Genomic DNA, 94,216 nt, shown 5'->3' with positions numbered 1-94,216 from the left:
GTTCTTGTGGAACTATGTTAATATCAGAAACACAAAAAAGAAGACATGCATTGTATATCAATACATTAACAATTTAACACATAGTTAACACAAAAAGATTCCGTGGATTTATGTTACTGACTATTAGTTCTTGTGGAACTATGTTAATATCAGAAACACAAAAAAGAAGACATGCATTGTATATCAATACATTAACAATTTAACACATAGTTAACACAAAAAGATTCCGTGGATTACATATCTGTTTTCAAGATGACTTTCGAAACTTATTTAGGGATAGTGCCAGTTTTATTATATTAAATATCATTTTTGTAACTTGTGATTTTTATTTAATACGGATATTTGTAACAATTAACAATCCGGATTAAATTAACATAGTTCCACAAGGACTGAGGATACCTTTAAACAACAAATATGAAATTGTGAAAAAATATGGCAAAAGAGAAACCTGCCATATCTGTAAATAGATTACATTGTAAAGAGATGAACCTTTCTTTTATAACGGGAGAGTAACTTTTCCCCTCTCGAGAGGGGGAAGGGGGTGTGTTAAAGCAAGTTACAAACTATCGGCAAACTTCCCCAAAAAGTACCTATCTTTTAAAATGTAAAGTCCCTACTTTTGATTACAAAACTAGGGACTTTTGATTTCAAAACATATATGTTTTTACAGAGGATGAACTATAGCTTCTTATTCCTCCAATTACCTTTCCACAAATAGAAGAAGGCAATAAACAGCATCCCATTATAAACATGTTCCGTTGTCCAGCAAACCGCTACATCGGCATGTAACCAGACACCGACCAGGAACGTATAGGATACATAGACTAAAATACTTGCCATATCGATCCATAATGCAACCTGTGTGTTCCCTGTTCCCGAAACGCTGAAGAAATAAATAAAAGCAGGAACCGCCAATATATAGGAAGAAAGCATGACCAAAAGGGACGGAACAGAACTTTGTATCAAGTCCGGATTATCCGTATAAATACGCAGTACCAAATCCGGAAATAAAGCGATCAATATCCCTAACGGCAACACAAAAAAGTAACAAAGCCTTATCATCCGTCCGCACAATCCCATCACCTGGTCCGACTTGCCGGAACCGATCAGGTTACTCACCAGTGAACTCGACGTGGAAGCAAACGCATTGACAAACATAAACAGGAAAGACGAGATACTCCGTACTACATTCGTGATAGCCAGCGGACGTTCCCCCTGATGCTCCATCACTACAAAAAAGATAAACCAACCGATAAACGCGATACCATGTTGCACCATTATCCAGATCGATACATTCAATATTTGTTTCAACATCCGGAAATCAATTCCGGTAAAACTAAACATTCCATACTTCTTATAATCGATCTTCTTCCAGGTATAAATGATAAAGAACAACACCGACACCGCCTCAGAAATAGAAGAAGCGATCGCCGCTCCGGCAATCCCTAAAGCCGGGAAACCGAACTTACCGAATATCAGGATATAATTCAGCACCACATTCGTCAGCACCATCACGACAGAGTTGGCCGTCAGTATCTTAGTCTTGGTGATACCGACATAAAACGCCCTGAACATCACCGCTATGAACGAGAAGAAGAACCCGTAGACACGCCAATCGATATAACTCATGGTCGCCTGGTAAACCTCATCCGAGCCGATCAGCTTCCGGAGAATCACCGGTGAATAGAAATGGGAAACCGTAAATAAGGTGGCAGCAAGTAATAACAGGAAAAGTGCTCCCTGCATGAAAACCGGTCCGATCCGGGTATAATCCTGTGCTCCGTTGCGCCGGGCAATCAGGACCTGTGCTCCGACACTAAAACCGAATCCCAGCATATAAATAACCAGATAATAAACTCCCGCCAGTGCCGAAGCTCCCAGCTCAACCTCTCCTACCCGGCCCAGATAAGCCGTATCGGTCAACCCGATCATATGCTCCATCAGCAAACTGATGAGTACAGGATAGGTAATCTGCCAAATTTGTTTATTCGTAAATTGCATAATGGATATTCAAAAAGGGATGCAAAGGTAGTAATAAGAAGTTTTCCATACAATATAACCGTTAATTATCCGTTTATCATTTTGTCACTACTATACCATCTAATTCGGATTACTATACCGGATATTTGAAAATAGTATACCGGGTAATATTTTTTAACGTATTAAAAAGACAGAGAAATCAATTAATACATAACATAAAGATAAAAACAATGAACTTCAAAATACTTCTGACATTCCTTATGACTATCAGCTTTTGCAGCTGTAACGGACAAAATACAAATGCAAACAATATCACGACAGCCACTCCGATGCCGATCAACCGGTTCGACAAAGCATTGTTCCAGCTAATAAACTCCGACGATACGACGCTCAACCAACAGCTATTGAATCAATATCCGCTGATGACAGAGATTCTGGGTAAAGGTATCCTGAATATGCAATCGCCGGAAATGCCCGGCTTTTTCAATAAACTGGAAAACTTTTATTCCGAACCAACCCTGAAAAATCTTTATGCGGATGCAATCAAAAAATATGATTCGGTCACAGAGACAGAGCAATCGCTCGGCAACGCATTCGCCTGGATACATGAAAAATTCCCGGCCATGCAAATTCCGGCTTTGTACATGCACGTTTCCGGATTCAACCAGAACGTATTGGTCGGCGACAGTCTGTTATCACTCTCCATCGACAAATATATGGGAGAAGATTATCCGTTGTATCAGGACTTTTTCTATGACTATCAACGCCGTAAGATGCAACCCTCACATGTGGTTCCCGATTACATCGCCGGCTGGCTGATGTCCGAATACCCATTTAACGGCAATGAAAATGTATTGCTCGACCGGATGATCTATGAAGGCAAAATAAAATACCTGGTTTTATCAGCATTACCGGAGATGACTCCGGCCGCTTTGTTCGGTTATACAGACGAAGCCTGGGAATGGTGCAAAAATAATGAAGCCAATATATGGAAAGCCATTGTCGAACGGAAACATTTATATACACCGGACCAGATGAACACCATGAAATATTTCGAAGACATGCCTGCCCAATTCCTGGCAAGCGATGCTCCCGAAAATATCGGAAGCTGGGTCGGACTGCAAATCATCGAACAGTATATAAAAGAAACAAATACAACTCCCGAAGCATTGATGAAAAACGATAATGCACAGGAAATACTGGCTGCATCGAAATACAAACCATAGGGCATAAAAAAACCGCCCTATCCTCGCGGACAAGACGGATAACCTAATCTAACTTAATTCTAATACCATGAAAAACACTATATCTTAATAACAGGAGTTGATGAAAAAAGTTCAACGGACCTGTTTATTTTAATTTCTTTCACAAAATAAAGATCGTGCGAGACCAACAGCACGGTACCTTTATAGTCCTTGATTGCTGTTGTTATTATATTAACACTCTGAATATCCAAATTGTTCGTCGGTTCATCCAAAACAAAGATATCCGGCGTACTATTACTGACCATCAGACAGCAGATAGCCAACCGCATTTTCTCTCCACCGCTTAATTTTGAACAACTTTTATCCCAGGTCCCGACCGGGAAAAGGAAACGGCTCAAAATCATTTTTAACTCATGTTCAGGTTTGGCAAACAGATTATACTTCTCTAATTGCTCAAACACAGTCAGGTTAGGCAACACAATCGAATATTCCTGATCGATATAAACATACTTGAAATCGGCACGATCAACAGAGCCTTCTACAGGTTGCAGTTCTCCCAGGATCAGCTTCAGCAAGGTTGTCTTTCCTGAACCATTGTTACCGCCGAACCGGATACGGTCGCCACTTCTGATCTGCAAGTTCAGTGGTTCGGACCATAAACGGTTCACGCCATAGCCAAAGTTCATATCCTTAACAGTCACCAGTATTTTACCGGTATGAAGATTCGGTGAATTAAAATCCGTTTTCATCTGCCGCATATCCGGCAAAGCGGTCTGAATATCCGTAATGGAGGAACTGAGCGAACTCATTTTCTCATCATGCACATCCTTCAACTTAACCGCACTCTGTTCTGCGTGCTGTTTCATAGCCCCCATTATTATACGGGGAATACCTTTCTTTATGGCTGCTTTCTCTCCTCTTACACTCGATTTATTTTTTCTTTCAAGCGCCTCCCTGGCTATTTTCTTTGCCTGGCGCAACTCTTTTTCTTTTTCACTCAACTGATTCTGCAAGGCTGCCAGTGCGATCTCTTTCTGCTCCTTATAAAAATCGTAATTGCCACCGTACAATGTGATCTTACTTCTGTCGAGTTCACAAGTGTAAGGCAACAAATTAAGCAATGTTCTGTCATGGCTCACAATAAGGATAGTGGCACGGCTCGACCTGATAAAGTCATAGAGTTTGTCCCTGCTTCCGGTATCCAGATGATTGGTCGGTTCGTCCATCAGGATAATTTCGGGAGAATGTATCTGTATGCCCGACAAATACACTTTTGTCTTTTCGCCACCACTCAGCGTATTCATCGTCTGTTCCAGTCGAATATGCTCCAATCCCCAAAAAGAAAGAGCGGCCACGCTTCGTTCTTCGATATTCCAGTCATCATCCAGAATCGTAAAGTTCTCTACCGAGGCATCTCCGGAAATGATAGCATGCAATGCCTTGATTTTAGCCTCAACCTGCAAGGCCTGCACTACGGTCAATTCATCGTATTGCCCGAAATGCTGGGGCACATAATAGGGTTTAGAGGAACAAACGACTTCACCCGAAGAGGGCTTCAGGCTACCTTCCATAATCCGCAATAAGGTAGATTTGCCGGACCCGTTATTTCCGACCAATGAAACTTGTTCTCCTTTATTTACCGTCAAACTGATATCTCTGAATAGTGGTTCTTTATCCGCATGGATATAGCAAAGCTGTTGTACTGATATGCACATAGTCTATCTGCTTTAAAAATGTTAGAAACTAAAATTTGGAAATAAAAAAAGCGCCAGGAATAAGCGCATGAAATAGCCGGGATGGTTATACAGAAATCGGTTCAACAGAGATTGAACCTTTTAAATTATATGTTCTGAAACCGGCTTACTTAGATATTTTCATCGGAGGTATTTATAATGTGATGGGGCAAAGATAGGTATTTCCCGGAATAAACACACAAATATTTGACTAAAAAATGAACAGGCATCGGCTAAGCAACGGATAACTACCCATCCGGTCACGGGTAGTTATCCGTCTAGAAAGAATAATTATCAGCTGTTTTTTACATTTCTCATCACCCTTTCGATTGCATCGTCCATTTGGGCGATCGATTCCAGGCCGAGTGTCATGCAATGCAGATTGCTTTCTGTGACGGCAAAATGTATCGAATGTTCGCGTTCTTCATCAGTAACATGTTTTCCTTCACCGAAAATCTTCATACCCATAATACCTTTCCCGTTTTCCCGGGCTTTGCCCAGGAGGGCGTTTACATCTTCCGGAGTACCGTCCATATGGCTTTGGAATGGGTTCAGGCGGGCCAGGATAATGTCGCACCACGGATTTTGAGCGGCTTCAGCCATTGCATTCCAGTTATGACAAGAAATACCGACGGCTTTTACGATGCCTTCCTCCTTTGCTTTGGCAAGCCCTTCCATATAAAATTTACGCGTTTCCGGCCAATTGCCGTCAGTCATACAATGCATCAGCAGGATATCGAAATACTCGGTACCGGCTTCCTGCCGGAAGCGGTCGAGCGTTTTCCGGACCGGTTCCCTTTTCTCCGAACCCTCATCATACGTCCACATCTTTGTCATCAGGGTGACCTTTTCACGGGGTAACTCCTTCAAGGCTTTACCGACAAAAGGTTGTGAACCGTACATATCGGCCATATCGAAAAAGCGGAGTCCGCGTTCATAGCCATGATGAGCCAGTTTCACAAAATTATCCAACCCGATACGGGTTTGGTTGGATTCATAGTTCCAGCCTTTCGTTCCGGTCCCCAAAGCGATCCGTGAGACTTCCAGCCCGGTATTTCCCAGCTTTACTTTATCGACCGACACATCCGAAGGAAGCACCCGCTGTATATCAGCCCATCCCACCTGCGCCAGAGATAATCCGGCTACTCCGGCAACACCTGTCCGGATAAATTTTCTTCTGTTCATCATTTCTACGTTGCTCATGGTAAAAGAATATTGAGTATTATGTTCGTGAATACGGATTAAGTCTTCCACAAAAATAATACTATTCACTTAAAAGCCAATATTTTCTATCCTTTTATCCGAGGTATCCGTTAAATATATATCCGATCATCTATATCTATCAGCCGATAGATAAAATGAATAGGAAAATATCATCCCATCCCCTCTGATTTCTTTATATTTGCTTAGATAGATTCTCTATAAAAACATAACAAAAAGAAGATTATGAACAGATTATTTTACATGATATTGTGTATATTGATTTCCACCGGCATGGCAGTCGGTCAATCATCCGGCGATAATCAAGGAATTACAATGAAGGGAAAGCCAGTCACCTTGCTGGGTACAAAAGCCTATATCGGAGAGATGGCTCCTGATTTCACTGGGATAGACAGTAATATGAAAGAAGTGAAGTTGTCCGATTTCAAAGGGAAAGTCGTTGTTCTATCCGTTTTTCCTTCCGTCGACACCAAAGTCTGTGCCGCCCAGACAAGAAGATTTAATGAAGAGGCCTCCGGTTTAGGGAAAGATGTGGTTGTCCTGACGCTATCCAAAGACCTTCCTTTTGCATTGGAACGTTTTTGTGCGGCAGAAGGGATCGACCGTATTTATACCTTGTCGGATTACAGGGAAAGCGAGTTTGGAATGAATTATGGCTTCCTGATAAAAGAGAATAAGTTGCTTGCCCGCGGCGTAGTAGTAATTGACAAAGATGGCAAAATAACGTATGTACAGTATGTGAAAGATATCAGCCAGGAACCGGATTACAAAGCTGCAATTGCAGCTGTAAAGCAAGCGAAGTAAAAAATGTAGGAAAGGACTATCCCGTTCCCGTGCTTGACACGGGGACAAGATAGCTCACTTCTGATAAATTCTGAACTCACCCCTCTTTCAAAACCACCAGTACCTTCATCGGTCCATGGGCTCCCAGCACCAGGGCCTGTTCGATGTCGGCTGTTTTGGACGGGCCGGAGACAAAGAAGCCGTATTTATAATCGGTACCTTCCAGCTGCCGGTAGGCTTCATGCATGTTATTGACTAAAGCATCTTTATTGATAATGATTACCAGGGCTGTCGGAATAAAGTAGAGTGCTTTGAACTTCACCTGCTGCGTAATCCAGACAGCTCCGTTCTCCGCCACCCCGAAACAGCCTTCCACAATGGCCAGATCGGTATCGTTCAATTCCCTGGGATCGGAAAGAGAATCCGGATTGAAGGTGGCAACGGTTATTCCGGGCAGATTCGAACCGATACGTTTTGCCTCCGGGAAATGCCGGCGGATCAATTCATTGATGTCGCCGCCCGGCTGCCAAACGACAGCCTGACCGCCGGCTGCTTCCAGCGAGTCGGAGAATTGTTTGAGTTTGTCTGCATAAGTGATTGCATCCAACGTGATTTCCGGTTTTTCGTAACGCGTCCCGGTATGGCTGCGGATACGGGATAATATATCATCTTTTGTACTCATCTTATTTTACTTTATTTTTCTTCCACATATCATTGAACGACTCTTTGGCAAATGCCGGCATCTCACGTCCTTTTCCCCAGGCATTCAAACCATTGTATATCATAAAACGAGGCATTTTATTTACCAGCGGAGCAAATTTCAGCGCCGTATTAAATAAACCCGGCCGTTCCATCAGGAACTTCATGCCACCCGACATTATTTTCTTTTCCGAACTGGCCTTACCGATTTTATCCAGATCCTGACGCCAGCGATAAATCTGTTCGCCCAGGTCGATCTTCACCGGACAGACATTCGAACAGGACAGGCATAAAGAACAGGCAGACACATTATCGGAGTACTCTTCCGGATTCTTCAGCATGCCCAGGTTGATACCGATCGGGCCGGGTATAAAATAGGTATAGGAATACCCGCCACTCCGGCGATATACCGGACAGGTATTCATACATTCCCCGCAACGGATACAATTTAATGTACGGATATGGTCGGGCTTTGCCAGGATATCGCTGCGTCCATTATCTACAATTATAAGATGGAACTCACCGCCATCCTGCGGTTTACGGTAATGGGAAGTATAAGAGGTAATCGGTTGCCCTGTACCGGAACGGGCCAGCAGACGGGTAAAGACGCCCAGCGCCTCCTGGTCGGGAACGATCTTCTCCATTCCGAACGTAGCAATATGGACTTTAGGGAACGAAGTCCCCATATCCGCATTTCCTTCATTGGTACAAACCACAATCTCACCGGTCGAAGCGACAGCAAAATTAGCTCCCGTCATGGCTACATCAGCCGTCAGGAACTTTTCGCGCATATTTTTACGGACGGCATGCGTCAGATAGGTAGGATCAGAATTACCCTTTTCCGTCCCCAGCACACGCTCCATCATCTCACCCACTTCCTGACGTTTGATATGGATGGCTGGCATCACGATATGGCTCGGATGAAGGTGCATCCACTGAAGGATACGTTCGCCGAGATCACTCTCGATGATATCATACCCCTTCCCGAACAGATACTCATTCATACCGCACTCTTCCGTCAACATGGATTTACTCTTGATCAATGTATGGGCATTATGCTGCTGAAGAATCCTTTCGACGATCTCATTATGCTCCGCCGCATCTTTCGCCCAATGGACAATTGCCCCATTGGCTATGGCATTCTTCTCAAACTCTTCCAGCAGTGTATCCAAATGGCTGTTGGAGTAGAGTTTTATATCGCAGGCCAATTCGCGTAAACGTTCCCATTCGGGCAGCGAATGACTCATTTTGTCTCTTTTGGCACGGACCATCCAAAGGGTTTCGTCGTGCCAGGCTTCCTGTTTCCTGTTAGCAATGAAACGGGCAGCAGCTATAGAATGTTTCGTGCTCATAATCCAACGGCTAATATTTGAGTGATATGAATCGTTTGGATCGGCAGATGTTCCCGTTCGATCACACTTTGCATGTGCATCAGGCAGGAACTGTCGGCTCCGGTGATAAACTCGGCTCCGGTACTCATATGATCCTTTACTTTATCGTGTCCCATGCAAACCGAGACTTCCGGTTCTTCGACAGCGAACATGCCACCGAAACCACAGCATTCGTCGATACGCTTCGGTTCCAGCACCTCAATGCCCTCCACCAGCTTCAACAAGTCGCGCAGCTTGGAGAAATAAGGGATATTCATTTCGCTCGGAGAAGACAAATGCAGTTCGCGCACGCCGTGGCAACTGTTATGTATACTCACCTTATGGGGGAAAACGGCCGGCAGCTTTTCCGGTTTCACGATATCGTGAAGGAACTCACAGATATCGTATATCTTGCCGCTGTTCAGGCAAGCATGCCCTCCGGACTTCAGTATGCCCGGATGGTTTTCTTTCACGAAAGCTACGCAACTGGCCGAGGGACCGACCACATAATCGTATTGCAGGAACAGTTCTTCCATACGCAGGGCCAGTTTCAACGATTCGTTTTCGAAACCCGCATTCGCCATCGGCTGGCCGCAGCAGGTCTGGTCTAAAGGATAGTCGACATCCAGTCCCAAATGCTTTAAGAGTTTGTAAGAGGCTACGCCAACCTCGGGATACACCGCGTTGATATAACACGGGATAAATAGTCCTATCTTCATATTGGTTGAATTATTACATGAGTATAACTATTCCGATTTAGAATATGTTTCACAACTGTGTACAAAAGTAAAATTTACTTTTTAACTTCTCCGCTCTGATTGTGTAACTTTATTTAATGAAAACAAAAATACCCCTCAGCCATTACAACTAAGGGGTATTTAGGTTTTAGACAACAACCGAATCTACTTCCAGAAATATAGTAAACACACATTTCTTTTCATGATCTATTCATTTTTAGTTTTTACTGATAAGACAACACATCTAATAAAAACCCCTATTCCACTAAACAAAAAAGTGTGCCCGGACTAAATGAGCCGGACACACTTTACATCGGTAAAATCTATGTTCTTTACTTATATTCCTGCCAGCTCTTGATCTCTATATCGTCTATAGACAAGGTACAGAATGCTTCGATAAAGGCACTTGCCAAGCGGGCATTCGTGATCAGAGGGACATTCAGGTCGGTTGCGGCACGGCGGATCTTATAACCGTTGTCCAGCTCTCCGGCGGAAAGGTCGCGCGGGATATTGACCACCATGTCGATCTTCTTTTCGTGGAGCATGGTGAGTGCCTGCGGCTGTTTGCCTTCTTCACTCGGCCAGTAGACCAAGGTACTCGGGATATTGTTTTCTTCCAGGAAGCGGTGTGTTCCGCCGGTAGCGAACAGGCTGTATCCTTTGCGGGCAAGCATCTTCGCTGCATCCAGCATGGCCACTTTCTGTTTCGGTGTTCCGGTCGAGAGCAGGATATTCTTTGCCGGGATACGCTGTCCGACCGACAACATACTGGTCAGCACTGCTTCTGAAAGATCATCGCCAAGGCAACCTACTTCACCGGTCGATGCCATATCCACGCCCAGCACCGGGTCGGCTTTCTGCAAGCGGTTGAAGGAGAACTGCGAAGCTTTGATACCTACATAATCGAGGTCGAACGCATTCTTATGCGGCTTTTCGACAGGCAAGCCCAGCATGATACGGGTAGCCAGTTCGATAAAGTTTATCTTTAACACCTTGCTCACGAAGGGGAAACTACGAGAAGCACGGAGGTTACATTCGATTACCTTGATCTCGTTACCCTTCGCCAGATACTGGATATTGAACGGGCCGGAGATATTCAGCTCCTTCGCGATCTGCTTGCTGATGCGTTTGATGCGGCGCACCGTTTCCACATACAGTTTCTGTGCCGGGAACTGGATTGTCGCATCACCGGAATGCACACCGGCAAACTCGATATGCTCGCTGATGGCATACATCACGATCTCGCCATGATCGGCCACCGCATCCATCTCTACTTCTTTCGCATGTTCGATGAACTGGCTCACTACGACCGGATGCTTCTTGCTGACGTTGGCCGCCAGTTGAAGGAAGCGTTCCAGCTCTTCCTGGTTGGAGCAAACATTCATCGCCGCACCACTCAGCACGTAACTCGGGCGAACCAATACCGGGAAACCTACCTCCTCTACGAATGTATTGATATCATCCATAGAAGAAAGCTCTTTCCAACGCGGCTGGTCTACTCCGATACGGTCGAGCATGGCGGAGAACTTCTCGCGGTCTTCGGCATTGTCGATACTCTTCGCGGATGTTCCGAGGATATTTACATGCTGTTCATCCAGGCGCATCGCCAGGTTGTTCGGTATCTGTCCTCCGGTAGAGACGATCACGCCGTGCGGATTTTCGAGTTCGAGGATGTCCATCACGCGTTCGAAGGTCAGTTCGTCGAAGTAGAGACGGTCGCACATATCGTAATCGGTCGAAACCGTTTCAGGGTTATAGTTGATCATCACCGAGCGCCAACCCTCCTTGCGAATCGTGTTCAGCGCCTGCACGCCGCACCAGTCGAACTCTACCGAGCTACCGATACGGTAAGCACCCGAACCGAGCACCACAATCGAACGTTTGTCGCCCAGATATTGCACATCGTTTTCCGTTCCGCTGTAAGTCAGATACAGGTAGTTGGTCTGTGCCGGATATTCGGCGGCGAGAGTATCGATCTGTTTCACTACCGGAAGGATGCCACGATATTTACGATCCTGACGCACCTGCAGGATGGCTCTTTCGCCGTCTTCCATTTTATCTTTGAAGATGGCGCGGGCAATCTGGAAGTCAGAGAAACCCTGCACTTTGGCCAGACGGAACAGGTCGTCGGGTATATCGGTGATCTTGCTGAAGCTTTCCAGGGCCCCGGCTGTCTGGATGATATTATATAGTTTCTGAAGGAACCATTTGTCGATCTTTGTCAGGGCGTGGATCTGGTCGATCGTGTAACCAGCGCGGAAGGCCTTGCTGATGACGAAGATACGGCGGTCGGTCGGCTCGTTCAACGCCTTGTCGATATCGGGAATGACCAGTTCTTTGTTTTCCACGAAGCCGTGCATACCCTGGCCGATCATGCGGAGACCTTTCTGGATCGCCTCTTCGAAAGTACGTCCGATCGCCATCACCTCTCCTACCGACTTCATGCTTGAACCCAGTTCGCGGGCTACACCGTGGAACTTACCCAAGTCCCAGCGCGGTATCTTACATACCACATAGTCGAGTGCCGGTTCAAAGAAAGCGCTGGTCGTTTTCGTTACCGAGTTCTTCAGGTCGAACAGACCGTAGCCCAGACCCAATTTGGCTGCCACGAAAGCCAGTGGATAACCGGTTGCTTTCGATGCCAGAGCGGATGAACGGCTCAGACGGGCATTGACTTCGATCACCCGGTAGTCTTCCGATTCGGGGTCGTAGGCGTACTGCACGTTACATTCTCCTACAATTCCAATATGGCGGATAATGCGGATAGCCAGTTCGCGCAGTTTATGATAGTCCGTATTGGTCAGCGTTTGTGAAGGGGCGATCACGATAGACTCGCCGGTATGGATGCCCAGCGGGTCGAAGTTCTCCATGTTACATACCGTGATACAGTTGTCGAAGCGGTCGCGGACCACCTCGTATTCCACTTCCTTCCAGCCTTTCAGGCTCTTCTCCACCAATACCTGGGGAGAGAAAGAGAAGGCTTTTTCGACCAGCACGTCCAGTTCTTCTTCATTGTCGCAGAAGCCTGAACCCAGGCCTCCCAACGCATAAGCGGCACGCACGATCACCGGATAACCCAGCTCGGCAGCGGCACGACGGGCATCGGCAGCGTTCTCCACCGCCTCACTCTTGATTGTCTTTACATCGATCTCGTCCAGTTTGCGGACAAACAGTTCGCGGTCTTCCGTATCCATGATGGCCTGTACCGGAGTCCCCAATACACGGACATTATATTTTTCCAGTACGCCGCTCTGGTAAAGCGCCACACCGCAGTTGAGCGCCGTCTGTCCGCCGAATGCCAGCAGAATACCTTCGGGGCGTTCCTTTTCGATCACCTTTTCCACAAAGAAAGGAGTGACGGGCAGGAAATAAACCGTGTCCGCAACCCCTTCCGAAGTCTGTACCGTTGCAATGTTCGGGTTGATAAGCACCGTCTGGATGCCCTCTTCCTTGATGGCTTTCAATGCCTGGCTGCCTGAATAGTCGAACTCGCCCGCCTCACCGATCTTGAGGGCGCCCGAACCTAATATCAGGACTTTCTTTATATCTTCTTTCATCTTTCAATTTTCGTTTTATTGTAACAACATTTTTCATGGGATGCTTGAAGCCTCATTCAAGGCCCCCTTGAAGCCCCGTTCAAGCATGCCTTGAAGCCTCGTTCAAGCGACCGTTGAAACCTCGTTCAAGCATGCCTTGAAAAAAGCCTCCGGAAAAACTCACAACAGGTCTACAAATTTATCGAACATAAACTCCGTATCCGTCGGCCCACTACATGCCTCGGGATGGAACTGCGAGGAGAAGAAAGGTTTCGTTTTATGTTTGATACCTTCGTTCGTGCCGTCGTTCATATTGATGAAGAGCGGTTCCCAGTCGGCACCCAGCGTCGTGTTATCCACCGCGTATCCATGATTCTGCGAGGTGATGAAGCATTTCTCCGTCCCTACCATACGGACCGGCTGGTTATGGCTACGGTGTCCGTATTTCAGTTTGTAGATGGAGGCGCCTCCGGCTTTTGCCAGCAATTGGTTACCCATGCAGATACCGCAGATCGGTTTATCGCCGGAAAGTGCTTTGCGGATATTCTGAACGGCCGCATCGCAGGTATCCGGGTCGCCGGGGCCGTTACTGATGAACAGACCGTCGTATTCCAGCGTATTGAAATCGTAATCCCAGGGCACGCGGATAACCGTTACATTACGTTTCAGCAGGCAGCGGATGATGTTATGTTTCACGCCGCAATCTACCAGGACAACGCGTTTCTTACCTTCGCCTTCGCCGTAAGTAATCACTTTCTTACAGGACACTTTATCTACATAATTCACATTCGCGTATTCTCCGAAATCGGTTGCTTCGACTTTTTCCCCGCCAATCACGATCTTTCCCATCATCACGCCATGTTCGCGCAATTTCTTGGTCAGGGCACGTGTATCGATCCCATAAATTCCGGGAATACCTTCTTCTTTCAACCAGCTACCCAAACTCCCGACAGCATTCCAATGACTATACTCATGACTGTAATCGCTTACGATTATGGCGTCGGCATGTATCTTTTCACTCTCCATGAAAGTGGCAATTCCATCCGCCCCGAATGTACGGCAGGTACACCGTAATTTCCTACCAGCGGATAAGTTAACACCATCAGCTGACCGGCATAGGAAGGGTCGGTCAGGCTTTCCGGATAACCTGTCATGGCAGTGTTGAACACTACTTCGCCGGTTACATCTTTTTCACAGCCAAAAGAAAAGCCGCGAAAAACAGTCCCGTCGTCTAAGATCAAAGTTGCTGTTTTCTCTGTTTGCATATAATCTGTATCTTGTGTCATTTGACTAAATATTCTTCTTCCATATAATGTATGAAGGCATTGTTCACCATGCGTGCACCGCCCTGAGTCGGATAATCGCCGGAGAAGTACCAGTCTCCCGGATGGTTCGGACAAGAAGCGTGCAGACCTTCCAACGTCTGATAAACGATCTCCACTTTGGCGCGTGTACCGGCCGGTGTAAGCAGGTCGACCATCTTGGCGGATATTTCCTCATCGGTGAACGGCGCATAAATCTCCTTCACATAGTTGACGATCGGACCTTCCTCCTTCGCCTGTTGCTTCTTGGCTTTCCAGTATGCCTCGGTGATAACGGATTCCATGCCCCGTTCCTTCAGCAAAGCGACTGCGGCCTTGAAAGCGATAAACTCGTTCATCCGCGACATGTCGATACCGTAATAATCCGGATAACGTACCTGCGGAGAGGAAGACACGATCACGATCTTCCGCGGATGCAGGCGGTCCAGGATACCGATAATACTTTGTTTCAGGGTTGTTCCGCGAACAATGCTATCATCTATTACAACCAGATTATCAACGAATGGTTCGATACTTCCGTAAGTTATATCGTACACATGGGCGGCCAGGTCGTTACGGCTGTTGCCTTCGGCGATAAAGGTACGCAACTTTATGTCTTTAATCGCTACTTTTTCGGCACGGACACGCATGGAAAGTATCTGGTCGAGTTCTTCTTCCTGAAGTAGGTGGCTGCGGTCGGCAATCCACTCTTTCTTCAGCTTGTTCAGGTAGTTGTTCAACCCCTCCTGCATTCCAAAATAAGCGACCTCCGCCGTATTGGGGATGAAGGAGAAGACTGTATGTTTGATGTCGTAATCGACAGCTTTCAATATCGGGTGCACCAGATTCTCCCCCAGCTTCTTCCGTTCGCGGTAAATATCCACATCGCTGCCCCGGGAGAAGTAGATACGTTCGAACGAACAGGCTTTATTCTCTTCCGGCTCCACGATCTGCGAAGTACGGAAACGGCCGTCTTTGCTGATAAACATCGCTTCTCCACGCTGCAACTCCTTTATATCCCCGGCTTGCACGTTCATTGCCGTCTGGATCACCGGACGTTCGGAGGCCAGCACCACGATCTCGTCGTCGGCATAATAAAAAGCCGGACGGATGCCCCAGGGATCGCGCACGCTGAACGACTCGCCGCTACCGGTCAGGCCACAGATCACAAATCCGCCGTCCCAGGTCGGCACGCAACGTTTCAGCACATTCGACAGGTCCATATGTCCCTCGATCGCATGTGTAATATCCATACCCTGCAATCCTTCTTCTTCATATTTCCGGTACAAACGCTCCACTTCCCTGTCCAGACGGTGTCCCATCTGTTCGAGCATGATATAGGTATCGGCATATTTGCGCGGATGCTGTCCGATAGCTGTAATTTCTTTGAAAATGTCGTTTACGTTTGTGAGGTTGAAATTTCCGCAAAGAGCGAGGTTCTTGGCTCTCCAGTTGTTGCGGCGTAAAAAAGGATGGACGTAGGAAATACCGGACTTACCGGTCGTGCTGTAACGGAGGTGCCCCATATAAAGTTCTCCGGCGAAAGGAAGGTTTGCTTTAGCGAAAAGCGGATCGTTTAATTTACCGGGTGGTAAATCTTTGTAATGATCGTGAACGGCGGCGAATATCTCGGTTATAGCTCCTGTTCCCAACGCTCTTTCCCGAAACATATATTCTTCACCGGGGCTTGCTTCTAACTTCACGCAGGCTAAACCGGCTCCTTCCTGTCCGCGGTTATGCTGCTTTTCCATCAGTAAGTAGAGTTTATTCAGGCCGTACATCCAGGTACCATACTTTTGATGATAATACTCTAAAGGCTTTAGTAACCGGACCATGGCGACTCCACACTCATGTTTAAGTTGTTCCATCTGGTTATATCTTGTTTATTTCAACTGCAAAGATACGCACTTTATCAAACACAATGTTCATATTAATGCAAAATAATTGACATATTAATAGAAATAATCATTTTATCCGGCATTTGGTTAAATTATTATATATTTCCGCATTGTTTCGATAAAGTTACAAATACAAAGCCATATAAAGAGATAGAACTATAATTTATAAGAAAAAAGTAAATTATAGTGATATATTTACTATGCTAAGAAAGAACAAGCCAGAATCGTTTGTTGTTTTGTTACACCTTCAACAACTTATAAATCTTCATTAATTAATCGTTCTATGATATCGATAAAGACAACGGCTTTCGGATAGAGCTCTCTCACTTTATCTTCATTCATCATAATGAAATCATCGTAATCGCCGGACTGCCGGTTTGCATACAGATTGGAATAAAATTTCGACTGTTCTTTATCTATCTGTCCAGTCAAGACAAATTCCTTACTGAAGGCTTGTCGTATGCCGGAATGGGTTTTAACACAAATACCATGTTTCAGTAACAAAGCGGCTACGGCATAATAGCAGGCATAATACATACGGCTTACAGTTGTATTCCAAAAGCCATGCTCTATAAGAACCGGCAATTCAATTAAAGTGTCTTTCGCGTTTTGTAAACGTAAAGAAACGAGTGCTCGTCTTTCTTCATCAGTCATAGTAATATTCCCTCCTTCATAACATTCTCATAAAATGGAGTGACAAGCCTTCCCCACAGCTTTTGAGAGTATACTATTGGGTTAATAATCACTCCTGTTTCAATCTCAATATCGTAAAGAGGATAAGTTATTCTCTCCTCATCTTCCAGCTTTATCTTGTCTTTATCCACTAATATCAGCAGGTCGATATCACTGTCGGGCCGTGCATCTCCACGCGCTTCGCTACCATAAAGTATGGCTTTGACACCTGGGGCCGAATGTCGAAGAACTTCGCGGATGCGGTTGACTATTTCAGGACGTTTCATAAGCTTATATATGTTGTTGATGGCAAATATACGGAATTATTGTTTTACAACAAATCTTCCCACTCTTTATCCGTCAGTGACTTCAGCGGATCGTTTTCCGAGATGAATGTTTCAGCCAGTTCGCTCTTGGATTCCTGGAGGTTGCGTATCTTCTCCTCGATCGTGTCGGCAGTAATAAAGCGGTAGACAAAGACTTGCTTTTCCTGTCCGATACGATGAGCACGGCTTTCCGCCTGCAACTCGGCTGCCGGATTCCACCAGGGATCGAGGATGAAAACATAATCGGCATCCGTCAGGTTTAGTCCTACCCCACCGGCTTTCAGGGAAATGAAAAAGGCGGAAACATCATTGCGGGTAGAGAAACGGGTAATTTCGCTTTCACGGTCGAGGGTACTTCCCGTTAACATCGCATATAGCCATTCACGCTCGGTGAAGGCATCCGCCAACAGTTTCAGATGTGTAACGAAAGACGAGAATATCAGCACCTTATGCCCTTCACTAACCAGTGTTTCAAAAGCATCCAGCACCTGCTCCATCTTCCCCGAACCGCCTTCATAGTCCGCTAAAACCATGTGCGGATGATTCGCCAACTGGCGTAAACGGGTTATACCGTTCAATGCGACAAATGAGTTCTTATGGCGCTCCTGCAAAATCGTATTCCGCAGCGCATTCTTCTCTTTCTGGTAAACCTCCCGTTGTTCCGGTGTCATTTCACAATAAACCACCTCTTCCGTCAACGGGGGAAGTTCGGGAGCCACCTGTTGCTTGGTGCGCCTCAGAAAGAACGGACGGATAATCTGTTGCAAGCGTTTGCGGGCATTATCGTTTCCTTCCTTTGTTATCGGATGGATAAAATGTTTCCGGAATCCGTCCGCAGAACCCAGCAGACCGGGATTAATGAAGTTGAATTGCGCCCACAGATCTTTCAGCGAGTTTTCAATCGGCGTCCCGGTCAGCACCAGGCGATGCTCACATTGCAGGCGGACAACCGAATGGTATGTCATGGAAGCCGGGTTCTTTATATTCTGGCTTTCATCCAGTATCACATACGTAAAGCGATATTTCTCCAACAGTTCGATATCCCTCCGGAGAAGCCCGTAAGTAACCAATACAATATTATACCGGTCGAAACTCTTCCACGGTTCTTTCCTCTTTTGATCTCCCATATAAGTATAAACGCTCAATGTGCTGAACTTCCGGATCTCCCGTTTCCAGTTCGGCAACAAAGAGGTCGGCACAACGACTAACGAAGCGGGAACCGTCGTTTCCTCCTTCTCCTTTTTCACCTCTTCATACGGTATCTCACCGGGCATATCCATTCCGAAAAAGGAGAACTGCCCGCTGCTATCAACCGTTATATTTTGCGGAGCAGGAGAAGATAACACAACCGCTTTCGGTTCTTCCGGATCATAGATATGTTGCAACAGCGTAATCGTCTGCAACGTTTTTCCCAACCCCATATCATCCGCCAGGCAGCCGCCAAAGCCGTTGGCTGCCAGATGGACCAGCCAGGAAAAACCGTCCTGCTGATACGGACGCAAAACAGTCTTTATCTTCGGAGGAATAACAACCGATTCTTTCTGTACATACTCCTTCGAAACAGTATCCTCCTGTTCCAACGCGGAAACAACTCCCAGATGCATTTTACGAACCCTGATCTCTTCCGGCCTGTCATCACCGAAAGTAAACAGATCGCTATATTTCTCGAACCAGTCTTCAGGAAGTAAGGCGACCTGTCCGTCTGGCAGCACAAACTCCCTTTTCCCTTCCAGAATATGCTTCCTGAAACGGATAAAAGGGAACAGAAAATCCTCCATACGCACTGTAATACGGATATCGAACCAGTCAGGAGAAGGAGAAATCTCCTGTGCCAGCGAAATTTCTCCCAGATAATACCGGAGAGACGTGTCCGTCTTCACAAAAGAAAAGCAAGACTCCAACTCTGCCTTATGTTGTTGCAGCCAGTCGATAAACGTATAACCGCCTGTTTCGACAACCCTGACAAACTGAACATCCGTTATCTGTTTGAAGCCCCATTTCTCCAGTAAGTTGATATAGATTTGTTCCAACTGCAAATCACGTGTATAATAATAGATGGCTGGTTTTCCGTCGACCTTTTCCAACCGGGGATAAGTCAGCTGGCTTTTCTTTCCCGGCGAGAAATAACGGTCTCCATACCGGAAACGCAACTGAAGTGTCGGCTCGTCATTAATCGACCGTTCCACAGACAATTCAGGGATACAGGTTCTCATTTCGTGAATAAGATCGAAGCCGGAAGAGGTGGCAGGATAATCGCAAATCAGAGGAAGTGCGACCATCTCCAGGTACTTTTCAGCATCGGCCAGCGGCACTTCCACATATTTCCGGGTCAGAAACGGGGTGACTTTCGAAGCCTCAATCCGCTTGAAAACTAAGAGCCGATCATCCAACAAGAGGATAGCCGGTTTTGAAGACAAAACCATAAACTTTCTCTTTTTCTGTAAAGGAATCTCTTCTCCATCCATACGACAGACGGCTGAATAACGGAAAAAATGATCTGTTATCTCGAAACGGAAAGAGATCTCCGCAATATTCCCTGAAAAACGCATCCGGTCATGCTCATAAAGCAGTTTCACACCGGGTTCTTTCATATATACCGGCAAATGATTCGCCTGCATCAACCGAACCATCTCCCTTATTTTCTTATCAATGAAAGGACGGAGTTGCTTCTTCAACATCTCCGCTGTCACCGAACTCAAAAAGCCGGCCACTATCTGTTGCCTGGAATATACCTGCATCAGGTTCTTTTCGGAATAACTTTGCGCAATAGCAATTACCTGCTTCTCCATCTCAGACAACTCCGTATCGTTTCCCGCATGGGTAGCCTGTTCCTCCACACTGATAACATCCTGAGACACAGTTTTAGCAAAATAAGGAATAAGTAAAGGTCCCAAAATAGGATGGTTACTTAATGCAATGATTAATATATGGTTCGTGGACATTTAGCGTATTATTTTAAGAAAAAAACAATTGGGTTATTTACTGATTAATGTCTTCAATATTAAATCTTTCAACTGCTGCTCCGTTGGAAGTTGTAATTTGTATTTAGAAACAAAAATCTGTTCATCTAAGCCAGTTGTAGCATATTGAACTAAAGCATCATTCTTATCTGTCACCAGCAAAATGCCGATAGGTGGATTATCTCCGGATTCCATTATTTCTGCCCGATAATAATTCAAATACGAATATAACTGCGACACATGCGAATGACTAAACGCAGAGACTTTCAGTTCGCAAAGAACATGGCATTTTAATATTCTATGGTAAAATACCATATCAATAAAATAAAATTCATCACCAATCAGAATACGTTTTTGTCTTGCTTCAAAGCAAAACCCATTACCCAATTCTATAATAAAATCACGCAAGTGGTCGAGTAAAAGAGTTTCAAGTTCATCTTCTTTGACAAAGGATAAACGTTGTGGTGGAATATTCAAGAACTCAAAGAAATAATCATCTTTGACGGCATCGGTAATGGTTTGCGGATGGATTTTTTGCCGAATGGTAGCAAGAGCATTTTCCATATTGCCGGACAATCCGACACGTTCATAACTCAATGCACCTATCTGACGTCTAAGTTCACGAACAGAAAGCCCGGTCTGAATAGTGAGCATCTCATAATACATTCGTTTAATAGGATCATCGATCTTTAGTAGTTCTATAAAATGAGAGAAAGATATTGAAGAAAATATTTTATCAGCAGGCATTCCACCCCTATCACATTCTCCATCAATCATTTGCAATTTATGCGACAGTGTCGCACAAATCTGGTCTTTATCCTCTTCCAACGATTTATGTGACGCTGTCGCATAAATTAATCGAAATGAGCCGTCAATAAGTCTGGCAAATGCAGGATAAGTAAGATAAAACTTCCTCGACCATTGAAATAGAGTCACATTTAATCCTTTCTGATTCACTTTTTGTTCCAGTTTTTTCAATAACTGTTCGCCATATTCTGCCCGGTCTTCGCCACTCTGTTCAAACTCAACAAGATAAAAACCCACTAGCCAATTACGGATAGTCTGGAATTGGTTGACTGCCTTTACTGCATTTTGCTGTAATTGCAAATGAGTATTCTCTATGATAGTTGCTAACTGCTCAAAATTCATTACTACTATAACTTTTCATATTGCATCCAAATGTACTGAAAATTACACAACCACATGTATAAAAGAACTACTATCTTCAGTTATACTCCCATATATAGGTTCTTCTGAAATAAATAATTACTTTTGTCTATTCATAAAATTCTAAATAATACCGAATTATGTCATACTGCGAATACATAAAGACTACTACTGATTGGGCTATTGATCTTAACAAGACATATCACGATGAAAAATATGGTTTCCCTATCGAAGATGATAATGAATTATTCGGCAGGCTCCTTCTGGAAATCAATCAGGCAGGTTTAAGCTGGTCGACCATACTCAAAAAAGAAACCGCTTTCCGCACAGCCTATGATAATTTCAATATCGAAACCATCTCAAACTATACGGAAACAGACGAAGCCAGGCTTTTAGCCGATTCCGGTATCATTCGGAACAGACTAAAAGTAAAAGCCGCCATCCACAATGCACAGGCCATTATGGAACTGAAAAGTGAATATGGTTCATTTAAAAACTGGCTAGATCACCATCACCCTAAAACCAAGGATGAATGGACTAAACTATTCAAGAAAACATTCAAATTTACTGGTGGGGAGATCGTCAATGAATTTCTGTTAAGCACAGGCTATCTCGAAGGGGCGCATACTCCCGATTGCCCCATCTATCAGAAGATATTGGAAAAAGATCCGGCATGGAGAAAACAGGCCGGAAATCAATAAGTATGTAAATAGCACACGGATGACGCAGATTGAGCAGATTAGCGTCATCCGCGTACCATCCACATACTTTTTTAGACCTTTCATTTATATAGTATTTTCAAAAACAAACAAATATGTAAAAAGTCCCCTTCCAGGCTTTTCCACCATATTTATCCACACCTTTTAGCGAAGATTTCAATAAACCATAGATGATTGGAGCAAGTTATGCAGATGAATTGGGGAAATCATTTAGATGATTTTGGAAAGTGGCTGACACAAAGGTCGAAATTGATGAAAAAAAAATTAGAAAGAAGCAGTCCCCAAGGGTGTATCTCATTCCAGACGGATGAAAAATTTGACTCAAATGCGACTGTCATTTTGATTAAGAATGAGAGTATTTTTGTACATGACCAAAATAATGATTTAGATCATTACAGAGATAAGAGATTAAATGATTGAAAATTGAAGAGATATGTAGAAATATGGTATATGGGAAATACTGGAGAATGAGATATAAGTATTTATCAGACAGTCTGTATCTATATAAAATCTGTATAATGAGGTTCCAATAACAAAATGATTTTGTCACTTTAGCATTCCAGGCATTCCCGAGACACGAGCAATCAAATTATGTACTAATGTTAATTTATTCATTTTTTCAACTTTATAGTTGGTTTTCTTGTTTATTTTGAAAAGTATATCGATCTTTGCCAATCATAAAGTTAATCGATATGGCAACTGAAGATGAGGTCAAGCTATTTTTAAGCCAATTTAAAATCAAACTAACTATATTTCATATAGTTTTTATTGATCGTGAGAAAAACCAAAACGTAATTGATCATGAAAAAGGTTATTGAAAGTCCGTTTGCTGATGGTAACGCAACTTTAGTATATGAAACGAAAGAAGTTGAGTTCAGAGGTTCAAAATATACTGTAACATCTTGTTATTACAAATGTGATATTACTGGCGAAGAATTCACCACAACTGAACAAGATGAATTATGGATAACTCAAATACATAATCAATATAGAGAAAAATATGGTATTCCTTATCCTGATGAAATCTTGAGTATGAGAGAAAAGTATGGTCTATCTTGCGCCAAGATGTCCAAAATACTAGGTTTTGGAGAGAATCAGTATAATTTATATGAAAAGGGATTACTTCCTAATGAAAGTAATGGTAAGACATTATTCAGTATACAAGATCCTAAAGTTTTTAGAGCTTTGGTTGAGAATTCTATACATCAATTCACAGAAAAAGAATACAAAAATATAATCTGCAAATTGGATAGAATGCCACAAACAGGCTGCGACAGATTCGAAAAACGATTAATATTCAACAAGATACAAAGATCCATCAAAAATGGGTATGTAAAACAAGATATAGTTAAACTAAAAAATATAATTACTTTTTTTCTGAATAAAAGTGGTTCTCTTTGTCCTACCAAACTTAATAAATTATTGTTTTATACTGATTTTTATCATTATAAAGAATATGCAATAGGGTTGAGCGGCTTGGAATATGTTGCATATCCTTATGGATGTGTACCCAATAAATATCAAACTATTTATGATAATATCGGAGGAATAGAAAGAGAGGCTGTCGAATTTGCTAACGGAAATATCGGAGAACTATTAACAACAAAAGAATTTGTTGATAAAAATATATTTTCTGAAAGTGAATTAAATACCTTGAATTACGTATATGAAAAATATAAAAACTATACTCCTAAAATGATCTCAGATGAAAACCACAAGACGAAGGCTTGGATCGAGAATGTTAGGAATCAATCTATAATAAAATATGACTATTCTTTTGAAATAGAAAAATAAGATAAATAAGAAAGAAAAATGGCATACCCTATAGAAAAAAAACTTGTAATCGCAGTTGCATCAAGTGCCCTTTTTGATTTAACTGAATCTGATAGCATCTTCAAAGCCCAAGGTGTACAACCATATAAAGAATATCAGAAAAAATATATAGACAAACCTTTTGAAAAAGGAGTTGCATTTCCATTTATAAGTCGTTTACTTCGATTAAATGAATCATTTCCAGATGAGCAACCTATAGAAGTCATTCTCATGTCCCGCAATAGTCCTGAAACAGGGATGAGAGCATTTAACTCTATAAAACATTATCAGTTAAATATAACAAGAGCTGGATTTTCTTCAGGTTCATCCCATTTCCAATATCTTCCAGCATTCAATGCTTCACTTTTTCTTTCAGCCAATGAAGCTGATGTCAAAAAAGCATTGGATAGTGGAACTGCCGCAGGAAGAGTGCTAAACAAAACCGCAGTTATGGATGATGAAGAAGATAAAGAATTAAGACTTGCCTTTGACTTTGATGGAGTTTTAGCCGATGACGAAGCTGAAAAAGTGTACAAGACAACAAATAACCTTCAAACCTACCATAAATATGAAGTTGACCACGCTACTGAACCTCTAAAAAATGGTCCCGTTATAGAGTTATTAAAAAAAATCTCTTTTTATCAGAAATTAGAACAGAGAAAGGCTAGTCAAAATCCAAAATATCAACGAATTTTGAAAACAGCTATCGTGACCGCTAGAAATGCTCCTGCACATGAGAGAATGATCAATACTCTTAATTATTAGAAAGTAGACGTTGACGAAGCCTTTTTTCTAGGAGGAATAGACAAAGCCAGAATTTTGAATATCATGAAACCTCATATATTCTTTGATGATCAGATGGTTCATCTTGACCATATAGATGAAATTCCGGCTGTTCACATTCCTTTTGGTGTTGCAAATAAAGAATTATAAAAATTCTCAACCTTACCGATGTTACAATATCATTACTTTTTCAGACTTGTTGAACAATAAATATTTCCTTTTAAAGATGCTTGGGAAATAGCATATTCCAATAAATCATTAAAAGTGTAAATGTCTGAAATTACATTAGCAAAATGTACACCATCTAAAAACAACATCTTTATATCCTTACCTTTTGGTAGAGATTCTATTTCTTCTGTAAAAACATACAATATATTATTGTATTTATTCCATTAAATATTTTGATTATAATCCCTTCAATTTACAAAAATAAGGCTGCCTCAACCAAATCTTCCCATCCCCCACAGCAACAAACCTAAATTTAGCACGTGTCAAAGCCACATTCAACAAATTCGGTTTGGATGAAGCCCAGGTTGCAGCACCTTTTGTCTTTTCATCAAGTCCCAGACAGAAAATTACACCGGCGGCCTGTTTCCCCTGGAAAGTATGCACTGTTCCGATATGGCTATCCAACCATTTTTTAGGGGTGTCATCATCTATCTGCTTAAACGGGGCAAGGGCTTTCCTTATCGGTTGACGTAATTCTTTTTTCAGGATAGACGGAATCTCTGAAAAAGGCGAAATAACAAACAAATCCGGTAAATCCTGTAATTGACGGATTTCTTCCATTATCATTAGCTTGATTGCCATACCTTGTTCCGGAACATAATGGCGGCCACTGACATTCCCTTCTACCTGTACAAATCCATTCTGCATAATCAGGTTTGAGGTACTGCCAAAAGTCGAATTATACATCATATTATTATATGCAATCTCATTTGCGATAGAAAACATCGGATCGATACAACGGCGGTGAACCCGTAAAGGCGAACCGGTCCAGGTATCATTGGTAACCCAGCCATACGGATTTGCCCGGTCGGCCATAGACTGAACAGAGAGCGAAGTATGTATCTGTGTCTTGTCCAGACCAAAATAACGACTAAAATTATTGATGATCTGTTCCGGTATCGTTACGACAGGCTCTATCTGGAAAGGGTCGCCCACAATAACAGCCCGCTTTGAACGCCAGATCGCTCCGGCTGCGGCCTGTGGAACAGCCTGTCCGGCCTCATCAACAAATAACCACGGAATAGAACCGGTACCCAATGAACTAAACATACGCTGAATAGAAGCAAAAGTGGAAGAGACTACAGGAACGACCAGCCAAAATGTATTCCACATTGCCTGTATTTCTTTTTCGGTAAGGTTCCCTCCTGTTTTCAGGAAATTGAAGAAACCATCCAGTGTCGTTTTTATACGGCTTGAAGTAGCATTTGCCCGCAAGAGAAACAACTCGTTCACTTTCATGGCTTCGACAAACAATTCCGATTGTAATCTTTTCAACGTTTCTGAATACCAGGGAGTGGTCTCCTGTACTTCTTTCGACTCAATTCGTTGCCAGAAAGAAGCATCAGCATATGCCCCTTTTAACTCTTCACGAGCTTTTTCAACAGAGTTCAACAACAGTTTATATTGTTCATCTATTTCGTCATGCTCTCTTTTACTTTTTTCCCATTTGCTTTTCAGCGTCTCAATTTCAGTACAAAGTTTTTGTAATTCTGCATTCTGCCGGGCTAATCTTTCACCTGATATATTGTATTCTGATAAAACAGAAGCAACCGCCTTTTTATATTGTGTCCGAACATCTTTACTGAACCAATAAGTAAAAAAACTGGGACGAGTTGATTGTAACAACTGCATTTCAGTTTTAACCTCTTCCCTTCTTCGTCTACTTTCATCTATTTCAGCAGACAACAAATTTGAGGCTTCTATCCGGGTATCCAATTCCTTTTCATCAACAGTCAAACGGTAGGCTATGTCCTCCAGTTTGAGGCGGATCTTCTCTATGTTTTCTGCATTTTGCATAAAACCGGTCAGACGGGATTTCTCTGCCTTCACTTCACTGAGTTTTCTTTCAAAAGAAGAAACGACACCGAGCCATTCCTCTTCCGTCGGCTTATAATCGGCTAAATGCTGCTTTAATGTATAGGTCTCTTTCTCCGAATTGCCATTCCAAATACAACCGATCAGTTTTCGCTGGTTCTCCTTATTACCTAAAACGGCGGCAATTATCCCCCAATATTTTTCATCCAGACATTCTTCACTCACTTGCCGAAAATACCCAACCAGATCAGAATAACCTTTCACTTCACTTTTCAAGGGCAACTCTTTCGAAATATTCTCTACCGCTCCATTATTTGATGAAGTGACAACAATACCTCCGTCACAAATTGACGGGTCCGGCTCATAGATAAACGGAGTGTATTTTTCGCTCACCTGCACCTCACCTATTTTACGAAATGCTTTTGCCGGATCATTAAAACGGACCATATTTTTAGCACGCTTCACTAAAATGGCCGCAATAATATCCCGTAATAAAGTCGTCTTTCCGGTTCCGGGAGGTCCATTGACAGAGAACAATCCCTCCTGTTTTTCTCCGGACAACTCCTTATAGACTGTATTCACAGCAAACTGCTGCATCAAACTTGCCGAATAAGGTGACGGCCAACAACCATCGGGATAATTCTCCGGAATCAAACTTTCCCTCAAAATATCCGGGTGAAGAGAGAGATCGGAATGAACAAAATCTTTATTCAGGCAAGCACTTAAATAATCTTTGAAAGTTTTCCGGTAATCCCCTTTTTCATAAGATGTAATCACCCGTTCCAGGTCTTCGATATAGAAACTATTCAGAATATCGGCATTAGACTCGTCCGGATCAGAAGGATTATTTTTCTTATATACTTCTTCTGTACGTATATATATTTCTGTCTGCGGAGAAGTACTCCATTTCAACTTCTGTACGATTAAGGATTGTATCTCCCACAGGTTTTCGAGTGTCTGAACATCTGACAAATAGCTTTTATTATCATCAGCCAGTTCTTTCTGATTTTCTGTCAAGCGTTCAAACAGATTATCTTTTAGTTCTTTAAAATCATCTGACCAGGTATTAGTATCTACTTTATTCTCTTCCAACTGTCTTAACGCCCACGGCATAGTAGAAAGTCCGAAAGAATTTTGTATGTATATACCTTGACAATCCAGTTTAACAGAAGCGTAACAAACTCTTGCATCAGTCACATTCGGATTAATACTTTCGTCTTTAAAGAATGCTTTTACAAAATCAGACACAGAACTCATAGAAAATACACCCAGATAGATCGTGTACTGGATCGTTTTCTTTGGATCTCTTGCCATCAACGGACGTATCCAGGGAAGATCGTTCAATCGTTTCACACTGGAATCCTTCGGCAAAAGTGCCGGAGAGAAATGTTCCAGTTTGTGCCAACAAGAAAGTATATGCTTATAATCCATCCTTTTACTTTTTATTTTGCAAATACTCCTGCTTTATCACATCAATAGTCCGGCCTCCTATTCCTATATTTTCATCCGGTAATTCTTTAATCGTACATAGGAAGAATTCTACCGGTATCTGCATTACTTCAGAAGCTACTTCTGTCATTCTCCGGATTAATTCACTTTTTTGTTCATGGGTAAGTGAGCCGCCTTCAACTGTGATATATGGCATTATATTATTTGTTAGTTGTTTTATCTGTTATTCATTCTTTCCTTGATTTTTCCCCAGGCATGTGTGTCGAACAGACAGCTACTCCGCATCGTATCATACATTTCTTTAAATCGGGACATAGGTATCATAAAACTTAAAATATCCGGTTCAAAATAAGGGCGTACAGAAGGATCGAAAAACCCGATGAAGGTACGTTTTCCTCCTCTCGCATTCTCAATAACGGCTTGTGTGACTACAGAGCAACAACCGGAACCGAATAGAGAGGTAACGGCATCCTCTGAGTTATTATCGAAAAAGGCCCAGGTAGCCAAACCGGAAAGCATATCGGGTGTCGCCAAAAACAGGATACCTTCCAGATTGTCAAAATTCTCGACTTTATCCATTCGGGTAAAATTCAGATAATCCATCTTTGCTCTCGGAACCTGCAACTCTTCCAAAAACTCAGAAACACCTTCGGGTGTTTGTTTGTATTTTTCTTTTAAAGACACAAATCCGGGAATCCGTTCAGGCATCTCCGTAAAACCCGTATAGAATTTTCCGCCACCACAACCGATAGTTTCCACACTCAAACTAACCGTTTGTCCGGCTCTAACCTCTTTCATGCATTTGAATAAACATCCTCCGATTTTATCGACCGGATTTACCGGTTGCTCCGAATACCAAAAGACAATAGGAAGATCGACTTTCTCACCGAAGGCCTCATGATAATTATTGAGAAACACTTGCATGTCCATGATACAGATGATTTAATTGGTTTTGTCAAATATACGAAAAGATTCTATATGTTATGACTGCAAATATCAAAACAATCTGGTCGATAGCTATATTCACATTACTGGCATCCATTAAAGAGACAGTTCTTATCATCCGGATGAAAAAGCAGGAATTAAACAGAAGAGTTCAATTTTTCATTAGAATAATAGTATATTTGAACTGTTATTTTCAATATCAATCTAAAGACTACAGCCATGTACGAACTTCAGCAAGTTGGCGAAAAAAGCTACTACATAAATTCTCCGGCGAAAATCGGTATCTATCGGCAAAATGAGACAGATATTTATCTGATCGACAGTGGCAACGACAAAGAAGCCGCCAAGAAAATCATTAAAATTGCCGCACAACAAAACTGGACGATAAAAGGAATTGTCAATACCCATTCCAATGCCGACCATATCGGAGGGAATGCCTATTTGCAACAACAAGTCGGCTGCCCTGTCTTTGCAAATGGAGTACTATCCGTTCCTATCTTTCCTGGCTCAAAGATCTCGGTAAATTATCCGTCAGTTTTGAGAATAACATGCTCCAATGGAAAAGTCTTTAATCATTAATTTAAATTCAACATCATGAAAATTATATCAATACGAGAAAATCCGGCCTATAAGGATATCGCTATCAACTATTTTCAAAGCAAATGGCCTTCCGTATACCCCGTGCTCTATGAAGATTCTATTAATCACAGTATAGATTCTCCGAATCCACTTCCTCAATGGTATCTATTGGAAAAGGATAATGAAATAATCGGTTGTGCGGGACTGATCACCAATGATTTTATCAGCCGGATGGATTTGTACCCGTGGGTTTGTGCCGTATATATAGATGAAAACCACCGGGGACATTTTTACAGTACACTTTTATTGGAGAAAGCCAAAGAAGATACGATTAAAGCCGGTTTTAGCAGATTATACCTCAGTACGGAACATATCGGATTCTATGAAAAGCTGGGATTCAAATATATAGGTCAAGGTTACCATCCTTGGGAAGACGAATCACGCATCTATGAAATAGAGGTAAAAACATAATTCTACCGGATAACAATGATTATACTGAAACTTTTTCAGCATAAGTCATGCTTTGATTTTGAATAAATACATATATTTGCTTCTAATAAAAAATTATGTTTATGAGAATCACGTATTTTATCATCACCCTCGCGATTTGCTTCTGCATGTCTCTCCATGCGGAAAACAAAGCAAATGATTACATGAAACAGGCCCAAAACAGCCTGGAACAAAAGGACTTTACCAAAGCCCGTTATCTTTATCTGCAAGCTTACAAAGCCTTCTCGAACGAAGGGGACTATACACAAGCCATTGATTGCGGAACAAAAGCGACGTATCTTTACTATCGCGAAAACTATTATCAGGAAGCATTCGAGCTTTGCCGGCAAATGACGCAGTTTCTTTTAACCGAAGAACAGAAAGCGCAAAAGACCTTCTACGACCAACGTTTCCAATTGACAAAAGAACGGCTGCAGATGTACATAAAACTCAAAAACGCGGCACAGGCACAGCTTCAACTCAACACATTGGATAATCTGGTAAGCCAGGCTGGTAGCGAAAAACTCGCCGAAGACTTTTTATATACCCAGGCAAGTTATTATTATACATTCGGACAAAACGAACAAGGAGATGCCAGCTTCAGCAAACTCATCAACCAATATAAGGATAAAAAAGAGTACGACAAGGTAAGCGAATGTTACAAGCACCTGATCACAATAGCCCGCTCAGCCAATAATGCCCCGTTAATGGAACGTACCTACGAAAAATATATCGTCTGGACCGATTCCGTTAAAGCACTTAATGCACAGGATGAACTGGGAGCATTGCAGTTAAAGTATGACGACAGCCTGAAAACCATACAGGAAAAAGATGACAAACTATCAGGCAAACAATACATGATAGTAGGTCTTTGCACACTGGTTGTCATCCTTATCGCCGGATTGCTTTTCGTAGCATTCCTGTTATTACGCTTCATTGTGCTCAACAAAAAGCTGAAAAACATCATCCAGACAACCAACGAGCACAGCGAACAGCAGACCAAATTTATCCAAAGCATATCGGAGCAAATGAAGCCGACTCTCAATAAGCTCAATGTATCGGCAGGAGAATTGCGGGCCGAAGCAATCCTGACACGTGTAAATGCCTTGAAGCAATTCAGTGTAAACATCCAGGAATTATCTTCTCTTGAAAGTTCTTTAATGGAACCCTACGAAGTACAATCGTTCAATATGGGTAGTTTCTGCAAAAAAACGATGGATAAGGTAAAAGATAAAATCCATCCGGATGTAGAAGTTATTGTCGATGCCCCTCAACTGGAAGTAAAAACAAACGCAGAACAACTGGAACGTATTTTATTACATCTGTTGAATAATGCAGCTTCACATACGACTTCCGGTAAAATATGGCTGGAATTCAAGAGAAAGGGAGCACACCTTTGCCACATGATCGTAACTGATAACGGAACAGGCATTCCCGACGAACTGAAAGAAAATCTCTTCAAACCATTCAACGAAGTCAAGGACCTGGCAGAAGGTGACGGACTAGGTTTGCCTATCTGTGCCCTGATCGCCAACAAACTGAACGGCAGCCTTTCAATTGATATGGATTATAAAAAGGGATGCCGGTTTATTCTGGTATTACAGATATAAAGGAAACTGTTCACTATTTACGAAAAGCTCATTTAATAAAAGTCTTCCGATATTCCCGGAAGACTTTTTTATTTGTCGTCTCCCCCGTAAGAAGATATTCAAAACCCAACTTCTCACAAACCCTGACGGATGCCATATTCTGATCGTACATACGGGCAATAAGTTCCGTACAACCTAATCGGCTGAAAGCATAATCGATCAAACCCTGACATACTTCCGTTCCATATCCTTTATTCCAATACGCTTGATCGATAATGTAACCAACCTCCATTTTCCCAGGATCCGAAAATGAGTTGAACAATCCGGCTTCACCTATAATCTTGTTTTCTCCCCTCAACTTAACAGCAAACACACCATATCCTTTCGGGTATCCGGTTTCATTCGTTGCCTTATAGCGAGCTTTTAATTCCTGCAAAGTCCAGTCATACCTGCCGGACTGGATGTATTTCATATTTTCTTCCTGAGTATAGATAGCTAAAAGAGCCTTCAGTTCCTCTTCTATGGTAATTTCCTTTATTACCAGTCTTTCCGTTTCAAAATGAACCATACGATTATAGTTATCAAGAAAAACATCAGTACCTAATGCGATAAGACGTTGGTTTTCAATAAAATTCTGTCCATATTTGAGCCATCGTTTGGTAAATAACTTAAATTTACTACATGGAAAAATCCGGCATTGGAAACAATGGGTAATACCTTTTTCCTTACAACACAAATGAAAGGTTTTACACCGTTCACATTTATCTGAATATTCGGCACCCTTGCAAGGTTTCTTTATCCGCGTATAGTTTGGGCAGCCTCCACAAAAGACACCGCAAGCCGGAACTCTCCCATTGTAAATAATATCAATCATACAAAGATTTCATTTTATTTCTAACAAAGATAAACAAAATACAGGGTTTACATTATCAAAATGATAGTTATTTCAAACTATTAAAAGAAATAGCATCTTTCATTTTACAACCAAACAACCGCTCATTGATTTCATATTAACATTAAAACAGCCACTATCATGTCAAATAGAAATCAACCACTCTAATAAACAAAAAAAACGTCAGTATTTAACACGGACACACATATCATTATGCAAGAAACAAACTATATTTGTCGAACAATTTGACAACAAAACAGGTATTAAGCAAACATAAGGTCAACAAACGATGAAAGAACAGATCTATTTGAACAGAAAGCAAGGATTATATGATCCTGCGAATGAACATGACGCGTGTGGAGTCGGAATGTTGGTTAACATTCACGGAGGAAAGTCGCACGACATTGTAGAGTCAGCCCTTAAAGTATTGGAAAATATGCGTCACCGGGGTGCAGAAGGTGCCGACAACAAGACTGGTGACGGTGCTGGTATCCTACTTCAGATCCCTCACGAATTTATTTTGTTGCAAGGGATTCCCGTTCCTGAAAAGGGAAAATACGGGACAGGTCTAGTCTTTCTTCCTAAAGACGAAGCACAACGCTCGGCCATCCTCAGTATCATGATCGAGGAGATTGAAAAGGAAGGTCTTACCCTGATGCATCTGCGGAAAGTTCCTGTGAACAGTGACATACTGGGAAAAGACGCACTGGCAACGGAACCGGATATCAAACAAATTTTCGTCACTGGCTGCGATAATCAGCAGGAGTTGGAATTGAAGTTGTATGTGATACGTAAACGCATAGAAAACAAGGTTGCAATTTCTGACCTGGCAGCAAAGAATGACTTCTATGTAACGTCTTTATCTACCAGGAATATTGTATATAAAGGAATGCTGGAATCCATGCAGCTCCGTCACTACTTCCCGGACCTGACAAATAACTACTTTACAAGCGGGCTGGCATTGGTTCACTCCCGTTTCAGTACGAACACATTTCCGACCTGGAGCCTGGCACAACCTTTCCGCCTGCTGGCTCATAACGGAGAGATCAATACGATCCGCGGGAATCGGGGATGGATGGAAGCGCGTGAAAGTGTACTCACCTCTCCTACCATCGGCAGCATTGAGAGTATCCGTCCGATCATTCAGCCAGGGATGAGCGATAGCGCTTCGCTGGATAATGTGCTGGAGTTTCTGGTGGCATCAGGGTTGAGCCTGCCGCATGCCATGGCGATGCTCGTGCCCGAAAGTTCGAATGAAAAGAATCCGATATCGGAAGACCTGAAAGCGTTCTATGAATATCATTCTATATTGATGGAACCCTGGGACGGTCCGGCAGCCCTGCTCTTCAGCGACGGACGGTTTGCCGGCGGAATGCTCGACCGCAACGGTCTGCGTCCGGCTCGTTATCTGATCACTAAAAACGATATGATGCTGGTAGCTTCCGAAGTCGGCGTTATGGATTTTGAAGCTAATGAGATCAAGGAAAAGGGACGCCTGCAACCGGGAAAAATATTAATGGTCGACACCGAAAAAGGGGAGATCTATTATGACGGCGAACTAAAAAAACAACTTGCTGAAGCCAAACCGTATAAGACATGGCTGGCAAATAACCGCGTAGAACTGGACGAACTGAAATCCGGACGCAAAGTTCCGCATACGGTAGATAACTACGACAAATTACTGCGTACTTTCGGTTACAGCCGTGAAGACATAGAAAAGATCATTGTCCCGATGTGTACCGGAGGTGCCGAACCAGTCGGTTCCATGGGTAACGACACACCGTTGGCTGTCCTCTCCGACCGTCCGCAGTTATTATACAACTATTTCCGCCAGCAGTTCGCACAAGTGACTAACCCGCCGATCGACCCGATCCGCGAAGAACTGGTGATGAGCCTGGAAGAATATATCGGCGCGTAGGTAACAATATTCTAGTGCCTAGCGAAAGCCATTGCAAGATGGTACGGTTGAATCATCCGATCCTGACCAACACACAACTGGACTTGCTATGCAATATCCGGTACAAAGGTTTCAACGCCGTCAAACTCCCGATGCTGTTTGAAGCAGCCAAAGGACGTGAAGGTCTGAAGTCGGCCCTTGACGAACTGTGCAAAAAAGCGGAACAATCCGTTACCGACGGAGTGAATTACATCATCCTGAGTGATAAAAATGTCGATGAAAAGCTGGCACCGATCCCTTCCCTCCTTGCCGTCAGTGCGGTTCATCACCATCTGATCTCCGTACAGAAACGGGTACAAACAGCCCTGGTTGTTGAAACGGGTGAGATGCGTGAAGTAATGCATGCCGCATTGTTGCTGGGATACGGGGCAAGCGCCATCAATCCTTATATGGTCTTTGCCATCCTGAAAGAACTAGAAGACAAACACGAGATACAATTAAACTATGAAACGGCCCGTAAGAATTATATAAAATCCATCTGTAAAGGACTGTTTAAAGTCATGAGCAAGATGGGGATCAGTACTATCCGCAGTTACCGGGGAGCCAAATTGTTCGAAGCAGTCGGCCTGGATGCGGAACTGGTACGCACTTATTTCGGCGGTACGACCAGCAACGTCGGTGGCATCCGCCTGGATGAGATTGCACGCGATTCGATCACCATGCACCACCAGGCATTCGACCAACCGGTAGACGGCATGTTGGAACACAAAGGTATTTACAGTTTCCGGAAAGACGGTGAGAAACATGCCTGGAACCCGGAAACCATCTCTACCCTGCAACTGGCAACCCGTTGGGTAGTTACAAGAAATTCAAGGAATATTCGCAGATGGTGGACGAGAAGGAATCTCCCATCTTTCTCCGCGATTTCCTGACTTTCAGGAACAAAAATCCATTCCGATCGAACAGGTGGAACCGGTGGAAAAAATCATGAAACGGTTCGTTACCGGTGCCATGAGCTTCGGTTCGATCAGCAAGGAAGCGCATGAAACAATGGCGATGGCCATGAACAAGATACATGGCCGGAGCAATACCGGAGAAGGTGGCGAAGATCCTGCCCGGTTCACTCCGCGCGAAGACGGTTTATCTCTCCGCTCTTCCATCAAACAGGTGGCATCGGGACGTTTCGGCGTAACAACGGAATATCTGGTAAATGCAGATGAGATACAAATCAAGGTGGCCCAGGGAGCCAAGCCGGGAGAAGGCGGACAGTTGCCGGGGTACAAGGTGAACGACATCATTGCAAAGACGCGTCATTCCATTCCGGGCATCTCGCTGATCTCTCCTCCTCCTCACCATGATATCTATTCGATCGAGGATCTGGCACAACTGATCTTCGACCTCAAGAATGTCAATCCGAAAGCGGAGATCAGTGTCAAGCTGGTTTCGGAAAGCGGCGTCGGAACCATCGCGGCAGGTGTAGCCAAAGCGAAAGCAGACCGCATCGTCATCTCCGGAGCCGAAGGCGGAACAGGTGCTTCACCGGTCAGCTCGATCCGTTATGCCGGACTGCCGCCCGAACTGGGATTGTCGGAAACACAACAGACACTGGTCATGAACAGCCTGCGCGGACAGGTCCGCCTGCAGACAGACGGACAATTGAAAACCGGACGCGACATCGTGCTGATGGCCCTGTTGGGAGCCGAAGAGTTTGGCTTTGCCACCTCCGCACTGATCGTACTGGGGTGTGTGATGATGCGTAAATGCCATATGAATACCTGCCCGGTCGGCGTAGCGACACAGGATGAAGAGTTGCGCAAACGTTTCCACGGGCGCCATGAATATCTGGTGAATTTCTTCACCTTCCTAGCTGAAGAAGTTCGCGAACACTTGGCAGAGATGGGTTATAGCAAGCTGGATGATATTATCGGACGGACAGACCTCATTGTTGATAAACGAACCCATGGCACACAGATGACGCAGATCGAACAGATGGCCACAGATCAAAATTTAAACAATCTGCGTAAATCCCCCATATCTGTGTCATCTGCGTGCCATAAATATGATTTACTGGACTTCTCCCATCTGTTGCACCTCCCGGAGCAGGCGGCTCATACACCTATCCATCATACGACAAACCAGGTGCATCAAATAGAGAATGTAAAGGATACGGATATCATTCTTCATGCTAAAGGAGCCATCGAGTTCCAGCAGGAAGTATCGCTGGATTATGCCATCGCCAATACCGACCGGAGCGTCGGCGCCATGCTTTCCGGCGAGATTGCCAAACGTTACGGGAATGCCGGCCTGCCGGATCACACCCTGAACATCAAGTTCAAAGGCTCAGCCGGACAGAGTTTCGGTGCCTTCCTCGCCCACGGCGTTCATTTCCGCCTGGAAGGAGAAGCAAACGACTATCTGGGAAAAGGCCTTAGCGGTGGCCGCATCAGCCTGATGCCTCCGGTACGTTCCACCTTCGTTGCCGAAGATAATACCATCGCCGGTAATACATTATTATATGGGGCAACCAGCGGGGAAGTCTACATCAATGGCCGTGTCGGCGAACGTTTCTGTGTACGGAACAGCGGAGCTATTGCCGTTGTGGAAGGTGTCGGAGACCACTGTTGCGAATATATGACCGGAGGCCGCGTCGTCGTGCTCGGCCGGACGGGGCGAAACTTTGCCGCCGGCATGAGCGGCGGTGTGGCTTATGTATGGAACAAGGCCGGCGATTTCGATTACTATTGCAATATGGAAATGGTCGAACTTTCCCTGATCGAAGACAGTGCCACCCGCAAGGAGCTGCATGAACTGATCCGCAAGCATTATCATTATACAGGCAGCCACCTGGCCGGCAAGATGCTGGATAACTGGGACAAACAGGTAGACGAATTCATCCAGATCGTCCCGATCGAATACAAGAAAGTATTGCAGGAAGAACAGATGAAGAAGTTGCAACAGAAGATCGCAGAGATGCAGCGGGATTATTAAATATCACTTTTCACTCTTAAAATCGAAACAACAATGGCAAATCCAAGAGCATTCCTCACCATACATAGACAAGAGGCAGGTTATCGTCCTGTCGAAGATCGTATCGACGATTTCAGCGAAGTAGAACAAACACTCAACAGCAGCGACCGTCGCCGCCAGGCATCCCGTTGCATGGATTGCGGCGTACCTTTCTGCCACTGGGCATGCCCCATCGGCAACAAACAACCCGAATGGCAGGACTTCCTCTACAAAGGGCAATGGAAAGAGGCTTACCAGGTACTGGAACAGACCTGCGACTTTCCGGAATTCACCGGCCGCGTCTGTCCCGCCCTTTGCGAAAAAAGCTGTGTACTGAAACTAAGCTGCGACGAACCTGTCACCATCCGCGAAAACGAAGCTGCCATCGTCGAAGCCGCCTTCCGCGAAGGTTATATCCAGCCGCAACAACCCCGGCGCAATGGCAAACGCGTTGCCGTAGTCGGAAGTGGCCCCGCCGGACTTACCGCCGCCAACCAACTGAACCGTAAAGGTTATGAAGTGACAGTCTTTGAAAAAGATGAATTACCGGGTGGCCTGCTCCGTTTCGGCATTCCCAATTTCAAATTGGGGAAAAACATCATCGACCGCCGTATCCGCCTGATGGAGAAAGAAGGAATCAAATTCCGTGTAAACACGATGGTCGGCAAAGAAGTGACAGCCCGGGATATTGTCAAAGACTTCGATGCCGTCTGCATCGCCATCGGTTCGGAAATACCACGCGACCTTCCGATCGAAGGCCGTAACCTGAAAGGCGTTCATTTCGCCCTCGAACTGCTGGGACAACAGAACCGCCTCCTCGAAGGCATCGCCATTCCCCCTAAAAACATCATCAATTGTAAAGGCAAGAAAGTCCTGGTAATCGGTGGCGGTGATACGGGCAGCGACTGCGTCGGGACAGCCAACCGCCATGGTGCCGCCAGCGTCACCCAGATCGAGATCATGCCCCAGCCGCCTGTCGGACACAATCCCGCAACTCCCTGGCCCATGTATCCGCAGGTACTGAAAACCAGCAGCAGTCACGAAGAAGGCTGCATCCGCCGCTGGAACCTGGCTTCCTGCCGCTTTATCGGCGATAAAAACATACTGAAAGGGGTGGAAGTGGAAGAAGTGGAATGGATACCGTCGGAAAACGGAGGCCGTCCCGACATGAAAATGACCGGAAAGAAAGAGATCATCGAAGCCGACCTTGTTTTCCTTGCAATGGGTTTCGTCCATCCCGAACAGGAAGGTCTTGTAAAAGAACTCTCACTGGCAGTGGACGGACGTAAGAATATCGCCGTCGACAGTCAAAATCAAATCGCCGGCAGTAACCTCTTCGCCTGTGGCGATGCCGTCAGCGGAGCCAGCCTGGTCGTACGGGCAATGGCCTCGGGACGCAAGGCTGCAAAAGCAATTGACAAATATCTAACAAAATAAAACAACAGGATTATGTGTGGCATTACAGCAATCTTCAACATTCGTGAAGGAGCCTCCGCCCTCCGACAACAGGCGCTTGAAATGAGTAAACGTATCCGTCACCGCGGCCCGGACTGGAGCGGGATTTATCAGGGTAAAACCGCCATCCTCGCCCACGAACGTCTTTCCATCGTCGACCCGGCTTCCGGTGGCCAACCGCTGAAAAGCAAAGACGGTAAACTGATCCTTACCGTCAACGGTGAAATCTACAACCACCGTGAGATTCGTGAAGAGTTGAAAGGAGAATATGAATTCATGACCGGCTCCGACTGCGAAGTCATCCTCGCCCTCTACCGCAAATACGGTACCGGTTGCGTGGAAAGGTTAAGCGGAATCTTTGCCTTCGCCCTCTACGACGAAGAAAGCGACACCTATCTCATTGCCCGCGATCCGATCGGCGTCATACCTTTATATATGGGTTACGACGACCACGGACATCTTCTCGTCTCCTCCGAACTGAAAGGTCTGGAAGGCTTCGCCACCATCTACGACCAGTTCAAGCCCGGTCACTACTTTTACAGCAAAGATACGGACCTTACGAAATGGTATGTCCGCGACTGGATGGATTACGAAAACGTGAAAGACAACCCCGCCAGCATAGAAGAACTCCATGACGCTCTCGAAACTGCCGTGCAACGCCAGTTGATGAGCGACGTACCTTATGGCGTGCTCCTTTCCGGCGGCCTGGATTCGTCTATTACTTCCGCCATCGCCAAGAAATATGCCGCCAAGCGTATCGAGACCGGAGGTAAAGCCGATGCCTGGTGGCCGCAACTTCATTCTTTCGCCATCGGCTTGAAAGGTGCCCCCGACCTGATCGCCGCCCGCAAGGTAGCCGATGCGATCGGAACCGTCCACCACGAGATCAACTACACAATCCAGGAAGGTCTGGACGCCCTCCGCGACGTTATCTATTATATCGAAACCTACGATGTAACGACCGTACGTGCTTCTACCCCGATGTATCTCCTTTCCCGCGTCATCAAAAGCATGGGTATCAAAATGGTTTTGAGTGGCGAAGGAGCCGACGAAGTGTTCGGTGGCTATCTGTATTTCCACAAAGCGCCGGATGCCAAGGCATTCCACGAAGAGACATTGCGTAAGATAAGTAAACTCTATCTATATGATTGTTTGCGTGCCAACAAAAGCCTCTGTGCCTGGGGTGTGGAAGGCCGTGTTCCCTTCCTCGACAAAGAATTTCTCGACGTTGCCATGCGCCTGAACCCGGCCACCAAAATGTGTCCGGGCAAGACGATAGAGAAGAAAATCCTCCGCGAAGCCTTTGCTGATATGCTGCCCGAAGAGATCGCCTGGCGTCAGAAAGAACAGTTCTCCGACGGCGTTGGCTACAGTTGGATCGACACATTGAAAAAGATCACTTCCGAACTGATCACCGACGAAGAGATGAAACAAGCCGCCGACCGTTTCCCGATCAACACGCCGCAAAACAAGGAAGAATATTATTACCGTACGATCTTCGAAGAACACTTCCCGAGTGAGAGTGCCGCACGCAGCGTACCATCCGTCCCGAGCGTTGCCTGCTCGACAGCCGAAGCACTGGCTTGGGATGCCGCCTTCAGGAATATGAACGAACCGAGCGGACGTTCCATCAAAGGGGTACACGAAGCTGCTTATTAAACTCCTTACGACCAGAAATAGTCAATATGATTGCCAGAAGTGAATCTTTATTTATAGCACTGGTTGTAACCAATTCCCCTCTTGAGAGGGGATAAGGGGTGTGTAAAAGCCTGTTATAGGACCGAACTATAACGTACGTCCCATGACAGTGGGAATTTTTCCCCATTGCAATGGGGATCATTCCCCTCCAGTGGGGGAAAATTCCCCACATAAATAAAGAATGTGGGGAATTTCTAACAAGAAAAAAACATTCCTCGGCTAATAAAGTCTCAAAATACAGCCTGAAGACACCGTCACTAATTGATTCATATCTTTCTATAGAAAATCCTTTCTTACCGGATTGAACGTGTCAATCAGAACACCGGCTTCCACACACTCGCAACCATGCAAAACTCCCGGTTTCATATAAACGCCATCCCCAGTCCGGACAACCTTGGTTTCCCCATCCGTCGTAAACTTAAAAACGCCGCTTGCCACATAAGTAACCTGCGTATGGGGATGCGTATGAGGTGCACCGACCGCTCCCGCTTCAAATTTCACCTTCACCATCATCAGATCACCATTATATCCCATGATCTGACGTTGCACACCTCCACCGAGATCCTGCCATCCTATTTCTTTTTCAAACTGAAAATTAGTACTTTCGTGATTCATAAATTCTTATTTATTAATTCCTGTTCAGGCTGTAAAGATAGATGATAATGTAGTTTTTTCAAATATTCATAGGGTATCCGGTGCTTTTATACGTCAATTATTCGACATTCAGATACTTTGCTTAGTAATTACACATGAAAAACATTATAAATACTAAATTAATATTTTACCAAATGAAATTAAGATTGATTGTATGTTGCCTATTACTTTCCATAGGCAGTATATGGGCTAAAGACGATGCACGCAAGGCTTCGGAAGCCTTATCAAAAGGGTCATTCCCGAAAGAGCCTCTTCGTTCAAAGTGGAAATGCTCCAGGCGAAAGATGGAAAAGATTGTTTTGAAATTGAATCGAAAGGTCATAAGATCATATTACGCGGTAACAACGGAGTATCTGTGGCCTCCGCTTTATACCATTATCTGAAATACTACTGCAACGCCCATATTTCCTGGAACGGAGATAACCTGAATCTTCCGTCGCGATTGCCTGAAGTGCCGGAAAAGGTGGCCTGCCCCACCGCTTTCGACCACCGCGTTTATCTGAATTACTGCACAGTCAGTTACACGATGGCCTGGTGGGACTGGGAACGTTGGCAACGCGAAATAGACTGGATGGCAATGCACGGAATCAATATGCCTTTGGCAGTGATCGGACAGGAAGCTGTCTGGCAAAACACCTTACGCCGGTTTAAAATGAATGACGACGAAATCCGTACCTTCTTAGTCGGTCCGGCTTTCCAGGCATGGCAATGGATGACAAACATCGAAACATACGGAGGCCCGTTGCCTCAATCATGGATTGATTCTCACCAGATACTCGGACAACAGATACTTGAACGCCAGCGTGAACTGGGAATGACACCGATTCTGCAAAGTTTTACTGGTTTTGTCCCCATCAAATTGAAAGAAAAATATCCGGACGCCCGCATCAAAGACAAAAATCGTTGGTGCAACGCATTCACAGCAACCGTTCAGTTAGATCCTCTCGATCCTTTATTCAAAGAAATGGGACAAGCCTTTCTGGAAGAACAACAGAAATTATACGGAACCAATCATATATATGCAGCCGATCCCTTCCATGAAGGAGCAGCTCCCAGCAACGAAAAGTCATATCTCGAAGCGGTAGGGAAAGTGATATGGGAAGTCGCTGCCGGTTTCGATCCTGAAGCTGTTATTGCCATGCAAACCTGGTCGTTACGTGAAGCTATTGCACGCACATTCCCTCAGGACCGTTTGTTATTACTGGATTTAGGAGGCTGGAATGTGGAAAAATTCAATAGCTTCTGGAACTATCCGTATGTGGCCGGCGTACTGCATAACTATGGCGGACGTGTTTACATGGGTGGTAACCTGGCCTTATACGCCCAAAATGCACACGAACTGAAGCAAAGCCCCAAAGGAGGCAATATACAAGGCATTGGCCTCTTCCCGGAAGCAATCGAACATAATCCGGTCGTTTACGAACTGTCTACCGAAATAACCTGGATGCAGGATGCACCGGACTTGGAAAAATGGATTACCGATTATGCACGTGCCCGCTACGGAAAACTACCGGCCGGTGCAGAACAGGGGTGGAAAGTCTTACTGGAAACAGTCTATGGAAGTAAAGCCGGTAGATTACCCAGCACAGAAAGTGTCATGTGCGCCCGTCCGGCTTTGACCATCCAGAAAGTTGCCGCTAATGGAGATTTGAGTCGCCCTTATTCTACCGTTCGTTTATGGGATGCGGTCGATCATTTCCTTCAGGCTTCCAACGATCTGAAAAAAAGTGACACCTATCGTTATGACCTGGTGGATGTGATGCGCCAGTGTCTTTCCGACCTGTCTTTACCTCTACAAAAACAAATCACAGAAGCCTATCTGGCCGGAGATAACGAAAAGTTACAACAAGCCGGAGAGCAGTTTCTGACATTGATCGATGACTTCGACCGCCTGTTGGGTACCCGCTCTACTTTCCTGCTTGGCAAATGGATTAAAGAAGCACGCCAATGGGGAACGACCGAAGAGGAAAAAGATCTATATGAATGGAATGCCCGTACATTAGTTACAGTATGGGGCCCAAATCATTCTTCCGCTCACCTGTTTGAATATTCAAACCGTCAATGGGCCGGCTTAATGAAAGGGTATTATAAACCACGTTGGGAGAAATTCATCAGCTACCTGAAAGCCCAGCCCAAAGGAGAATGGCGCTATGACGAACAATATATCCGTAAATCATTAGGAGGACGTCCCGCATTGGATGCCAGCGATTTCTATACTCGTTTAACGAATTGGGAATATGATTGGGCGTTTAACAAAGACGTTTATCCGGATACTCCGCAGGGAGACGAGATTGAAATCGTAAAAGAATTATATGCCAAATGGCTTCCTGTGGTGAAACAGTTAAATAAATAAGATATATAAATCTTCTTTTTAAAATTCACACAAAAGATGCAATTAAACTGTTTAGAAATATCTACAACAAAAATTGCATCTTTTTTACAATATCCTATCCTAAACAAGCTCCCATAAACAAAATATTAAATTATTACACTTAAGTTCTTGAAGAACTATTGCATCCGCATGATGCAAATATAATACATTTTTATTACAAGTCGCTCAATACTTGATATTAATCAATATTCCATTTGCTTCTAAAAATCAGTATAAGCACTCCTATGTGTCATGAATATTTGACTTGCCAAAGTATAAGCACTCCTATGTGTCATGAATATTTGACTTGCCAATTTGTGATAGATACTATAAATCAACAAGATAACTTTTAAGATATTTATCATAGTTCTTCAAGAACTATATACTATTAGAAATCATAATTTCCATTGTGATAAGCAAAATGAAGGAGAAGGAGATAAGTTCTATTGATAGTTTATTTTGGAAAATTGCCATAAAAGATGATGAAATAGCATTTCGTTCTCTTTTTTTCCAGTTTTTCTCTCCATTATGTGTTTTCGCTCATAGATATGTAGACAACAGGGATACATGCGAAGACATTGTACAAGAAACTTTTTTCAAAATATGGAAAAACAGAAAGAATATAGAAATCAATACATCTAGCCGTAACTTTCTTATCACAAGTGTAAAAAACACCTGCATAGATTTCCTACGTAAACAGGAAACAGAACAAAACTGGCAACAAAAAGAGATCGAGAACAATACTTCATGGTATACCTCCGGAGATATCTACTCAACGATTGAACTAGAACAGATGCTTTCGGCAGCACTTGCCAAACTTCCTGACAACATACGGATTGTTTTTGAAAAAAACAGATTCGAAGGTATGACTTATGCTGAGATTGCAGTCGAACATAATATTTCAGTCAAGACAGTAGAGGCCTATATGACAAAAGCGCTAAAACATCTTCGTGTTGAATTGAAAGATTACCTCCCACTTATAATCCTGTTACTCTGGTAATATAAAAACATTCTTTAACATAGGGTGTCTTTTATGCTATACGTCTAATTTATAAAAGAACGAAAGTGGATATTCATACAGAACATATAATAGCATATCTTGAAGAACGTTTATCTAAAGAAGAAAAGAACGCTTTCGAGCAACAGCTACAATCTTCCCCCGACTTCAAAAAGGAAGTAGATGATATTCGTTTTATCTGGGAAACTACGGCAGAACTTAAACTGCATAAGCAAATAAACACCCGGCAGAACTGGGAAAAAGTCTCAAGACAAATCGCTATTGATAAGTACAAAAAGAAAATCCTGAGTTTTATCCGGACTTCAGCAGCAGTACTGCTAATCCCTGTTCTGATCGCGACCTATTCCCTGTTCAATACGCTGAAGGATTGGAACAACCTGCCGGTAGAACAAGTGGAATTGACAACAGCCTATGGTTTGATTTCCAAAATCACCCTTCCCGACGGATCCGAGGTATGGCTAAACTCCGGTTCCTCCATCTCCTACCCCAAACGTTTCACTGACAACAAAAGAAACATACAACTGACAGGAGAAGCATATTTTAAAGTAACTTCTGATAAATCGAACCGCTTCGATGTATTAACGCCCAATGGATTGCAAGTCAGTGCCTACGGTACGGAGTTCAATGTTAAGGCATATGAAGATGAAGATAAAATAGAGGCAACTTTAGCAAAAGGGCATATTGAAGTCACAGAAATAGGCCAGCCGGTTTCCAGGACCTTACGTCCAGGAGAACAGGTCGTATATTATAAAAATACCAGTAGAATGGATGTTGACAAAGTTAATCTGACTGTCGAAACGTCATGGAAAGACGGAAAAATGATATTCAGACGAGCTAACATGAATGAAATCGTACAACGACTCGCTCGCCATTTCAATGTCGACATCAAACTGGAAGGTGAAGAATTGTATGACTATAAATATTCTGCTACTTTTACCACAGAGACACTAAGTGAAGTATTACTTCTACTGGAAAAAACAGCGCCTATAAAATGTACAGTGATAGAACCTAAACAAACAGATGATTTCACCTATTCACGACGCACTGTTATCATAAAAACGATAAAGTAACACACACCATCAAAGAAAAAAGAAAAAAAGTGGATTTTAACATAGGGTGTTTCCCCGCACGTCACGTCTAATATAAAAATAAAAACAAATGTTATAAATGTTAACTTAAAAGAAGTATTATATGAGAACAGACACTTAAAGAAAAAGCAGGAAAACGCTGGTTACATTTTCCTGCTTCAATCAAACAAATTACCAATCCGAAAATCTCACCTGACGAATGGTAATCCCCAATTAAGTTATTTTCAAACCTAATTAAATTTGATAATGTGAAATTATGAAGAATTTATCAAACCTAGAAGGTTTTAAGTCTAATTTTGACTTATTACCAAAAATTCCAATGCGTATGAAACTCGCTGCATTCTGTTTAACCTGCTTTTTAAGTACGGCAAGTGCAAGCACCTTGTACTCACAATCTGCCCGAATTTCTTTGGACATGAGGAATGCTTCTGTTGAACAAGTTTTACAGGAAATTGAAGAAAGTTCCGAATTTTACTTTATGTACAACAGCAAGCTTGTTAATGTTGACCGTAAAGTAAACATCAAAGTTAAAGACAAATCTATTGAAACTATCTTAAATGAAATTTGCAAGGCTGCAAACATTGAATATAGTGTAAATGACAAGCAAATCATCCTGCGCCCGAAAAGCATGGAAGCAAATGCTACTCAGCAAAAAACAAAAACTATCAAAGGTATTGTCAATGACCAGTTAGGTCCTATTACCGGAGCAAACGTTTCTGTAAACGGTACTACTATCGGTACAATCACCGACATGGATGGTCGTTTCACTTTGGAGGTTCCGGAAAATGCGACATTACAAGTATCTTTTATCGGTTACCTGACTCAAAATGTAAAAGTGGAGGGACAAACCGATTTTACAATCTCCATGAAAGAGGATACACAGAAATTGGATGAAGTGGTTGTTATCGGCTACGGTACACAAAAGAAAATGAACCTGACAGGATCTGTAGCTACAATCTCTGCTGAAAACATTGTAACTATTCCGGTTTCCAATATTTCCAATGCGATGGCCGGACGTATGCCGGGTATCTTCTCTTACAATAAATCCGGTCTGCCAGGTGCATCTTCCCCGATCACCATTCGTGGAACCAATACACCCAACAATACAAATCCAACTTACGTAATCGACGGTGTTGTTCGTGAAAAAGCCGACTTCGATGCGTTGGATCCGAATACAATCGAAAACATCTCTGTACTAAAAGATGCAGCCTCGGCAGCTGTTTATGGTTCGCGCGCAGCAAACGGTGTGATTGTTGTTTCAACCAAACGCGGTAAGAATCAAAAACCACAATTCAGCTATTCAGGATTATTCGGTACCGAACGATCGACACGCAAGCCGGAAGTGTTGAGCGCATACGATAGAACGGTGTATCTGAATAACAAATTTATGTACAACGGTATTCCTGAAACCGACACCCGTTACTACACCGCCGACGAACAAGAATATTTCAAGACGCATAGTACAGACTGGGTAGATTTAGCTTGGAGAAATCCATTCATAATGCAGCATAACCTGAGTGTCAATGGAGGTAGCGATCGTATCAATTATTACATGTCAATTGGTTATTTCGATCAAAGCGGAACATTTGATAATTTGGATTTCCAACGCTACAGCTTCCGTTCAAATGTAGATGCTAAAGTAGCTGACAATTTTACGATCGGTTTGGACGTTGACGGAAACATGGGCGATCAGCGGACTCCCTATTGGCCTTACGATTCCGACCAGGAATTGATGAATGATATGTATCGTGCTTTATTAAACTTCCCATCTACCGAACCAGCTTATGTAAACGGAAAACCGAATGCTACTATTTATAACTGGAACGTATTGGAAGCCATTAAAAACGGACACCGATCTAAGAAAAAGAACACCCTGAATACCAAATTAAGTGCTAACTGGGATATTCCTTGGGTAGAAGGATTGACCGCCAATGCGATGTTCAACTACCGTCGGTATTATGAAAACTACAAAACCGTTGGTAAAGCCTATACATTGTATATGCACGAAACATCCGGTGAGCACAACCACATCATCCGTGATGATGCGCCCGTTACCGGAACACGTACAAGAACAGAAAACGGAAACTTTGTTCGGAAAGATTTCAACGAAACCAGTTCGTATACATTGAACCTGCAATTGAACTATAACCATACATTTGGGAAACATGACATTGGAGCCATGTTCTTATATGAACAATTCGAACAATGGGGTGATAATTTTTGGGCTCAACGCAAAGAATTGCTTTCACCATCTTTGGAACAATTGTTTGCAGGTAGTGCCGATAGCCAATGGAAAGATGCCAGCGGTAACGAATCTGAAATCGGACGTATCGGTTATGTAGGACGTGTCAATTACGGCTTTGACAACAAATATTTGTTAGAAGCTAACTTTCGTTACGACTCTTCTGTAAAATGGATCCCAGGAAAACGTTGGGGATTCTTCCCGTCGGTATCTGCCGGATGGCGTGTAACAGAAGAAAATTTCTTCAAATCAAATGCAAAACTAAGCTTCATTAACAATTTGAAACTTCGTGCATCTTATGGTACCTTAGGTAATGATGGAGGAAGCAATGTTGCTTATTACCAATATTTGAGCAAATTCAACACCGGTAGCAACGTTGTATTTGGAAGTGGGGCAACCGGTATTCTACCTGGGGTTTATCCTAGTAGAGGCATTACTTGGGAAACAACCACAACGACTGATGTCGGTTTCGACCTCGGATTATGGAACGGATTATTGAGCTTGGAATTCGATTACTTCCATAAAAAGACCAAAGATATTCTGATGGCTCGTACACGTACGATACCGGAGACGTTTGGTGCCAGCCTTCCAAAAGAAAACTATGCCGAAATGATCAACCAAGGTTGCGAGTTCTTAGTACGTCACGACAACAAAATTGGTAATGTGACCTACTACGTGTCAACCAACTTTTCTTTCGCCCGTAACCATTACACTAAAATTGATGAATCAGCTAATGCTTACGAATGGGAATTGAAAACAGGTCGTCCAATTAACTTTATCACTGGCTATATCGCCGATGGCATTGCCCGTACCGACGAAGATCTTGTTGGTTTACCTAAATATAATGGAGGTTTCAGTTGGTCAAAAGGAGATATCATCTTGCAAGATATACATGGTGCCGGTGGTGTTGGTGGTCCCGATGGAGTAGTCGATGGTAATGATAAAGCAGTCCTTTCATTATATAGTAAAGATCCTGAAATTATCTACGGTATCAGTTTAGGTGGTGAATGGAAAGGGCTTGACTTCACAGCATTCTTCCAAGGAGTCGGCCATCGTTCAATCATGTTCCCTAACCGTGGTGATACGTGGACAGAGCAAACGGTTTTGAATATCTGGTCGGATGCTTATTCTCCCGATAATATCAATGGTGAATATCCGCGTGTAGGAGGTACAGGGTCTGTAAGGGCCAATAGCCAAGCTTCTACATTCTGGCTGATGAACGGTAACTATTTCCGTTGTAAAAATATCGAAATCGGCTATACATTGCCTAAGCAATGGATGAGTTCGATCGGTGTAGACCGTTGCCGTTTTTATGTATCAGGGACTAACTTGTTCGTGTTAGACCACATCGGCATTTACGATCCGGAAAATAGCGGCGACCGCGGTGCTTACCAATATCCGTTGACAAAGAGTTTTAACTTCGGTGTTAATGTTAGTTTCTAATCATTTGAGTAATTCGATATGAAAAAAATATTTATTACATGTGCAGCCATTTTGGCTTTATCATCTTCATGTTCCAGCATATTGGATAAAGAAGACCTGAGTTCTATCTCAGAAGAGCAAGTTTGGGTTGATAAAACATTAACAACCTCTTTCCTGAATGCATTATATGCCTCTATTCCGGCATGGGATACCTCCGTAGCTGATGCCTCAGACGAGGCCACAGGTGGCGGCTCTTGGACAAACGGTACCATTACCCCGGATAGTCCTATCTGGTACTGGCCGTATGCAAACATCCGCAATTGTAACATTTTTATACAAAATGCTTCAAACCCGGAGGTATGTACCATTGACCGTGAACTGGCAGACCGTTTGATCCATGAAGCTCGTTTCATCCGGGCTTACCTCTATTTTGAAATGGTAAAACGTTATGGCGGCGTGCCTTTGATAACAGTACCTCAAGAGATAACAGACGACCTCTTTGTCAAACGTAATTCAACCGAAGAGTGCTTCGAGTTCATTATCAATGAATTAAACGCTTGTTCTGAAAAATTGCCCGCTACATACGATGCCAGTGAATTGGGACGTATTACCAAAGGAGGGGTTAAAGCTTTCTTAGGACGAGTATTGTTGTTTCGTGCCAGCCCACAATTCAATCCTAACAACAAGATCGAGCATTGGCAAACAGCATATGACCACAACAAGGTGACACTTGAATATCTGATCGGTCAAGGACATGCTTTATACGAAGACTACGGTGAATTATTCTTGGAAGAAATGAACAAAGAAGTGATCTTTGCCATCCGCTATGAAAACCCGACCCGTACGCATAACCGCGATGCGGCAGTTCGTCCGATCAAATTCTCACAAAATGCTTCTGGTGGATGCCATCCGACACAAGAGGTTATCGACCGCTTCCCGACTATCGATGGTGGAACCTACACCTATGCCGATTGGGAAAAAGAAGGTAGCGGAGATATCTTTAAGTTGTGGGAAAACCGTGACAATCGTTTCTATGCAACAATAGTTTACCAAGGTAGTACCTATTTCAACGAAAAAATGGAATTGAATGAAGATGCTCAAAATGACTATGCGTATGGAAAAAACATGGGTACTCGAACTGGATATTATTCCAAAAAAGGTATCAATCAGAGTTTGTCAATTGATGAATGTCAGAAATCAGGAACCGACTACATTGACATCCGCTTAGGCGAAGTTATGTTGAACTATGCAGAAGCAGCGGTAGAGGTTGGTAAACAGGATGAAGCATTCGATATGCTAAAACAAATCCGTAAACGTGCCGGTATCAAAGAAACCAGTTCTAATCCGGACATGAAAGGAATGCTTTACGGTTTGAATCCGAACATGAGTCAAGAAGAAATGCGTGAAGCTGTACATGAAGAACGTTTCATCGAGTTGTTGTTCGAACAAAAACGCATATGGGATATGCGTCGTTGGATGATCTACGACAAATTAATGACAGGTCAGGAAAAACGTCATGCATTAGTGATGACCAAAAAAGGAGATGGTAACTATTCCACCCATCTGTTCGACCGTGACAATACCCCTATGATCACAAACGAACAAATGTATTTCCTACCAATGAAACGAGGCGAAATGAGCAACAACCCTAACCTGGAACAAACAAAAGGTTGGGAAAATGGTACATTCGATCCGCAGGCAGGACTGTAATAGTAAATAACTTAATTATAAACAGGGGCTAAATAAACTATTTATTCTGGCTCCTGTTTTTTTTATTATCATGAAGAATTATAGAACAACAGCAATTTTGATAGGCTGCTTAATTAATATTTACTGTATAAATGCTTCTATATCCAATTTTGACAACAAGTATAAAAAGGTTCTTGAAAAATATAGTATTTATACAGATTCCGTCATCAATGATTATTATAGCAGCGGACTAATCGGTAACGGGCTACTGGGAGCTTCGGTCTACAAACAGCAGGGAGATACGCTCTGTTGGGAACTCGGACGTACAGATGTATGTGATCATAGAAAAGAGAACTATTCCATATTATATACAGATTGTCGTTTGCCCATCGGTAAATTCCTAGTTCCCATGGCAAAAGGTTCTTCCTCCATGTTAACCGACCTATATAAATGTGAAGTCTCCGGAAGAATAAAAAACATAGATGGAACGGTTTCCTGGAGAACTTTAACTCCAGCAGAACATAATGTCTTCATCATTGAACTGGAAGGAGAAAATATTCCTGAAATCATTTTCAAACCCGAGCAGTCAATCAGTCCCCGATATACCTATAAAGACCAGGCCTATCGTAATAACGACTTTTTAGTAGGATACACAGCAAATCCGGACCCTATTGTCTATACAAAAAACGAATTTTCCATCTGCAAACAACCTCTTTTAGCAGGAGGTGAATATACTACCGTCTGGACAATCAGCAACCGCAAAAATAAAAAAGTACTGATTGCATCCATAGCCTATTCTCAAGTTCATACAGACACTGAGAAAGAAGCTATCAATAACATCAAAACCGTTCAAAAGGAAACCTTAAAGAAAGTCGAGAAGCGACACCTTAAATGGTGGCATACTTTCTATTCAAAAAGTTACGTATCCGTTCCGGAAGACAGATATAACGCCTTTTTTTGGTCTCAACTTTACAAATTAGGTTCAGCCACACGCAGCAATCGTTATCCAATAGACTTAATGGGTCCCTGGTTTCACAATGAAACTCCCTGGCCCGCTATTTGGTGGAATCTAAATATTCAATTAACTTATTCCCCTATGTTTACTATTAACCATAGCGAACTGTCTATTCCTTTATTAAAAATGCTGGACGATAATGTCGAAAATCTCAAAAGAAATGTTCCGGCTCTTTGCCCCTATCCAGCCATTGCTATTGGAAGATCCAGCACATATAATTGTAAAAGGACTGTTGAAAAAGAACATGGGCTATTACTCTGGACATTATTTTACTATTGGAAATATTGCAGTTACACTATGGATGATACCCGTCTAAAAGAAAAACTGTTTCCTTTACTCAAACTTTCGATAAATTATTACCGATATCTATTATTTAAAGGGGAAGACAAATACTTACATTTACCTTCAAGCCACTCTCCGGAATATGCCGATACAGAAGATTGTAATTTTGAACTATCCCTGCTTCGCTGGGGATGCGAAACACTGATAAAAACCGATAAAAGATTCACAATCAACGACCCATTATTACCTGAATGGGAAAATATTCTGAATAATCTTGTTCCCTATCCCGCAGATCAGGATGGCTTCCTGATAGGTAAGAATACCAAATTAAAGTCGGGACACCGGCATTACTCACATTTATTAATGCTTTATCCATTACAAAATTTTCCACTTACGACAGCTGAAAATATCGAAATAGCAAAAAAGTCTATTAATTATTGGTTAGGATTCAAAAATGCTTATTACTGTGGATATACATATACGGGAGCATCTTCCATGTCTACGTTGATGGGTGAAGGGAATCGGGCATACAATTATTTGAATATCTTCTTTGACAAGTACATGACTCCTAACACACTGTATAAAGAAGCCGGCCCTGTATTTGAAACACCAATGTCTGCATTAGCTTCATTTACAGAAATGCTACTTTCCAGTAATAACGAAACAATACGAATCATGCCGGCAATACCAGACACTTGGAAAAATATCAAATTCGATAATTTGTTGGCAGAAGGAGGTTTTGAAGTAAGCGCACAAAGGTCTAATGGCCTGACAGAAAATATTTCACTCAAAAGTTTATACGGTGGTAAATGTAAAGTCTACTGCGATATCCCAGATAAAGAGCGAAAGATAGAAACCTCAAAGACCGTCACAATACAAACTGGTGAAAACAACAGTCTCATTTTATCTATTCCTAAAGGAGAAACAGTGACAATAATAAGAAAATAAGAATAGACCACATTTGTATGCCATTTTACAAAAAGACGGCATTTCTCTAGAATTACTGACAATTCGTAGGAAATGCCGTCCTTTTTATACCCTTCTATGAACATAAAGACACAACCAAACCCGCCAACAAGTGTAGCTTTAACGATATTTCAACAACTTTTCACTCACAACAACTTACAATATCCACAGATTATTTGTTATACAGTTACGAATTATTACGTAAAACCGCTTTATTGAATCAAATTATCACACAATATAGATTTAAAGGGCATTTGGATACATTTAGTGATTATAATATATCAAAACGTCGTATATTTGCATCGTAACAAAACAAAAGGAAACAAGAATAGGAGTAAAACAAATAAAATGACAAATCCAGTTAGATTCACAAAGATGCACGGAGCCGGTAACGACTATATATACATAAACACGATGGCTTATCCCCTGGAAAACCCGGAAAAGCAAGCTATTAGATGGAGCGCTCTCCATACAGGCATCGGGTCGGATGGATTAGTCCTGATAGGTTCATCTGAAAAAGCCGATTTCAGCATGCGGATATTCAATGCAGACGGTTCCGAGGCCATGATGTGCGGAAATGCTTCCCGTTGCATCGGCAAATATGTATATGATGCAGGACTGACCGATAAAAAGACAGTTACCCTCGAAACATTATCCGGCATTAAAGAACTTCAGCTGACCGTTTCGGATGATGATACCGTCAGTGAAGTAACAGTCGATATGGGAACACCCGGAATCGGCGAACCAGCCCTCGAACTGGAAGCCGGCGGACAGGTTTACACCGGAACCGTCGTGTCGATGGGCAACCCTCATCTGGTTATTTTTGTTAATGATATAAACGATATCGACTTACCGGCTATCGGACCTAAGCTGGAAACACACGCCTTCTTCCCCGACCGGACCAATGTTGAGTTTGTACAGGTTTTAAAAGACGATGAAGTCCGGATGCGGGTATGGGAACGGGGCTCGGGCATCACCCAGGCTTGCGGAACAGGAGCTTGTGCTACAGTTGTAGCCGGTGTCGTATGCGGTAAGACTAAGCGGAAAACAAAAGTATTCATGGACGGCGGCCCGCTCACTATCCACTGGGACGAAAACTCAGGAAAGGTCTACATGACCGGAGGAGCAGTCACCGTATTTGAAGGAATAATAGAGAAATAACACAAAAAGCAAAACAAAGGGCCAACAACCCCGACAAAACAACAACATAAAACAATTGAACGAATATGGCACTGATTAATGAACATTTCCTGAAACTGCAAAGCAGTTACCTGTTTTCCGACATCGCGAAAAAGGTAAACAGTTTCAAAGTGACACACCCTAAAGACAAAATAATCCGCATGGGAATCGGTGATGTAACACAGCCCCTGGCACCTGCCGTCATCGAAGCCATGCATAAGGCGGTGGATGATTTGGCTTCTACAGAGAATTTCCACGGTTACGGCCCCGAACAGGGATACAGCTTCCTGATCGACGCAATCATCAAGAATGATTATGCCAGCCGCGGCGTATTCCTGGAGCCGGGAGAGGTTTTCGTCAGCGACGGTGCCAAAAGCGATTGCGGAAATATCGGCGATATTCTCCGCCACGACAACAGTATCGGGGTACTCGACCCGGTCTACCCCGTTTACATAGACTCCAACGTCATGAGCGGACGCACCGGAGTATTGGAAGACGGCAAATGGAGCGATGTTGTTTACATCCCCTGCACGGAAGCAAACGACTTCACGCCCGAATTGCCGGCCCGCAGGGTGGACATACTCTACCTCTGTTACCCGAACAACCCGACGGGAACGACCCTGACGAAAGACGAGTTGAAGAAATGGGTAAACTATGCATTGGCAAACGACGTCCTGATTATGTACGACTCGGCTTACGAGGCCTACATCCAGGACCCGAACATCCCCCACTCAATCTACGAAATCAAAGGGGCGAAGAAAGTAGCCATCGAATTCCGCAGTTTCTCGAAGACAGCGGGTTTCACCGGAGTACGCTGCGGATACACGGTTGTCCCGAAGGAGCTGAACGGCTTCACGCTGGGAGGCGAACGGGTACAGTTGAACAAACTGTGGAACCGCCGGCAGACGACCAAATTCAACGGAACCAGCTACATCACCCAGCGGGGTGCCGAAGCGGTTTACTCTCCGGAAGGCAAAGAACAGGTAAAGGCAACGATTAATTACTATATGACCAACGCACGGATTATGAGAGAAGCCCTCCAAGGTTGCGGCCTGAAGGTGTACGGCGGCGAGAACGCCCCTTACCTCTGGGTGAAAGCCCCGAAAGGTCTCAGCTCCTGGAAGTTCTTCGATAAACTATTGTACGAAGTCAACATCGTTGGGACACCGGGCGTAGGATTCGGCCCGAGTGGCGAAGGTTATCTAAGACTCACCGCCTTTGGCGACAGGGACGACACTTTGGAAGCTATGGCCAGGCTGAAGAAGTGGCTCTGAAGAATTGAAAATTGATAATTGAAAATTGAAAATTAAGGATTTGCAATTAGCGACTGACAATTAAGGAGCGAACGTTTCTCCGGGCAAATAAGAACGAAGCAGGAAAGGCGCATCCGGCTTTGTTACCGGCAAAGGCTTTTATAAACAAAAAGAGAAACATTATGAAAACAATGACTTTCAGGCAACCAGTTTTGGCTGCTACGGCTCTACTTATGTTTTTTACGACGTTCATGTGCGCCCGTCTGTGTCATCTGCGTACTACGAGGACACCTGGCAGAAGCAGCTACGCAATGAAGAACAAAGATTATTTAAGTATTTGATTTAGGTTATCTCATAAAAAGGACTGTATAGAGAAGTCGGCCGCTGCTTTTCGATTTTATAGAATGTTATACCGCTTGACCACACCTGACTATGGCAGGCAGCTCTATACCTCCTTTTTATCAACTATCAAAAAAGTAAGGTTATGAAAAAGATTGAAGCTATTATTCGCAAAACCAAATTCGAAAATGTGGAAGAAAAGGGATGGTGTGAATCGCACCACTCGGATAGGGCAAGTCCCTCCCCTCGGATACGATAGTACCTCATCCGGATGCGGCTATCTACCACACCGGGATGCGGCGGTTCACATCATCGGGATAAGGTAGACTACCGCATCCGGGTGCGGTACCATAGGATACGGGAAGGGAGACACCCCCTCTCCTCCCATACCGACAAAGACAATCAACATTTTAAACTATATACACATGTCACTGATTATTCCAAAAGATTACAAACAGACGCTTACACCGGAAACGACCGAGCAAGCGATTCAGATGTTAAAAACCAGCTTCCAGGAGAAACTGTCGAAAGCGTTGAACCTGCGCCGCGTAACCGCCCCTTTATTCGTTCTCTCGGGAACCGGCATCAACGACGACCTGAACGGGGTGGAACGTGCCGTCAGCTTCCCCATCCACTGCATGGGCGAACGGCGAGCAGAAGTCGTCCACTCGCTCGCCAAATGGAAACGGATGAAACTGGCGGCCTACCGTATCCCTGCCGGCTACGGACTTTATACCGACATGAATGCCATCCGCGGCGACGAAGATCTCGACAACCTTCACTCGCTATATGTCGACCAGTGGGACTGGGAAAAAACCATCCGTCCGGAAGACCGCAATCTGGATTACCTGAAACGCACCGTACGTTGCATTTACACGCTACTGAAAGAAATCGAGGAGATGGTCTACAACCAGTATCCTCACATCACTCCTTCCCTGCCGGACAACATCACCTTCATCCATGCAGAGGAATTACAAAAGATGTACCCGGGCATCCTTCCCCGTGAACGCGAAAACAAAGCAGCTGCTAAATTCGGTGCCATCTTCGTTATCGACATCGGCGGCGAACTGACAAACGGGGAGAAACACGACGGACGTGCCCCCGACTATGACGACTGGAGCACGGTCAACTCCGACGGCTTCAACGGCCTGAACGGTGACATCATCCTTTGGAACGACGTCTTGCAATGTGCCTTCGAACTGTCATCCATGGGTATCCGTGTCGACAAGGAGGCCCTGCGCCGGCAGCTGGAAGAACGCGGATGCCCCGAACGTGCCGGCCTGGAGTTCCACAAGATGCTGCTCGACGGCCGCCTCCCGCAATCCATCGGTGGCGGCATCGGCCAGAGCCGCCTCTGCATGTTCTTCCTCCGCAAAGCACATATCGGCGAGGTACAGGCTTCAATATGGCCGGAAGAACAGGCTGACATCTGTAAGCAAAACAATATCATCTTGTTATGATAAGTTACCATCAGATATAAATAAAAACAAACACTTACTATAAAAATCAGGTATTATGTCAAAGTTAAGATTCAGAGTAGTAGAATCGGCCTTCAAGAAAAGAGCCGCCGAAGTAGCCGCCCCGGCAGAACGTCCGTCGGAATATTTCGGAAAGAACGTATTCAACCGCGAGAAGATGTTCAAGTATCTTCCGGAAAAAGCCTATGCCAGACTAGTCGACTCCATCGACAACGGTACCCCCCTCGACCGCGAGACTGCCGACGCCGTAGCCTCCGGCATGAAGAAATGGGCCATCGAAATGGGCGCAACACATTATACCCACTGGTTCCACCCCCTCACCGAAGGGACAGCCGAAAAACATGACGCTTTCGTCGAACACGACGGCAAAGGCGGCATGGTCGAAGAGTTCTCCGGCAAACTGCTGATACAACAGGAGCCCGATGCCTCCAGCTTCCCGAACGGTGGTATCCGTAATACATTCGAAGCCCGCGGTTACTCCGCCTGGGACCCTTCCTCTCCTGCTTTTATCGTGGGTGACACCCTGTGTATCCCGACCATCTTCATCGCCTACACCGGCGAATCCCTCGACTATAAAGCCCCGCTGCTGAAAGCGCTTGAAGCCGTAAACAAGGCTGCCGTCGACGTATGCCATTACTTCAACCCGGAGGTAAAGAAAGTATATTCCTACCTCGGCTGGGAACAGGAATATTTCCTGGTAGACGAAGGACTCTACGCCGCCCGCCCCGACCTGCTGCTCAGCGGACGTACGCTGATGGGCCATGAGAGCAGCAAAAACCAGCAGCTCGAGGACCATTACTTCGGTGCCATCCCCACCCGCGTCATGGAATTTATGAAAGAGTTGGAAATTGAAGCCCTCAAACTGGGTATCCCATTGAAAACCCGTCATAACGAAGTGGCTCCGAACCAGTTCGAGCTGGCCCCTATCTTCGAGGAATGCAACCTCGCCAACGACCACAACCTGCTGGTCATGGCGCTGATGCGTAAAATCAGCCGCAAGCACGGTTTCCGCGTCCTGTTGCATGAAAAGCCTTTCAAAGGCGTCAACGGCTCGGGCAAGCACAACAACTGGTCGCTGGGCACCGACACCGGCATCGGCCTGATGGGTCCGGGCAAGACACCGGAAGACAACCTCCGTTTCATCACCTTCGTAGTAAACGTGCTCATGGCCGTCTACCGTCATAACGGACTGCTGAAAGCCAGCATCTCGAGTGCCACCAACGCCCACCGCCTGGGAGCCAACGAAGCACCTCCCGCCATCATCTCCAGCTTCCTCGGCACGCAGCTGTCGCAGGTATTGGAGCACCTTGAAAAAAGCGAGCCCGAAGACCTGATGCTGGCCGGCAAACAAGGCATGAAGCTCGACATCGCCCGCATCCCCGAGTTGCTGATTGACAATACCGACCGCAACCGTACTTCGCCTTTTGCCTTCACCGGCAACCGTTTCGAGTTCCGTGCTGTAGGTTCCGAAGCCAACTGCGCGTCTGCCATGCTCGCCCTCAATGCCGCCGTGGCCGAACAATTGAAACTCTTCAAAGCCGAAGTAGACGCAAAGATTGCCACCGGCAAAGAGAAATTCGCCGCCATCCTGGAAGTCCTCCGCAAAGACATCAAAGCCTGCAAGGCCATCCACTTCGACGGCAACGGTTACAGCGATGAATGGAAAGAAGAAGCCCGTCGCCGCGGTCTGGATTGCGAAACCAGCGTACCGCTCATCTTCGACAACTACCTGAAGGAAAGCAGTATCCGGATGTTCGAATCGACCGGCGTCATGACCCACAAGGAACTCGAAGCCCGCAACGAAGTAAAATGGGAGACGTACACCAAGAAAATCCAAATCGAAGCCCGCGTGTTAGGCGACCTGACGATGAACCATATCATCCCTATCGCCACCCGCTACCAGTCTTCGCTGATTGACAACGTATATAAGATGAGGACCTCTTCCCGGCAGAAAAAGCCTCCGTCCTCTCCGCCCGTAACCTGGAAATTATCGAAGACATCGCCTGCCGCACCAACTTCATCAAGGAAAAGGTAGACGAAATGGTCGAAGCCCGCAAGGTCGCCAACAAAATCGAAAGCGAACGCGAAAAGGCAATCGCCTACCACGACACCATTGTCCCAATGCTGGAAGAAATCCGCTACCACATCGATAAACTGGAACTGGTAGTAGACGACCAGATGTGGACGTTGCCGAAGTATCGCGAATTATTGTTTATCCGATAAGACCACACATTCCTTAAGCCGGGGTGTCCCTCCAAAGCATCCCGGCTTATCTTATCATCTCACTCAGACAGTAGTTTTTTGTTGATTGTTTTGTGTTTGCAAGGGGAGCATGCTGTGAAGTATGGCTCCCCTTCTTTTATATTCCCGGAGAAATATATACCTTTGGACCATCATTATATAAGAAAGGAGTTTACGTTATGACGGCAATGGAATTACAGCAATGGAAAAAGAACTTCATCCGTAATTATTTGGATAAGATAGACAGTTTGGAAATGATGGATAAACTGGAAAAAAGCACAAAGCGAATACTGAATAAAAAAGCAGCCGTTTTGTCTCCTATTGCGTTTAGCATTGAGGAAGCCAACAAAGAAATCAACTTGGCAGAACAAGAATTAAGCGAAGGTAAAGGTATCAAGGAGCCCGAAATGCATCAATTCTTTGAAGAATGGAGAAAGAAATTGAAGTAATCTGGGCACCACGTGCACAAAGACAAGCAGATTTAGCCATCACCTATTGTCTGAAACAATTTGGAAAAAGAACTGCCCTCCGGTTCATGAACAAATTGGAGAAAAATACTATACGTATTAAGAACAATCCGTTCATCGGAACTCCTGAACGTCTTTTGGCAAATAGAGCTAAACAATATCGCTCTTTAATTGAAGGATATTACAAGCTCGTTTACACTATAGACAATGAATATTTAATACATATCGTTTTATTGTGGGATTGCCGGCAAGCCCCCGATAAACTCAAACACGCTATACGATAAAAATAAACTCATATGAACTACGGATTCGTAAAAGTAGCAGCAGCCGTCCCACACGTACAGGTGGCAGACTGTTTTTATAATATTCAGCAGATGGAAGGTCTGATGCGCCAGGCTTCGGACAAAGGCGTACAAATCATTGCCTTCCCCGAAATGTCGGTAACGGCTTATACCTGCCTGGACCTGTTCGCCCAGCAGGCTTTGCTGAAAAATGCAGAACAAGCCTTATTGAAACTGGTCAGCGACACCGCCGACCTGAATATCCTCACAATCGCAGGCGCCCCGTTAGTGACGGAAAACAGACTGATAAACGCTGCCGTAGCTTTCCAGAGCGGAAAGATATTAGGCGTAGTCCCCAAGACATACATACCGAACTACAAGGAGTTCCAGGAACAACGCTGGTTCACTTCCGCCACCGAATTACGGGACAAGACCATCTCAATCGGAGACAGAACATATCCGTTGGGCAGCCACTTGCTCTTCACCGCCGGACAGGTAAAAGTCGGCATCGAAATATGCGAAGACCTGTGGGTTCCCGTCCCCCCCAGTTCCTTACTGGCGATGGAAGGAGCCAATATCCTTGTCAATATATCCGCCAGCAACGAACTGATCGGAAAACATCATTACCTCCGTTCGCTGATATGCCAGCAGTCCGCCCGCTGCATGGCAGGGTATGTCTATGCCTCCGCCGGTTTCGGAGAATCCAGCACCGACCTTGTCTTTGCCGGCAACGGGATCATTGCAGAAAACGGCACTCTATTAGAAGAATCCCCACGCTTCACCATGCAGGAACAACTCGTCATCAGTGAAATCGACATCGAGAACCTGCAAAACGACCGCCAGGTAAATACTAGCTTCATGCACGGCGCCTCCACCCTGCTGGGGGGTGAAACAATAACAATCCCGTTCGCCCTGTCTGAAAACTCCGGCCAGCCGGTATTGACCCGCTCTGTCGACCCGCATCCGTTCACTCCTTCCGGCGACGCACTGAAGGAACGTTGCGAAGAGATTTTCCAGATACAGGTAGCCGGACTGGCTAAACGTATCGTCCACACACACTCCCGGACAGCGGTAGTCGGTATCTCCGGCGGACTCGATTCCACACTGGCATTGCTGGTAACCGTCATGACATTCGATGCCCTGAATATCCCACGCAACCAGATACTCGGCATCACCATGCCCGGCTTCGGAACGACAGACCGCACCTACACCAACGCTTGCGACCTTATCCGTTCACTGGGTGTCACATTAAAGGAAATCTCCATCAAGGATGCCTGCCTCCAGCATTTCAAAGATATCAGTCACAACCCATCGGTTCACGACGTGACCTACGAAAACAGCCAGGCCCGCGAACGCACCCAAATCCTGATGGACGTAGCCAACCAGAAAAACGGCATGGTCATCGGTACCGGCGACCTTTCCGAACTGGCCCTTGGCTGGGCTACCTACAACGGAGATCACATGTCGATGTACGGTGTAAACGGCAGTATCCCCAAGACGCTTGTCAGATACCTGGTAGAATGGGTTGCCCACAACCGGGTGGATGAAGCCTCACGTGCTACATTGCTGGATATCGTCGACACTCCAATCAGTCCCGAACTGATACCCGCCGACGAAAACGGAAACATCAAACAGAAAACGGAAGACCTCGTAGGCCCTTACGAACTCCACGACTTCTTCCTCTACTATTTCCTCCGTTTCGGCTCCTCCCCCGCCAAGATTTATTTCCTGGCACAACAGGCTTTCAGCGACAGTTACGACAAAGAGACCATCCGGAAATGGCTCCACACCTTCTTCCGCCGTTTCTTCCAGCAACAGTTCAAACGCAGTTGCCTGCCGGACGGTCCGAAAGTAGGTTCCGTCAGCCTCTCCCCCCGTGGCGACTGGCGTATGCCGAGCGATGCCATGGCGACACTTTGGCTGAAGGAGATAGAAGAGTTAGACTAAAAAAACAAAAGATAAAACGTCCCGCATCCAAATTTGATAGTTAGATGCGGGACGTTTTATTTCCAAATTCCGTTTTATTAAATCCTGACTATCTTCTCTCAGACAGCAGCTTTCATTCGTTTATAAATACTTTTTAATATCGACACCTTGGATATTAATTCATTCAACACAGAAACAATATCATTTTCCATCAATGGATAATCATGGGCAATCTCATTACGCAATTCCCGAATATATCCCCACTCATCTGCACTATCTATAAAATGATAACGCTCCAAAAGATTTAGAATATCCCGCATTGGCAAAGCAGAAACATCTTCATCCAAATACTCCAACACATATCGGAAAATCTTAGCCCCCATAGCATCCTGTAGTTTGGAGAAACGAAAAATAAACTGATCCATACAACGGATTTGGTTCTCATCCAAATTCGTATAGCTATCAACAGACATAGGGATATCCGTATGCATAGCCTCTAAAGCCTCATCTATGCGTTGAATGTGCCGGTCGCAAATATCAAATTCACGACTCAATCGTTCCATCAATTCCTGTTTTCGATTTGTCATATTAATCGTATACCTGTTATTAATGCCTCCTTTGCAACCAACGATTCTTCATGGTCGCCTATCACATCGATTTTCTGATCGCCTAAAAATTGTTTCAGCCGAGCAATCATGCGTATACGAGCTAAGACACCTTTCTTTTCGGATGTAGTACGTACTAACAGATCAATGTCTCCACCACGTTTCTCGTTATCTGTTCGTGAACCGAACAGATAAACTTCGACACCTTCCCCGTAAATTTCTTTTGCTACACGGACAATCGATTGTATGTCTTTCTTATTTAAGCGCATTTTATCTCTGTTTTTACAAAGATAGATACTTTTATTTTGTATTCAATACTCCACATTCCGAATTCTTACTCGTAGGACTACTGTGCTATTATATAAAAAAGGCTACCGGAATCCCGATAGCCTTTTGTTTTTTTATCGCTTACTTATCAATTACATGCCGAATGCCGGTTTACGGTGAATCCACTGTCCGCGTGTAAAGTCAGGGAAATCAACCAATGCACCGCCACGGGCGATAGACATTTCAGACAAACCGGAGATAGCACTCCATGCAGCTGCATCGTAGCAGTCCATAGGAGCCGGTTTCTTATTCTTGATGGCATCGATCAGGTCGTACATCATGATGAAGTCCATACCACCGTGACCGGCTTCTTTTGCCTGGGCATCCAGCTGAGCCCACAGCTTATGGTCATATTTCTTGAACCATTCGTCAGAGTCATCCCAACGGTGAGGTTTGGATTTACCCTGTACATATACATGGTTGCCATCGTTCATCCACAAACCTTCAGTACCCTGTACACGGAATCCCAAAGAGTAAGGACGGGGAGAGTTTGTATCGTGTGTAACGATGATCGTCTGGCCGTTCGCACATTTAATCATAGAAGTTACGATATCACCCAGGTTGAAACGAACTTTTGCCAACGGATGGTTTTCACCGCCATTGTCTACGATAAACTTATGCAATCCGCGAGACTGAGTTGCCATAGCAGACAGAGAAAGGAAACGGTTACCACGGTTGATGTCCATGCAGTTTGCAATCGGTCCGATACCGTGAGTCGGGTAAATATCACCATTACGTGTTACAGAATGCTGTGTACGCCACTGAGCTTCAGCAAAAGCTGTCGGGCCCATACGCAAGTCACCGCTACCCGGTACATAGTTATAGTTTTTACCGTCATTGAACTTCACTTCACGCAAGTCATGTTCGTAACCGCAACCACCGTGCAGCAACTCACCGAACAAACCTTCGCGAACCATGTTCAAAGCAGCCATGCAGTCACGACGATAACAAACATTTTCCATGATGTTCAGATGGCTGCCTGTTGCTTCCGATACGTTAACCAAATCCCAGCATTCTTCCAGCGTATTGGCAGCAGAAACTTCTACGCCAACATAAGGAACACCGGCTTTCATGGCTGCAACCGACATCGGTACGTGCCATTCCCACGGGCTGGCAATAATCACGCAGTCGAACTCTTCATTGTTCAACATCTTTTCAAATTCACGTTCGCCACCTTTATACACTTTCGGGGCATCCACGTTGAATTTAGCGATGTGTTTCAATGTACGGTCGATCGGGCCTTGCTGGATATCGCAAATAGCAACAATCTTATTTCCCGGGATAGCCAGCACATTATTGATGTGCTCATGGCAACGTGAACCTGTTCCGATAAATCCGAAACGCAGTTTGCCGTCATCTTTTCCGGCTGTTTTTTTCTTCTGAGGTTCTGGAGAACCTGCTACTGTAGTGGCCGAAGCAGTACCTGCCATAGCCAAACCTGCTGCACCAACTCCGGCGGCAGTCACTTTTTTAAGAAAGGAACGACGAGTGTTTTCCATGTTCTTTATTTAGTATTTTATGTTAAGTGGGCAAATTTATAATATTTAATCAACTTCTCAAATATGTTTAGAAAAAAAGAATCAATCATTTTAATCTATTAATAATTTGTCATCTTTCCAGTCTCCCTTTTCAGCTTCTCGAGGTCATCATCATTTGGCGCAACCGTTTAGGTTCTTTATCCGCCAAGTTATGATTCTGTCCGACATCTTCCTTTACATTATATAACTGGTAACAATTTCCCAATCCCGAAAAACCGGTACCGTCAGGGTCGTCATAATAGCTGGGATACGGTGGAATCATCACCCAGTCGCCCTGATGGAGGGCATAATTGAAATAACCTTCCGTCACCAGTTCCTTACGTCCCTGGTCGCTTTTCCCTAGAAAGACGGGCAAAGTGTTCTGGCTGTCCGTCTTATCCGAATACGTCTGCCCGGTCAATGCTGCCAATGAAGCCAGCAAATCCATCTGGCAAACCAATGCATCGGATACTCCCGGTTTTACAACCGCCGGCCAACGCAACAGGAACGGGATGCAAGTACCGCCGTCATACAGGCTGGTCTTTCCACCGCGGTGAGGGCCTGCCATCTTATGATTGCCTACCATTTCGACAGCCTGGTCCTGATAGCCGTCATCCAATACGGGACCGTTATCGCTGGTCAGGATAATCAGGGTATTCTCCGTCAATCCCAGTTTATCCAGTTCTTTCAGAAATTCAGTCACACACCAGTCAGCTTCCAGGATGACATCTCCGCGAGGTCCCATACCAGATTTGCCGACAAACTTCTGATTCGGTACACGGGGCACATGTGCTGGTGCAATCCGTAATACAGGAAGAATGGTTTATCTTTATTGTCTTTCAAAAAGCCTTTGGCTTTCTCCAGAAATAACTCAGCCATATCTTCATCTTTCCACTGGGCAGCCTTACCGCCTTTCTGGAAACCGATACGCGGCACACCGTTTACAATCGAACCGGCATGTCCCACACTCGGATGCATCCGGAGTAGTTCAGGGTTATCTTTACCGGTAGGTTCACCGGGAAAATTATGCTTATAACTGACATATAGCGGGTCATCCGGTTCCAGTCCGACTCCTTTCCCGTTTTCGATAAAGATGCAAGGCACGCGGTCGTTGGTCGCTGCTTGGATGAACGAATAATCATATCCCACTTCCTTGGCTCCGGGATAAACCGTTTCATTCCAGTCTACCGCTCCGTCACCCAGTCCCAGATGCCATTTACCGACCGAGCCGGTCACATAGCCGGCCTGTTTCATGACCTTCGGCAAAGTGACTTGCTGCGTATTGATAATCAGAGCGGCATTACCGGGAAGGATTTTTGCATCCTTATTCGTCCAGGGATATAACCCGGTCAGAAGCGAATAACGGCTGGGCGTGGAAGTCGCTGCCGTACAATATCCCTGCGTAAAACGCAATCCTTCGTTTGCTATCCGGTCCATACCCGGAGTCTGTATACGGGTGGCTCCGTAACAACTCAAATCGCCATACCCTAAATCGTCGGCTACAATGATTACGACGTTGGGCTGTTGCGGAGTAGCTTGTGCAATAGTTGATGCCGGAAAAGCCAATCCGGCAATCAGACAATTCAAATTAAATCCTTTTACTTTCATACTGGTTATTTCTTGTTTTCAGGTTTATACAATGGGTTCAAACGATCCGGAACAGGAGCGTTAGTCTCCTTCTTCCAGACATTCAGCTGTTCATATAATTGAACGGTTTTATCGGGATATTTACCAGAAACATCCTGCTTCTCAGACGGGTCCTGATTCAGGTCATACAATTCCAAAGTACCGTCTTCATAATTCTCAATTAATTTCCAACCTTTTTGAAGGATTACGGAAACGGGGCGTGAACGGAATAACTGGTCACGTCCTTCATTCGGATGTCCTCCCGCCTCTAGATAAGCGGGAAAATGCCAGTAAAGCGTCCGGTCATTCAAATAAGTCGTTTTTCCCTCGTCCAGCAATGGCAACAAATCTTCGCCATCGGGAGTTATTATCGGATCGGCCCCAGCCAAATGAACCAAGGTCGGATACAAATCCAACTGCGAAACCGGCTCTGTACGAGTGATTCCCCCTTCATATTTCCCTTTCATATAGAGAATAAACGGCTCTCGTATTCCTCCTTCATAAAAAGAACCTTTTCCGGCCCGCAGCGGCCATTGACGTGAAATATGGTAGACACCTCCGTTATCCGAAGTGAAAACAACCAACGTATTTTCCGACAGCCCATTCTTTTCGACCGCATCGAGCACACGCCCGATACCGGTATCCATACTCTCGACCATCGCCGCATAAACCGGATTGTTATGAGCTTTCGTTGCTGGTTTCCGTTTATATTTCTCTATCAATTCCGGTTTTGCTTGCAAAGGTGTATGAACTGCATAAGTAGCATAATACAAGAAAAAAGGCCGTTCACGACTTACCGTATCTATGTACCGAACCACTTCCGAGGCAAGCCTGTCCATTAGGTATTCACCCTCAGGCCCATCTGTCAAATTCGGGTTCTTATAAGGAGAAAAATAGCTTTTCGGGTGTCCGCCCTCATAGCCTCCGATATTCACCTCCATGCCATTCTTCAAAGGGTCGGCCGTGACATGCCATTTTCCCACATGGCAGGTCTGGTATCCGGCTGCACGTAATGCCTGTGGTAAAAGCCAAGTCGAATCGTCCAGCACTTTTTTATTTTCACAAGGAATAAGTTTGCGGTCTTCCGCTTTGCCACGTTCGGCAGGAGCAACGGTGTAGATACCATGACGGGGAGTATTCAGTCCAGTCATCAGGCAAGCCCGGCTGGGAGCACTGTTAGCTGCTCCGGCATAGGCATTCTGAAAACTGACTCCAATTTTATGAAGCCTGTCAATATGAGGAGTTTCATAATATACACTTCCGTTATATCCGACATCGGCCCATCCAAGGTCGTCAATATTTATCAAAATAATGTTCGGTTGTGCCGAAGTTTTTTTCGTTACAGCCATGCTGCTGTTTACCACACATAATAAACCGCAAGCCATCAGTAATTTCGTGTCCTTCATAGGTATTATAGAATATAAGCAGGGACAGATAAAAAATATCTGTCCCGACAAATGTATAAATAAATCCGTTAAAAGAGCTACATTGCAAATCTTTTAATTATCGGTTCTTCATGCGCTTCTTTCATCTTTTCCCGCATCGTACTGATAATTTCCGGATAATCAGCAGCTACATTCACTTGTTCTCTTGGATCTTTCTCCAAATCGAACAACATCATATTGCCTTCTCCTTCTTTCTTTATATTCAGGAGCAATCCTTTCCATTTACCCATACGGATAGCTTTCGATCCGCCTCCCTCGGGATACTCCCAATATAAATACTCATGTTCTGGTTGTTTCTTCCCGATTAATTCAGGAACAAAACTAATACCGTCTGTCCGAGGAGAAGCAATACCAGCCAATTCACAAACCGTCGGCATTACGTCCCAGGATGCACAGATATGATCACTCGTCGTACCCGGTTTGATATTTCCTTCCCAAGTGACAATCATCGGGACACGGATTCCACCTTCACGGATAGAAGCTTTACCCCATCCGGCTTCCGATTTAAAGGGCTTAGCACTATCAAACCAAGGAGAATCGCTACCACCATTAAACGTCGGGCCGTTATCGCTTGTAAAAACAATAACCGTATTCTCATAAATACCCAACTCTTTCAGCTTCTTTACAAGTCCACCGATTTGCTCATCCCAGTAACTGATCATCGCCGCATAGGTTGCCCGAGGATAACGGCAAGGAAAATAACCCTTATTTCCGACATAAGGTTCTTCTGTCCCGAACTTATCGACATAATGTTTCACCCATCGCTCCGGAGCCTGTAACGGTACATGCGGTAGTGGAGTAGTCCATGCCAAAAAGAAAGGCTCATCCTTGCTACGCTCCACAAATTTAATAATTTCATCATACATCAGATCACAACTATATACCTTCTGGGTATATTTATCATAGCTCTTTTCATCATAAGGATCTGCTCCTTCATCCAGCTTCGTGCCCGGAATCAACAAATGATTGGGAAGATACTCCCTCACCTCATTCCGGTAAAGGAATGGTGGGTAATAAGTATGCGCCTGACGTTGGCAATTATACCCATAAAAGAAGTCAAACCCCATTTTATTAGGTGTTCCTTCCGAACCTGGATATCCCAACCCCCATTTACCGATACATCCGGTCGTATAGCCGGCTTCTTTAAGGACGGAGGGAATCGTTACGGTTCCGGCTAATAAAGGACGTTGCCCTTCCAATGTCGAATCGGCCAGCATCGCTTCATGGCTCCAGACTTCACCGCGTTCGCGCATTTCATCATTTCCGCGAATATAAGCATGCCCACTATGCAAACCTGTAAAAGTAATGCAACGCGACGGAGCCGAAACTGCTGTACCTGCATAGTTTTGTGTAAAACGCATACCACGCTCCGCCAACTTGTCTATATTCGGCGTCTCGATTTGTTGTTGCCCGTAGCAACCCAATTCCGCATACCCCAAATCGTCTGCCAGAATGTAGATAATATTAGGCTGCTTGGATTCTTTTTCCTTTGTGCATCCGGAAACCAGAAACACACTCAAGAAAGAGGAAGTCAATAATAAATTTGTTTTTTTCATGATCTCTATATAATTAAATTAATTCCATCCCGGATTTTGAACCAGATTTGTGTTCAAAGATAAATCATTCAAAGGAATTGGGAATAAATAATACTGATCTTTCCAACCTTTTCCCAATTTGGCAGGATTTACAAAACGCTGCAAATATCCTTCATTTCCATTTACTTCTGTACCATTCCGATCCACAAGTTTAAGTTTAGTCCAAGCCGATACAATCTCTCCTTTAACATTCCGATAATCTTCTTTATTAATATAAACTCCCATTTGATCTCTATTTATGTACCAAGGACCTTTTTTCCAACGTCTGATATCCTGGAAACCAAAACCTTCCCCCATCAACTCTACCATTCGTTCTCTACGAATTTCCCATAAAACAGGATCTACCGTCATATCTCTCTGAGGATCAAAATCGGTACCTATTTCTGATATTTTCATATCCGCTACACCAGCACGTTTACGCAATTTATTTATTGTCGCATCTGCAACCTGCTGTGTGAACAGCCCATTTTCAAACATAGCCTCCGCATAATTCAATAAAACTTCTTCGATATAGAATAAAGGTTTATCACAAGTATTAACAGCAGACATATTACTGTTTGCATCCCACAAATTATAATGTCTCCACATAAAATATCCAGAGCGCGATCCCATTGGAGCTTGTCCCGGTCCATTTACATTCGGAGACATCCAATTCATTGTACCCGACCAGTTAAAGACCGGAAGACGCTTCGCTCCATTATTAGGTAAAATTTCTTTGATAAGTTCTACATATTCATTAACGTTGTCATCTCCGGCATAAATTGATGCATTCTTTGTTCCATTCAGGGAAAAATCAAGATTTACACCATTAGTCATAAAATATGGCGGAACTACTTGCATCAATAAGCGGAGATCACGATTACGAAATTCATCGTACATACTTTTATCACCATCATAAACAGAACTATTAGAAATAGTTTTTCCATCCGAACACAAATACATCTCCACTGTTGCTTTATGCATCTCATATTTACCAGAAGATGTTCGTTCAGTATGTCCTACAGAATTCAATAGGATATCTTTTGCATATTCCTTATAAAGAATAATACCTTCATACTTACTCAAATCATCACTACATAACAAGGCATCATAATTATCATCTACAGAAGGAAATGCTCTCATCAATTCTAAAGATACTCGAATTGCCTCCGATAAGAATTCGGCCTCATTCCCCAAACCATGATATTTACGCCATGTACCCTCAAAAAGACAAAAACGAGACATAAGAGCACGAACTACATGAATATTTATTGTGTTAGGACCATCACCCTCTTTCTTAATATTCTGTTCAGCATATTGCAAACGCTCTAAAATTTTATTCGTAACCTCTTTACGAGGAGTACGTTTACCATATATAATATCTACATCGGCTTCACCTAATACTTTATCTATCCAAGGTACATCTCCAAAACGGGAAACCAATTCCAAATAATTGTAAGCATGGAAAAAGTAACCGACCGAACGCCAATGTTCCTTATCCGTTTCATTCATATCCGATTTATCAACATTATCGATCATCAGATTTATTTTCCGTATATATTGAAAATCCCAACCACCGCCATTGGATGGAGTCGTTGCTGTTTGATTTCTGTAGGGATTATTCTCCGTCGTCGAATAAGTTGATAAATACCCAGCCTTAAAGTCACCTTCATACCGTCCAAAATTAGTTATGAGAGATTGAACAAAATTATTTTTATTATCTACCCCATTTATTTTCTCAGCATTGTCAAATATGGAATAAAGAGACCAAGCATAAGTTTTAAAATTATCATATGTCTTAAATGCTGTAGCTTCAGTTTGAGATTCAATCGGATATTTTTCCAAAAAATCATTATTACAAGCCCCTAAAGACAAAGATAAAATAACAGATATTATATAATATATTTTTTTTCATTTCAATCAAATTATAAAGTTACATTAATACCAAATGAATAAGTTGCATAGAAAGGATATCCCCATTTCAGACGCTCCGGATCATATCCTTTAGGAAGTTTATCCCACGTATGGATATTTTCTGCAGAAAAAATATTTTTGCATTAGATAAACTAACCTTAGAAACCAAAAAATTCGGTAATGTATATCCTAAAGTTATATTTTTCAAACGCAAATAGGCAGCATTAACCAGATACTTGGTTTGTATGCGATTATTTGAACCCGCATTTTTACTCTCATCATATAAACGTGGAAATTCTGCATCAGGATTAACAGGATTCCAATTTCCGTTTTCCGGATCTACAGGTTTCCAGAAATCCAGTTGATGAGAATACACGGTACCAAATGATCCTAAAGAAAGCGGAAAACGAAGGTCACCACTCAACCATGCATCACGTTTACCCGTTCCTTGTAAGAACACCGAAAGATCGATACCCTTATAATTAACTCCCAAAGTTGTACCGAATTGAAAGCGTGGCGTTTCATTACCAATAATAGTGCGATCTCCAGGATCATTCACATTATCCCGTCCATTATCTATTTGATTTACACTCTCATTATCCGGATCATCCCGAAGATTCTTATACATGATATCACCCGGACGGATATTATTATTACCTTTGATAGTTGTTACCCCATCTTTCAATTTCCAAATGCCATTTTGCCAACCGTCTTGAAAGTCGTCTATTGTATAATAACGTTCTGTTACATATCCCCAAATTTCACCCAAATCCATACCTTCACGGTAACGTTTTGCATCTTGAGCACTGTTTTGGTCATAAAATAATCCAGCCGCATTATCATATTTAGTAATTTTAGTCTTCGAATCATAAAGATTAAAACCAACATTATATCCCCAATCACCAATATGATCGCGCCAATTAATCGCAATTTCCCATCCCTTTGTCCGCAAATCGGCAGCATTTTGTTCCGGAGCTTCCGTTCCCACTACACTGGGAAACTCCGCACCGGGCATAAGCATACCTTTCGTATCACGCTGATACCAATCAAAAATTCCGGTAAGACGGTTATTAAACGCTTTAAAGTCTATACCGATATCCAATGTTTCGACAACTTCCCAGGTAAAATCATTACGTACCAATCCCGGAGAATTAAGTGTTATCGGACGTTTGCCGTCAATCAACCAAAAAGACTGTTTTGAATCCATCAAGGGAGTGTAGGCATATTCATCAATAGCCTGATTACCAACCTGTCCCCAGGACCCACGTACTTTCAGTTCATTCAACCACTCTTCACTCCACTTCATCCATTTCTCCTGACCAACTTGCCAACCCAATGAAAAAGAAGGGAAGAATCCAAATCGTGATTTTTTAGGAAATTTAGAAGAACCGTCATAACGTCCATTTACTTCTACCAAATAACGTCCGCAATAATCATAATTCGCACGGAAGAAGCCACTACGTATCGCATATTGCTTAAACTGATCTTTTGTTTGAATTTCGCCAGTTGCTCCACTAAGCGAAGGCATATCCGGATTGATCATTTCATCTCGCTGAACCCAGACTAGTTCATAATCACGTGATTCCTGTGAATAACCAGCCATCACTTTAAAGTTATGCTGTTCTTTCAAATCAAACTGATAAGTAGCATACGTATTGATCGCATTATAATCAATAGAAGTTTTATCTTGCCTGTATCGCCCTCCAGCTGGATTATTCGACCAAAGTAACCCCATCTGATCGTTAGTCATTTGAAATGGACTACTGTAATTTTTTTTATCATTACTGGCTTTATCGAATGTATACTCGAATACAGCATCAAAACCTTTAAAAGGCGTTAGTTGTGTGCGGGAAAAGATACGGGGATTTTCATTTTTATATCGCACCGGATCCTTCAGCAAAATATAATTTTCCGGAGTATTTACCGGATAAGCCGGACCATTGGGATCATTACTCCGAACCATTTCACCTTGCGGATAAAAACGAGGCAGGTTCGTTTTATACACACCGGCATCAGCTTCTACATTAGAGCGTTTCCCATTGGCATACCTGACATCCAATGATTGATTCAGCCAGGAAGTTATATCAGCACTGATATATGACGACATATTGATACGGCTATAGTTATCCTTATCAGTAATCAGAGGTCCCTCATGGTTTGTGTAACCTAAAGAAATACGATAGGTAATTTTTTCACCTCCTCCGCTTGCTGATACGTTATGGGTTTGTTGAAAACCGTATTTATCGAGTACGGCCCCCTGCGGATCATTGTCTTTCAGATAATAATATATATTTTCTCCTTCCGGAGTATATATCCCATTTTCAGGAAAGGCTGACGGATTAGCATTATATTCTTTCACATATCCAATCCAATCGGCCAGATTTTGTCCTTCCGAGAAATATTTACCATCATTATCCCAAGCCAAATGGGTTTCCAAAATATCTATAATCGAAGCCTGTTCCGGTCTATTGATACTTTTTATAAATCCGAAATTATTATTATAATTCAATTGTAACCGACTATTCTTTTTAGCCTTCTTTGTTGTGATCAAAACAACTCCAAAAGCACCACGGGCCCCGTAAATAGCAGCAGAAGCCGCATCTTTCAATACTGATACAGATTCGATGTCTTCAGGATTGATTAAATCGATATCCGCAGGAACATTATCGACAAGTATTAAAGGCCCTCCACCGTTAATAGAGGTTGTTCCACGAATATTAAAAGTTTTCGATTTACCGGGAATAGCATCTCCAGTTATAACCAAACCAGGAACTGTTCCTTGTAAAGCCGTCCCTACATTTGTCACCGGGCGATCTCCTAAAGCTTCCGACATAGAAACCATAGAAACAGCCCCTGTCAAATTTTCTTTTTTTTGAACTCCATATCCAACAACAACAACTTCACTTAAAGCTTGAGTATCTTCTTTCAATCTAACATATAACATTCTATCAGAGGTGACTTTGATCGTTTGTGTAATATAGCCTATATAAGATATCTGTATAGTATTTTCATTTCCGGCTAATTTTAAAGAAAAATTACCATTGATATCCGTTATCCCTCCGTTCGTAGTTCCTTTTTCAATAATACTTGCACCGATAACTGGCTCTCCGGTCACCGCATCTATGACCTGTCCTTTTACCTGTCCCTTAGATTGTTGAATACCGGGAAGTATTGTATTTTTATCAGATACAGGTTTAGATATTTTTTTATAAACGACAATTCTCTTGTCGTTTATAAAAAAATCAGCATGCTGATTTTTTAACGCATTAGTAAGTATTTCCTCTACTGACATTTTATCGACATCCAGCCGTATCTTCTCTTCCAGGTTAATATCATTATTCCTGATCAGAAAAGAATAGTGAAATCGTTTTTCGATCAAATCGAAAAGTTTCCGAAGCGTAGCGCTCTCCATTTGCACAGATAAATAAGCGGTCTGCAATTCCGTAGCTGATAACATTTCCGTAGTTAATGGTAACCCACCAAAAACACTAACTGCAATCGCTAATCTACAAGTTTTTCCCCATTTGGTTACTTTCATAAATCACAAAAATTAAGATTATACAATTATATCTGTTTAAAATTATCTATCCACAATTATTATATTGTTTCCTTTTCTAGACCATTTGTATTTCTTCTCCACATCTATCTCCTTTAAAATATGAGATAAACTATAATCTGCTGAAAAACTTCCTGAAAAGATCTCTTTCTTCAACACCTCGCTCAATATCGTTATGCGAACATCATACTTTCGCTCCAATTCTTTTGCTATTCTAGCAAATGATAAATCAGTAAATTTCATATAACCGTCTATCCACAAACAAGCATCCGAAGCTTTTACGGTCATCGTTTTCATCAGATGGGTTTTCTTGTCGTATCGCAACATCTGATCCGGGAATAATATTGCATCTTGAATTCCGTTTTTATCTCCCGGACATGCTGCACGCACATCGACTTTTCCAGAAAGTAAAGTCACCGAAACCTCGTCGTCGTCATCGTATGCCTTCACATTAAAACTCGTACCTAAAACCTTTACATCAATATCCTCGGAATTAACATAAAACGGAACCAACGAATCCGGCTCAACCTCAAAATAGGCCTCTCCGCTCAACCAGACTTCACGTTTTTCATCTCCGTAAGCAGTAGTGTATTTCAAAGAGGAACCTGCGTTCATCCAAACGACAGAACGGTCGGGTAAAATAATCTTTGAGCGTGCCCCCATCGGTATGACCGTCTCAAAGGCTTGCAAATCCTCTACATATTTATGTTGAATTCCGGCATAATACGACAGACTACCTATGGTTAATGCCAGCAAAATTACGGCAACACCTCTTATCCAGAAATTCAGGACTTTCTGTTTCTTCGATCGTATACAATCGGAAACATTTAAAAAATCAAAGTTCTTTTTGAAATCACTTTTCTTGTTCAAGTCAAAAAGAGGAACATGAGCAATAGCCCATCTATCTGTCATCTCAGAAAACAACTTTTTATTTTCCTTATCAGCTTGCAACCAAGCGAGCAGTTCTTGTTTTTGATCCTCAGCCAGTTCCCCCATTAAATAGTCAAAAACCAGCTCTTCTATATGTTCATTCCTTCTTTCTTGCATATTATTTCAAGGCAGCGTTTTTTCGGCTACCTGCTCTTATATACACAAGAAACGAACATTGCGTTTAAAGGAAATACGATTATTTTTCAGAAAAATCACACAAGAGTAGAAATAGTGGGTATAAATCGCCTAAAAGAACTCTAAGCTTGGCCAAGCCTATTTTTATTTGTCCACGTACCGTACTTGTAGAGATCTGATGTGTCCGAGCAATCTCTTCGTAAGTTTTATTATGATAAAGGTATTCAATAAATATAGTACGACATTTTAGAGGTAATTGGTCTATGGCATTATAAATCCTCTCTTCGAACTCTTTATTCTCCAGATAAGCTAAAGGATGAGATTCAGCCGCAATTTGCTGTTCCTGCATATCCAGTAAATCTACCCGCACATCCGATATCGGAACCATTTGAATACGTTTCTGACGAAGGTGGTTAAGACAACGATTCTGTACGGAACGAATCAGGTAGGGTTGTGCTGGGTATGTCAGTGTGGAACGATTGTTCCACACACTTAAAAATACATCATTTACTATTTCGCGAGCTGTTTCGGAATTAAAAATATATTTAGTCGCAACAGCACAAAGATACACATAGTAAGTGGAATACAATAATTCAAATGATTTTGTATCTCCCTTATTTAATCGTTTTATAGTATCCTCTCTTATTTCCGGCATTTATACTCCATTTCATACTTTGCGCAAAAATACTAAAATTCTGCAAAGTATCGGGTACTTTATGATTTCTTTTTGGCAGTCTTCTGGTTTCCCGCCTCAGCCCGCTTCTTATTCCGCCAGAAACTGCGTCGCGCTTGCTGCCGAACATATTACGTCTTTTCGATTCCTGCTTAATGGCTTCTTTCTTCTCTGCCACGGCTGCTTTTACATCTGCCGTTTCAAATTCATTTCCGCCGGCAACAGGTATCTGTTTGCCTATCAGCTTCTGGATATCTTTCAGGTACGGCACTTCCTCTGCATCGCAAAATGAATAAGCGACACCGCTGCGTCCGGCACGGCCTGTACGTCCGATACGGTGTACGTATGTTTCCGGCACATTCGGCAGTTCGTAATTTATCACATGCGAAAGATGGTCCACGTCGATACCGCGGGCGGCAATATCCGTAGCGATCAGTACACGGGTGGTATGGTCCTTGAAATTAGTCAGTGCACGCTGGCGGGCTGTCTGGCTCTTGTTTCCATGGATAGCTTCCGCTCCGATATTCGCTTTTGCCAGGACACGGGCCACTTTGTCCGCCCCATGTTTCGTACGGGTGAATACCAGCACCGATTCCAAAGAAGAATCTTTTAGCAAATGCGTCAGCAGGCTTACCTTCTCCGCCTTTTCCACGAAATAAACGGACTGGTCGATCTTATCCACCGTCGATGAAGCCGGAGTAACCTCCACCTTCTGCGGCTCATGCAGGATCGTTCCCGCCAGGCGTTCTATCTCCGGCGGCATCGTTGCCGAGAAAAACAGCGACTGGCGCTTTTTGGGCAACAAAGGTAAAATACGTTTGATATCATGGATAAATCCCATATCCAGCATACGGTCGGCCTCATCCAATACAAAATAATCAAGATATTTCAGGCTGATAAATCCCTGGTTGATCAAATCAAGCAGACGTCCGGGGGTTGCGATCAATACATCTACGCCACGTTCGAGCGCATCCGTCTGAGGTTTCTGTCCTACACCACCGAATATAACGGTATGCCTCACACCGGTATATTTACCGTATGCCGTAAAACTTTCTCCTATCTGGATGGCCAGTTCGCGGGTTGGTGTCAGTATCAATGCTTTGATACCACGCACTTTACCATGCTGGCGTTCGTTATACAAATTCTGAATAATAGGAATGGAAAATGCAGCAGTTTTACCTGTTCCGGTCTGTGCACAACCTAATAAGTCATATCCGTCTAAAACGTAGGGAATTGCTTCTGCTTGTATAGGGGTTGGAATTGTATAACCTTCTTTTGTAAGAGCCTTTTGTATCGGCTCTATCAGTTCTAATTGTTCAAATGTCATCTAATAATAATGTTGAGCCATCGCGGCTCGTTAAATAAATAATTGAATGCAAAGGTAATAAATAAAACGGGAATCATCCTAATCAGTGACTAAAATGTATAAGAATACTTCCGAAAGACATTCTGTATACTTTATAAAAAGAGGTAGGTGTAAATCAATTTAGAGGTACGTCTAAATCAATTTACACCTACCTCTAAATAAAATCAGACGTACCTCTTTCTCTAAAACGATAATATAAGAGTAAAAATAACCTTTGAATATTGTATCAAATAATATATTATCTTTGTAAATTGATTTTTGGATGATGAAAGAGTTACAGTTGCTGCTAAAGAAGTTTTTCGGATATACTTCTTTCCGCCCGTTACAGGCGGAGATCATACAACGTATTTTGAGGAAAGAGGATTCACTGGTGCTGATGCCTACCGGTGGAGGAAAATCAATTTGTTTCCAGTTACCGGCCATTTATATGCCGGGAACGGCTGTGGTAATCTCTCCGTTGATCGCCCTGATGAAAGACCAGGTAGGCGGATTGGTTGCCAACGGTATCCCGGCAGCCGCACTCAACAGCATGATGCCGGAAGAAGAACGACACAGAATAAAACAACTCTGCATACAGGGTAAAATAAAACTGCTTTACCTGTCACCCGAAGCCCTGGTAGGCGAACTGCATTGGCTGCTTCCCCGTATGGATATATCCCTGATCGCCATCGACGAAGCCCATTGTATCTCACATTGGGGACACGACTTCCGTCCTGAATATACCCAACTGTCCGTTTTGAAAGAACAGTTCCCTAAAGTTCCGATCGTCGCCCTGACAGCTACAGCCGACAAAGTCACACGTACCGACATTGTCACCCAATTGAAGCTGCGTGATCCGGAAGTTTTCGTTTCGTCCTTCGACCGTCCGAACCTGTCCCTGACTATCCGCCGGGGACTGAACAAAAAGGAGAAAACTTCCGCCATCGTCCATTTCATCCATGCCCACCGCCATCAGAGCGGCATCGTTTACTGCATGAGCCGGAACAGTACCGAGAACCTGGCAGAAGAACTCTCTTCTTACGGGATCAAGGCCGTTGCCTATCACGCCGGACTCCCGCCCGTTCAACGCGAAAAGGCACAGGATGATTTTATCAACGACCGGGTAAACGTGGTCTGTGCAACCGTTGCCTTCGGGATGGGAATAGATAAAAGCAATGTGCGCTGGGTCGTACATTATAATATGCCCGGAAGTATCGAGAACTACTACCAGGAAATAGGCCGTGCCGGACGCGACGGGATGAAAAGCGACACCTTGCTGTTCTATTCGGTAGGCGACCTGCTCGTCCTCCGCCGTTTTGCCGAAGAAAGCGGGCAAAAAGACACCAACCTCCAGAAACTGAACCGCATGCGCCGTTATTGCGAAGCGGACATCTGCCGCCGGCGTATCCTCCTCAGTTACTTCGGAGAAGAAAGCGACCAGGACTGCGGCAACTGTGATGTATGCAAAAACCCTCCCCAACGGTTCGACGGCAGCATACTCGTCCAAAAAGCGTTAAGCGCCATCTTCCGTACCGGTGAATTTGTCGGCATGAATATGCTGATTAATATCCTCCGCGGCTCGGAGAAAACAGAAATCACAGAAAAAGGATACGATAAATTAAAAACATACGGTGCCGGAAAAGACCTTTCCTATAAAGAATGGAAAGAATATCTTTACCAGATGCTTCAATTGGGATATATCGAAATCGATTACGTCAATGCCGGAATACTGAAAGTCACTCCACTGGGAAGAAAAGTATTGTTCGGTGAACAGAAAGCGATGATGGCTATCTATAAAGAGCCGGAAGAAAAAACTTATTTCAGAAGAAAAGACTCGAAATTCAAATACCGCCCCATCAAACCCATCCAATCGGCATCGGTCGAAGAAACGCTGCTCGACTCGCTCCAGCAACTCCGCAAGCAGATTGCCGAACGCGAACAGACACCAGCCTACATCATCTTTTCCGATGATTCACTGGAAGATATGGTACAAAAAAAGCCTGTTACCCTGGAAGAGTTCAGCGAAATACGTGGTGTGGGAGAAATCAAACTGGAAAAATACGGAAAGGTATTCGTGGCACTGATACGGTTCGTACTGCGGTTGCCCAAAGACAGATAACCGCCCGTTTTTATTTCAGTTTCCCAATAATACGTTTAAGAAGCAAAAATTACCGTTACAGTAAAAAAAGAGACGGTTCTTACAAAAATATCTGGTACTTTAGTCTTCGAAAAAAGAACCGGACAGTATCCCTCTACCGCCGGTTCTATATAGTATTAACTTATAAAATAACAGCTTATGAATACGCTAAGTGTAAAGTTGTCTCATAGCATCTCTCAATTGTATGAGACTTTGTGTCAGGTTGGAAAGAGTACATTTGCTGAATTACAACGAGCAACAAATTTTAAAGACACGGAGCTCTGTTTGGCTCTATGCTCGCTCATGCACGACAACAAAGTATATCAGGCACGTATCAGCAATACCGTTTATTACATTATTAAATAATGTTCTCCACCGGAAATTCGACCTCACCAAACCCGATCATCGCATTAAACAAGCGAACCAACGAATAACGGGACAAATCCTGCGGACGAATAACAGCCGGAACAATCCTCCCCTTTCCTAATAGAGATGCCCGCATCGTTCCTTCCAGCAAAGGGACCTCGGGTGTCTCCCATTGGCTACCATTCCATAAAGCAATATTGGCAATCGATGTATCCGTCACGATACCATCACGCACGATCAGGATATCGTCCGCATCTCCCTTCTGACGAAATAATTCATCCAACTTCTGACGGTCAGCACTTTTATAAGTATAATCCAGCCCGTCCGACGTGACCAGTCTCAAACGATTCACCGGACGAACGGTGTAAGGTAGATATTCCACCTTCTCCACTTCCTCCTGATATTCGACCCGGCATTTGGTACGTCCGGAATAATCTCCGGGCTGGATATAATCCGCCAGGTTTACAGGCAAGTTACATTCGAACACATCTCTCCGCGTCTTGTTGAAGCGGTAATTATGAAAGGCCAGATTAACCGCCTTTCCATCCTCGATACGGATTGTTTCAATAAATTGGCACATATACTTTTTGTTTCATTTCATTATATTCACTTTCTAAATCGCTTTGGGAAGTAATCCCACCGCCGCTCTTAAACAGGAAATCTCCTCCCTCCTGCCCGATAAAACGAATCATCACGGCACTGTCCAGACGATGGCCGTCAAAATATCCCATAACCCCGGTATAAAATCCCCGTTCGTATGTTTCAGCTTCCCCGATAATCTCCATCGTCTTTTTCTTGGGAGCTCCGGTGATAGACCCTGCGGGCAACAGCCGGAATAGTATGTCTCCCAATGAGGCTTTCCAGTCTTCCGATAGCTTACCTCTAATTTCTGAACTGACTTGCAACAGTCTTCCCCTGTTTGTCTGCAACTCATCTATATACCGGTATCGCGACACCGTCACTTCCGATGCCACCTGGCTCAGGTCATTACGAATCAAATCGACAATCGTGGCATGTTCCGCCTCCTCCTTTCTGTCTGCCAGAATCCGTTCCCGCGCATCAGGCAAAGAGGCATCGATCGTCCCTTTCATCGGATAAGAATAGATAAATCCATTCTCGATACGCACGAATATTTCAGGTGAGAAAACAACAAAACGCTCTTTCACCCATAATTTATAAGGAGCATGGGAAAGATAAAAAATCTCTTTCAACGTCAGATTCGTCCGTACCGGAGTCGCACAAGTCAGATTGACCAGATAAGAATTACCGGCATAAATATGCTCGGTCACTGTCCGGAAAGACCGGGAGTAAGTTTCAAAAGAAACCGGATTAGTCTCCCATTCAACATGTTTTTCAGGAAAGGCTTCCGCTTTTGACGTCACATTGGTAACGCCATTCAAATCATACAACACCTCACCCGGCTCTACCTCCTCCGGCTCCGCCACCCAAACTTGCTCCTGCTTATAATCAACGACAAATATAAAAGGCCGCCCGGATAATCCCAATCGATTCATATACCGGACGGCTTCTTCTTTATTGCAAAACTTCATATTATATCAAAAATCGCTCTGTCAGTCCGCCGAAAGCATCGATACGACGGTCACGGAAGAACGGCCACCAACGGCGCACATTCTCACTCCGTGCTTTATCAATCTCTACCACACGCACCTCTTCATGGTCGTTCGGAAACTCAGCCAACAACTCTCCCTGGGGACCTGCTACAAAGCTATTTCCCCAAAACTGGATACCGTTTGTCTGTCCCGAAGGATCCGTCTCATGTCCGGTACGGTTTACCGTAATCACCGGAAGTCCGTTAGCCACGGCATGTCCGCGCTGCACAGTTATCCAGGCACCCAGCTGACGTTTTTTCTCTTCTTCCGTATCACTGCTCTCCCAGCCGATAGCCGTCGGATAAATCAGCATCTCAGCACCTTTCATCGCCATCAGGCGGGCTGCTTCCGGATACCACTGGTCCCAGCAAACCAATACGCCCAACTTCCCGACAGACGTCTCTATCGGTTCAAATCCCAAATCGCCGGGAGTGAAATAAAACTTTTCGTAGTAAGCCGGGTCGTCCGGTATATGCATCTTACGATATTTTCCGGCAATCGAACCGTCTTTCTCAATCACCACGCTGTATTATGATACAATCCCGGAGCACGCCGCTCGAACAGGGAAAGTACTAAAACCACGCCCAGCTCTTTTGCTAAAGCCCCGAACTCTTCCGTAGACGGTCCCGGAATCGTTTCCGCCAGGTCGAACATCTGCGTATCTTCCGTCTGGCAAAAATACAGGCCGTTATGCAATTCCTGCAAGACAACCAGTTCCGCACCTTCGTCGGCACAAAGCCGGATGCTATTTTTCAGTTTCTTTATATTATCTGTCCGGTCACAGGTATTTGCCTGTTGAATCAATCCTATCTTCATACAATAAATTCTTTCGGGTACTGCATCGTCACACAATGCAATGAGCCATGTTGTTTAATTAACGGTAAACAATTAATACCTACAATCTCTCTGTCCGGAAACGCCGTCTGCAAGGCCGCTTTCGCCACTTCATCTTTCGGCGAATTATAGAACGGAACAAGCACCGCCCCGTTTATAATCAGGAAATTGGCATAGGTAGCCGGCAAACGCTCACCTTCCCATTCCACTTTATCCGCCATCGGCAAAGCAACCAACCGATAAGGTTCGCCATTTACCTGCGTGAACTCCTTCAATTCCTCTTCCATCTCCCGGAGTTCGGCAAAATGCTCGTCTTCCTCATCCGTGCACTGCACATAGGCTATCGTATCCTCACTGCAAAAACGCGCCAGCGTATCGACATGACTGTCAGTATCGTCTCCCGCCAGATAACCGCTTTCCAACCACAGGATACGGTCCAGCCCGAACACCTGCTTGAGATAATTTTCCAGTTCTTCCTGCTGGAGATATTCGTTTCTGTTCACGGAAGATAGACATTCGACCGTAGTCAGCAAAGTTCCCTTTCCATCCGACTCGATACTGCCGCCTTCCAATACAAACGGCTGCATATTGACAGGAACCACTTCATCGGCAAAAGTCTTGCCATGAAACAGTTTCCGCGTAATCAGATTATCATGGTTGGCAGCAAACTTCATCCCCCAACCGTTGAACACAAAATCGTACACCACCGGCACCCCGTCATCAAACACGGAAATCCCCCCATGGTCACGCGCCCAGGTATCGTTCGTCTCCATCTCACGGAAAATAACACGGCTATAATCCACCTCTCCCAACTGCGAGCGTACCGCCGTTTCATCCGGACAAACAATCAGTAACTTCTCCCGTTTGATCACCTCTTTGGCAATCTCCACAAAACAAGGAACCACCTCGTCCAGTATCGGAGCCCAATCGGTCCCTTCATGCGGCCAGGTCAGTTGAACAGCACTCTGAGGATACCATTCTGCCGGTAATATCGTTTTATTATCCATGTCTGCTAATTTAATTTTCAAACCATTAACAAAAATATCATATCCCTTCAATAATAGCTTTAAGCGTCTCTGGGTCCGATTGATATTTATTTTCTTTCAAGTATTTCAATGCTTTCTTTAAGACTACCACCTCATCCGCATTTTTGAGTTCCTGAAATAAATTCTTGAACGTAGCATCTTCCTTGCTGGAAACCTTTTTCGTTTGCTCTGTAAAAGACTTCAGATCAGATGAAAAACCAAACTGTTCCATATCAGTTTCCACATCTTCTGCACATTTAAGAATAAACCCATCTACTGCCGGTGAAATCATGACCAGATAATGAGCTTTGTCAGGATGTTTATAAAAAAACAGAGAATCAGTATGCCCCACCTCTTCAAATTCATCCACATAACGAATTTGCCTTTTATCTTTATCGACAATTCCAACGGCAAACTCATCAGCAAGCTTCTCTTTCATGACTTTAACAACGTTATTACAGCCTTTCTGGTGATTATAACCTTTTGCTGTAGGAACTAATGTTTCGAGCAAATTAGTGTCAACGTAACATTCCGGAATTATGTAAAGTTCTGCCATTATTTTAAGAAAGTTTCCGTATAAAAAAATAAATCAGCCCCAAATTCATACATTTCCTGTAACTCACTCTCAGCCGCCCTCTTCACTATTGTTTCTCCATTTCTGAAATCTACTAAGTAAATAGCCAAATCATTTCCAGGCAGTTCCAGAAAGTCATTTACGACATAAGGACTATGGGTAGTAATAAAAAACTGATTATTTTCCGAATCTATAATACTTCGTGTTACTTTAGATATAAATGGCGGATAAGAATGTGCCTCAGGTTCTTCGAAAATCAGAACTGCATTATCATTACTTTCAATAGCAGCTGTATAGAAAATCATACGTTGCAAAGAATCAGCAATAGAATGAAACGGAATCAAAAAAATCTCTCCCGGATTCTTCTCTTTAAGAACTTTAATTTCCTGACTATTCGTATCGAACACATACTTCAAATCGTAATCTTTGAATATGGCTGTTAACTCCCTCTTCAAATCAGGCAACAAAGTTACTATGTTCATTAAATTACTTCCATTCGGAGGCAGAAGATAATTTAACGGCAATTTTTCCTTTTCAAAGGAATTTGGATAAAAATAACTCCTGAATGGGTTTGCTGCCGAGATCTCAATATTCTTTTTCCCAGACAAGAGCATATTGGAAAAAGATAAAGAAAATTCCGCATCAGTATGGTCTTTATAATTTAAAAGAAATGAAAGTCCCATACTATCTAAATGAACCTCAGCATTTACAACATCCGTCTCTATCCGTATAGGTGTCTCTATATGACCATCAAAAAAAAGTTCTGCATCGCTTTCAACACGAATAAACTGCTGAATACTCCTTTTCTTTGCAAATTTTAAATAAGGAAGACAAAATAAGGACATTGCCTCCAATAAATTACTTTTACCTACATTCGGTTTACCGATAAACAGGTTAATCCTTCTACAATCATTTAAAACAACGTTTTTGATCGATTTGAAGTTATTTATATGGACATGGCTTATTTTTGTATGCATTCTTTTTGTATGACTTTAATTATACTGTAAATGCAAAGGTAATAATATTTAGAAAATCTTCTCCATTTATTTGGAATCTTCAGAAACCTCATTAACTTTGCAGCACAAAGTACTTTTTATTTTAAGTATATGAATAAACAAATAGAAGACATAAAAGCTATCCGCGAGATGATGGAGAAATCATCTAAATTCCTTTCGTTAAGCGGTTTGTCAGGCATATCAGCCGGAGCCATAGCCATTATCGGAGCAGCGCTTGCCTATTTCCATATTTTACGGGAACCGGCCAGTGCCAACTTCGATACGACACACGAAGTCATGTTCCGCGAAATCACTTTGCTGATAACCGACGCTTCCGCCGTGCTACTCTTCTCTATTTGTTTCGGTATCTATTTCTCCTGGAGAAAATCGGTGAAAAAGAACCTGATGCCCTCCAAAAGTCTGATAAAAAGGACACTTTATAACCTCGGTATCCCTTTGGTTGCCGGAGGTATCTTCGCCCTTATTTTCCTGCTACGCGGCGATTTGGCTATGGCTATCACCATGACGCTGACCTTCTACGGCCTGGCATTAATTAATGTATCCAAATACACCCTTGACGAAGTACATTATTTAGGTTTGACGGAAGTCGTATTAGGTATTGTTGCCGCCCTGTTCCCCGACTGGAGCCTCTTGCTTTGGACTATCGGATTCGGAGTTTGCCATATCATTTACGGCACAGCTATGTACATCAAATATGATTTGAAAAAAGAATGAAAAACATACTGTCCCAATTAAATAAAGCCTTCGAAAGCCGGATACGATTAGGTATCATGTCTATCCTTTCGGTAAACGAATCAGCCGACTTCAACACCATGAAGCAACTGATGGAGTTGACCGACGGAAACCTGGCCAGCCACCTGAAAGCCCTGGAGGCTCTCGGATATATCCAGTCCGTCAAACAATTCATCGGACGGAAACCCAATACCCAATATTCCATCACCGAAGAAGGACGAAAAAGTTTCAAAGAGCATTTGAATGCACTGGAAGAACTTATCAAATAATTTTTTTATCCTTTTACTTTGAATTACAAAGTACTTTTAAACTATATAAAACAGGTTTGGTTTATGGAAACAACAATTAAAAAAGTAACAAAAATCAATCAGTCTATCACACTGAAAGCACTGATTATCGGATTTCTGACCTTCATCCTCCTGATTCCGGGATTAATGATTCAGGATTTGATCCGGGAAAGACAAAACCGGAGTTTGGAAACAATCGAAAAGATTAACAACAAATGGAGCAATGCCCAAACCTTTTGCGGTCCGGTCATCTCCATCCCTTATACCACGACGCAGGTAAATCCGGACAACAAGACAACCATTCAGGAACACCTCCTGAATATCACACCGGAAAACCTGAATATCACAACACAGTTATTTCCAGAGGAAAGATATTACGGTATCTACAAAACGATCCTTTACAAAAGCGAGGTAGACATAACAGGGAACTTCGACAAAATAAACTTCCCCAAACCGGAAAATAGTATCATTCATTGGGAACAAGCCTATCTATCCATCGGTGTTTCCGACCTGAGGGGCATAACAGAAAACATCGACTTCAAACTGGATAACAAACAATTGTCGGTCGAAGCCACCGGTAACCTGGATACGCAGATAGGGAAAATGCTGGTCATGCCACTAAAGAATACCGATCCTCTCCTGTTTAGCCAGCCCCAAACATTCAACTGCAAATTAAAACTGAACGGCAGCAGTAACATCAATTTCATCCCCATAGGCAAAACAACCAAAGTGCACGTTACGGGTAACTGGAAGTCCCCCGGTTTCATCGGCAACTTCTCTCCGGAGCACCATATTACCGAAAAAGGATTCGAAGCCAACTGGAGTATCCTCAGTTTCAACCGCAGTATCCCGGAAATGTGGATCGACTACCCGGGAAACTCATTCGACGATTCCTCCTTCGGTGTAAACCTGATTGACCCGGTAAACCATTACCAGCAGAACATGCGTTCCGCCAAATATGCCATCATGTTCGTCGTCCTGACCTTTGTTGTCTTCTTCTTCGTCGAGATCCTGACCAGAAAACGGATCCACCCTATCCAGTATTTGTTGGTCGGCTTCGCATTGATCCTGTTTTACAGCCTCCTCCTGTCCATCTCCGAACAGATAAACTTCGGCACGGCCTACCTGATTGCCAGTATCGCCACCATCAGCCTGATCACAGCTTATGCTCACAGCATCTTCAAAAATAAAATACAGACCGGAGCACTCACCGGTATGTTATGTTTATTATATATTTTCCTATATGTTGTTCTGCAACTCGAAGATGTTGCCTTATTAATAGGAAGTATCGGTTTGTTTGTAATCCTAGGAACGATTATGTTCTTCTCCCGGAAAATAAGTTGGTATAAAGAAGAAGAAACAGAAGATAAACATGAAAGTGAAGAAATAAACAAAACTGAATAAAACAACAGGTATATTATACCCGAAAAGGTATACTTGTATAGTTTTTATAATATTTTATACCCGAAATGGTATAAAATATATTATACACTACTATATTTGTACCCAAACGGGTATAATATGCAATACACAACATTAGCAAAATACATAAAAGATATGCGTAAGAAATACAATCTTACCCAAATTGATTTATCAGAAAAGTCTGGGGTAGGCCTACGTTTCATCCGCGAACTAGAACAAGGAAAACAAACCCTGAGATTAGACAAAGTCAATCAGGTTCTGAACCTATTCGGATTAGAAATAGGTCCTGTCCCTATGGTTAGAAAAGATGATGAATTATGAAACAAGCATCTGTTTATCTACGAGACCGTCTTGCTGGCAAATTATCTGAAGATGAATACGGTTATACATTTACATATGATCCCGTATTCCTTCAGTCAGAAAATGCAGAGGCAATCAGTTTGACTATGCCTTTAACCGGAACACCTTATCATGATAAAGTATTATTTCCTTTTTTCGACGGATTAATACCGGAAGGATGGTTGCTGGATATTGCAGAGAAAAGCTGGAAAATTAACAAACTGGATAGAATGTCTTTATTACTGGCTTGTTGTAAAGACTGTATTGGAGCAGTAAGTGTCGTACCTGATTTAATTGAAGAATAACATGTCTAAATGTCTATATTGTTATAAAGAGTTGAAAGAAGGACAAGCAGACTTCCATCCAGCTTGTTCCAAAAAAATATTCGGAAGCCAAGTGCCTCCTATTCTTCCTTATATCAGAAACCAACTGTCCGATCTGGCACAACAAGTCATCCGCAGTCAAACTACTTTGACAGGTGTGCAGGCTAAATTATCTTTAGACCTCCATCCCGGAAAAAAAAATGAGCCGGAACGATTTACTATAGTTGGATTATGGGGAAGATATATTTTAAAACCCCAGACCGATTTATACCCCCACCTCCCGGAGTTGGAAGATCTCACTATGCATCTAGCAGAAATATCCAAAATAAAAGTCGTTCCCCATTCACTGATACGCTTTCAGGATGGAGAATTATGCTACATTACCCGAAGAATAGATCGGGGTAGCAACGGAGAAAAATATCCTATGGAAGATATGTGCCAATTATCAGAACGTTTGACGGAGTATAAATATAAAGGATCATATGAGCAAATAGCCAAACTGATTCAAAAATACTCCTCTACTCCCAAACTTGATTTAATCAATTTCTGGGAACAAGTTCTTTTCTCCTGGATTACAGGAAATGCAGACATGCATCTAAAAAATTTTTCTTTATACAGTCAACAACAAGATAAATATGAATTAACTCCAGCTTATGATATGCTTTCGACAGCATTAATTATGCCGGAGGATACAGAGGAATTGGCATTGACCTTAAACGGGAAAAAGAGAAAAATAAAAAAACAAGATTTCATCCTTGCTATTCAAGCTTCAGGCATTGAAGATAAAATAATAGAAAACCTGTTCAAGAAATTCATAAAAGCGAAACAAAGCTGGCTAAACTTTATTAACCAATCTTTCCTACCAGAAAACATGCAGGAAAGATATAAGAAATTCATTTCAACCAAGTTGGAATTACTTGCGAATAAACAACAAACCTTATAAAGGGAAAGATATAGACTCCAGCATCTGTTTTCGCCAGGAGAGAAGTTTACCGTTTTTAAATAAGCGACGTTGGACGAAGCACCAACTCCAAAAACAAAAGAGGATACCTCACGGCATCCTCTCTCCTAACGCAACGAATGAATTATTAATACTTATACTTATTTCTCATTACTTCTTGCAGTCGCAAGTTGAATAAGCTACTAACATCCAAACTAATTTTTCCTGTTCTTTCAGATAGTCGCTCATCAGCGCTACTGTAGCTTCGTCTCCGGCTTCTGAGGCAAGAGAAAGCAGTTTACGTTCTTCAGCGATAAACTGACCGTAAGTGTTCAGGATATTTTCCAGGGCTTCGTCACCGCAGGATACACCTGATACTTCTTTTACTCTGGCTACTTTCAAGTATTCGCTGAACTTGTTTACAGGAACACCTCCCAACATCAGGATACGTTCTGCCAGTTCGTCTACCTTCTCGGCTGCATTGTCGTACATTTCTTCGAATTTGCTGTGAAGAACAAAGAAGCCGTGTCCTTTAATATTCCAGTGGAATCCGCGAAGGTTTGTATAAAATACCTGGTAGTCGGCCAATAACTGCTGTAATGCTTCTACTACTTTGTTTGCTGCTGATGCGTCTAAATGCAAATAATCTAATGTTTTCATATTCTTCTGTTTTTTAATTGTTATACGTTTTTATTTTTCTTGTACTGCAAAGATACTACAGATATAAACACCTGTCAAACAGATAATTATTATACCATCATAGACAAAATCTATCAACACGGTTTCAGCAAGCAGATTACTGATATCAGATCAAAACATTCATATAAATGATATACTCAAAAAGCACATTTATACATATCGGAACAAACAAACACTCTTTTTGAAGATTTAATTAAACATCCCTCATTTTACATTTCGGTCATTTTTTCTTTACATATACACCAATAATCAATTGCTTAACAATAAAAATTCATAATCAGCGTTAATCCAACTCATTAACAATTGTAATTAAAAAAAATTTAATTTACATTTGACACATAGAATATTTGCCACTAATAATTAAAACATGATACGGAAAAACTTTATTTTATTGCTATTACTGAATTTAGCAGGAGTACTTTTTGCACAACTAACGATTTCACCCACCGCCTCACCTTCAATACCGGAGGGAAGCAACATCAATCTTGGTGACTATTTCTCTGTTAGCGGAGGAACTCCCACAGGATGGACATTGGATGGAAAAAGTATTACATTTACTAATGTTTCCTTGTCCTATAAGGACAACGGAAAGTTATTACAATGCAAAGATGCATCAGGTTCCAGCAACCTGGTCCCGATCAAAGTTATTGGAAAACCGACTGTTACCAGTCTCACCGGGATGCCGACCGAACTCCTTAAAGAAGGGGATCAGGTAACGTTGACTGTCACCTTCAAAGCAAATGGTTCTACGGGCCATACCTACCAGTGGTATATCGGAAACCAGGCAATAGCCAACGCGACGACAGCGACTTTAAACTACACATTTGCAAAAGCAGATCATGGCAAGACAATTAAAATAGCTATCAAAGCAACAGAGTTCACAGATGCAACCGAGGCCTCCGCCGGCGTTACATTCGACGGAACGATGATAACGGATAAAAACCCGGCACTGCCTGCCGGTGCAAAACTGGATAATACCGCATTCCCGGTGACGGTCGGACAGACGTTTACTGATCCAGTTGTTGATTATGAAGCAACAAATCATGGGGGTACTAACTATTTTGTCACCCAAAATACTCAATACACCAATAATGATACGCATACAGTTACTTTCAATGGAAAAGAATATTCCTGTACTATAAGATTATTGACAGCAACTCCATATGCACCTGAAAAAGTAACATCATCCATTACATCTGCAGCCAGAATTCCGGCAAACATTTTAGCAGATAACAATACATTATTTTTCGATTCAGGAATTTATGTTCCAATAGAAAGCACTGGAGAGTCAGTCTTTATTAAAACCGGATTAAAGGTTATTGGGCTTGGAGACAGAACTTCACAAAGTGAGGCAACCGTTATTGGACCTAATTACGGGTATTGGGCTACTACAAACGCATACAATTATGGACACATCAAATATAAATTTTCTCATAATGTAGTTATGGAAAATATTGTATTTGACGGTGCAGGCATGAGATTCTACGGAAATGGTTCAAAAGGGGGATCCAACCAAAAAAACAACTATTACTTCATAACACTAAACAATGTCAAAAACATAGTTTTTAAAGATATCACTTTCCGGAATATTGGAACTACAACTTACTCATATTCTATACTGAACATGACAGAAGGGGAAGCAAACATAGATAATGATGAAAGAGATCCAAATAATAAAAGATATTATATAAACATTACTTTCGAAAGTGGAAATCTCTCCGGTTCATACGAACCTATAAATATAAATACCACTGACGGACATTATTTTAAGAATATATATTTTAAAAACGCTTTAACAACAAATGTCCATCAAATAGCTATTACAGGTAAAAATGCCCATGGGAATGGTAATCCCGGTTGTCGCAACATCATTTTTGCCGGAGACCTGGAACTCTATGACAAGAAAAAAATACGTCTATGGAAATACACAAGTACAGGCATATCTTTCCCTGAAAAATATAAATACCTGGAATTAAAAACGACTCCGACGACAAGTGACTATACATACGACATCACAATTGCAAGAGAAATTGATACTCCATCAGCATCATATCCTTACCTCGATGCTTCAGATGGCTCATACATCGTCTTTAATTCTTTAAATGACCCATTTAAACCTCTTAGCAATTTATTTTCAGGGACTGTCAAAAACCAATGTACATTACCTACCCCTACATTGGTTAAATTAGTCAGCAAGGATGGGAAAGTCGGTGGTTTTACAGTTCATGACTATAGTAAAGTACAGACTAATATTGTTGCTGTCAACGCTTATACAGATCCATTAACTCAGGTAAATGAGAGTAATCTGTTTAAATATAACGGTTCTAAAATCAGCTTCAATACTACCAACCCGGAATATATCAGATTACATAACATCGACTTCTCTGAAGATTATTCCATCTATGATGCTGTTAAAGATGATGGGAACAATGTGACAAACTCCAATTACGGTAGTTTCTATAACTGTAAGTTCAAGGCGCCCCAAGAAGGGGATCCGTTGGTTGTTGAAGGAGATCTGGATAAACTTCAATGGTCGGTATCCAAGACAACTAATGAAATATATGAATACAAAGATGTAGAAAACAACTCTACCACCTCTGTGATGGAAGGTACACCTGTCTATGTACAGATCAGGCCGGTTTATCTGGACAGGGTTGACTACGACCGATGGGCTATTGAATATACTGCAACGCCGGTTGATTACCATTACCCGATGGAAGATGCAATTGCAAAAACCATCCGTTATGACTTCAACAAGGGAGAAGCCCACGTATTACCGGGTACTTATTATTATAATGTAAGTAAACTGATTCTTTACAAAGGGAACAGGGAGGTCGCAACCTATAACTACCGCGATGCCACCTGTACCCACACTGTGATCATCCAGGCGAAGCCGATAGCTAAAATACCGGCTTTGCAATGGTCGGTATCGACCGCCACTCACGAGCAATCTAACTTCCGTGACGTGGACGACCAGACAACAACGTCCGTGAATTATGGAACTCCTGTCTTTGTACAAATCCGCCCGATCGGACATGAAGACATCACTTTTGAACGTTGGGATGTTGAATACTCCGTGACTCCGGCGGAACATTATTATGGCATGAATCCAATCGTCAAGACCGAACGTCATAATTTCAACAACCGCGAAGCACATACGGAAATCGGCACATATGTCTACACTGTCACCAAGCTGACATTGTATGACCTGTATGGAAACAAAATCGTCGAGACATACGATTACAACGACTCGCCCTACCGGCACACCATCGTCATCACAGACTGCGAAGACCCCGGCCCCGGCCCGCACGGCGCCCTGCAATGGTCGGTCTCCACGGCGTCGAACCAGCTTCAGGACTTCCGCGATGTGGACAATCTGACTACGACAAGCGTGGTGAAAGGCACACCGG

At 43.4% G+C, this 94,216-nt stretch carries 63 protein-coding genes and 8 pseudogenes; 35 read left to right on the top strand and 36 right to left on the bottom strand.

Going from position 1 to position 94,216, the window contains the following annotated elements:
* Nucleotides 1–678: 678 nt before the first annotated feature.
* A complete protein-coding gene (locus DXA15_RS02805; RefSeq protein ID WP_128133049.1) occupies nt 679–2,001 on the bottom strand; it encodes an MATE family efflux transporter in 1,323 nt (440 codons plus the stop codon).
* Between the two features lie 209 nt (nt 2,002–2,210).
* Here DXA15_RS02805 and DXA15_RS02800 point away from each other — a divergent pair, with 209 nt between their 5' ends.
* Entirely contained in the window at nt 2,211–3,206 is a 996-nt protein-coding gene (locus tag DXA15_RS02800) for a DUF2268 domain-containing putative Zn-dependent protease (RefSeq protein ID WP_128133048.1), read from the top strand.
* 77 nt (nt 3,207–3,283) lie between these two features.
* On the opposite strand, the gene DXA15_RS02795 is transcribed toward DXA15_RS02800, so the two are convergent.
* Together DXA15_RS02795 and DXA15_RS02790 are read right to left on the bottom strand one after the other, a co-directional pair.
* Nucleotides 3,284–4,900 (bottom strand): ABC-F family ATP-binding cassette domain-containing protein, encoded by a 1,617-nt coding sequence (locus DXA15_RS02795; protein WP_128133047.1) that lies wholly within the window; start codon nt 4,898–4,900, stop codon nt 3,284–3,286.
* 312 nt (nt 4,901–5,212) lie between these two features.
* The gene (locus DXA15_RS02790) at nt 5,213–6,103 is read right to left on the bottom strand and encodes an aldo/keto reductase (RefSeq protein ID WP_199676204.1); all 891 of its coding nucleotides are present in this window, start codon (nt 6,101–6,103) and stop codon (nt 5,213–5,215) included.
* 261 nt (nt 6,104–6,364) lie between these two features.
* On the opposite strand from DXA15_RS02790, the gene tpx reads away from it, so the two are divergent.
* Nucleotides 6,365–6,943, top strand: a complete 579-nt coding sequence (tpx, locus tag DXA15_RS02785) for a thiol peroxidase (protein ID WP_010802649.1) — start codon at nt 6,365–6,367, stop codon at nt 6,941–6,943.
* A gap of 76 nt (nt 6,944–7,019) precedes the next feature.
* On the opposite strand, the gene DXA15_RS02780 is transcribed toward tpx, so the two are convergent.
* The 10 genes and pseudogenes from DXA15_RS02780 to DXA15_RS02735 all read right to left on the bottom strand — a co-directional run bounded on the left by DXA15_RS02780 (nt 7,020) and on the right by DXA15_RS02735 (nt 21,570).
* Nucleotides 7,020–7,604 (bottom strand): LUD domain-containing protein, encoded by a 585-nt coding sequence (locus DXA15_RS02780; protein ID WP_048314735.1) that lies wholly within the window; start codon nt 7,602–7,604, stop codon nt 7,020–7,022.
* Between the two features lies 1 nt (nt 7,605).
* On the bottom strand, nt 7,606–8,973 hold the full coding sequence (locus DXA15_RS02775; RefSeq protein ID WP_007658369.1) for a lactate utilization protein B: 1,368 nt from the start codon (nt 8,971–8,973) through the stop codon (nt 7,606–7,608).
* Nucleotides 8,970–9,710, bottom strand: coding sequence for a (Fe-S)-binding protein (locus tag DXA15_RS02770; RefSeq protein ID WP_128133045.1), 741 nt, complete (start codon nt 9,708–9,710; stop codon nt 8,970–8,972). The genes DXA15_RS02775 and DXA15_RS02770 overlap by 4 nt, the downstream gene beginning before the upstream one ends.
* A 350-nt stretch (nt 9,711–10,060) precedes the next feature.
* Nucleotides 10,061–13,285 (bottom strand): carbamoyl-phosphate synthase (glutamine-hydrolyzing) large subunit, encoded by a 3,225-nt coding sequence (gene carB, locus DXA15_RS02765; protein ID WP_046147429.1) that lies wholly within the window; start codon nt 13,283–13,285, stop codon nt 10,061–10,063.
* Nucleotides 13,286–13,444: 159 nt separating this feature from the next.
* Nucleotides 13,445–14,550 (bottom strand): annotated as a pseudogene (gene carA / locus DXA15_RS02760) (glutamine-hydrolyzing carbamoyl-phosphate synthase small subunit).
* Nucleotides 14,547–16,433: an amidophosphoribosyltransferase gene (locus DXA15_RS02755; protein WP_128133044.1), complete on the bottom strand. Its 1,887-nt coding sequence runs from the start codon at nt 16,431–16,433 to the stop codon at nt 14,547–14,549. Before DXA15_RS02755 ends, carA begins: the two are co-directional and overlap by 4 nt.
* A gap of 285 nt (nt 16,434–16,718) precedes the next feature.
* Nucleotides 16,719–17,117 (bottom strand): HEPN domain-containing protein, encoded by a 399-nt coding sequence (locus DXA15_RS02750; protein ID WP_007658377.1) that lies wholly within the window; start codon nt 17,115–17,117, stop codon nt 16,719–16,721.
* Nucleotides 17,114–17,422: a nucleotidyltransferase domain-containing protein gene (locus DXA15_RS02745; RefSeq protein ID WP_007658378.1), complete on the bottom strand. Its 309-nt coding sequence runs from the start codon at nt 17,420–17,422 to the stop codon at nt 17,114–17,116. Before DXA15_RS02745 ends, DXA15_RS02750 begins: the two co-directional genes overlap by 4 nt.
* A 44-nt stretch (nt 17,423–17,466) precedes the next feature.
* Nucleotides 17,467–20,403 (bottom strand): DEAD/DEAH box helicase, encoded by a 2,937-nt coding sequence (locus tag DXA15_RS02740; protein WP_128133043.1) that lies wholly within the window; start codon nt 20,401–20,403, stop codon nt 17,467–17,469.
* Nucleotides 20,404–20,436: 33 nt separating this feature from the next.
* Nucleotides 20,437–21,570 (bottom strand): YhcG family protein, encoded by a 1,134-nt coding sequence (locus DXA15_RS02735; protein WP_128133042.1) that lies wholly within the window; start codon nt 21,568–21,570, stop codon nt 20,437–20,439.
* A gap of 158 nt (nt 21,571–21,728) precedes the next feature.
* On the opposite strand from DXA15_RS02735, the gene DXA15_RS02730 reads away from it, so the two are divergent.
* The 5 genes and pseudogenes from DXA15_RS02730 to DXA15_RS02715 all read left to right on the top strand — a co-directional run bounded on the left by DXA15_RS02730 (nt 21,729) and on the right by DXA15_RS02715 (nt 25,052).
* Complete coding sequence (locus DXA15_RS02730; RefSeq protein ID WP_128133041.1) at nt 21,729–22,289, top strand: DNA-3-methyladenine glycosylase I; 561 nt, start codon at nt 21,729–21,731, stop codon at nt 22,287–22,289.
* Between the two features lie 192 nt (nt 22,290–22,481).
* Nucleotides 22,482–22,727, top strand: a complete 246-nt coding sequence (locus tag DXA15_RS02725; RefSeq protein WP_128133040.1) for a hypothetical protein — start codon at nt 22,482–22,484, stop codon at nt 22,725–22,727.
* A 272-nt stretch (nt 22,728–22,999) separates the two neighbouring features.
* Nucleotides 23,000–23,125 (top strand): hypothetical protein, encoded by a 126-nt coding sequence (locus DXA15_RS27500; RefSeq protein WP_255419910.1) that lies wholly within the window; start codon nt 23,000–23,002, stop codon nt 23,123–23,125.
* Complete coding sequence (locus DXA15_RS02720) at nt 23,109–24,101, top strand: type II toxin-antitoxin system antitoxin SocA domain-containing protein (protein ID WP_128133039.1); 993 nt, start codon at nt 23,109–23,111, stop codon at nt 24,099–24,101. Before DXA15_RS27500 ends, DXA15_RS02720 begins: the two co-directional genes overlap by 17 nt.
* An 18-nt stretch (nt 24,102–24,119) precedes the next feature.
* Nucleotides 24,120–25,052 (top strand): annotated as a pseudogene (locus DXA15_RS02715) (5'-nucleotidase).
* Between the two features lie 255 nt (nt 25,053–25,307).
* Here DXA15_RS02715 and DXA15_RS02710 read toward each other — a convergent pair.
* Genes DXA15_RS02710 through DXA15_RS02700 form a run of 3 tightly spaced genes read right to left on the bottom strand, consistent with a single transcriptional unit; the run spans nt 25,308 to nt 29,324 of the window.
* Nucleotides 25,308–28,376, bottom strand: a complete 3,069-nt coding sequence (locus DXA15_RS02710) for an ATP-binding protein (protein ID WP_128133038.1) — start codon at nt 28,374–28,376, stop codon at nt 25,308–25,310.
* Nucleotides 28,377–28,380: 4 nt separating this feature from the next.
* The gene (gene dmpI, locus DXA15_RS02705; protein ID WP_128133037.1) at nt 28,381–28,590 is read right to left on the bottom strand and encodes a 4-oxalocrotonate tautomerase DmpI; all 210 of its coding nucleotides are present in this window, start codon (nt 28,588–28,590) and stop codon (nt 28,381–28,383) included.
* A 20-nt stretch (nt 28,591–28,610) separates the two neighbouring features.
* Nucleotides 28,611–29,324: a DUF169 domain-containing protein gene (locus DXA15_RS02700; protein ID WP_128133036.1), complete on the bottom strand. Its 714-nt coding sequence runs from the start codon at nt 29,322–29,324 to the stop codon at nt 28,611–28,613.
* 234 nt (nt 29,325–29,558) lie between these two features.
* Here DXA15_RS02700 and DXA15_RS02695 point away from each other — a divergent pair, with 234 nt between their 5' ends.
* The 3 genes from DXA15_RS02695 to DXA15_RS02685 all read left to right on the top strand — a co-directional run bounded on the left by DXA15_RS02695 (nt 29,559) and on the right by DXA15_RS02685 (nt 32,017).
* On the top strand, nt 29,559–29,918 hold the full coding sequence (locus DXA15_RS02695; RefSeq protein WP_233566705.1) for an MBL fold metallo-hydrolase: 360 nt from the start codon (nt 29,559–29,561) through the stop codon (nt 29,916–29,918).
* Nucleotides 29,919–29,933: 15 nt separating this feature from the next.
* Nucleotides 29,934–30,389: a GNAT family N-acetyltransferase gene (locus DXA15_RS02690; RefSeq protein WP_007658393.1), complete on the top strand. Its 456-nt coding sequence runs from the start codon at nt 29,934–29,936 to the stop codon at nt 30,387–30,389.
* Nucleotides 30,390–30,490: 101 nt separating this feature from the next.
* On the top strand, nt 30,491–32,017 hold the full coding sequence (locus DXA15_RS02685) for a HAMP domain-containing sensor histidine kinase (RefSeq protein WP_128133035.1): 1,527 nt from the start codon (nt 30,491–30,493) through the stop codon (nt 32,015–32,017).
* Between the two features lie 28 nt (nt 32,018–32,045).
* On the opposite strand, the gene DXA15_RS25810 is transcribed toward DXA15_RS02685, so the two are convergent.
* Nucleotides 32,046–32,564 carry a GNAT family N-acetyltransferase gene (locus DXA15_RS25810; protein WP_233566703.1) on the bottom strand — a complete coding sequence of 173 codons (519 nt, stop codon included), beginning with the start codon at nt 32,562–32,564 and terminating at the stop codon, nt 32,046–32,048.
* A gap of 613 nt (nt 32,565–33,177) precedes the next feature.
* Between DXA15_RS25810 and gltB the strand changes: the two are divergent.
* The 3 genes and pseudogenes from gltB to asnB all read left to right on the top strand — a co-directional run bounded on the left by gltB (nt 33,178) and on the right by asnB (nt 40,905).
* Nucleotides 33,178–37,773 (top strand): annotated as a pseudogene (gene gltB, locus DXA15_RS02675) (glutamate synthase large subunit).
* A 33-nt stretch (nt 37,774–37,806) separates the two neighbouring features.
* On the top strand, nt 37,807–39,228 hold the full coding sequence (locus DXA15_RS02670; protein ID WP_128133033.1) for a glutamate synthase subunit beta: 1,422 nt from the start codon (nt 37,807–37,809) through the stop codon (nt 39,226–39,228).
* A 12-nt stretch (nt 39,229–39,240) separates the two neighbouring features.
* Nucleotides 39,241–40,905, top strand: a complete 1,665-nt coding sequence (asnB, locus tag DXA15_RS02665) for an asparagine synthase B (protein WP_128133032.1) — start codon at nt 39,241–39,243, stop codon at nt 40,903–40,905.
* Nucleotides 40,906–41,220: 315 nt separating this feature from the next.
* Here asnB and DXA15_RS02660 read toward each other — a convergent pair whose 3' ends face one another.
* Nucleotides 41,221–41,559, bottom strand: coding sequence for a cupin domain-containing protein (locus tag DXA15_RS02660; RefSeq protein ID WP_128133031.1), 339 nt, complete (start codon nt 41,557–41,559; stop codon nt 41,221–41,223).
* 307 nt (nt 41,560–41,866) lie between these two features.
* Between DXA15_RS02660 and DXA15_RS02655 the strand changes: the two genes are divergently transcribed.
* From DXA15_RS02655 to DXA15_RS02595, 13 genes and pseudogenes are all read left to right on the top strand, one after another.
* The gene (locus DXA15_RS02655) at nt 41,867–43,951 is read left to right on the top strand and encodes an alpha-N-acetylglucosaminidase (protein ID WP_233566709.1); all 2,085 of its coding nucleotides are present in this window, start codon (nt 41,867–41,869) and stop codon (nt 43,949–43,951) included.
* Nucleotides 43,952–44,390: 439 nt separating this feature from the next.
* Nucleotides 44,391–44,969 carry an RNA polymerase sigma-70 factor gene (locus DXA15_RS02650; protein WP_128133030.1) on the top strand — a complete coding sequence of 193 codons (579 nt, stop codon included), beginning with the start codon at nt 44,391–44,393 and terminating at the stop codon, nt 44,967–44,969.
* Nucleotides 44,970–45,034: 65 nt separating this feature from the next.
* A complete protein-coding gene (locus DXA15_RS02645; protein ID WP_128133029.1) occupies nt 45,035–46,057 on the top strand; it encodes a FecR family protein in 1,023 nt (340 codons plus the stop codon).
* A 433-nt stretch (nt 46,058–46,490) separates the two neighbouring features.
* Complete coding sequence (locus tag DXA15_RS02640) at nt 46,491–49,760, top strand: TonB-dependent receptor (protein WP_233566701.1); 3,270 nt, start codon at nt 46,491–46,493, stop codon at nt 49,758–49,760.
* A gap of 18 nt (nt 49,761–49,778) precedes the next feature.
* A complete protein-coding gene (locus DXA15_RS02635; protein WP_128133027.1) occupies nt 49,779–51,449 on the top strand; it encodes a RagB/SusD family nutrient uptake outer membrane protein in 1,671 nt (556 codons plus the stop codon).
* Nucleotides 51,450–51,519: 70 nt separating this feature from the next.
* Entirely contained in the window at nt 51,520–53,673 is a 2,154-nt protein-coding gene (locus tag DXA15_RS02630) for a glycoside hydrolase family 95-like protein (RefSeq protein ID WP_128133026.1), read from the top strand.
* Between the two features lie 366 nt (nt 53,674–54,039).
* On the top strand, nt 54,040–54,852 hold the full coding sequence (gene dapF, locus DXA15_RS02625) for a diaminopimelate epimerase (RefSeq protein WP_128133025.1): 813 nt from the start codon (nt 54,040–54,042) through the stop codon (nt 54,850–54,852).
* A gap of 65 nt (nt 54,853–54,917) precedes the next feature.
* Complete coding sequence (locus DXA15_RS02620; RefSeq protein ID WP_128133024.1) at nt 54,918–56,144, top strand: LL-diaminopimelate aminotransferase; 1,227 nt, start codon at nt 54,918–54,920, stop codon at nt 56,142–56,144.
* Nucleotides 56,145–56,887: 743 nt separating this feature from the next.
* Nucleotides 56,888–57,922 (top strand): aspartate--ammonia ligase, encoded by a 1,035-nt coding sequence (gene asnA / locus DXA15_RS02615; RefSeq protein ID WP_128133023.1) that lies wholly within the window; start codon nt 56,888–56,890, stop codon nt 57,920–57,922.
* 55 nt (nt 57,923–57,977) lie between these two features.
* A pseudogene (locus DXA15_RS02610) lies at nt 57,978–60,163 on the top strand (glutamine synthetase III).
* A gap of 197 nt (nt 60,164–60,360) precedes the next feature.
* Nucleotides 60,361–60,630 carry a hypothetical protein gene (locus DXA15_RS02605; RefSeq protein WP_128133022.1) on the top strand — a complete coding sequence of 90 codons (270 nt, stop codon included), beginning with the start codon at nt 60,361–60,363 and terminating at the stop codon, nt 60,628–60,630.
* On the top strand, nt 60,609–60,932 hold the full coding sequence (locus DXA15_RS02600) for a type II toxin-antitoxin system RelE/ParE family toxin (protein ID WP_128133021.1): 324 nt from the start codon (nt 60,609–60,611) through the stop codon (nt 60,930–60,932). The genes DXA15_RS02605 and DXA15_RS02600 overlap by 22 nt, the downstream gene beginning before the upstream one ends.
* Before the next feature lie 12 nt (nt 60,933–60,944).
* The gene (locus tag DXA15_RS02595; RefSeq protein ID WP_128133020.1) at nt 60,945–62,876 is read left to right on the top strand and encodes an NAD(+) synthase; all 1,932 of its coding nucleotides are present in this window, start codon (nt 60,945–60,947) and stop codon (nt 62,874–62,876) included.
* 98 nt (nt 62,877–62,974) lie between these two features.
* Here DXA15_RS02595 and DXA15_RS02590 read toward each other — a convergent pair whose 3' ends face one another.
* From DXA15_RS02590 to DXA15_RS02540, 11 genes and pseudogenes are all read right to left on the bottom strand, one after another.
* A complete protein-coding gene (locus DXA15_RS02590; RefSeq protein ID WP_128133019.1) occupies nt 62,975–63,442 on the bottom strand; it encodes a toxin-antitoxin system antitoxin subunit in 468 nt (155 codons plus the stop codon).
* Nucleotides 63,439–63,729 carry a nucleotidyltransferase domain-containing protein gene (locus DXA15_RS02585; RefSeq protein WP_128133018.1) on the bottom strand — a complete coding sequence of 97 codons (291 nt, stop codon included), beginning with the start codon at nt 63,727–63,729 and terminating at the stop codon, nt 63,439–63,441. The genes DXA15_RS02590 and DXA15_RS02585 overlap by 4 nt, the downstream gene beginning before the upstream one ends.
* 150 nt (nt 63,730–63,879) lie before the next feature.
* Complete coding sequence (locus DXA15_RS02580) at nt 63,880–65,286, bottom strand: Gfo/Idh/MocA family protein (RefSeq protein ID WP_128133017.1); 1,407 nt, start codon at nt 65,284–65,286, stop codon at nt 63,880–63,882.
* A gap of 98 nt (nt 65,287–65,384) precedes the next feature.
* Nucleotides 65,385–66,912, bottom strand: a pseudogene (locus DXA15_RS02575) (sulfatase-like hydrolase/transferase).
* 5 nt (nt 66,913–66,917) lie between these two features.
* Nucleotides 66,918–68,336: a sulfatase gene (locus DXA15_RS02570; RefSeq protein WP_199676196.1), complete on the bottom strand. Its 1,419-nt coding sequence runs from the start codon at nt 68,334–68,336 to the stop codon at nt 66,918–66,920.
* Between the two features lie 77 nt (nt 68,337–68,413).
* Nucleotides 68,414–69,931 carry an arylsulfatase gene (locus DXA15_RS02565; RefSeq protein WP_128133016.1) on the bottom strand — a complete coding sequence of 506 codons (1,518 nt, stop codon included), beginning with the start codon at nt 69,929–69,931 and terminating at the stop codon, nt 68,414–68,416.
* A gap of 18 nt (nt 69,932–69,949) precedes the next feature.
* Nucleotides 69,950–71,794, bottom strand: coding sequence for a RagB/SusD family nutrient uptake outer membrane protein (locus tag DXA15_RS02560; protein WP_233566699.1), 1,845 nt, complete (start codon nt 71,792–71,794; stop codon nt 69,950–69,952).
* A gap of 136 nt (nt 71,795–71,930) precedes the next feature.
* On the bottom strand, nt 71,931–75,401 hold the full coding sequence (locus tag DXA15_RS02555; protein WP_233566697.1) for a TonB-dependent receptor: 3,471 nt from the start codon (nt 75,399–75,401) through the stop codon (nt 71,931–71,933).
* A gap of 42 nt (nt 75,402–75,443) precedes the next feature.
* Complete coding sequence (locus tag DXA15_RS02550; protein ID WP_128133014.1) at nt 75,444–76,466, bottom strand: FecR family protein; 1,023 nt, start codon at nt 76,464–76,466, stop codon at nt 75,444–75,446.
* A gap of 79 nt (nt 76,467–76,545) precedes the next feature.
* Nucleotides 76,546–77,139, bottom strand: a complete 594-nt coding sequence (locus DXA15_RS02545) for an RNA polymerase sigma-70 factor (RefSeq protein ID WP_128133013.1) — start codon at nt 77,137–77,139, stop codon at nt 76,546–76,548.
* 59 nt (nt 77,140–77,198) lie between these two features.
* Nucleotides 77,199–78,484, bottom strand: a pseudogene (locus DXA15_RS02540) (DEAD/DEAH box helicase).
* 304 nt (nt 78,485–78,788) lie between these two features.
* On the opposite strand from DXA15_RS02540, the gene recQ reads away from it, so the two are divergent.
* Both recQ and DXA15_RS02530 read left to right on the top strand, forming a co-directional pair.
* Entirely contained in the window at nt 78,789–80,621 is a 1,833-nt protein-coding gene (gene recQ, locus DXA15_RS02535; RefSeq protein WP_128133051.1) for a DNA helicase RecQ, read from the top strand.
* A gap of 177 nt (nt 80,622–80,798) precedes the next feature.
* Nucleotides 80,799–81,005 carry a winged helix-turn-helix domain-containing protein gene (locus DXA15_RS02530; protein ID WP_128133012.1) on the top strand — a complete coding sequence of 69 codons (207 nt, stop codon included), beginning with the start codon at nt 80,799–80,801 and terminating at the stop codon, nt 81,003–81,005.
* On the opposite strand, the gene DXA15_RS02525 is transcribed toward DXA15_RS02530, so the two are convergent.
* The 6 genes and pseudogenes from DXA15_RS02525 to DXA15_RS02500 all read right to left on the bottom strand — a co-directional run bounded on the left by DXA15_RS02525 (nt 80,998) and on the right by DXA15_RS02500 (nt 86,025).
* Entirely contained in the window at nt 80,998–81,585 is a 588-nt protein-coding gene (locus tag DXA15_RS02525; protein ID WP_128133011.1) for an aminotransferase class IV family protein, read from the bottom strand. The two genes, DXA15_RS02530 and DXA15_RS02525, sit on opposite strands and share 8 nt — an antisense overlap.
* On the bottom strand, nt 81,569–82,555 hold the full coding sequence (locus tag DXA15_RS02520; RefSeq protein WP_128133010.1) for an aminodeoxychorismate synthase component I: 987 nt from the start codon (nt 82,553–82,555) through the stop codon (nt 81,569–81,571). Before DXA15_RS02520 ends, DXA15_RS02525 begins: the two co-directional genes overlap by 17 nt.
* Nucleotide 82,556: 1 nt before the next feature.
* Nucleotides 82,557–83,431 (bottom strand): annotated as a pseudogene (locus DXA15_RS02515) (carbon-nitrogen hydrolase).
* Complete coding sequence (locus DXA15_RS02510; protein ID WP_128133050.1) at nt 83,428–84,456, bottom strand: agmatine deiminase family protein; 1,029 nt, start codon at nt 84,454–84,456, stop codon at nt 83,428–83,430. The pseudogene DXA15_RS02515 and the gene DXA15_RS02510 overlap by 4 nt, the downstream one beginning before the upstream one ends.
* 37 nt (nt 84,457–84,493) lie before the next feature.
* Nucleotides 84,494–85,030 (bottom strand): hypothetical protein, encoded by a 537-nt coding sequence (locus tag DXA15_RS02505; protein ID WP_128133009.1) that lies wholly within the window; start codon nt 85,028–85,030, stop codon nt 84,494–84,496.
* A complete protein-coding gene (locus tag DXA15_RS02500; protein WP_128133008.1) occupies nt 85,030–86,025 on the bottom strand; it encodes an ATP/GTP-binding protein in 996 nt (331 codons plus the stop codon). The genes DXA15_RS02505 and DXA15_RS02500 overlap by 1 nt, the downstream gene beginning before the upstream one ends.
* Before the next feature lie 129 nt (nt 86,026–86,154).
* Here DXA15_RS02500 and DXA15_RS02495 point away from each other — a divergent pair, with 129 nt between their 5' ends.
* The 6 genes from DXA15_RS02495 to DXA15_RS02470 all read left to right on the top strand — a co-directional run bounded on the left by DXA15_RS02495 (nt 86,155) and on the right by DXA15_RS02470 (nt 90,110).
* Nucleotides 86,155–86,778: a hypothetical protein gene (locus DXA15_RS02495; RefSeq protein WP_233566695.1), complete on the top strand. Its 624-nt coding sequence runs from the start codon at nt 86,155–86,157 to the stop codon at nt 86,776–86,778.
* The gene (locus DXA15_RS02490; protein WP_128133006.1) at nt 86,775–87,065 is read left to right on the top strand and encodes a transcriptional regulator; all 291 of its coding nucleotides are present in this window, start codon (nt 86,775–86,777) and stop codon (nt 87,063–87,065) included. The genes DXA15_RS02495 and DXA15_RS02490 overlap by 4 nt, the downstream gene beginning before the upstream one ends.
* Nucleotides 87,066–87,128: 63 nt before the next feature.
* Complete coding sequence (gene creD, locus DXA15_RS02485; protein WP_128133005.1) at nt 87,129–88,487, top strand: cell envelope integrity protein CreD; 1,359 nt, start codon at nt 87,129–87,131, stop codon at nt 88,485–88,487.
* 117 nt (nt 88,488–88,604) lie between these two features.
* Complete coding sequence (locus tag DXA15_RS02480; RefSeq protein WP_128133004.1) at nt 88,605–88,826, top strand: helix-turn-helix transcriptional regulator; 222 nt, start codon at nt 88,605–88,607, stop codon at nt 88,824–88,826.
* Entirely contained in the window at nt 88,823–89,149 is a 327-nt protein-coding gene (locus DXA15_RS02475; protein ID WP_128133003.1) for a HipA N-terminal domain-containing protein, read from the top strand. The genes DXA15_RS02480 and DXA15_RS02475 overlap by 4 nt, the downstream gene beginning before the upstream one ends.
* A 1-nt stretch (nt 89,150) precedes the next feature.
* On the top strand, nt 89,151–90,110 hold the full coding sequence (locus tag DXA15_RS02470) for a HipA domain-containing protein (RefSeq protein WP_128133002.1): 960 nt from the start codon (nt 89,151–89,153) through the stop codon (nt 90,108–90,110).
* 168 nt (nt 90,111–90,278) lie between these two features.
* On the opposite strand, the gene DXA15_RS02465 is transcribed toward DXA15_RS02470, so the two are convergent.
* On the bottom strand, nt 90,279–90,767 hold the full coding sequence (locus DXA15_RS02465) for a Dps family protein (protein ID WP_007658513.1): 489 nt from the start codon (nt 90,765–90,767) through the stop codon (nt 90,279–90,281).
* Between the two features lie 406 nt (nt 90,768–91,173).
* On the opposite strand from DXA15_RS02465, the pseudogene DXA15_RS25805 reads away from it, so the two are divergent.
* Nucleotides 91,174–94,216, top strand: a pseudogene (locus DXA15_RS25805) (hypothetical protein); the annotation flags it as partial.

Origin of the sequence: Parabacteroides sp. AM58-2XD, assembly GCF_003463685.1 — a bacterium.
In the GTDB taxonomy this organism is placed as follows: Bacteria; Bacteroidota; Bacteroidia; order Bacteroidales; family Tannerellaceae; genus Parabacteroides; species Parabacteroides segnis.
Note: the sequence above shows the minus strand (reverse complement) of the source record. Positions and strands in the feature narration are given on the sequence as shown.

Excerpts from the sequence above, each read along its gene's own strand:
- DXA15_RS02510 (WP_128133050.1), bottom strand. The coding sequence starts at position 84,456 with ATGGATAATAAAACGATATTACCGGCAGAATGGTATCCTCAGAGTGCT.
- DXA15_RS02695 (WP_233566705.1), top strand. The coding sequence starts at position 29,559 with ATGTACGAACTTCAGCAAGTTGGCGAAAAAAGCTACTACATAAATTCT.
- DXA15_RS02605 (WP_128133022.1), top strand. The coding sequence starts at position 60,361 with ATGACGGCAATGGAATTACAGCAATGGAAAAAGAACTTCATCCGTAAT.
- DXA15_RS02530 (WP_128133012.1), top strand. The coding sequence starts at position 80,799 with ATGAATACGCTAAGTGTAAAGTTGTCTCATAGCATCTCTCAATTGTAT.
- dmpI (WP_128133037.1), bottom strand. The coding sequence starts at position 28,590 with ATGCCATATATCACAGTTGAAGGCGGCTCACTTACCCATGAACAAAAA.
- asnB (WP_128133032.1), top strand. The coding sequence starts at position 39,241 with ATGTGTGGCATTACAGCAATCTTCAACATTCGTGAAGGAGCCTCCGCC.
- DXA15_RS02590 (WP_128133019.1), bottom strand. The coding sequence starts at position 63,442 with ATGACAAATCGAAAACAGGAATTGATGGAACGATTGAGTCGTGAATTT.
- DXA15_RS02595 (WP_128133020.1), top strand. The coding sequence starts at position 60,945 with ATGAACTACGGATTCGTAAAAGTAGCAGCAGCCGTCCCACACGTACAG.
- DXA15_RS02710 (WP_128133038.1), bottom strand. The coding sequence starts at position 28,376 with ATGGATTATAAGCATATACTTTCTTGTTGGCACAAACTGGAACATTTC.
- DXA15_RS02585 (WP_128133018.1), bottom strand. The coding sequence starts at position 63,729 with ATGCGCTTAAATAAGAAAGACATACAATCGATTGTCCGTGTAGCAAAA.
- DXA15_RS02730 (WP_128133041.1), top strand. The coding sequence starts at position 21,729 with ATGTCATACTGCGAATACATAAAGACTACTACTGATTGGGCTATTGAT.
- DXA15_RS02630 (WP_128133026.1), top strand. The coding sequence starts at position 51,520 with ATGAAGAATTATAGAACAACAGCAATTTTGATAGGCTGCTTAATTAAT.
- DXA15_RS02740 (WP_128133043.1), bottom strand. The coding sequence starts at position 20,403 with ATGTCCACGAACCATATATTAATCATTGCATTAAGTAACCATCCTATT.
- DXA15_RS02555 (WP_233566697.1), bottom strand. The coding sequence starts at position 75,401 with ATGAAAGTAACCAAATGGGGAAAAACTTGTAGATTAGCGATTGCAGTT.
- DXA15_RS02520 (WP_128133010.1), bottom strand. The coding sequence starts at position 82,555 with ATGAAGTTTTGCAATAAAGAAGAAGCCGTCCGGTATATGAATCGATTG.
- DXA15_RS02525 (WP_128133011.1), bottom strand. The coding sequence starts at position 81,585 with ATGTGCCAATTTATTGAAACAATCCGTATCGAGGATGGAAAGGCGGTT.
- DXA15_RS02475 (WP_128133003.1), top strand. The coding sequence starts at position 88,823 with ATGAAACAAGCATCTGTTTATCTACGAGACCGTCTTGCTGGCAAATTA.
- DXA15_RS02470 (WP_128133002.1), top strand. The coding sequence starts at position 89,151 with ATGTCTAAATGTCTATATTGTTATAAAGAGTTGAAAGAAGGACAAGCA.
- DXA15_RS02790 (WP_199676204.1), bottom strand. The coding sequence starts at position 6,103 with ATGAACAGAAGAAAATTTATCCGGACAGGTGTTGCCGGAGTAGCCGGA.
- DXA15_RS02490 (WP_128133006.1), top strand. The coding sequence starts at position 86,775 with ATGAAAAACATACTGTCCCAATTAAATAAAGCCTTCGAAAGCCGGATA.
- DXA15_RS02495 (WP_233566695.1), top strand. The coding sequence starts at position 86,155 with ATGAATAAACAAATAGAAGACATAAAAGCTATCCGCGAGATGATGGAG.
- DXA15_RS25810 (WP_233566703.1), bottom strand. The coding sequence starts at position 32,564 with ATGGTTCATTTTGAAACGGAAAGACTGGTAATAAAGGAAATTACCATA.
- DXA15_RS02640 (WP_233566701.1), top strand. The coding sequence starts at position 46,491 with ATGAGGAATGCTTCTGTTGAACAAGTTTTACAGGAAATTGAAGAAAGT.
- DXA15_RS02620 (WP_128133024.1), top strand. The coding sequence starts at position 54,918 with ATGGCACTGATTAATGAACATTTCCTGAAACTGCAAAGCAGTTACCTG.
- DXA15_RS02700 (WP_128133036.1), bottom strand. The coding sequence starts at position 29,324 with ATGGACATGCAAGTGTTTCTCAATAATTATCATGAGGCCTTCGGTGAG.
- DXA15_RS02600 (WP_128133021.1), top strand. The coding sequence starts at position 60,609 with ATGGAGAAAGAAATTGAAGTAATCTGGGCACCACGTGCACAAAGACAA.
- DXA15_RS02505 (WP_128133009.1), bottom strand. The coding sequence starts at position 85,030 with ATGGCAGAACTTTACATAATTCCGGAATGTTACGTTGACACTAATTTG.
- DXA15_RS02550 (WP_128133014.1), bottom strand. The coding sequence starts at position 76,466 with ATGCAAGAAAGAAGGAATGAACATATAGAAGAGCTGGTTTTTGACTAT.
- recQ (WP_128133051.1), top strand. The coding sequence starts at position 78,789 with ATGAAAGAGTTACAGTTGCTGCTAAAGAAGTTTTTCGGATATACTTCT.
- DXA15_RS02735 (WP_128133042.1), bottom strand. The coding sequence starts at position 21,570 with ATGAATTTTGAGCAGTTAGCAACTATCATAGAGAATACTCATTTGCAA.
- DXA15_RS02770 (WP_128133045.1), bottom strand. The coding sequence starts at position 9,710 with ATGAAGATAGGACTATTTATCCCGTGTTATATCAACGCGGTGTATCCC.
- tpx (WP_010802649.1), top strand. The coding sequence starts at position 6,365 with ATGAACAGATTATTTTACATGATATTGTGTATATTGATTTCCACCGGC.
- DXA15_RS02805 (WP_128133049.1), bottom strand. The coding sequence starts at position 2,001 with ATGCAATTTACGAATAAACAAATTTGGCAGATTACCTATCCTGTACTC.
- DXA15_RS02635 (WP_128133027.1), top strand. The coding sequence starts at position 49,779 with ATGAAAAAAATATTTATTACATGTGCAGCCATTTTGGCTTTATCATCT.
- DXA15_RS02750 (WP_007658377.1), bottom strand. The coding sequence starts at position 17,117 with ATGACTGATGAAGAAAGACGAGCACTCGTTTCTTTACGTTTACAAAAC.
- DXA15_RS02580 (WP_128133017.1), bottom strand. The coding sequence starts at position 65,286 with ATGGAAAACACTCGTCGTTCCTTTCTTAAAAAAGTGACTGCCGCCGGA.
- DXA15_RS02795 (WP_128133047.1), bottom strand. The coding sequence starts at position 4,900 with ATGTGCATATCAGTACAACAGCTTTGCTATATCCATGCGGATAAAGAA.
- DXA15_RS02480 (WP_128133004.1), top strand. The coding sequence starts at position 88,605 with ATGCAATACACAACATTAGCAAAATACATAAAAGATATGCGTAAGAAA.
- carB (WP_046147429.1), bottom strand. The coding sequence starts at position 13,285 with ATGAAAGAAGATATAAAGAAAGTCCTGATATTAGGTTCGGGCGCCCTC.
- DXA15_RS02775 (WP_007658369.1), bottom strand. The coding sequence starts at position 8,973 with ATGAGCACGAAACATTCTATAGCTGCTGCCCGTTTCATTGCTAACAGG.
- DXA15_RS02545 (WP_128133013.1), bottom strand. The coding sequence starts at position 77,139 with ATGCCGGAAATAAGAGAGGATACTATAAAACGATTAAATAAGGGAGAT.
- creD (WP_128133005.1), top strand. The coding sequence starts at position 87,129 with ATGGAAACAACAATTAAAAAAGTAACAAAAATCAATCAGTCTATCACA.
- DXA15_RS02685 (WP_128133035.1), top strand. The coding sequence starts at position 30,491 with ATGAGAATCACGTATTTTATCATCACCCTCGCGATTTGCTTCTGCATG.
- DXA15_RS02720 (WP_128133039.1), top strand. The coding sequence starts at position 23,109 with ATGAAAAAGGTTATTGAAAGTCCGTTTGCTGATGGTAACGCAACTTTA.
- DXA15_RS02655 (WP_233566709.1), top strand. The coding sequence starts at position 41,867 with ATGCTCCAGGCGAAAGATGGAAAAGATTGTTTTGAAATTGAATCGAAA.
- DXA15_RS02660 (WP_128133031.1), bottom strand. The coding sequence starts at position 41,559 with ATGAATCACGAAAGTACTAATTTTCAGTTTGAAAAAGAAATAGGATGG.
- DXA15_RS02690 (WP_007658393.1), top strand. The coding sequence starts at position 29,934 with ATGAAAATTATATCAATACGAGAAAATCCGGCCTATAAGGATATCGCT.
- dapF (WP_128133025.1), top strand. The coding sequence starts at position 54,040 with ATGACAAATCCAGTTAGATTCACAAAGATGCACGGAGCCGGTAACGAC.
- DXA15_RS02745 (WP_007658378.1), bottom strand. The coding sequence starts at position 17,422 with ATGAAACGTCCTGAAATAGTCAACCGCATCCGCGAAGTTCTTCGACAT.
- DXA15_RS02755 (WP_128133044.1), bottom strand. The coding sequence starts at position 16,433 with ATGGAACAACTTAAACATGAGTGTGGAGTCGCCATGGTCCGGTTACTA.
- DXA15_RS02500 (WP_128133008.1), bottom strand. The coding sequence starts at position 86,025 with ATGCATACAAAAATAAGCCATGTCCATATAAATAACTTCAAATCGATC.
- DXA15_RS27500 (WP_255419910.1), top strand. The coding sequence starts at position 23,000 with ATGGCAACTGAAGATGAGGTCAAGCTATTTTTAAGCCAATTTAAAATC.
- DXA15_RS02465 (WP_007658513.1), bottom strand. The coding sequence starts at position 90,767 with ATGAAAACATTAGATTATTTGCATTTAGACGCATCAGCAGCAAACAAA.
- DXA15_RS02650 (WP_128133030.1), top strand. The coding sequence starts at position 44,391 with ATGAAGGAGAAGGAGATAAGTTCTATTGATAGTTTATTTTGGAAAATT.
- DXA15_RS02570 (WP_199676196.1), bottom strand. The coding sequence starts at position 68,336 with ATGAAGGACACGAAATTACTGATGGCTTGCGGTTTATTATGTGTGGTA.
- DXA15_RS02800 (WP_128133048.1), top strand. The coding sequence starts at position 2,211 with ATGAACTTCAAAATACTTCTGACATTCCTTATGACTATCAGCTTTTGC.
- DXA15_RS02565 (WP_128133016.1), bottom strand. The coding sequence starts at position 69,931 with ATGAAAAAAACAAATTTATTATTGACTTCCTCTTTCTTGAGTGTGTTT.
- DXA15_RS02780 (WP_048314735.1), bottom strand. The coding sequence starts at position 7,604 with ATGAGTACAAAAGATGATATATTATCCCGTATCCGCAGCCATACCGGG.
- DXA15_RS02670 (WP_128133033.1), top strand. The coding sequence starts at position 37,807 with ATGGCAAATCCAAGAGCATTCCTCACCATACATAGACAAGAGGCAGGT.
- asnA (WP_128133023.1), top strand. The coding sequence starts at position 56,888 with ATGTCACTGATTATTCCAAAAGATTACAAACAGACGCTTACACCGGAA.